Genomic DNA, 115343 nt, shown 5'->3' with positions numbered 1-115343 from the left:
CCATAAATTCTCTTTATGCTGTGGTTGATCTCTAAGAAGTTCCAAACGCTTGATGGCTCCTTCCACCATTGGCATAGGTAAAGATTTAGCAAAAATTTGAGAACGCATATTATAACGTAGGAATTTAACAATATCTTTATCCCCTGCTATAAATGCACCAATTAAGGCCATCGATTTCGCAAAAGTGCTAAAGTAGAGGTCTATTTGATCCATAACTCCCAAATGCTCTCCTGTACCGGCACCTGTTTCCCCCATGGTACCAAACCCATGTGCATCATCTACTAATAAGCGGAAATTATATTTTTCCTTTAAGGCGACTACATTTTTCAAATCGCCCATGGCTCCCGTCATACCAAATACACCTTCAGTAATAACCAATATGCCACCACCTGTTTCGGCCGTTAGTTTGGTAGCTCTTTGCAGTTGCTTTTCCAAACTTTCAATATCATTATGAGGGTAGACAAATCGCTTTCCCATGTGTAATCTCACACCATCAACAATACAAGCGTGGGACTCCGCATCGTAAACTATTGCATCTTTACGTCCTACTATAGCATCGATGACAGATAATACTCCCTGATAACCATAATTCAAAAGCATTACATCAGGCTTCTTAATAAAGTCAGCCAATTGTTCCTCCAGAAGTTCATGTTGTGACGTATTACCGGACATCATCCTTGCTCCCATCGGGTATGCCAGACCCCATTTAGCAGTGGAATCAGTATCTGCCTTTCGCACCTCAGGGTGATTTGCTAAACCCAAATAGTTGTTTAAACTCCAGGTAAGTACTTCTTTTCCTCTAAATTTCATGTGGGGGGAAATCTCTCCCTCCAGCTTTGGAAACATAAAATACCCCTCTTCTACATTGGAATGCTTGCCCAAAGGACCTCTATCCACTTTCAATTTCTCAAATAAATCCACGATTGTTTCTTTTATTGATATGTCTGTTTTCTATTTTCAATCAACAAATGTAACAAAAAACTGTTGACGAAAAAATTACTTACGCCCTTTAAACGATGTTTCTTTAGCAAAAAACACAATTATTATGTAGCATTGTAGATTGATTTTGTGAGTGTTTTTAAGGAGTAAATTATGGCGAATATCCAAAAAATATTAGTGGCCAATAGAGGCGAAATTGCACTACGCGTAATGCGTTCTGCTAAAGAATTAGGAATCCAAACAGTGGCTATCTATAGTGAGGCCGATAGAAATTCACTTCATGTGCGATATGCAGATGAGGCTGTTTGTGTAGGTCCCCCGGCTTCCTCAGAAAGTTATTTGAGAGTAGATAAAATATTGAAGATTTGTAAGGATTTAAAAGTAGATGCCATTCATCCTGGTTATGGATTTTTATCTGAAAATGCAGATTTTGCCCGGCAGGCACAGAAAGCAGGAGTTATTTTTATTGGCCCATCCCCTGAAGCCATCGAAATAATGGGAGATAAGCTGTCAGCCAAGGCCGCAGTCTTAAAAAGAAACGTGCCTTTAGTACCCGGATTAGATAAAGCCATTACTGATATTAAATTTGCCAAAGAAAAGGCGGAAGAGATTGGTTATCCTATTTTAATAAAAGCCAGTGCAGGTGGTGGTGGTAAGGGAATGCGTATAGTGGAAAACCCGAAAGATTTTGAAGAGCAAATGGACAGGGCTGTTTCAGAAGCAAAAAATGCTTTTGGTGATGGATCCGTTTTTATAGAAAAATTCGTGACCTCTCCCCGCCATATTGAAATTCAGGTAATAGGTGATCAGCACGGAAATGTAGTGCATTTATTTGAAAGAGAATGTTCCATCCAAAGAAGACACCAGAAAGTAATTGAAGAGGCCCCTTCTAGTGTTTTATCCCCTGAGAAACGTGAAAAAATGGGCAAAGCTGCAATAGATGTAGCAAAGTCTTGTAACTATTATGGAGCCGGTACTGTGGAATTCATAGTGGATGAAAAACTGGATTTCTATTTTCTTGAAATGAATACCCGTTTGCAAGTGGAACATCCGGTGACAGAACAAATTACAGGGGTTGATTTGGTGAAAGAACAGATTAGGATTGCAGAAGGCAAACCACTCTCCATTAAACAGGAAGATTTAAAAATTATTGGTCATTCTGTTGAAGTGCGAGTTTATGCCGAAGATCCCAAAAACAATTTCCTGCCTGATATTGGCCGACTAAAAGTATATAAAAGGCCTCAGGGCACCGGGGTCAGGGTGGATGATGGATTTGAACAGGGCATGGACATACCTATTCACTATGATCCTATGATAGCCAAGCTAATCACCTATGCAGACAATCGAGAAGAAGCTATTAAAAGAATGATCCGCGCTATTGATGAATACGAAATCGTTGGAATTCAAACTACCTTGAACTTTTGTAAATATGTTCTACAACATGAAGCCTTCACCAGTGGTAACTTTGACACCAAATTCATTGAAAAGTACTTTACACCTGAAGTGTTGGAAAGTAAATTAAACCAGGAAGAAGCAGAATTGGCAGCTGCCCTTGTTGCCAAAATATGGACTGAGAGAAAAGCTCAAACCACTGCAAATAACGCTAGTGAAAAGAAAGTATCCTTGTGGAAAAAAAACAGGTTGTAATTGATGGCTGAAATTAAACCTATAAAAGGATGGCGGTATAATGATGTTCTGCAAGGACAAATTGAAGCGTTGACAAGTCCTTTATTTGATGTAGTCTCTGAGAAACACAGAGAAAACTTGTATAAAAACGAATTGAACAGCATTCATTTATCCGTTCCGAAAGGTCCCGATGCATCGAATAAAGCTGCTATAACATTAGAGAGATGGAAAAAGGAGGGTATTATCCAGCAGGATCCATTGCCTGGGATATATGTGTATTACCAGTATTTCACCTTGCCAGGATCGCCTCGGGAGCATGTTAGAAAAGGATTTATAAGTTTCATTAAAGCATATGACTGGGACGATAAGATTATTCTCCGTCATGAAAACACCATCCCTAAATCAGTAAACGATCGGATTGATATTCTTGAAAAGACTCAACTGAATGTTAGTGCCACGCACGGCCTTTATGCAGACGGGGATTTTGAACTGGAGCGGTACATGGATGAAAGCATGCTGAGCCCTTTGAGTGAAATTGAAGATTATCAGGGTGTAAGGGAAGTGATCAGCGTAATTCACGATGCAAAAGTGATCAGGAAATTTATAGATAAACTGGCACCGCAGAAGATTATCCTGGCGGATGGCCATCACCGCTATGAAGGCTCCATGCTCTACAGAAAAAAAATGATGGAGGAAAATCCTGATCACACAGGTGAGGAGGGTTATAATTACCACATGATGTATTTCACTAATGCCAATTCCGATGATTTGCGCATTCTGCCCACCCATCGGTTAATTCAGGGGCTGGACAGTTATTCTGAGGTGGAAATTATGGAAATGTTACAGGAAGATTTCCTGGTTAAACGTGTGGAAAATGCTTCTGAAATTAATGAAATTATTTTAGGCAAAAAATGGGCCTTTGGATTGATATTTAAAGATGATACTTATAAAATCAGACTAAAACCGGAAAAAATAGACACCATGAAATGGCCTTTTCCGGATGTGGTGAAACATCTCGACCTGACAGTGCTACATTATTTCTTCATTGAAAAAATATTAGGTATTAAAGGAAAGGAACAGCGAAGTTCGGAAAATATTGCTTTTGAAAGAAATTTTGCCAACTGCCTTACCAAGGTGATGAAAGAGGAGGCACAGTTTGCTTTAATCACCAAGGAGATTAGTATGGAAGAAGTAACCCAGGTATGTTTAAGCGGCTATACTATGCCTCAAAAATCAACTTATTTCTATCCCAAAACCATTTGCGGATTTTTATTTAGCTCAATTAAAGAAGATGAATTTAGCTTACCCTCTTATTTTAGGTTCTAAATCGCCCAGAAGAAAAGAAATTTTGCAGAAAGCAGGTTTTCAATTCAGTACCGAAGCAAAAGATACTGAAGAAAGCTACCCTGATGATTTACCCAAAACAGAAGTGGCAGCTTTTTTATCGGAAAAGAAGGCAAATGCTTTTCTGGGAAATAGCAGCTACGACAATAAAATTGTTTTAACGGCTGATACGACAGTATTAATTGATGGAATGCTATTGGAAAAACCAAAAGATGCCCCTGAAGCTTTTGCTATGTTAAAAAAATTGAGCGGCAGAAAACACCAGGTAATTTCTGGTTTCGCTATTTTATGCAATGGTGAAGTTACCAGCTATTCAGATGAAACCTTAGTTCATTTTTCTGAAATCAATGATCAGGAAATTGAAAACTATATCAAAAAACACCAACCTTTTGATAAAGCCGGGGCCTATGGTATTCAGGAGGGTTTGGGTCTTACCCATATCGACAGGCTGGAGGGTTCCTACTTCACTGTAATGGGCTTACCCATTCATCTTGTTTATAAAGCATTAACGGCAATCCACTGATGCGTGCTATCTGGAAGTATTTTGTCGATTTTCATCATGAGGTGAAACACCCTGTAGGTTTATATGTATGGATGACTCTTTTTATTACTATCCTCACCTTTATTAACTATAGTGTGAGAATGGAAAAATGGATGGACCGATTAAAACCTGCCATTTTACCTTATGTGGCACATTTCATTATGTTCGCCTTTATTTATTTTGTAATTGTTTTCCTGTGTTACAGATATAGAGCTATACCTAATGTATTTAAAAGTAGAGCTTTTATGCTCAAAAGTTTTTTCATGTTGCTTCTCTTAAGTGTGGATGTAAGCTTCCATTTCCACAGAGAAGTAGTGAAGAGTATTTTTGAGGTAAAGGATCGTTACTTTATGTATAAAGTTACTTCTCAGATCAACAGTATTTTTGTAATGCTTATTCCTCTAATTATCTATTACATAAGATTTGAAAAAACGAATGATAACTTTTATGGCTTAAAAGCTTCAGCTAAAAACATCAGCCAGTATTTTCCCCTGATATTATTAATGATTCCTTTGATTTTTGCTGCTTCTTTTGAAAGTAGTTTCCAGGATTATTATCCACGATTTAAGGAGTCTGCCCAATTTTTAGATTGGTCGGTGCAACTAAGAGCCACCGTATTTGAAATATTTTATGCCGTGGATTTTCTTTTCACTGAGCTTTTATTCAGAGGATTAATGGTATTGGGCTTTACAGCATTTTTAGGGCCGAGAGCCATCCTGCCAATGGTTGGTCTGTATGTAGCCTTGCATTACGGCAAGCCTTTAGGCGAAACTATTGGCTCCTTTTTTGGTGGTTATATTTTAGGAGTGCTGGCTTACCAAAGCAGAAATATCTGGGGTGGCATTATTGCGCATATGGGAGTAGCTTTATTAATGGAACTGGCAGCCTGGTGGCAGAAGGTTTATAATAGTTAAAATAAATCCATGATGACTTTATCCTTTTGAATTATTTTTTTTGAAACCTATCTAACTGCATTTTTGTATATTTATACAAAACATATTTATGGCACCAAAAGATATAAAATCAGAAATACATAAGTTATTGGACAATATACCTGAAAATGCACTTCAGGATTTGTACAATTACCTGAAAGAGGCAGAAAAACAATCCTCAAAAACCAATGAACTAAATCAGAATCTAAGTAAAATCCTAAGGGAAGATAAAGATTTGTTAAAGAAGTTAGCTCAATGATCAGTAAAAAGGAGGTATTAAAAATTCACTCAATTTTAATTGATCAGTTTGGAGGAAGTCATGGAGTAAGAGATTATGATTTATTAGACTCAGCTATTAATCGACCTATGGCAACATTTGGCAATGAAGAGCTTTATCCTACCCCAATTGATAAAGCAGCAGCAATACTAGAGAGTATAGTGAAAAACCATCCTTTCATTGACGGCAATAAAAGAACAGGCTACGTATTAGCTAGACTATTATTATTGCAATCCCAGCTAGATATTAATGTTAGCCAAGAGGAAAAATACAAAATGGTAATTTCCATTTCTACAGGAAAAATGAATTTTGAACAGATACGAGATTGGTTTTTAAGATATACTGAATAAAAATCTACCTCAAATAAAAATTATACTATTGTCAGCCAACTCTAAGTTTTAACAAACAAATTAAAACCCTTTCCCAGCCTGAGAGTTTAGGAAATTATATTTCATTATGGTTACACTCTCAATTATTAAATATACCCAAAACAAATGGTGGGCATTTAAACAAATGCAGTTATTGCCTCCACAGCTTGCTGCAGTAAGTAGCTGTACATTTTCAAAAGTGTTGGGAACCGGCAGTGGTTTCGGCTTTAGCTTATGGCCTGATTTTACAACATACGCCCTGTTAATGAAATGGAAGGATGAGGTGTCAGCTGAGACATTTTTTAGCAACTCTGAAATATTTTTAGAATTGCAGTCAAAATCTGAGCATATTGAAAACCATTATCTTGAATCTATCGGGGCACATGGCAGCTGGTATGGGGAAAATCCATTTCCAGAGAGGGGAGAATATTCAGGGGGTAAAATAGCGGTCATCACCCGGGCCAGAATTAATATCCATAAACTTCCCCGTTTCTGGCAATTTGTTCCCAAAGCAAGTAAATCTATTGAGGAAGCTAAAGGATTAGTATATACTAAAGGAATAGGAGAATGGCCTTTGATTGAACAGGCTACTTTTAGCATTTGGAAAAATGAACAGGCCATGAAAGCCTATGCTTATGCTGATATTCACAAAGAAATTATAGGAAAAGTAAAGAAAGAGAATTGGTATAAAGAAGAGCTTTTCAGCAGGTTTAATGTCATAAAAAGCTTTCAGCATAGCAAGAACAAAACAGTAGTGCTACAATAACGTACTTAAAATTTCAATTAGCATATAGATTTATGAAAAAGATACTACTCCTTTTACCTGCCATTTTATTTGTATTCCAGAGTTGCTCTCAGAAAAGTAAAAAAGATACACCCAAAGAAAAGCAAGAGCTCAAACTGTCGGGAAACTTTGGTGACTATTGGTATCAGGGAAAAGCTGAGCTAACCTCCTATGAACTGGAACAAGTGCGCTATGGAGAAATGAGAAAAGGTCACGCTGTACTCATATTTGTAACCGAAGATTTTTCAAAAGAAAAACAGGTAAAGTTGGATAATCCTTCAGAAAACCCTGATGATGCACAAAAAGTACTGAAGCTTAATTTCACTAAAAAATTCAATACAGGCATTTACCCTTACTCCATCATGACCTCCACTTTCTCTCCGGTATATCCTGAAGATGATATACATGCGGTAAAAGTAACCACCAGCGTGCAGGAATGGTGTGGTCATGTATTCATGCAACTGAATAAAGGAAATGGTAATTATAACGCGTTTATGCGGTCTTATTTTGAAAGTGAAGGTGATCAATCATTACCATTGGAAAAGACATGGCTGGAAGATGAGCTTTGGACGTTGATCCGCTTAGACCCTTCGGCAATTCCTTCCGGAAACCTCCATATTATCCCATCAACAGAATATATACGCTTAAAACATAAAGAGCTGAAAAGCTATAATGCAGAGATCACTCAATCCAATACTGATTCCGTTTCAGTGCTCTCTCTGGAAATACATGAACTAAACCGCAGCTTAAAAATCTATTATAGCCCCAGACACCCTTTCACCATTGAAAAATGGGAAGAGACTTACCCTGAAGGAGGCGAAATGATGATAACTACCGGTACTTTAAAAAAGCGAATCATGCTGGATTACTGGAATAAAAATAAAGTGGATGATAGCGTTTATAGGGAAGAGTTGGGGTTTGATTAAATCTTCCTTTCTTTTGGCTTGACCCAAAAGAAACAAAAAGTCAAGGCTGTATTCATTTCTTAACGGCATTTTGGATTTCTAATTGGGAAACAAAAAAACTCTCTTCGGTCAAACATTTTGTTTCTTATCCAATTAGAAATTCAAAATTCCTAAAATGAATAAGGCCGATCCTTGTCATAAAATACAGACTTTCCACTTAATTTATTGTAGCACCAATTTTTACTAGAACTTCATAAATGTATCCCGCATTCTACTTTAGCCTTTCCTGACCAACGACCTTCTCTCTCACTGCCTTTTACCGTACAATGCGTACAACCTATAGAACTGTAGCCTTTAGCCACTAGCTCATGACTGGGCAGTTCATGAATGAAAAAATACGTATGCACCTCCTCGGGCGTCATGTCCAACAACGGATAGACCTTTAAAAGATCAGCTTTTCGATCAAAAAAGCCTAGCTGCTTTCTGTTTTCGTTCTGATATTTAAACAATCCGGAAAGCCAGATTTTATGGCTTTTTCTTAGGGTAGATAAGGGTTCTACCTTATTAATAAAGCAGCATAAATCCTGATTATGCTCATAGGTAAAGTTTTCTTCAGTAAACCGATGCTTGTTTTCCGGAGCGCCAATGGTCTTAATATTCAGCTTAAGTTGTTGTTGTAGCCTCTCCTTATAAGCTAAAGTCTCTTCAAAATGGTAGCCTGTCTCTAAAAAATAGATTGGATGATCAGGACTGATTTTATGGATCAGATGCAAAAGTAAAGCAGATGAACTTCCGAAAGAGGAAGTCATCAAAATTTCATCTTCCGCATAATGATCAAAAATCCATCTCACCCTTTCCTCAATTGAGTAATAAGCAAAATCAGGCCATGATGATTCACCGATACTGTCCATTCTTAATTCTTGTTCTTATCATGTACAAAAGAGGCCGTAATTTCATTGAGCACCTCCATTTTCTTTTCAAAATCACCTTTAAGGGCTTTACGGATCTCGGCTAAATTCTGCAAGATATCATCCGTATGATCAGGCAATACCTCTTCTAAAATAGCCCTTAACCTTTTAGCAAAAGTAGGCGACTTCCCATTAGTGGAAATCCCGATTTTTAGGTTGCCTTTTTTCACTGTACTGCCCAGATAGAAGTCACATAGTTCAGGCGTATCGGCCACATTTACCAAAATTCCCAAAGCTTTAGCATCTGAATAAACCTGCTTATTCACTTCATAAAAATTGGTGGCACCAATCACTAAATTAATACCCGCCAAGTCTGAAGTAGCATATTTTTTCAGTACCAGTTTAATTGACGGATGGCTCGCTGCAATACAATAAATTTCCTGACTTATTACAGGGGCAATTAATTTTACATTAGCCTCCTCATCGTTTTTCAAAAGAGCTCCCAATTTCTCGAGGCCTACATAACCACCTCCCACAATTAGCGTCTGGATTTTATCCAGCTTCAAAAAAACCGGAAACAAATGATTTTCTTCAGATCTGTTTAACATAGTGCGGTACACTTTTAATAGTGGCTAAATAATTATCTTCTCCAATGGATTCGCCCACCAAAATTATACCCGGTGAGGCCACGGTATTTTCACTGATAGTAGCTTCCAGCTGGCCGACCGTAGTTCTATAAATTTGCGCATTCTCCAAAGACCCGTTGGACACGATAGCAGCAGGCAACCAGTCTTTTCCCTGCAATTCATACGCCCTGCTGATGGCAGCTGCTTTGCGCAGGCCCATTAAAAATACCGCTGTGGAATTACTTTGAGCAACCAGTTCTACATCTCCAGACAGCTCTCCGCTTTTAGTGGTAGCGGTTACCACCCAAAAACTTTCATTGATGCCACGAGTGGTAAGGGGCAACCCATAAAGTCCGGCCAGATTGATACTTGAAATACCAGGCACCACCTGTGACGGGATTCCAAAACTTTCAGCATGGTCTATTTCTTCCTTTCCACGGGCAAAAATAAAAGGATCTCCACCTTTCAATCTTACCACATGGCCGTGACTGAAAGCATATTGAATGATCAAGGCATTGATTTCTTCTTGTTTATAACTATGCTTTCCGGCACGTTTTCCTACGAATATTTTTAGCACCTTGGAAGGTGCATAATCTAATAATTCAGGATGCACCAGGGCATCATATAATACCACATCGGCCTGGGCTAAAGTTTTGATGCCCTTTACACTGATCAAGTCCGGATCTCCCGGTCCTGCTCCTACTAAACTTAATTTCTTTTCCATGATTTATGTTTTATAATTCGATTAGTTAAGGCTACTTTAAAAGCTCGATCCCCTTAAAATGCTATTAAGTTAAGTTTCATTTCAAACCTCAACCTTGCATCCTTCTCCGAAAGGAGAAGGAGGTAAGCCTTAACTGAATAGCATTTTATCCTACTCAGACTAAATGATAAAATTTCCTTAACTAATCGATGTTGATTTATGCTTTATAAAAATGATTTATGACACTTTTTTCAGTCGGTTTGATCCCTCTCAGGTTTTTAGCTGTATCTAAAAACTGATGAGCAGATTTCAGATAGTGAGCCGCAAACTCTTCGGTAGGCTTTTGCTCTTTCATTTGATACACTAAATCAGCAAAAGTACTTTCCAATGTTACTTTACCGGTTGCTACAAAGTGCGTATCAAAATCTTCAATGATGAGCAGTTGTGTGTTACACTGAATATCTTCTGCCAGTAATAATGCTTTGGCGGTGGTGACAAATACATTATAAGAATTGTAGATAGCGTGCTCTAATCGATTCTCGCCTACATATTCATAGGCTTGATTCAATTTCTCCTCGGCTTCATTGAAGATAGTACTGACTAAATCAAAGCTCACACCAGCACATTCTCCTACCCCAATTTCAGGAATGTATTCTTCTTTATGGTTCCAGTCGATGTACTCTGAATCTTCAATATTGGACAAATCGCCCAAATGCTTGAGGAGATCGTAGAAATACTTTTTGCCCTGCTCTCTGAAATAATCAGGATAAAAGGCACCACCCGCATTGGCTTCATAATCATTCAACAGAACTCTGAAAGCTTCAGGAATTCGTTTCGTAGGCAGTTTGATTACTTTTTCAGCCGCTAATCCGGTACCATCTGCTCTCAATCCGCCCCCTAAAACAACCTGCATAGCAGGCACTACTTTTCCGTTGTTTTTAATGGAACTGCCGTGTAGGCCAATTCCGGCAATCATATGCTGGCCACAGGCATTCATACAGCCGCTGATTTTGGTATTGATCAGTTTACTATTGGCTAGTTGTGGATATTCTTCCAATAAGAAATTCTCCAAAACAGTAGCTAAAGCAGTGCTATTAGTTACTCCTAAATTACAGGTATCAGTTCCCGGGCAAGCAGTGATGTCTGCAAAGCTTTCCGCTCCGGATTGGTTTAGGCCAAGCTCTCCTAACCTTTCGAATAAAATAGGCAAAGCATCTTTTTGCACAAAGCGAATTACTAAGCCCTGATACACACTGATCACTAAATCACCCCCTACAAACTGATCAATGGTATTGGCTAGTTTGATGGCTGTTTCATGATCAATATTTCCTAAAGGCGCTTTTACCAACACTCCGTAGTAGCCCTCCTGCTTTTGTTCAAAAACATTGGAATCCAACCACTTTTGGTAGCCCCACTGATCGCTGGCTACATAATTTTTAATTACTACCTGGGGCTCAGCTGCTTTTAAGGTTGTGTAGTTCAGCTCCAATGGTTTATGATGCAGCACTTTTTCCTCTTCTTCCACCAACCTTCTAAATTCTTCCAAGCCAATATTCTTGATTAAAAATTTTAATCTTGCTTTCATTCTCTTTTCGCGTTCACCATATCGATCAAAAACTCTCAAAGCTGCTTCCAGGAAGTTGATTAACCTGCTTTCCGGAAGAAAATCGAAGAATTCCTGCGCAAGGATAGTTTGAGCACCCAAGCCACCACCTACTAAAACGCGAAATCCTTTTTCTTCTCCTTTGTCAGTTTTCTTCAAAATCGGAATAAATCCAAAATCGTGAATGAAAGCAAAGGCAGTATCTTTCTCGCTCGATGAAAAAGCAATTTTGATCTTCCTGCCCATTTCCTGGCAGATAGGATTACGCAGAAAAAATTTAAATACTGCATCTAGATAGGGTGTTACATCAAAGGGTTCATGTGGATCTATGCCTGCTTTATGGCTGGCGGTGATATTACGCACTGTATTGCCACAAGCTTCCCTGGCCGTTAAGCCCGCTGCTTCCAAGGCAGTCCAGATAGCCGGGGAATCATCCAGCTTTACATGGTGTAACTGAATATTTTGCCGTGTTGTCAGGTGTAAATTGCCGGTAGCATACTTTTCTGAAAGTGCAGCTACCGTTCGCAGCTGATCGGTAGTAATTCTGCCGGCAGGAATTTTGAGGCGAAACATTTGAACGCCCTGTTGCCTTTGCCCATATACGCCACGGGTTAAACGGTAGGCCTTAAATTTCTCCTCTGCGATTTGTCCGCTTCGGAATAATTCAATCTTATTATGTAGCTCTGCTATGTCTTTTTTAGCGGCCTTGCTTAAGCTTAATTCTTCTGTTATTTGTGTCATTATTTTAAGTTTTTAGGTAAAAAAAATGCCTCTTACGGAATGATGGATTCTGCAAGAGGCACTATAATTTGGGTATAGCAATATCATGCAGCGTCCGGTGGGGCCTTACAACAAATCATACAACAGCACATATTTTCTATATGAATTCTCATTTATTTCGATGCTTTTAAGGCTTGTTCTAAATCTTCAATAATGTCATTTACATTCTCTAAACCAACTGATAGCCTGATCAGTCCATCATCAATACCTACCCTTTTTCTTTCCTCACTACTCAATTTACTATGTGTGGTGGTGGCCGGATGAGTCACAATGGAGCGGGTATCTCCCAAATTGGCAGTCACTGATAAAGTATTCAGCTGATTGATGAATTTACTGCATCTCTCAGCTCCTCCTTTCACTATAAAAGTGAGAATTCCACCACCCAATTTCATTTGCTTTTTAGCGAGATCATATTGAGGATGAGATTGAAGGAAAGGATATTTCACACCTTCTAATTCAGCATGCCCCTCCAGGTACTCAGCAATTTTCAATGCGTTTTCACAATGTTTATCCATCCGAAGTGCCAGGGTTTCCAGGCTTTTAGATAAAATCCATGCATTGAAGGGTGAAATAGCAGGGCCTGTATGTCGACTGAAAAAGCGGACATCTTTAATCAATTCTTTGGAGCCCATGATTAATCCGCCCAATACCCTACCTTGTCCATCGATAAACTTGGTAGCACTGTGTGTAACAATATGCGCACCCCATTTGGCAGGTTGCTGTAGGTAAGGTGTGGCAAAGCAATTATCTACTACTAAAATTAGATTGTGTGCTTTAGCCAATTCCCCTAACCATTCCAAGTCTATAATTTCCAGACCCGGATTGGAAGGCGTTTCCACAAAAATCATTTTCGTTTCCGGCTTGATGAGGCTTTCCCATTCATGCGTTCTGCTGATATCTGCATAGGTGTGCGTGATGCCCCAACGCGGAAAAATCTGCGTTAATAGCTGGTGTGTTGAACCAAATAATGAACGTGCCGCTAAAATATGGTCTCCTTGTCGTAATAAAGCAGCCATACTTCCGAACATAGCCGCCATGCCGGTTGCTGTGGCAATTCCATCTTCCACACCTTCCAGGTGAGCAATTTTATCAATTAGCTCTGAGCTGTTTGGGTTAGAAAAACGAGAGTAAATATTGCCATCCTCTTCATCATTAAACAATGCTTTTGCCTGTTCTGCATTTTCAAAAGTGAATGAAGAAGTAAGGTAAAGAGGTACAGAATGCTCTCTATTACCACTTTTAGCAGCCTGTGTTCTTATTGCCTGGGTTTCGAAATGTTGCGACATAATGTATGGATATATTTTTTTTGTTGACGAAACCTTCTTATTCAAAAGATTCCCAAAATTTTAATTGATTTTGTATGAGATCCCCTGTTAAGCAAAAGAAAATTGCTTTCAGTTATTACACATCAAAGAAGTGCAACTATGGTTTAACAGGAAATGATTTAGTGAAAATCAACAACAACCAATGCAACAACAAATAACGTTGGCAGTGTGCTGAGTATGATTAAATGGAATTGATACAAAAAGAAAAGGATTTTCTGATTGTTGTATTGTTTGGGCGTACTTAAATTGCTTTTTCATTGTTTTACCGTTTTATATTTCCCTTCGTTGGGCAGGAATTGGCACCTTCCCAAATAGTTTGGCGGTTGCCAGAGGATCATCGAGCCTGATCTCTTACCTCTTCTTTATAAATCGGATACTTCCGATATGATGCTCAAATATAGAGACAACTTTTCTACAATTCCAAATTTGAATGGGGATAATTTTTGAATTGATTTGAAATGTCGTTTGTTTTACCTTTTTCCTAAGGCAAATTTTCATTGCTTTCTTTTTTCTACCTTTCTTTTTGCTTGAACAAAAAGATACTATAATTCAAGAAAGTTTAATGCTTCCACTCTCCAAGCCCTCGCTGGCTCGCTAAACTTTCCTCCCTCCCGCTTTTCCGAGTTTCTCGGAAGTGGTCGGGTTAATTCTATTTAAATTCATCATAATAAAATCCATATTATCTTCTTTGAGGACCGTTTAAATCAGCAAATACTTGTTTGTAAATTCATTTAAATCCTTATTTGTTGAAGGGATTCCTTTAATCTCCTGTATGTAGCCAAATATATTTTATCCCGTCCCAAGTTATCAAATTCCCAGGACTCTCTTCTCTACCAACTTCAATAGCAACATTCTTCAACTCAACCATTTCACTTCCCGCAATATCAAAGTTTTCTTTAAAAGTGGTGACTTCTGCAGTTGGTTCTCTGTAAAGTTTCCATAAAATATATCATTCACCCTCCGGCAGCTATTTGCATTAATAAACCACAGATGTAGGCTGCATAAGTACCCAACGCATAGCCTAAAACAGCCAATAAAACACCCACAGGCGCCAGACTAGGATGAAATGCCCCTGCCACAATAGGCGCTGAGGCCGCTCCGCCTACATTGGCCTGACTTCCTACTGCCACAAAGAAATAAGGCGCTTTAATTATTTTTGCAACCAGTAAAAGCAGAATAATATGCACACTCATCCAAATTAATCCTACTACAAAGAAACCGGGATTATCGAAAATAGCAGTTACATCCATCATCATACCGATGGTGGCAACCAATACATAAATCATTACACTGCCCAAACGTGAAGCACCTACACCTTCCAGCTTTCTGGCCCTGGTAAAAGATAAGCCCAAGCCAATAGTAGTAGCTATTACCACCAACCAAAAGAAGGACGAGGTCAAACTGAATTTATCTAATTGAGGGGCTACATTTTCAATCCATGGGGCAATTAAATCAGCTCCAAAATGGGCAATTCCCGTGGCACCAAAACCGATGGCCAATACTGTCATTACTTCAGCCAAAGTAGGAATTTTCATGATGGAAGCCTGATATTTCTCAATACTGTTTTTCACTTCTTCAATGGAAGAAGCATCTGCCTTCAGCCTGCCGTCCAACTTTTTAGAAATACCTACACCGTATAGCAAAAATGCCATCCAAATGTTAGCCACAATCACATCTACTGTGACCATAGTAGCAAATAAATCCTGACTTGCACCAAAAGTTTCAAACATGGCTGCCTGGTTGGCTCCCCCACCTATCCAACTGCCGGCAATGGTGGCCATTCCTCGCCATACAGCCTCCGGACCTACGCCCCCGACTACATCCGGTGCAAAAGCTGAAACAATTAATATGGAGATGGGACCACCAATTACAATACCCATAGTACCTGTAAAAAACATAATGACTGCTTTTTTTCCCAATTTAGCAATGCCCTTTAGGTCTATACTCAAAGTAAGCAATACTAATGCAGCGGGCAATAAATATCGTGAGGCCATAAAATATAAATCTGACTCATCACCTGAAATTATACCAAGCGTATTGAAGATTGAAGGGATGAAATAGCATAACAAGACTGAGGGAATAAAGCGGTAAAATTTTTGCCAGCCCGATTTTTTACTTGTAGAAGTAATGAAAACAAAAGCCAGAATCAGCATTAATAAGCCAAAAACAACTGCATCATTGGTAATAAAGGGGGTGTCTTTCATTTCTTATATTCTTTTAGAATTGTCATAAATTCACTTAAAATCATTGCGGTCGCACCCCATACTATTTTCCCGTCAATATCGAAATATGGGGCTTTTAATCTCACCTCCGGACCTACTGTTAATTCTGTTTCCTTTAGAGTGTCGGTGGCCAAAAGCTGATCGATATTAGTGGAAAAAATATGCGCTACTTCGTAAGGATCTGCTACAAAGTCAGGCGTTTTTTCTATAAAACTGATAATGGGTTTTACCACAAAATTGCTTGCTGTAATATGCAAGTCAGATAAGGATCCAATAATTTGATGACCCTGAATTCTGACCCCAATCTCTTCATGGGTTTCCCGAATAGCTGTTTCTATTAATGAGGCATCGCTTTCATCTCTTTTCCCACCCGGCAAGCTAATCTGTCCGCCATGTACCCCCACATAGTTGTGACGCTGGGTTAGAGGAAAACAGATTTCTCCATTCTCCTGCTGATAAAGCATAATCATTACAGCACCTTTCCTTGGAGAACCCTCATGTTTCAACCGAAAGTTAGGGCCTAATTGCTTAGCCAACATTCTCTGATGAGCAGCATCGCCCGGCAGAGTAGTTTGTAGTCTTTCTTGAAGAAATTTGACAATATCTTTCATTCAGTATTACTAAACAATTGTGGGTATTCTTTTTACTTCTTAAAGTTTTTCAACGACAATAATACAAAACATTATGGAGCTAAAGGCAAAAATAACCGACACATTACGAAAGCTTAAAACCACTTTGCCTAAGTTTAGAATTATTTTTAGGATATTTGTAGCATAAATAAATTCAAATAAGCATCTATGTCGCATTATTACAAATCCTTTAAAGTTTTATTCTTCTTTCTATTTTTAAGCATACAAAGCATTGTTGCACAAATTCCTGCCGGATATTATGCCGATGCTGAAGGTAAAGAAGGTTATGCATTAAAAACAGAGTTGTTTTTCATTATTGATAACCATAATGACAGAGGATATAGTGCTTTGTGGACTTTGTATTACGACAGTGATGCCAAACCCAACGGAAAAGTTTGGGATATGTATTCCGATGTTCCCGGAGGAACGCCCCCCTATGAGTACACCTTTGGCTCAGATCAGTGTGGAAACTACAGCGGGGAAGGCTCATGTTACAATAGAGAGCACTCATTTCCTAAAAGTTGGTTTAATGATGGCAGTCCGATGGTAAATGATGCCCACCATATTGTACCTACCGATGGATATGTAAATGGACAAAGAGGAAGTTTTCCATTTGGAGAAGTAGGTAGTGCTTCCTGGACTTCACAAAACGGAAGCAAGAAAGGAAGCAGTTCGGTTGCAGGTTATTCAGGTACAGTTTTCGAACCTATTGATGAGTACAAGGGGGATTTTGCAAGAATTTATTTTTATATGGCCACTCGTTATCAAAGCCAAATTGATAGCTGGAGTAGTGATATGTTGAATGGCACGGAAGATCAGACATACACAGATTGGGCACTTTCAATGCTGCTGGAATGGCACAATGCAGACCCGGTAAGTCAAAAAGAAATTGACAGAAACAATGAGATCTATGATTATCAGGGCAACAGAAATCCTTTTGTAGATCATCCTGAGTGGGTAAGCTGTATTTGGGAAAATAGTTGTGATGGGTCAACTTCCCCATCACTTTCTGCCTCAACTGCCAGCTTGCAGTTTGGTACTGTGGAGTTTTCTGCAACTCCTGAAATAAAGAATTTCACAGTAACCGGATCAAATTTAAGTGAGATAGCTACCCTCAGTTCTAATGATAATAACTTTACCATTTCCACTAGTTCAAATTCAGGATTTATCAATTCCCTGGAGCTCACACCTGATGCCGAGGGAGTGCTTGACCAAACCATTTATGTGCAATTTGCACCTGCGCAGGATGTAAGTGCCAATGTAAACGGAACTCTATTAATAGATCAATCGGAAGTGGACAATATCAATATTACTATGGCAGGTACGGTACAGGAGCAAACAGATCCAAGTGCTGAAATTACTTCAACTATTGCTGTATTTGAGGCTAATTTATTCTACGATAACTCAGTGGAAAGCCAGGCAATTGATCTGACAGGATCTAACTTGAGTAGTGATGTAACTATCACACTCAGCAATGGTTTTCAAATCTCAAGCGATGATGTTGATTTTTCTAATTCAATTGACATTAGCCCGGATAATTCAGGCAATATCAGCACCACATTATTTATCAACTATTTACCACCGACCTTAACTGAAGGCAATTTTTCAGGTGAATTAACAGTGGGTAATAATGGGCAAACTTTACAAACACTCGACTTATCCGCCAACATCTATAGCCAGGACAATTCCATTGTACTTTCTGCTTCTGTTGCAAGCCTGGAGTTTGGAAGTATCTATTTTGGGGAGACAGCTGAAATACAATCATTCGAGCTTACTGGCAGTGGATTGACAGAAACAGCCACATTAAGTAGTAATGCAGGAGAATTCCTTATTGCCCAATCGGAAAATGGTGACTATGGCAATAGCCTGGTTCTCACTCCTAACAATTCCGGAGAACTTAATGAAACTATCTTTGTGCAGTTTTTGGCTATTGAAAATACTACTGAAAGCATTATTTCAAGTATCTCAATCACTCAACCGGAGGTGCAGGATTTTGAAGTGAGTGTAAGCGGTTCGGTAAAGGAAATAGCCACCCCTGATGTTTCCCTCACTAATAGCCCGGAAGTATTCAATACCAATATTTTTTATAACACAGAAATTCAAGAACAGGAGATAGACTTTCATGCAGTTGGTATCCTTAATTCCCTGGAGATCAATGCTACCAATGGCTTCAAAATCTCCCTGGACAATACCCAATTCACTGAAAATATCGAGTTGGAAACCAATGAAGACAGAGAAGTAATTGACCAACTATGGATTAATTTCCAACCTGAAAATTTAACCGCAGGCAATTATGCCGGTGAATTGAACTTTGTAAGTGAAAATGAAAATCTATTAACGCTCACTTTAACTGCCGAGCTAATTGATCAGGACACCAGTATCGTATTAAGTTTTGTAAAAGATACTATTTTCACCACAGTCAATGAGCCTATTTACGAACTTAAAGTTCAGGCTCAACGAATTTTGGATGAACCACTCAATTTCCAAATAAGGTTGTCTGATTTCAATAATATATTTTATCCGGCCCAGTTCACTACAACACCTGAGGCTGATGGCACCTTGATGAGTTTAAATATTCCGGAAAATGACAGTATTGCTGTTATTCAATTGGTGCTTGATACGGCCAAATTGAAAACTAATACTGAAAAATCATTCCTATTGAGCATTCTTAGCTCCGATGACTATAACTTAGGTGAAACAACAAAGTTAGTAGTGGATATTGCACCACATGGCAATGAAGTAACAGCCAATAAATTTGCTTCAGAACAATCATTTGTTGTGTATCCTAACCCAACTAATGATTACTTGCAGGTGGAAAACGTTTCAACATCTGCTATTTTCAACATCTATAATATTCATGGCAAAAAAGTGAAATCCGGGAATGTCAACCATCAGAAAATTGAGGTTCAAGAGCTGGAGAAAGGACTTTATTACCTCCAGCTTACAATCGATGGAAGGCTCAAAAGCAAGGCAGTAAAATTTATAAAACAGTAAAATTTATAATAGCTTTGATGAATAAATAGTTTCAGGCACATCAACTTGGTAGTATGAAAATTAAATTCACCATACTTTTATTGTGTATTATTTCTGTTCCTGCCATGGCACAGGATATGTTAAAAGTTTGCACTTTTAATATCAGGTTTGCCAACCCTGCTGACGGTATTCATCAGTGGGAGAACAGAAAAGAGCATGTGGTGAATTTCATCAAAGCAGAAGCCATTGATATTATTGGCATGCAGGAGGTTTTACATTCACAGATTACCTACCTGAATGAACACCTGCCCAATTATACACAGGTGGGTGTTGGCAGAGAAGATGGAAAGCAAAAAGGGGAATATGTACCAATCTACTTCAATTCTGAGAAGTTTGAATTATTGGATAGTGGTAACTTCTGGCTTTCTACCACTCCGGATAAACCCTCTGTAGGTTGGGATGCCGCCTTGCCTCGCATAGTTACCTATGCGGTACTGAAAAATATCAAAACACAGGAAAAAATTCATGTGCTCAATGCACATTATGATCACGTGGGAAAAATAGCAAGAGAAAATAGTTCTAAACTACTTTCTGAACGTTTATTAGGCAACTACCCTAATGATCAGCTGATACTATTGGGTGATTTTAACTTGGAACCCGAGGAGGAAGCTATTCAATTAATTACCTCCTCCGGTTTGAAAGACAGCTACCTTACAAGTGAAATCACCTTTGGTTCGGAAGGAACCTTCAATGGCTTTGAAGTGGGTAAAGTTCATGGCAAAAGAATAGATTATATCTTTTACAAAAATTTAAAAGCTAAAGTTTACAAAGTCAACAGTTCTGTCATTGATCAGACTTATTTATCGGATCATTTTCCTGTGGTGGTGGAGTTTAGGTGAAATGTCTGTAAATTGATATTCAAGTGATTGACTTTGATTTAAATACAATTAGCATGCTCACGTAGAATTTGTATTTTCCGGACTGCCACCTTGCCAATGTACCACAGGTACACCGTTTTTAAGCAGTAAACCTTTTGAAAGGAGAATTATTTATCTCCGTAATGAGACCATGCACTCAACACATAGACTGTAACGATTTCTTCTTTGATAGAATAAACTAATCTGTCCTTTTTATTAATTCTGCGAGAGTATAAGCCAGCTAAATCATGTTTTAACCTTTCAGGCTGACCAGTACCCTTGGTAGGATGTTCTAATAATTCATTAAGTAGTTTTTCTATCTTTTTGAGTGTAGACTTATCCCCTGATTTCTTATGCTTTTCAATGTCTGCTAAAGCTGTTTTAGAAAACTCTAAAGTATAACTCATAAACCCAATAAATCACTAACTTCCTTAGAAGTGGATATTCGGCTAACTTCACCTTTTTGCACTTCCAAAATACTCTGCTTGATCTTATCAACCATTTCAGCGTTGAAGTACATATCATTCTCACTTATTGGAGTTAAAGCATATGCTTTGTCTTTTGCTCTTTGAACAATAACATGCTCGCCTTTATCTACTTTCTCAAAGTATTTTTTCTGGTTCTGTCTAAATTCTCTACTGCTTATCACTAACATAATTTTATTGTTTTTGTGTACCAACATGGTACAAATATATTGAATATAACGCAAACTTCATAAGATTAGTTTATCACCCCAACATATGGAATTTATCCCCTACTACTTTCAGTCCTTCCCCACTATTTACAAATAGGCTTCTGTGCTGAAGATGCGCCTGTGACTTGTCAAATACTGCACTTCCTTTTGCGACTTGTCCTATAGAAAGTTAAATCTGTAAACTGTTTTTATAACGAGTCAGACCACTAACCTTTTAATTTTGAAGCCGCACCATACCATAATTCCTTGAACTGCACAAATACTTATCAGCTACTAACTACCATTTTTAACTATATTTAAGCTATTTTGAAAAGATAATGCTATAAATGAAGTTTTAATGCTGTTTTCCTTATTCTTTTACTCTTTATTCTTCTTTCAGCAACCCGTTCTTGAAATCCCCAGGGAACAGGCCGAAACTATATTGAGTATCAATGAATTGTATTATTTTAAAGATACTACCAATCAATTGACTTTTGAGGAAATAAGTAAAGAGTCCTTTCAAAACAAATTTCACTTATCCCCCAATTTTAAACCGGATGATTACAATAGAAAATCAGCGTATTGGGTAAAATTGAATTTTACTTTACCCCCGGAAAACGGCAATTATGTATTGGAATTCTACGACCAAACCATTGATTCCATTGATGCACATATAAGTAAAGACGGGCAAAATTTTGAGATGATTAAATTAGGTGATGCCTACCCTTTTAGCGACAAAAACCTGAAACACAAGAATTTTGATATTTTATTGGACGGAGGAACTGAATATACAAGCTATTTCCGCATCAAAAACTCTCAATATGCCGATATTAGAATCGCCATTAAAAAGATAGACAGATTCATCCATTACAGCCTAAGTGAATACTTCATTTATGGTCTTTTTTATGGTATGATCCTCATTATATCACTCCACAACATCCTTATCTTCTTGGCCATTCAGGAAAAGAAATACCTCTATTACACAATGTATATCCTAAGTGTAGGACTCTATGCCATGTGCATTGATGGAATAGCGTACCAGTACTTATGGCCTGATCAGCCGGAATGGAACCAGAAAGCTTACGGAGTAGCACTTTTCTCCATTATTTTCTGGTCGGTTATTTTTTCTGAAACATTTCTCAACACAAAGAAGCGCTCTCCAAAACTTCACAAAATAATTCATGCTGTACTTATACTTCGCATAATATTATTTCTAATAGCCATTTTCTTCGATAACTCCCTTTTCAGGTTACGAAATATTGAAATCATCCCTTTATCCCTCATTTTTATTGCCGGTATAGTGGTATGGATCAGGGGATATAAACCTGCCAGGTTTTTCGTGTTGGCTTATGGCTTTTTATTCCTGGGGTTCCTATTGAAAGCATTGGTTATGCAATCCATTATTCCATTCAATATACTTACCTATTACAGTCTTCATCTTTGTTTTATACTGGAAATGCTCTTCCTAACCTTCGCTTTATCTGACAGGGTACGTATTTTGAAATCTAACCGGGATCGCGCACTCAAAAGGATTGTTTCCCAACATGAGCAGAATGCCATCATTATAAAAAGAATTAACAAAGAGTTGGAAAGAAAAGTAGAAGAAAGAACAGAGGATTTAAAAGTTAAGAACCAACTATTGGAAGACACCAATTTAAAAATCAGTCAACAGTCGCAGGAAATAGCTGAAATAAATTCCATGCTTGACCTGGACAATTGGCGGCTAAAGAACAATCTGAAGAAGGTTCAGAAAGAAAGGCTACTAAAGAAAAATCTCTCTTATGAAGAATTTCTGGAGATCTTTAAAAGCAAGGAATGGTGCCTCAATATTCTGGCAGCTTTTAAATGGAAAAACGGATATCTTTGCCAGAAATGTAATAATGAAAAGTATATAGAAGATGCAAGCAGCTCGGCCAGGAGATGTACCAAGTGTGGATACAATGAAAGCCCTACATCATCCACCATTTTTAAAGGGACAAAATTCCCATTGCCCAAGGCTTTTTACATCGTTTATTCTCACCTCAATGAAGATAATTACACCCTCGATGAAATGGCGCTTATATTGCAAATGAGGAGAAATACAGTGTGGCAATTCAAGCAAAAAATTGAACAGGAAATTTCCAAAAATGGCAAAGCTAATCTCAACGCCTTACTTTACTTCGGATACGAAAGGTCTATTAACTACATCGAATTTCAATAAAATTATAATTATTTCAATAATCATAATTGCACTATAAAATGTTTTTTTTCCATGACAATGGAAAGATAAATGATCCTTATACGCTATAAAACCATAAAAACAATTGTTTTTTAAGCGTCAAAAATCAGCAAATAATTTACAATTATAAGAAGTATAAATTGAATATTTTAAAGTTAATTGTTTTGATATTATAAATAGTTTACCCTAAATTCATTGAAAGAATCTAGTCTTGAACCATTCTTCAATCGTATAGAGTAATTAATATGAAACAATTAATACTACTTTTTGCTAGTACACTTCTCTTAGTGTCATTTAGCTACGGACAGCAAAGCATTTCCGGTACAGTAACTGCAACCGAAGGAAATCAAACAATGCCTTTACCTGGAGTATCCATTCAAATTGTGGGGACTTCCGAAGGTACAGTTACCAATCTTGATGGACAGTACACCTTAGAAGCCGCAGAAAATGCACAATTGAGATTTTCCTTTATTGGCTATAAAACGCAAATTATTGAAGTAAATGGCCGAACCGAAATAAATATCCAAATGATAGAGGATATCGAATCGCTTTCAGAAGTGGTTGTGGTAGGTTATGGCACTATAAGGAAGAGTGATTTAACCGGCTCTGTGAGTTCTATTAAAGGAGATGAGTTAAGAACAATGCCAACAGTAAATCCGGTTGATGCCCTGCAAGGAAAGGTAGCCGGTGTGCAAATCACCAATTCCTCCGGAGCTCCCGGAAGTTCCCCTACTGTCCGGATCAGAGGCGTGGGAACATCAGGAGATCCTTCTCCCATTTATGTGGTAGATGGTGTCATACTAAATGATATCTCTTTCTTAAACTCAAGGGATATTGAATCAATGGAGATTTTAAAAGATGCCTCTGCCCTGGCAATTTATGGTAACAGAGGTGCAAACGGAGTAATTATTGTCACAACAAAATTAGGTAAAAAAGGAGAAGCGGCTTCAATTTCTGTAAATTCAGAATACGGAATACAAGTACAACAAAACAGAATTGATGTATTAAACGGAAGGCAATTTGCAGAAGTAGTCAACGCAATTAGTCCGGGCACTTACAATAACCTTGATGTTCTACCTGATACGGATTGGCAGGAATTAATATTTGAGGTGGCTCCTGTTCAAAACCATCAGCTATCAATTTCAGGAGCTTCTGAAACCAATCAATATTTCTTCTCTGTTGGATATTTTGATCAGTCCGGCACAATTCCTGAATCAAGGTATCAAAGGATTAGCTTAAAACTGAATGATAAATATTCTCCTAAATCCTACCTCTCATTAGGAACTAACTTAACAGTTGCTCCTTTCCAAAGAAATAACTCCATCAATAATGCACCTTTTAATGCCTACAGGGCCTGGCCTATTATTGAGCCCCGAAATGAAAGCGGGGGTTTTAACGAAGTACCTAATGTAGGGAATATATTAGCAGATTTTCATTACAATACTGATAACGTTACTAAAGGAGTCACCACCGTTGGTCAGGTTTATGGAGAGGTGAATTTCCTGGATGGTTTTCAGTTGAAATCAAGTTTAGGAGTTGAATTATTTCTGGAAGAAAACGAATCTTTTGTCCCGGTATATGCTGTAGGGCAATCTCAACAACAGAATCCTGAAAGTCGCTTCTCAAAAAACAACTTCAGACGTGCCTCAGTAATTTGGGAAAACACCTTAAACTATGACAAGAAAATAGGTGAAAGCCAGATTAATGCCGTTGTAGGCTATACCGTTCAGGAAGTTTCAAATGAAAGTTTTAATATAACTGCCAGGAACTTAATAAGGGACGGGAAAGATTTCCGATATATTAATCCGGGAAATATTGATCCGGCAACCGTTGAAAACGGAATAAGAGACATTAATGATTTTTACAATCAAATTTCTTATTTAGCACGTTTTAATTACTCCTACAAAAGTAAATACATTGCTACCTTAACCTACCGAAGAGATGGTTCTTCTAAATTCTTAGGAGATAATAGGTATGGTGATTTTCCCGCTGTTGGTCTAGGGTGGAATATCATCAATGAAGATTTTATTGCTTTCCCTGAAGTAATGACCAACATCAAATTAAGAGGTAGTTGGGGTCAGGTTGGAAATGATAAAATAGATTATCTAGCTGCTTACAATGTGGTAGGTAATAACCTGAATGGAGTATTTGGCTCCCCCGAGCAATTATATTTTGGTCAGTCGGATGCGGGCTTTGGCAATCCAAATTTACGCTGGGAAATTGTGGAGCAATATAATGTGGGTTTAGAGCTTGGCTTTTATCAGGAAAGGTTAACAGCCGAACTGGATTATTATAATCGAGATACAGATGGGGTTTTAATTGACCTGGCAGTGCCTGGTTATTTAGGCAATGGAACAGGCCTTGTATTTTATAATGCTGGAAAAGTACGCAACAGAGGTTTTGAGTTCAATATCAATTGGCAGGATGAAATTGGAGATTTTACTTACAATATCGGCATAAACGGAGCTACCTTAAAAAACGAAGTACTTGAGGTAAGTGGTGTAGAGGGTTCAGATGAATTATTAGGAAGCGTAAATAACAATGTTGTTTCCAGGACAGTAGCAGGTCTTGCTATTGGCTCATTCTATGGCTATAAAGTTGAAGGAGTATTTCAGAACGCAGATCAAATTGCCAACACTCCTACTTTTGCAGGAACGCAGCCGGGGGACCTCATCTTTGCAGATGTAAACGATGACGGGGTATTAAACGGAGATGACCGCACCTTTATAGGCTCTCCAATTCCTGACTTTAACTATGGAATTAGCTTAGGAGGAACCTATAAAAATATAGGCCTTAACATACTACTTCAGGGTCAGGAAGGAAATGAGATTCTGAATTATAAAGAAACTGTAAGACCTGACAGATACAATTTTGAAGCCCATGTTTATGATTACTGGAGAGGCGAAGGAACAAGTAATACAGAACCTCGCCCAACAGATGGAGGCAATAATTATAGAATTTCTTCTCATTATATTCAGGACGGAAGTTTCCTGCGTCTAAGAACAGTCACTTTATCATACAATTTCCCTCAAACTTTAATGGAAAATATGGGCATCAATACAGCCAGGGTATACCTGAGAGGTAATAATGTTTTTACACTTACTGACTTTACAGGTTATAGCCCGGAAGTACCGGGCGGCACCCTAATTAATGGAGTGGATCAAGGTACTTATCCGGTTTCCAGTGTTTATAGTGTAGGAGTCAATTTAACTTTTTAATAAATAATCATGCTTAAGAATAAGATCCTGACAGTTATAATAGCTTCAACTTTCCTCTTTTCATGTAAAGAGGAGTTCCTGGAAAAATCTCCACAGGATAAAGTTACGCAAGAAAATTTCCCATCTAATCCGGCTGATGCTTTAGCCGCCACCAATGCGGCTTATGAAGTATTAAGACATGGAACATATCATAGAGGTTTTTATCCTATTGATGATATCATGTCTGATGACGCTTTGAAAGGAAGTAGCCCAGGGGATTTAGTGGCTGATCTACAACCTTTTGATGTTTTCGATCATAATGTCACCAATCCTTTTGTACTCAACTGGTGGAGGACACTTTATACAGGGGTCAGAAGGACAAACGTAGTAATCGACAGGGTACCCGCAGTAGAAATGGATGAAGAATTAAAGAATAGGTATATAGGCGAAGCCAGATTTCTTAGGGCGCTTTATTATTCAGATTTGGCCAGAGGATACGGAGGGGTTCCACTTGTCAAGGAATCTGAAATCAGAACTGATTTCACCAGAGCAAGCCTCACACAAACATATGATTTTATTGAAGCTGACTTAAGACAAGCAATTGAGGTTCTTCCTGAAAAATCTGACTATGCTACTGATGATTTAGGCAGAGCTACAAAAGGTGCCGCCAAAGCTTTACTGGCAAGAGTTTACCTATACCAACAAGCTTACGATAGTGCTGCATTGTTTGCCGAAGAAGTAATCAATTCCCAGCAATATGAACTGGAAGCTACTTTTGAAAGTGCCTTCAGGGAAGAAACTGAGTTTGGGCTGGAGTCTGTATTTGAAGTAGGGGGAATTGGTGTACAAGGTGGAATAGCTGCCGGTAACAATGAATATACTTCAGGACAGGGTGTAAGAGGAACACCCAACCGGGGAATTGGAGCCAACAGGCCTTCCATGGATTTAATCGAATCATTTGAAGAAGACGACCCACGAATGCAGGCAACTGTCATTTTTGTGGGTGAAGTACTGGATGGAATAGAAATTATTGGTGATTCTCAAACACCGGACACAACTGCTAATGGACAAGTAGAAACCTACAATCAAAAAATATGGGTTCCCGGAACTACTCCATTTTCCAATACAGCGCATAACAGGCGGCTCATAAGATATGCAGAAGTATTATTGATAGCAGCGGAGGCACTCAACAGAAATAGTCAAACTCCTCAGGCTTTAATATACCTCAATGAGGTACGTGAAAGAGCCAGGGAAGGTGATACTTCTATTTTGCCCGATATCACAGAAACCAATCCCGATCTTTTGGAAGATTTAATATTAGGGGAGAGAAGGCATGAACTCGCAATGGAAGGCCATCGGTTCTGGGATTTAGTAAGAACCGACAGGGCAGATGAAGTATTAGGGCCTCATGGATTTCAAACCAATAAACATGAGCTATTACCCATACCACAATCAGAAAGAGATATAACCAATGGATTACTTGAACAAAACCCAAATTGGAATTAAAAATTAAATGTAAACTTAAATTGAATGACTATGGAAATGATGAAGAAAACAAAGTACCTGATGGGTGCATTTTTGTTAAGTGCCCTGGTTTTTGCAGGCTGTGATAATGATGATGAGGGCAGCGCCCCGGAATTAACTGTGGAAGCAATTACTGCCACAGGAACGAGCCTCGATACAGGTGAGGAAACCACTAAAGATTTAAATGCTGCAACATCTGCAACGGATGTACCACCTGATGCAGTCTTTGAAATTACGTTCAATAAAGAAGTAGATGCATCAACGGCAACCGCTTCAAATATTACTATAACAAGTGATGGAGCTGCTTCTACTACCAATGTGAGTGCCGATGGATCTGTAATTACAGTGACTCCTACTGAAGAATTGATTCAGGGAACCGACTACACACTAACGATTACTTCAGGCATAGCAGGAAGCGATGGAGGTGCATTTACTAACACCACAAGAACTTTTAAAACGGCTGGCAGATTACCTGTAGAAGCTCCTCAGTCTAACACACAAGTAGCTTACTGGAAGTTTGATGGGGATGCATCAGACGAAATGGATAATTATGAAGATGGAACTGAAGTAGAAATAGATTATCAGACAGACCGTTTTGGTACAATTGCAAGTACTGCCTATTTTAATGGAGATGCAAGTATTATTGAAGTGCCAAATGCGGCATCTTTAATGAATGATACTGATGATTTTACAGTTAGCTTCTGGGCGAAAACCGAAACAGAAAATCATGTGAATGAAAATGGAGATCCTACAGGAATGTTTGTATTTGGATTAGGCGCTCATTATGGAATTCAATATGAGATATTTGATTCTTATGATGGTTCTAAATTTGCTATTAGTTATGAAACTGAGGATGGGACTACCGTTGGAGAAGATATGTGGTTTCCTAGCGAAGCAACAGATAACACCAATGGTGGATGGCAAGGTTGGGACTATGCAAAGAGCCTAAGTCCTGAACAAATGCAAAATATTATCAAGGACACGTGGTATAATGTAATATATAGCTATGATGCTACAGAAAAGAAAGGCTCACTATATTTCAATGGTGAATTAATGAAAAGCTTTGATTTCGATTTATGGCCTGAAGAAGATGTTAAAACTTCAGTTAAAGGAGTAACTTATAGAGGACAAGCTCCAGAAGTAGTTGATGAATTAGCTTTTGGGTTTGTTCAATCAAGAGCTGGAACTCTTTGGGACGCAGAACCATGGGGGGGATATGACATTCCAACATCAAAGCATTTTAAAGGATGGTTAGATGATTTCAGGATCTTCCATACTGCTTATTCAGCAGAAGATGTAACCAATCTCTACAATGCCGAAAAACCATAATTGTTTAGTTGTTTCATAAAGGTGGGCAGAGGTCGTAAAAAGCCTCTGCTTTTTTTACTTTTCAAATATGCATGTATTCAGATACTTATTGCTTTTCTTCCTTCTCTTGCTTTTCTCTTGTAGCGATGACAATGCTATTGAAGAAGAAAAAGGCTTATTGCAATTACAAAGTGTGAGAATTGGCACAATGGATTTGATCCAAAACCAAACGCTGGAGGATGCTCCTGTTGATAAAGGATTAATCATTTCATTTTCTGAAACTTTAAACAAAGAAACAACAGAAACCAACATCACAATCAGTAATACTGAAGGTATAGAAGTACCATTAACCTTTCATTATTTGGATGAAGATAAAACGGTTTCAGCAATTCCGGAATCAGATTTTGAGCATAACACAAGCTATACTGTCCAAATCGGCACCATACAATCTATAGTGGGGAACGAATTTCCAGGGGCTGAATTTACTTTTAAAACCATAGAAGGCTCTTTCCTACTTGAAGAAGCTACCATTAATGGTAAAGAACTTAAAACATCGGCAAGAATTACCAACATTCCTCTTGCTCCTCAAATTACTCTCACCTTTTCCGATGAACTAAACCCTGAAAACAATTTCGAGGATTTTATTTCCATTACTAACAAAGGCACTAAACTATCCTTAGGGTTTACCATTGAAAATGACAAAACATTGCAGATCACATCAGATGAAGAAGCACGTGATTTAGCAAAATACACGCTTACCATTTCATCCAATCTTAAAAGCATCAATAATTTCAAATTTGATGGCTTTACCAAAGAATTTTACACCCAATTAGATTCCACCTTCAAATTCCCTGAAATTAATGATGAAGAATTACTTACAAAAGTACAACAGCAGACTTTCAAGTATTTCTGGGATTTTGCTCACCCTAATAGTGGCTTGGCTCGAGAAAGAAATACTTCCGGAGATTTAGTGACCATTGGCGGCTCAGGATTTGGCATAATGACTATTTTAGTAGGTATTCACCGTAATTTCATCACCCGCCAGCAAGGCGTGGAGCGACTAGCTAAAATCACCAATTTCCTTAGCCAGGCGGACAGGTTCCACGGAGTGTGGCCCCACTGGATGAATGGCAATACAGGAGAAACCATTGCTTTCAGCGAAAAAGACAATGGCGCTGATCTGGTTGAATCTGCCTTTATGATTCAAGGGCTTTTAACTGCAAGGGCTTTTCTTGATGAAAGTATTCCTGAAGAAGCTGCCATCATCAATGTCATCACTACTTTATGGCAGGAAGTGGAATGGAGTTGGTTCACCAAAGGAGGTGAAAATGTTTTGTACTGGCACTGGTCGCCTGATTATGGCTGGGAAATGAATCATACCATCAGGGGATGGAATGAAAGTTTAATTGTGTATACATTAGCGGCCTCCTCTCCCACTTATCCCATTTCCAAAGAAGTATATGAGCAGGGTTGGGCTCAAAATGGTAACATCATGAATGGCAACCAATCTTATGGCATCACTAAGCCACTGGGGTCAGACAGAGGCGGACCATTATTCTTTGCCCATTACTCTTTCATGGGCATGGATCCCCGCAATCTTCAGGATCAATACGCTAATTATTGGGAGCAGAATGTAGCCCATAGTCAAATCAACAGGGCCTACGTAATTGACAACCCCTTGAATTATGTGGGATATAGCGAAGATGTCTGGGGGTTGACTGCCAGCGATAATCATGAAGGCTATAGTGCGCATTCTCCTTATAATGATTTAGGGGTAATTACACCAACAGCCGCCTTATCTTCCATTCCTTATACTCCGGAAGCTTCAATGGATGCCATCAAACATTTTTATTATTTAATGGGAGATCGACTTTGGGGAGAATATGGATTTTATGATGCCTTTAATATTACGGCCGATTGGTATGCCAATTCTTATTTGGCTATAGATCAGGGGCCAATTATCATCATGATAGAAAACCACAGAACAGGTTTTATTTGGGATTTATATATGTCAGATCCGGAGGTGCAAGCCGGCTTAACAAAACTTGGATTTACTTATTAAAATAAACTTATGAAGCAATTATTCACATTTATTAGTATTATTTTTCTGTTCAGCTATTGTTCTCCTGCAGACAATAAACAAACTGAAAAAGAAAATGAATCGTCTGAAACAATCGTAAGTGAGGATTCACTCTTGAACCTTGTACAGTACCAGACTTTCCAGTACTTCTGGGAGGGCGCTGAGCCTAATTCGGGGCTGGCAAGGGAACGTTTCCATGAGGACGGGAACTATCCTTCAAATGACAAACATATTGTCACCACGGGTGGAACAGGTTTCGGTTTGATGGCTATTCTTGTGGGCATAGAAAGAAATTTTATCACCCGAGAGGAAGCCTTGAACAGATATGAGAAAATGGTCAGTTTTTTAGAGAAAGCAGATCGTTTCCACGGTGCTTATCCTCACTGGCTCAATGGTGAAACCGCTAAAGTAAAAGCCTTCAGCGAGAAAGATAATGGTGGAGATTTGGTTGAAACAGCATTTCTTATTCAGGGATTGCTTACTGTAAGGCAGTATTTTGAAGAAGGAAATGAGCGGGAAAAAGAATTAGCAGCAAGAATTACAAAGATTTGGGAAGAAGTAGAGTGGAGTTGGTATACAAAAGCTGGCGACCCTGCCTCCACAGTAGACAGAAATGTTCTCTATTGGCATTGGTCGCCTGATTATGGGTGGGAAATGAATTTTCCCGTGGGTGGTTACAATGAATGTCTGATCATGTATGTGTTGGCAGCCTCCTCTCCTACTTTCCCCATTAATGCTTCTGCCTATCATGAAGGCTGGGCCAGAAATGGAGAGATTGCCAACGATACTACTTTTTATGACTTACCCACTGTTTTGGATCATTATGAACATGATAATAAGCCGGTTGGGCCGTTATTCTGGGCCCATTATTCCTACCTTGGCCTTAATCCGAAAGGCCTGAAAGATCAATATGGAGATTATTGGGAATTAAATAAAAACCATGCTTTGATTAATTACAGACATGCCGTTACCAATCCTTATGATTTTGAAGGTTATGGGGAAAACTGCTGGGGGCTTACCTCGAGTTATTCAATAAATGGCTATGCAGGACATAACCCTACTGACGATTTAGGTGTAATCAGCCCGACAGCTGCTCTTTCTTCTTTCCCATACACCCCGGAAGAAAGTATGCAATTCCTGAAGTTCATGTATCAACCTGCTCAAGATAGTCTGATTGGCAACTATGGCCCTTATGATGCTTTTTCATTCGAGCATGACTGGTATGTACCGCACTATTTAGCAATAGACCAGGGTCCTATACCTGTCATGATAGAAAATTATCGCACAGGATTGATTTGGGATTTATTTATGACTGCACCGGAAGTAAAGACAGGATTGGACAAACTAGGTTTTACTTATGAGAACTAAACTATATTTCAGCTGTTTTTACTTACTTTTTCCGGTGTTTTTGTTAGCTCAAAACAAAGAAGAATTCAAACATGAAATATTTCTGAATGGAGAGGACACCCTCCACCACAGAATACTTTACCCTAAAGATTTTAACGCTTCAAAGCAGTACCCATTATTACTTTTTATGCATGGTGCCGGAGAAAGAGGGAATGACAATAAAAAGCAACTGGCACATGGTGCCAACTTGTTTCTGAATGAAAAGAACAGAGAAAACTTCCCTGCCATTGTCATATTTCCTCAGTGCCCTAAAGATGATTATTGGGCAAAGGTAGAAGTAGACAGATCTAATCAAGGTAATACTTTTAATTTCGACTATGATGGAGAACCTAATAAAGCACTTAGTTTAGTCATCAACCTATTAGATTCCATGCTTGAAAAAGATTTTGTCAATCAAAAGAGAATCTATCTCGGAGGCCTTTCAATGGGCGGAATGGCTACATTCGAACTCCTCTATCGCAAACCTGATACTTTTGCAGCTGCTTTCCCAATTTGTGGTGGAGGTGACCCTGAAACAGTTGACACCTATGCCAAAAACGTTGACCTATGGGTTTTCCATGGAGCAAAGGATAATGTTGTTAACCCTGCCTATTCCAAAGAAATGGTAGAAGCCCTGAAAGCAAAAAATGCCAACGTAAGATTCACCTTGTACCCCCATGCTGACCACAATAGTTGGGACCTCGCATTTGCTGAACCGGAATTATTATCCTGGCTATTTTCCAAGACTAAAAATTAAATTAAAATGATCAAGCAACTTATTTATATCGCTTCAATCACTATTTTAATGCTTTCATGTTCCATAAAAGCATCAGACACTGATAAAGGTCAAAGTTCGATTGATAAAAAAGTGGATTCTCTCTTAGCCGAAATGACCCTGGAAGAAAAAATTGGCCAACTTAATTTACCTTCCGCAGGAGATGTAAGCACAGGAATTAGTACAAATTCCGGAATAGCTCTCCAGATAAAAGAAGGGAAAGTAGGTGGCTTGTTCAATATTAAAGGGATAGATAAAATCAAACAGGCGCAAAAAATAGCCGTGGAAGAAAGTCGTATAGGTATTCCCCTACTCTTTGCCATGGATGTGATTCATGGGTATAAAACTGTTTTCCCCATCCCTTTGGGGCTTTCTTGTACCTGGGACCTTGAATTGATAGAACAATCGGCACGCATAGCAGCGCAGGAAGCCACAGCTGATGGCATAGCCTGGACATTTTCGCCCATGGTAGATATTTCTAGAGATCCTCGCTGGGGCAGAACTTCTGAAGGCGTGGGAGAAGATCCTTATCTGGGTTATCAAATTGCTGCTGCTATGGTAAGGGGCTATCAGGGAAATGATTTGTCCCTTAAAAACACCATGATGGCTTGTGTGAAACATTTTGCCCTCTATGGCGCCTCAGAAGCCGGCAGGGACTATAACACTGTGGATATGAGCAGGCTAAGAATGTACAATGATTATTTCCCTCCTTATAAAGGAGCCGTTGATGCAGGTGTAGGAAGTGTAATGGCCTCTTTTAACGAAGTAGATGGCATTCCAGCTACAGGAAGCAAATGGCTGATGACTGAGGTGCTAAGAAACCAGTGGGGGTTTGATGGGCTGGTAGTGAGTGATTATACAGGAATTAATGAAATGATAGCCCATGGTATGGGTGACTTACAACAAGTGTCTGCCCTGGCACTAAAAGCAGGAGTGGATATGGATATGGTAGGTGAAGGTTTTCTAACCACACTTACAAAATCGCTCGAAGAGGGCAAACTAACAGTTGAGGATATAGATACTGCCTGCAGAAGAATACTGGAAGCGAAATTCAAATTGGGTCTTTTTGATGATCCTTACAGGTACATTGATGAAAAAAGGTCAGAATCAGAAATTTTCACTGCTGAAAACAGGGCTATAGCCAGAAAAACGGCAGCAGAATCCATGGTGTTATTAAAAAACGAAGGGGTATTACCTTTGGCTAAAAATACCAAAATTGCTTTGATAGGACCTCTCGCCAACAATGTAGAGAATATGGTAGGCACCTGGAGTGTAAGTGCCGATGTAGATAAATCGATTTCCATTTATGAAGGCTTAAGACAATCAGCAGACAATAGTGTTAATATTTCTTATGCAAAAGGAGCTAATGTTGTAGAAGATGCTAAGTTGGAAGAAAGAATAAGTGTTTTCGGTAAAAACACCTACAGAGATAATAGGCCGGAAGCTGAAATGGTGGAAGAAGCACTTAAAGTAGCCTCTCAATCGGATGTAATAGTGGCTGTTTTGGGAGAAGCCTCTGAAAGTTCCGGTGAAAGTTCAAGTGTAACATCCCTTGAGTTACCAGCTAACCAACGAAGGTTACTAAAAAAATTAAGTGAAACAGGCAAACCTGTGGTGATGGTTTTATTGACAGGAAGACCTTTGTCCATTAAATGGGAACAGGATTACACTTCTGCCATCGTAAATGCATGGTTTGCAGGGAGTGAAGCAGGAAGTGCCATTGCAGACATTATTTATGGAGATGTAAATCCCTCCGGAAAGCTAAGCATGACATTCCCTCAAAATGTAGGTCAGGTACCCATTTATTATAACCATAAAAATACTGGCCGGCCATTGGAAGGAGAATGGTTTCAGAAATTCAAATCCAACTACCTTGATGTAACTAATGAGCCTCTTTTCCCTTTTGGTTATGGGTTGAGCTATAGTGAATTTGAGTATGGAGAGATGAAACTTAGCAGTGAAAAGTTAAAAGGGAATGATAAATTGAAAATAACCATTCCCGTTACCAACACTGCTAAAATTGACGGAAAAGAAGTGGTTCAACTATACATCCGGGACATGGTAGGAAGCACTACACGTCCGGTAAAAGAATTAAAAGGTTTTCAAAAGCTGATGATAAAAGCAGGTGAAACAAAAGAGGTGACTTTCACTATCTCCACTGACGATTTAAAATATTACACTTACGACAATCAGATAGATCAAAATATTATTCACACCTGGGAGGCAGGAGAATTTCAAATTATGGTAGGTACCAATTCAAATGATGTGAAAAGCAAAATGATCAGCTGGAAGAAATAGTCCTTCGATATTCCCCACTTAAAATAACTAACGAAAAAACATTTCGACTGGACCTCATTACTTCTGATGCTTATCAACTAAGATAAGCATCAAATTAGTGAGGCAGGTAAGCCCTCTTTAATGAGCTATTTTAGGTTCTAAATGTTTCTCTTACCCCCCTAATCCATTCACATACTGCTTCTTAACAAGATACAACTGTACAATATCGAATAAAATTTATTACATTTATCAGCAACTAAATGAAAATAAAAATATTTAAAACACACTCCCCCTTTAAACTCAGTATACAATTCATTTTAATCGGCATAATCTATTAAATAGTGATCTATAGTATAATTTTATTTACATAAATTATTACTATATTTGCATATAATTTATAAAAGTTCAATATGAGAAATTTTACGCTGTTTCTTACCGCTCTTTTCCTTTCCCTTATTTTCTCCTTTGAGTTGTCTGCCCAAGGTTTCGTAACTATTTGGAAAACAGATAATCCAGGCACTTCAGAAGCAAACCAAATTAGCATTCCAACTACAGGAACAGGTTACAATTATGATATTTTCTGGGAAGAAGTAGGCAACAACAATAATAATGGCACACTTAGTGGCATTGCGGGCAACACGACCATTGATTTTCCTAGTGCAGGTACTTATAGGCTAAGTATAACGGGTGATTTCCCACGCATCTATTTCAACAATGCAGGTGACAAGGATAAAGTACTAAGCATTGAGCAGTGGGGGGATATATCATGGACAAGTATGGAATACGCATTTTATGGCTGTAGCAATTTAATTTCCAATGCTGTTGATGCTCCCGATTTAAGCTTGACAAGCAGCATGTTTGCGATGTTTGCAGGTGCCTCTTCATTTAACAGTGATTTAAACACTTGGGATGTAAGCAATGTAAATAATATGTATGGTATGTTTTTACAGGCTACCTCATTTAATGGCGATATAAGCAATTGGAATGTGAGCAATGTAACCAATATGACAGCCATGTTTTATTTTGCTTCTGCATTTAATGGTGATTTAAGTAGCTGGAATGTGAGCAATGTAACTGAAATGAGCTATATGTTTTCGGGGACTAATATATTCAATAGTGATTTGAGTAACTGGAATGTAGGCAATGTTATCAATATGAGTCGGATGTTTAATAATGCAATTTCATTCAACCAGGACTTAAATAGTTGGAGTGTAGGCAGTGTTACCAATATGAGTTTGATGTTTGCGGGAGCAACATCATTTAATGGAGATATAAGCAATTGGTATGTAGGCAGTGTAACCAATATGAGTTCTATGTTTAACGGTGCCAGTTCATTCAATCAAAACTTAGAGAATTGGTATGTGTATTATGTCACTAATATGGCTACAATGTTCTTTAATGCTTCATCTTTTAACCAGTCTTTAGGTAGCTGGAATATCAGAAATGTCACCAATATGACAGGAATGCTGGATAATTCAGGATTATCTACAAAAAATTACGATGCTACTTTAACTGGCTGGGCAAACTTATTTTCTACACCTACATCTATCACTTTAGGGGCAACAGGCCTAACATATTGCAATTCTAATCTTAGTCGCCAATCATTAACACAAACATATGGGTGGACGATTAATAGTGATAGTTATAACTGCTTACCCTTTATTACCACATGGCAAACAACAAATGGGGAAATTACTATCCCAACCCATAATTCAGAAACCTACAGTTACGATATTAGTTGGACTAATCTTACAACCCCGGGAGCTGGTAATGGCTCTGCAGAAGTAATATCCGGCAGTTATACAATTACAGACTTAAACAATAATGATATTTATCAAATTTCTATTTCAGGAGACTTCCCAAGAATTTATTTTGCTAATTCAACTATTGCAAATAGAAGTAGAATCCTCAGCATTGAGCAATGGGGAGATATAAAATGGACGGATATGTCTTATGCTTTTTACTATTGTATAAATTTAATTTCCAACGCCAATGATGCACCCTTATTAAGTAACGTACTTAATTTAAATTCTATGTTTGCAGGAGCAACAGCGTTCAATGGTGATTTAAGCAATTGGAATGTAAGCAATGTGAGTGAAATGGACGGAATGTTCTCTTACAATACTTCATTTAACAGTAATCTAAGTAATTGGGATGTGAGCAATGTAACTACCATGGGATCCATGTTTGAAGGAGCACCAGCATTTGATAGTGATTTAAGCAGTTGGGATGTAAGCAATGTAACTAATATGTATGGGATGTTTGATGGTGCGGCTTTGTTCAATAGTGATTTAAATTCCTGGGATGTAAGCAATGTAACCAACATGAGCAGGATGTTTTCCGAAGCTACATCCTTTAACAGCAACTTAAGTGATTGGAGAGTGAACAATGTACTAAGTATGAGTAGGATGTTTGAAAATGCTACCTCTTTCAACAGTGATTTGAGCAAATGGAATGTTGGCAACGTTAACAGCATGAATGGAATGTTTGCAGGAGCCACTATATTTAACAGTGACTTAAGCAATTGGGATGTACGGAATGTTACTACAATGTCTGCTATGTTTCACAAAGCAACAGCCTTTAACAGTCAGTTAGACGAATGGGATGTTTCCAAAGTTGTTGACATGGGAGGAATGTTTTGGGATGCCACTTCATTTAACCAAAGTCTGGAAAATTGGGATATTAGTTCTGTGGAACCCTTTGCCGAAGAAACCAGCGGGCCTATAGGCCTGGATTCTATGTTAACAAATTCTGCTCTTTCACCCTTTAACTACGATGCCACAATAAGTGGATGGGCAACTTTAAGTACAGGAGAAACTGAAATTCCGCTGAACCTAAATGTAGGTGCCCATAATTTGAATTTTTGCTTTTCCGGTGAGGAGAGATCACAACTAATTGAAAACTATGGTTGGGCCATTTTAGATAATGGACCAAATTGCCCGCTGCCTTTAACACAGGCTACAAATATTACTTTCACAAATGTCACTGTTTCCCAAATGGATATTGGCTGGACGGCAGGAGATGGGGCAAACAGACTGGTACTTGCGAGGGAAGGAGCTCTAATTAATGCACCCCCGGTGAGTTCAACAACATATACAGCCAATGCAGTTTTTGGTAATGGACAGGAAATAGGTTCCGGAAATTATGTAGTATATAATGGAAATGGTAATAATTTTACACTTACAGGACTTAGCGAAGGTACAACTTATCATTTACGGGTTTACGAATATAATGGTCAAGATCTTTTGGAAGTATATAACACAACAACTGCTACAGGTAATCCAGCTTCGCAAACTACTTTTGTTACCCCTGTCATCAGCTCATTTACTCCAACATCCACCGGAGAAAATAAAACAGTAACCATTACAGGAAATAATTTCACTACTGTAAACGAAGTTAGTTTTGGTGGCGTCAACGCTGCTTCCTTCAATGTAATCTCTGATACCGAAATAGCTGCCGTGGTTGCGTCAGGCGCTTCAGGGGATGTACTTGTTTCCACTCCGGGTGGTACTGCAACTCTAGCTGGTTTCACATTTGTTCCGGCCCCAACCGTGACTTCTTTTAGCCCAAGCTCAGCTGCTCAAGGCGAAACTGTAACAATTATTGGAACTGATTTTATAAATGCTTCTTTAGTAAGCTTTGGTGGAACTGATGCTGCTTCCTTTAATGTAATCTCTGATACAGAAATAACTGCTATGGTTGGCTCTGGGGCTTCAGGGGATGTACTTGTCACTACTCTCGGTGGCACTACAGTTCTAACCGGTTTTACATTTATTCCTGCGCCAACTGTTACTTCCTTCAGTCCAACTTCGGCTGCTGAAGGCGAAACAGTAACAATTATTGGAACTGATTTTTCAAACGCTTCTTCAGTAAGCTTTGGTGGAACTGATGCTGCTTCCTTTACTGTAATCTCTGATACAGAAATAACTGCTGTAGTTGCATCGGGGGCTTCAGGAGATGTGCTTGTTTCCACTCCGGGTGGTAATACAGTTCTAACAGGTTTCACATTTATTCCTGCACCAACTGTTGCTTCTTTCAGTCCAGCTTCGGCTGCTGAAGGCGAAACCGTAACAATTATTGGAACTGGTTTGCTTAGTACCTCTTCAGTAAGCTTTGGTGAAACTGATGCTGCTTCCTTTAGTGTAATCTCTGATACCGAAATAGCTGCTGTGGTTGCATCGGGCACTTCAGGAGATGTACTTGTTTCCACTCCGGGTGGTACTGCAACTCTAGCTGGTTTCACATTTGTTCCAGCCCCCGTTATTACTTCTTTCAACCCAACTTCGGCTGCTCAAGGCGAAACAGTAACAATTATTGGAACTGATTTTACAAATGCTTCTTTAGTAAGCTTTGGTGGAACCAATGTTGTTTCCTATACTGTAATCTCTGATACCGAAATAGCAGCTGTGGTTGGCTCAGGAGCTTCGGGGGATGTACTTGTTTCCACTCCTGGTGGTACTGCGACTCTATCCGGTTTTGAATTTACAACTGAACCAGTCATCAACTCTTTCAGTCCGCTTAGTGCCACTCAAGGCACCATCATTACCATCATGGGGGGAAATTTATCAGCTGCTACATCTGTTTTCTTCGGTGATACTGAAGCTACGTCTTTTGCGGTAATATCACCTAATATAATAACTGCTGTCGTGGGAGAAGGTAGCACAGGTATTGTTTCTGTAAACACACCCTCTGGAAACGCATCTATGTCCGGTTTTACATTTTTAAGTGCTCAAATTGCAGTATCCTCAGAGAATAATGTAGAAATAATCAATAACCAACAAGAAGTTATCTCCTCATCTAACACTATCATCGGGGAAAACAAGCAACATACCTTCGAAATTAATAATCCCGGAAATATTAGCCTGCTTATTTCAGAAATAACCTCTTCCAATCCTGCCTTCAAAGTTCAGCAGTTCACTGAACTTATAGCACCCGGGGCAAGCGGCCATTTCATCCTGGATTTCCAGGCAAATGAAGTAGGTTTATATACCAGTGAAATCAGTCTTAAAAACAATAGTAAACAGGAATCATTTAACTTCAGTGTTTCAGCAGAGGTTGTCGAAGTAAATTTCATTAATAGTGAAAATGAAATAGTCATTCTTTCCAATGAGGATATTAATGTGGGATCCACATTAATTAATGTGGATTTGGCAAAAACTGTTGGGATTAAAAATAAAAGTAGCATTTCCAGCATCCAAATCAATAGTATTTCTATTAACAATCCTGTTTTTCAAGTTACTGATCAACCTACAACTATTGCACCCCTTAGTACTGAGGAATTCAGTATTAAATTGGTTTCAGCCGTGCCAGGAGATTACCGGGGAACGCTTTCTATATCTACTAATATCAATGATTTCTCATTTCAGGTAGTGGGAACCGTTTTAGAAGAAGAATTGCCTGAAATAAAAGTATTTAATCTCATTACACCAAACGGGGACAAAAGACATGATTTCTTATTTATTGAAAACATTCATTTATATCCAGATAATACCGTGACTATTTTTAATAGATGGGGAAATAAGTTATCTGAAATCAATAATTACAATAATAATGACCGCATTTTTGAAGGATTATCGGATAACAAAGAGGAATTACTATCCGGCAATTACTACTATGTTATCGACAAAGGAAATGGCGATAAGAGAATAAATGGCTTCTTTTTTATTCAACGATGATATTGTCATACACATATATTTCTACTATACTGATGAAAAATTTCTTTAAAAAATTATTCTTTCTGTTGCTTTGCTTTCCATTAAGCCTCTCTGCCCAGCAGGATCCGCTCTACAATCAATACTTTTTTAATCAGGCAATGATCAACCCAGCTTATACAGGTGTTAATGATGTATTCAATGCCACAGCCATAAGCAGAACTCAATGGGCGGGCATGGAAGGAGCTCCAACCACTAATAATTTAAATGTAAGCACCTCTGCATTTAATAATAAAATTGGTCTGGGAGCTACTCTGCTGTATGACAGCTATGGGATCAATAGTAATACTGAGTTTAACTTAGCTTATTCCTTTAAAATCAGGACCAAACAAAACCACTTGATTTCCATGGGTTTGCAAGCAGGCTTGGTCAATTATAATTATGATTATAATAAGCTTAACCTACAGTATATGGATGATATAGCCCTTCTGGATGTACAGCAAAGTGCAGTAAAAGAAAATTTCGGACTCGGTTTCTGGTACATGAGCCAGAATTATTATATAGGATTATCAGTTCCACGTGTGTTGGATGTAAGAATAGGCGATGGTGATTCGGAAAGCACACGATACAGGAGACACTATTATCTGAGTGCAGGTTACGTATTTGATCAATTATTTGAGTTAAAATTCAAGCCATCCATTATGTTAGTTTATATGGACAAGAACAATTATATTTTGGATATGAATGCATCATTTTTGCTTAATGAAACCTTATGGGTAGGTGCTTCATTAAGAAATTTAAATGCTGTAGGCTTAAATGCTCAACTTAAAGTTAAAGAAAACATCAAATTCGGCTATGCATTTGAATTGCCTATTAATAACACATCTTTAACAGGATTTGGCTCTCACTCCCTTATGGCATCATTGGATCTGGAAATTTTCAAAAGACATGGTGTAGGAGCACGATATTTCTAAAAAAAAAGCCCCTCAATTCGAATTAAGGGGCTTTTTCAACATACTTACTTAGTTTTTTTATTTCACTAAATCATATCTTTTGCTCACTTCTTCCCAATTGATTACATTGAAAAATGCTGAAAGGTATTCAGGTCTTTTGTTCTGATATTTCAGATAGTAAGCATGCTCCCAAACATCCACTCCTAAAATAGGAGTTCCTCCGCAACCTACTCCGGGCATGATAGGATTATCCTGATTGGCAGAAGAACATACTTCTACTTTGCCTCCTTTATGAGCACATAACCAACCCCATCCTGAGCCGAACTGAGTTGCCGCAGCTGTAGATAATTCTTCTTTGAATTTTTCAAAAGAACCAAAAGCATCATCAATTGCCTTAGCCAAATCACCACTTGGTTTTCCTCCGCCATTTGGACCCATAATAGACCAAAACAATGAGTGGTTATAGTGACCACCACCATTGTTTCTAACTGCTTTATTGTCAGAATGGTTTTTCAATAAATCATCTAATGATTTATCTGCCATATCAGTGCCTTCTATTGCACTATTTAGTTTCGATACATAACCTGCATGATGCTTGCCATGATGGATCTCCATAGTCTGGGCATCAATGTGTGGTTCCAAAGCATCTTTAGCATATGGTAATGCTGGTAATTCAAAAGCCATAATATTTAAAATTATAGGTTAAACATTTATTTAAAATTCAATTCTTTTTTCGAACAGTTGCAAAAAATTCATCAATCATTTTTTTACTTTCTGCGGCCATTAAACCTGACATAAGCTGGGTTTTAGGATGAATCATCTGAGGGTTGATTGTAGTGAAACCTCTTTTTTCATCCGGCAAAGCAAATACAATTTTGTCTACTTGTGACCAGAAAAGGGCTCCTGCACACATACCGCAAGGTTCCAGAGTCACGTAAAGTGTACATCCTTTGAGATATTTACCTCCCAAAAAATTAGCCGCAGAAGTAATGGCCAGCATTTCTGCATGGGCTGTTACATCATTCAGTCTTTCTGTTTGATTGTACGCTTTCGCAATGATTTTTTTCTGGCAAACAACTACTGCACCCACAGGAATTTCACCTTCTTCAAACGCTATTTGCGCCTGTTTCAAGGCTTCTTTCATAAAGTGCTCATCTGAATAAACGGTGAGTTCCATCTTATGTTTACCTGAATTTGATGGTTTCAAACATCTTTTCAGCAATGGGTTTCCATTTCGACTTTAGGTAAGGCGGGCAGGAAAAACTAATAGTCACTAAACCATTCCGATGGATGGTGTAAAGTATGTAGGTAAATCTTTTTTCAGGTATCCTGTCCCCAGTCTCAACTGCAGGGGTTCCATCAAATTGATAGGCAATAAATTCTTTATCATTAATCATTACCATTTCCTTTTTTTCAAACTTAATATCTTTGAAAAGGCTGGGAATACTGGCATCATAGAAATCTTTTAACAAGGCGACATCATTTTCCTGCCAAAAGGTAGGGGAACCTGTCACAGTGAATTCTATGGCCGATTGCTCATCTGTAAGCGCTGCATCAGGTATCTTCGCACCTAAAAATTTCGCTGAAAGCTCCTGTTGAGACATGGGTCTCAAATCAGTAGAAACACTCATAGTGAGGTATTCTGTTAGCTTTTGCTTTTTAAGTTCAGATTCTTGCGTTGTGGCGAGAAAAAAAATTGATATAAATAAATACTTTAGCATGAAGTAAAAATAAATAATGTTCAATTAATATTTGAAATAAATGAGCTGATCAGGCCCTGATAGCAATTACCGGATCCATTTTGGCAGCCATTCCGGCCGGAATAATACCTGAAAGGGTACCTATAATTACAGAAACAGAAAGACCCAGAAATACATTTCCAAAAGATAGGGTTAATTCCAGGCTTCCCAATGAAATAAAGCTCAAAAGGTAGACTAAAAGCAAACCAAATAAGCCACCTAACATGGAAAGAAAAACTGCTTCAAATAAGAATTGAAACAGAATAAAAAAGTTTTTAGCCCCCAATGACTTTTGGATACCAATGATGTTGGTTCTTTCTTTTACTGACACAAACATAATGTTGGCAATCCCGAATCCACCCACTAAAATAGAAAAGCTTCCAATCACCCACCCTGCCATAGAAATAACACCAAAAATTGAATCAAGAATTGAGGAAAATGCTGTAGGTCGATTGATAGCAAAATTAGTAGCTTCACGGGGCTTTAATCCCCTTTTTTGTCTTAAGAGCCCCGTCAGTTCGCCTTCCAGATTCTTTTGCCCCACATCTCCTTCCAAACTTTTTGCCGCAATAATAGGCTCCACTCCAAAAATACCGGTGCTGGAGTATATTTTCTGAAAACTTTTATAAGGAATATAAACAAAATCATCTGCACTTGGAGCTCCCGAGATACTTGCCCCTTGTTCTTCCATAACTCCGATTACTCTGTATTTAACTCCTCTTATTTTCACTTCTTTCCCTAGTGCCTCCTGGTTAGGGAAAAGCTCCTGAGCAATTAAATGACCTATAATAGTGACATAGTTACCGCTTTCGGCTTCCTGCATACTAAAATAGCGCCCTTTTTCAATAGGTATTTCATATACATCTTTATGACTATAAGACACTCCTGATAATATCCCTCCTGTAAAACTATTGCTTTCATGTTTAAGTACAGCTCCCCCTCTTTCTGTGAAAATTGTAATGCCCGCTGTTTGCGTCATGTTATCCACAAGAAATTTATATTCCTCAAAATTAGCTTTTGGTCTGTTAATATATTTCCACCACGGATAGTCTTCCTCAAATATCCATGGAAATTTCTCTACCCTTACAACATCTTCCCCCAGAAAATTAAGGCTACTACGGATATTTCTTTCGAGGGAATCCACTAAAGTAAATACAGCTATAATAGAAAAAATACCTACTGTAACACCCAATAAAGATAATATGGTGCGCAATAGATTGGCCCTAAGCGCACTAAATGCAAACCGAAAACTCTCCAAAAGCAAATGAATGTAAATCATGTCGGAATATTAAAATATAAAGCTACAAGAATATGAAAAACAATTGCTAACTTTGCACTCTTAATTTTTAAACCTAACCACTTAATACCGTAATATTAAGTATGAAATTATCAGAATTCAAATTCGAATTGCCCCTTAAATTGGTGGCACAACATCCTGCCGAAGACAGGGATCTCTCAAAATTACTGGTTTTACATAAAAATACCGGAAAAATTGAACATAAATTATTCAAAGACATTGTTGATTACTTTGATGATGGTGATGTACTAGTTACCAACAACACTAAAGTATTCCCTGCTCGCCTTTATGGCAATAAGGAAAAAACAGGTGCCCAGATAGAGGTATTCCTTTTAAGGGAGCTCAACAAAGAAATGCACTTATGGGATGTTTTGGTTGATCCGGCCAGAAAAATCAGGGTAGGCAATAAGCTTTACTTTGGTGATGGCGAATTGGTAGCCGAAGTAATTGACAACACAACTTCGAGAGGCAGAACTATCAGGTTTTTATACGATGGTGATGACGAAGCATTCTACAAAATGGTAGATACTTTAGGAGAAACTCCATTGCCTAAATACATCAAAAGACCTGTGGAAGAAGCTGACAGAGAGCGTTTCCAAACAATTTATGCCGAAGAGATAGGAGCGGTAGCAGCTCCAACAGCCGGTATGCACTTTACTCGCCAGGTGTTAAAAAGAATGGAATTGAAAGGAGTAAAAACTACTCCAATCACTTTGCATATCGGATTAGGCACTTTCAGGCCTGTTGATGTGGAAGACCTTACAAAGCATAAAATGGACTCTGAAAATTACAGAGTACCTGCAAAAACTGCTGAGGTGGTTAATCAAGCGCTTGACAGTAAGAAAAGAGTATGCGCTGTAGGAACTACATCCATGAGGTCAATGGAGTCCTCAGTAAATGCCAACAACAGGCTTAAGGCCAATGAAGGCTGGACTGACAGATTCATCTTTCCTCCATACGATTTCAAAATTTGTAATGCGCTATTAACGAACTTCCATATGCCGGAATCAACATTACTAATGATGGCTGCCGCTTTTGGAGGTTATGAAAATGTAATAAAAGCCTATCAGGTGGCCATTAAGGAAAACTACAGGTTCCTTTCCTATGGTGATGCCATGCTGATTATTTAAGCTTAAACGATATATCCAAACAGAAAAAGTCTCCCCATAAATGGCGAGACTTTTTTTAAATTAAATAGATCCAAACAAATCAATTGCAATCAGGTTTTGTTATTAAAGGCCAATCAATAAAGAAATCCGATGACGGTACTTCCATATAAAGACAAAGAATCAGGTAAAAAGCAGCAAGTAGCTGATATGTTTGACAATATCAGTCCAAAGTATGATTTTTTGAATCATTTCTTAAGCCTCGGTATAGACATCAGGTGGAGAAAAAAAGCTATTAAGCTTTTAAAGGAAATACAACCTAAAAGCATACTGGACATAGCTACCGGTACTGGTGACTTTGCCATTGAATCACTTAGCTTAAATCCTGAAAAAGTAATTGGAGTAGATATTTCTGAAGGAATGCTGGATGTAGGACGGAAAAAGTTAAAGAAAAGAAAATTGGATGACCGTATCAGCTTGCAATCCGGAGACTCGGAAAACCTTCCCTTTGCAGACAATATGTTTGATGCAATAATCGTTGCTTTTGGTGTAAGAAATTTTGAAAATTTAGAGAAGGGATTAGCAGAAATGTATCGGGTATTACGTCCTGGTGGAAAAGTCGTGATTTTGGAGTTTTCCAAACCGAAAAGTTTTCCTTTTAAACAATTGTATAATTTCTATTTTAAAAATATCTTGCCTACCATTGGAAAAACTATTTCTAAAGACAACTCAGCGTATACTTATTTACCTGAGTCAGTGAAGTCTTTTCCGGATGGTGAAATTTTTGTATCAAAACTTGATACGCTTGGCTTTAAAAAGACTGAATGCAGACCTTTAACTTTCGGAATCAGCTCCATCTATACAGGTATAAAATAATAATTCTTCTAGGATTATTAATCCCCTTTCATACTTCGGCTCAATATCATAAAAAGGAAAATTTACCTAATTATGATGATGAGTTAATTCATTACGGCTTTTATATTGGCGGGCATACTTCCGGAATGAAGGTAAAATACAATGAAGCCTATCTTACCAATACCTTTGATTCTCTCCACTCGGTTATTCCACTGGAATCCCCTGGGTTCACAGTAGGTTTTATCTTAAACTTAAGAATCGCTCAATATTTAGACTTCAGAGTGCTACCGGGAGTAGGTCTTTATCAATACACGCTTAATTACAATAGTTTTAACCAAACTGAGCCTCAGGTAGTACAAGGGAAGAAAGAAGCTTTTTACGCAGAACTACCCTTGCTATTAAAATACAAATCTCAACGTAGAGGGAACTTCAGAGCTTATATCATTGGTGGTGCCAAGCCCTCGTTTGAGGTGAGCGGAAAACGTCCTGATGAAGTAAATGAAGATGTGCTATTGATCAACACATTTAATTTGGCGATAGAATTCGGTTTTGGAGTAGATATCTATTATAAATTATTTAAGTTTTCTCCTGAAATCCGTTTTTCGAGAGGTGTTTCCAATGCCTTATTTGACAGGCAAAATTCATTCAGTAGCCCTATAGATCAACTGGTGACCAACAGCGTCTCCATTTACCTACAGTTCCAGTAATAACAAAAGTAAGTTTTTCAGAGTTTTTTTATGTTTTGGTAAAAAAGGATATATTATTTTTACCACTATCATTAGAATTTATCAAAACAGCTATGAATAAAATTTTAGCCATCCTCTTCGTTTTTCTCTTTGTGAATATATTTGAATCAAAGGCACAATGGAGACTTGCAGGAGGAATTGACCTGCTTAGCACACCTTTCTTTGAAAATGTCCCTAAATACCGTTTTGGTATTGAAGCCAATTATTTTGTAGCCAATAAATTTGCCATTACAGGAGGACTGGAATTTATTGAAAAAAATATGGCAGGATCAGCAGGATTCCGTTTCTATCCTATTAATCCCGTTTTTATTAGAATGAGAGGTATTTTGAAAGATAATTCTGATTTAGCTATTGGGATGGGTTATGCCATTGGCCTCAATAGAAACTGGAGATTGGAAACGATGGGTGATTATTTTGCCGTTAGCAGTGGATTTGCTATGAGAGTAGGGTTGGCTGTTAAATTATAAAGTCTCTTTTCTCTTTTCAATATTTTCTTGTAAAGATTTCCAACTCTGTTCGGACAGAACCGGTTTAAATTGCTTCATCTGATTTTCTAAATCATTGATGATTTTTTCTGCTCTTTCCTTGCTGTCAGGATGGGTGCTTAACCATCCCAGTTTAGAGGCGAAATCAGGCTCTTCCAAAGAAAGCTGATAAAAAAAGTCTGCCAATGGACGAGGATCAATGTTGGCATTCAACAGATAAAGCAAAGCTTTTTGATCTGCTTCTTCTTCAAGTGACCTGTCATAAGCAGATGACGTTAATGTTCTGCTTACTTCCCTTAGGACTTCTCCTCCACCATTTGATGTCATGGAAAACAACACGGAAATCCCAACTTCCTTCACCAACTTTTTCATTACATGGTTTAACTGAATATGGGCCATTTCATGCGCTATCACCCCACTCAATGCCTCAGGATTATCGCAAGCATTGATTAAGCCTGTATAGATCACTAAATGGTTATCTGGCAAGGCAAAAGCATTCACCTGAGAGTTTTGTACAATGAGTACATTTAAACGATCCTCATCAATATAGTTCTTTTTGGCTATTTTATGCACTATACTATCAATCACTGAGGTTATTTCCTTGTCCTTAATTATTTCCTCAGAACGTTCTATTGACTCTTTAACTATCTCTGTAAGCTTCTCTTCCATAGAATCAGTAGCTTCTTCTACGCGGAACATCTGCATCCAGTTTACCTCAGCTAATCCAAGCCAAAATGCTATAAAAACGGCAGCAAGTATTAAAAATCTAGAGAATATCTTCATTAAATTATTGTTTAACTAACGCATCAGACACATCACCATAAAACCACCATTTTACATGAATACCCTTTCTGGTTCGTATGGCTGAGTAAATAGTAGCTATAAATTCCAATATGTTATAAGTAAATAAGACAATGATATAAGCTATATAATCATTTGAAATGACTTTGTCCCCTATGATGACAGAGATTGTCCACCAAAAACCGATACTATTAATGATCACCAGTGAGAGCTGGGAAAACAGTGCTTGTGTGCAATGCCATCTCACAAAAGGTGTAGACTCCCTGTTGCCCAGGAAAAACATAAAGGTCGCTATGAGGTTAACAATTGGCAAAGGTAAGCCTACCACTATTGCCATTAATGACATTAAATAACTATTGGAAGCTCTTTCCGCTTCTGATTCATGAACTTTGTAAAGGATTGCGGTTTCTTTGATCATAATTCTTTTAGAATATTCCAAACCCAATTAACCAGTAGTATGGCAAATAGTGAGGTGGCTATGTATTTCTGCCTAAGAAAATTTTCAAACTGAATATAAAAAGTATGCAAACTTGATTGTTGCAATATTAAATCCTTCAAAAGCCAAATAGGCACTATTAACAACAGAATAGCTGCTACTATACCCAAAGGATTCTTCATAATAGCTTGTTCAAATTCACCCTCCAGCAAGGAAACCACACTGGTAGTGGTTCCGCAAGCCGGACAAGGGATCGAAGTGACGTTTTTGAAGAAACAAACATTTATAGTTTGAATATCTGCTTTCTTAAAAGCCTGAACATTAAAAAAAAGCCACCCATAACTAATCAGGCTCATAGCACTTATTAGAATATAAAAGCTCTTTTTCTTCATTTTTTGATACTTAAAGTACCTGTTGCAATTTCATGATATTTTTCTCCTTAGTTGCCCCCATTATCAGGAACCAATCTACAATAGCCCAAATACCTAAACCACCGCAAGTAATGAGCTTACCTATCCCCAAACCTACATCACCAATCAAAAACCTGTCAATTCCAAGCGAACCTGCTACAATGGAGACAATTAAGCTCACTGTAGGGTCTTTGAACTGCGCCATTTGGATCATTGACCATTTGGAATCATCTGCCTGAATCAGTCTTTCCCTAATTTGTGGTAAGTGATGACCTTCGAAAAACTTACCATTGCTCATAATGAACATATCAACTTTCTGCGCTTCCATATTTTTATCTGAATTTAATTGGTACTTTTTAAATTAAATTCAATAATAGCGATAATATTGGAAACAAAAGAGAACAAATTTGAAATTTTAGCGTAGGAAAGTTTTTGTTCTAGTAATTAACAATAGGTACCAAACCGAAAATATCTTCTTTATCAGAGGGTTTTATGTAGAGAATATTTGAAAGGACAAGAGTGACAAGAATTTTGGAAGCTTTGAATTTATTGAGTTTGCTTAACTTTTGAAATTCACTGAGTGTAATAAAAGTATGCTGTTCCAGATATTTCAATAGTGCCCGCTCTTCCTCTTCGATTGCAAATACCCTTGCTGATTTCCTGTTAGAAAATTTTAAGATATTCCTCACCACTTTGCTTGCCTGAATGCTTTTGTCCAAAACCCTCACGTAGGCCTTTCCCCTGTCTGTGCTAAGATCCGGTAAGGCATAATGGGGTTTCTTTTTACTTTCTGCTATTTCGTAATGTACTACTGCCCTGCTTCCTTCATCATCTAAAGGAATAACCCGGTACTTAAACTGTACTTTGGGTTTGCATAAGGTAAACAAGGCTTTATTCAGGACAAATATCTCTTCATCGGCATATTTGACTCCTGGAATAGTACCACTGTCATCAACACCAATTAAAAGATCTCCGCCTTTGGTGTTAGCGAAAGCAACCACTTCCTTAATGATTTTCTCCGGGTGGGCCACCTTTCGTTTAAACTCCAAAGTTTCACCCTCTCCTTTCCGTACAAGGCGATATAAATCTTTTACTTCCATTTTAAGAGAGCGGCTTGATGATACAATTAATTAACCATTAAAACCGGACTTCGGTTTAATATTCATCAGAATAAAAGCCGATTGTTTCCCGATTATCTAAGATTCAAAAATAGAAGCATCATCTTTAAATGCTTTAAATTCCAGGGCATTCCCACTAGGATCCAGAAAAAACATAGTCGCTTGCTCGCCCACTTCCCCCTCAAATCGTATATGAGGACTGATAACGAAATCAATATCTAGCTTTTTCAATCGTTCAGCCAATTGATGCCATTGGTCCCATTCCAGGATTACACCAAAATGTTTAATAGGCACTTGTTTGCCGTCTACTTCATTAGCAGCTGGCTCTTGAATAGGTTGCTCGGTGAGATGTGCCGAGAGCTGATGACCATACAAATCGAAATCAATCCAACGCTCTGAAGATCTGCCAATTTTGCACTCTAACACTTTCTCGAAAAATTGACGGGTAGCCGAAAGGCTGGTGACCGGAAAGGCCACATGAAAAGGTCTGATGTTTTTCATAACAGATGGAAATTGTCGTTTAAGTTGAGATTGTACTAAAACTAAATAGGGATACCGTTAAAAGCATCCCTATTTGTATTTTGTATATTGTTTAATAAATGCTAAATCAGACGCCTTCCGCTTCTACTTCTTTCACATCATTGGGCATCATTCTTTTTAGCAAATTCTCAATTCCTGCTTTTAAAGTAATAGTTGAGGAAGGGCACCCACTACAGGCCCCTTGTAATAATAATTTCACTTTTTGTGATTCTTTTTCGTAAGAGTGAAACGAAATAGCACCACCATCCTGTTCTACAGCAGGTTTGATATATTCCTCTAAAATATTCTTAATCTGCTCTTCAATCTCCGCATTTTCCCCTGTATTGGGTTTTTCTACTAAATCAGCAGGCTTTAAGTCAATAATTCTTCTCCCGGACTCAAGAAAATTCTTGATAATTTCTTTTATTTCATGCTGGATTTCAATCCACTCGATCTCCGGTTTTTTTGTAACAGTAATGAAATTACTCATGTAGAATACGCGATCCACATACTCCTTTTCAAACAATAAAGCTGCCAAAGGCGCATTTTTGGTTTCTTCTGCTGATGGGTAATCAAATGAATCACCTTCCGGCACCAACATCTGATTGGTAGCAAACTTCAAAGAGTTGGGGTTGGGGTTGGACTCCAAATATATAGTAACAGGTTGTTGTGTCTGTGTACTCATTTTCTTACTGTCTTTAGTTATTGAATTTAAAATTATTTATTAGCTGGAACGTCTTTTGGCACATTTAGTTCACCTTCAGATTGTGCTATCAATGTAGAAACAGTTGCGTCACCAGTAACGTTCACCACTGTTCTAAACATGTCCAGAATCCTATCTACAGGAAAGATAATAGCCACCCATGCCGGATTTAATCCAACGGAATTCAGTACAATGATCATCATCACCAATCCTGCACTTGGCACTGCTGCTGAACCAATTGAAGCCAATGTAGCTGTTAACACAATGGTTAGTTGCTGTCCTAATGTTAAATCCACCATATGCAATTGGGCAAGGAAAACAACAGCTACGGCTTGATACATACTAGTACCATCCATGTTAACAGTAGCTCCAATAGGCAATACAAAACTGGATATCTTTCTTGATACGCCCATATTCTCTTCCACACATTCCATAGTTACAGGAAGAGTAGCCGCACTACTTGAAGTGGAGAAAGCCAGAAACTGAGCCGGACTTATTCTTTTTAAGAATTCTTTATAGCTTAATTTTTTAATGAACATAGTTATGATCAATGGATAAAAAACAAAAATCATAAACAGTAACCCAAACAACAAAGTGAGGGAATAGCTTCCCAGTCCTTTAAATATTTGTAAAACTTCAGCCGGAGTATCGGCCATCTTTGCAATTACGCCAGCTAACAGGGCGAACACAAAAAATGGGGCCGCTTTCATAATAATATCTACCATTTTCAGGATCGCCTCATTGGCACCATTCACAAAATCAAGTACCCCTTGCACTTTTGAATTGGGGAGCATGGCTAATGTAATTCCAAAAAACAAGGCGAAAAATATCACCTGTAGCATATTACTGTTAGAACTGAAAGCACCAAATATATTCTCCGGCACCATATCAACAAAAAATTTGAGAGGGCTTTGCCCGGCTGATTCCTCAGCAGTTTCAGCCAATTGTTCAACTTTGGCATTTTTTGTCTTTACTGCACTTTTAAGCGAGTCCATTACTTCTTCATTAACGGCACTATTGACTAGCTCACTGTACTTTTCATCCTGAAGAAAAGAACGATTATCTTTAGGTCTTGGAACGTCAGGATTTTCACTTACCCATAATTCGTATTTTATCCTGTTTTTAACCCTTTGCTCTTCATTTACAAACTTACCGGGTTGTATCAAATTGACAAGGGTTAAACCAAAGCCCACTGCGATTACTGTGGAAAGGATATAAAAAACGATGGATTTTAATCCCAGCTTTCCTAGTTTATTGATATCTGTCAGACTGGACACACCACTTATAATGGATAGCAACACCAAAGGCACTGCTATTGCTTTAAGAATTCTGATAAAAATAGTTCCGAAAGGATCAATCCAATCAATCGTGAATTGATTCCATCCTAAATAACTTGATATAAAAGCCCAAACAATACCCAGGACTAAACCAATGATAATTTTAATGTGTAATGGTAATTTTTTCATTCAATTTTGCTTGTTTTTGCTCTTAAGATAAAATCCGTTATAGTTAAGGCAGCCATGGCTTCCACTATAGGCACAGCTCTTGGTACTACACATGGGTCATGTCTTCCTTTTCCTTTTACGGTTACCTCATTTCCGTCTTTATCTATACTTTCCTGATCGTTCATGATAGTGGCAATAGGTTTAAACGCCACATTCATATATATATCCTCTCCATTGGATATACCCCCCTGGATTCCCCCGGAATGGTTTGTTCTGGTTATTGTTCTTTCCCCCTCTCTTGTAAAAGCATCATTATGAGCTGATCCGTACATTTTCACTCCCTCAAACCCACTTCCATACTCAAAGCCTTTAACTGCATTGATACTCAACATTGCCTGTCCTAAGACAGCATGCAGTTTATCAAAAACAGGTTCTCCAATCCCTATGGGAGTATTCTTTATAACACATGTCACTATCCCCCCTATTGTGTCCCTGTTTTTGCGGGTTTCATCAATTAAATCAATCATTCTTTCGGCCATTTTCTGATCGGGGCAACGCACAATATTATTCTCCGCTTCCGACAGATCCATTTCCTGATATGATTTCTCCAACCTTAGGCTCCCCACTTGCGACACATACGCCTGAACTGATACTTTATAATGAGCCAGTACCATTTTAGCAATAGCACCTGCCGCTACCCTGGCGGCAGTTTCCCTGGCAGAACTCCTTCCTCCTCCTCTGTAGTCTCTGTTTCCATATTTTTGGTCATAAGTGAAATCAGCATGAGAAGGCCGGTAGCTATCTTTAATATGAGAGTAATCTTTACTTTTTTGATCCTTGTTCCTGATGCTTAAAGCTATTGGAGTTCCCGTTGATTCCCCTTCAAAAACACCAGACAACACTTCTACTTCATCTTCTTCCTTTCTTTGAGTAGTGATTTTCGATTGCCCGGGTTTTCTCCGTTGCATATCTATTCTCATCAGCTCCTCATCAATAGGTATACCTGCCGGGCAACCATCAATAATGACACCTATTCCTACACCATGGGATTCCCCATAGGTGGTTATTTTGAAGATTTTACCAAAGCTGTTGCTCATCTAACGGAAATTGAAGCGCAATTTAGGATTTTTTAAATAATATGAACAATGAAATCCCTAAAGCCAACACAATAAAAATATTAACAACTGTTTTCAGCCAGTCAAAATCAGTGAATTGCTCAACCTCATTGGATTCATTTTCAATCCGGTCATAAAACAATCCGGTTGCAGAAGCATCGCTAATAGATTTGTTTTTGAGGCTACTTCCTTCTACCTCCAAAATATAATCTGATTGAAGTGTATCGTAGGCTTTTTTCATAGGGTTGAAATAAATGAATTGAATATAATCCGATAAATTATAAATCCCCGGCTCTTTTGGCATGATATAATAATTGAAAGTTTTAGTACCCATCACTGAAACACCACTCCTGGTAATTCTTTCTTCCGAATCCGGGGGGTAAATTTCCAGGTTTTTGTCCTTTTTTATAGCAGGCTCATTAATGTAGGCAATATTACCAGTACCCCTCACGCCAAACTCATATTGAAAACTATCACCTGTTTCAGCTTTCGTACTATTAATTTTCTCCCGAAGTTCGTAATCTCCCACAGCCACCTGATCCTTCAATGGATGATCAGGAAGAGGTTTTACCTTTATGGTTTTAGGTTTCGAATAAAAAGTTTTGAAATCCTCTTTTCTATTTTGCCCGAAAAAGCTTGGATTTTTTGCTACTTTGTATTTTATCATTTCCAAGCCAACCCTTGGAAACACAATGTCCTCATCATTCAAAGGAAAAAAAGAGGCTTGGAATATTTTGTAAACACTATATCTCTTTCCATTTAAATTAATAGGTTCAGGTCGGATGTTTTCTATGCTGAAGTTTTCTTCCCACACATTTTTTGGCCTGATTTTTTTAAGAATTTTGGTAAGTTGTGTGGTTAAATCATGGAATTGCAAAGGAGCACGATTGTCATCAGATACATAAAATGCCAATGTAGTATTGATCCCCTCTCCGGTATAAACTTCATCTTTATCAGTTGTAAGGGCAAAGAAAGCATCCTCTTTTATATCTTCAAATTCTGTAGCACCACTCCCTCTTCCAAAAAAGTCTTCAAACGGATCGCTCCCAAAAGGATCATATCTTTTTTGTTGTTGTCTTTGCTGTGCAGCTACTACCCTTACCGTTTTACCTGGTGAACTGATTTCTTTACCATTTACTACTATGGTAAATGGTGGGATGCTTACAGTGCCTTCCCGTTCCGCTATGTAGGTTTGGGTGACACTCTGGCTTCTCGACACCTGCCCATTAAAAATATTGGTAGAAGAACTGCTGGAGGTACCTCTTTTAACAAATCCCTCAATATCAGGAAATTTATTGTAAGATTTTAAAGTTTCTCCCTCCACCTTTACAGTAATTGTAAATGACTGATTTAAAGCTATTTGATCAGGACCTAATTCGATAGAAATGTCCTGGGCATTGATAGCCGTAACTGTTATTAAATTAAATATGATAAATGAGATAATTTTTCCTAACCTATTCATTGATATCTCCGTATTTATGTAAAATTTTAGTGTTAGTTCAACGTTAAAATTAATGTATAATTTCCGATTCTTATGGAAAATTACTATATTAGTTTGCCAATGAAAAAAGGCAAGTTCTTTTATTTCCTAACTACAAACCTAAACCATAATAGCTATGTTAGATTATGTGAAATCAATACTTTCTAAAGTAAGCTTTGACAAAAGGCTTTTTGAGAAAGAGTTGGTAAAAGCTATTGCCCTTTTAGTAGAAAAGGAGCTGTACTCGTTAAAAGATTGGTGCTACAGAAACTTCAGCTCGAAGTACAACGATGTTCTAAACAAACATTTCACCAGCATCTAAATCTCAACCGTCTGTGGGCTTCCAAGTCGGAGGCCTTTTTTTATTGTTTGTAGTTAGTCCTTTTCCAAAAATTGAATATTTCTTTTCAAACCCTCAAATTTAGCTCTTTTTACTGCTGATTTCCTGAAAACCTCATTAAAAACTTCTTTGGTTAATTCTTCCCATTCATTCTTTTTCATATTTTTCAATTCATCATGCGGTAAAAATTCCGGCTCATGATGTGGCTGGGAAAACCTGTTCCAGGGGCATACATCCTGGCAAATATCACACCCAAACATCCAATCCTGCATTTTACCACTAAATTCCGTAGGTATCTCTTCCTTTAACTCTATAGTAAGATAAGAGATGCATTTTGAAGCATCTATTACCTGATTGCCAACAATGGCATCAGTTGGGCAGGCATCAATGCATTTGGTGCAGGTTCCGCAATAATCCTTCACAGGTCCGTCAGGTGCTAAGGGCAGGTCTATAATCAGCTCCGCTAAAAAGAAGAAACTTCCCCTTTGTTTATTGAGTAATAAAGAATTTTTACCCAACCAACCTAAACCACTTTTAGCAGCCCACTGCCTTTCCATTACAGGAGCTGAATCTACAAAAGCCCTGCCTCCTACTTCTCCAATTTCTTCATGAATCCGCATCATAAAATCGCGCAACTTGTCTTTAATCACAAAGTGATAATCTTTTCCATAAGCATATTTGGCAATTTTATAAGTACCATCATTTGCTAAATCCTCAGATGGATAATAACTATAAAGTAAAGAAACCACAGATTTGGCTCCTTCAACCAATTTGGTTGGATCTAATCGTTTGTCGAAATGATTGGCCATGTAGGCCATTTTACCATGGTAATTTTTATTCAACCAGGATTCCAGTCGTGGTGCTTCCTCTTCCAGGAATTCTGCTTTAGCAATTCCACAATATTGAAAGCCAAGATCTTTAGCTATGGATTTTATGATTTGAGAATTATCAGTCACTAAAATGTAATAGAAGTTATTTTTGTATCAATCAAATAAACTACCCGTTCTGCTAGGTGGCACTATACCTAAATGTTTATAGGCTAGTTCAGTCACTTGCCTGCCCCGGGCAGTTCTTTTCATGTAACCTTCCTGTATAAGAAAGGGTTCGTACACTTCCTCTATGGTGTCAGCCTCTTCTCCAACAGCTGTGGCTATGGTTCCCAGTCCTACGGGACCACCCTTGAATTTCTCTATAATGGTACTTAAAATACGGTTATCCATTTCGTCCAATCCATGCTCATCTACATCCAATGCATTAAGGGCAAATTCCGCAATCTCTTTATTAATAGTACCATCACCTTTTATTTGTGCAAAGTCGCGGGTTCTTCTTAACAGCATATTAGCGATACGTGGTGTTCCCCTGCTTCTTCGGGAAATTTCATAAGCGGCATCTTCCACCAATGGGGTATTCAAAATACCTGCAGATCTCTTAATGATTTGCTGTAACAACTCTGCATCATAATATTCAAGTCTGGCATTAATCCCAAACCTGGCTCGTAAAGGAGAGGTAAGCAAGCCCGACCGTGTAGTAGCCCCAATTAAAGTAAAAGGATTTAAACTTATTTGTACTGATCTGGCATTGGGACCGGAATCTAACATAATATCAATACGGTAATCTTCCATAGCTGAATACAGATATTCTTCCACCACTGCGTTCAACCTATGGATTTCATCAATAAACAACACATCCCCTTCTTCCAGGTTTGTTAGCAAGCCTGCCAAATCACCCGGCTTGTCCAAAACAGGCCCTGAAGTGATTTTGATATTGGTATTCATCTCATTAGCAATGATATGAGACAAAGTAGTTTTACCCAAGCCTGGAGGCCCATGCAAAAGTACATGATCCAGTGGTTCAGCTCGTTTTCTGGCTGCCTGAACAAATATCTTTATATTGTCCACCACTTTTTGCTGCCCAGTAAAATCACCGAATGAAAGCGGTCTTAATGCTTTTTCTATTTCTTTCTCGACAGGGCTCAGGTGCTCCTCATCTCCACTTAAATAATCTTCTCTCATGCAAATGACATTTTAACTGCAAGTTAAAATAATCTGCGTTAATAACCGTGGATGATTTAAAGCTGATTTTGATTAATTCACAGAAATAAATCCTCCTCTACCGGATATCCAACTCAGGAGTATAGTATATTAAAAAGTAAGACAGATAAACCCGTTACAAATCAATCTACTCCCATAAAATACTGATCATCATAAAACTAAAGAACTACAAAAAGCTTAAAAGTAGATTTTTTAATAAAAACTCCAATTTCTTCGTAAAACAATATCATATCAAGTAATTTCGCGTCAGAATTCTGATCCATGGACAATAGAAAGAAAAACTCAATTTACTCACTCATCCTAATACTGGCCGTGGCTACTGTATGGTTAGTCCGCAACAAGATAATGAACCCTGATGAAGTTGAAAAGGCACCTTACGTTTACGTAACAGGTGAAGCACAAGGGACCACCTATAATATTAGTTACCAGGATTCTTCTGCAAGGAATTTTAAAGAATCAATAGATTCACTTTTAAAGCAGTTTGACAACAGTCTTTCCACTTATAAAGAAGGATCAGAGATTCTCAGATTCAATGAAAATGATAGTTTTCAATTTGATCTCCCTTATTTTCTTCCGGTTCTAAAAGCGTCAAAAGAGATTTACTCTGCTTCTCAAGGAGCTTTTGATCCTACTGTTTATCCATTGATGCAAGCATGGAATTTTAAAAAAGAAGTACCTTCTATCCCTGACAGTGCTGAAATAAATGAAATTTTAAAATACGTAGGTTTCAATAAAATAACCTTTGATGAAAAGCAAGTGAAAAAAGCAGTTGATAGGGTAAGCCTTGATTTCAATGCTATCGCACAAGGCTATTCCATCGATGTAGTTTTTGATTTTATAATTGACAAAGGAATTGGAAACCTGATGGTGGAATTAGGTGGTGAAGTACGGGCAAAAGGCGTAAATGAGAATGGAGATGCATGGGCAATAGGAATTGACAATCCCAAACCTGAAGCTTCAAAGGCCCAAAGGATGGCCATCATAAAAATTCACAATCAGGCCATTTCTACATCAGGAAATTATCGTAATTTCTTTGTTCATGAAGGTGTAAAATATGGCCACACTATCAATCCAAAAACTGGTTTCCCTGTTCAAAGAGATATTATCAGTGCCACTATAGTAGCTCCAACCTGCATGGAAGCAGATGCCTGGTCTACAGCATTTATGGTAACAGGATTGGAGGATGCGAAAAAAATATTAGCAGAACAAACACAATTGTCCGCTTTCTTCATTTATGAAAATGAAGAGGGGGAAATGGAAACCTACGTTACTGATAATTTAGCTTCAAATATCTTGATGTAATGGTGGACGAATCGAAAAAAGAATGGTTTAACGAATGGTTTGACTCCCCCTATTATCATATTCTCTATAAAGACAGGGATGAGGCTGAAGCACGTAATTTCATTAAAAACTTGACCTCTTTCTTGTCTATCCAAAAAAATGATAGCGTTTTAGATGTAGCTTGTGGAAAAGGCAGGCATTCCATTTATCTCAACCAGTTAGGATTTAAAGTGGATGGCATAGATTTATCTAAACAGAATATTGAGATTGCAAAATTATCGGAAAATGAGAATTTGCACTTTGAAGTGCATGACATGCGACATCCCTATAGAAAATCTCATTTTGATTTTGCTTTTAATATGTTTACCAGCTTCGGGTATTTTGAAATAGAACAAGATAATCAAAGAGCGATAAGCGCTATTGCCGATGCATTAAAAAGTAACGGCATTTTTGTATTGGATTTTTTAAATCCATATAAAGTGATCAATAACCTGGTTACAGAGGAAATAAAGGAAGTCGAAGGCATCGAATTTCACATTAACAGATCTTTTGATGGCGAGCATATCATAAAAGACATTGCTTTTACCGACTCAGGTAAGCTATTTCATTTCCAGGAAAAAGTAAAAGCTATTAGAAGATTGTCCTTTTTAGACTATTTTCGCAATGCAAATTTAATGCCTTTGGAAACATTTGGTGATTATTCATTAAATGAATATCAACCTGAAATATCCAATAGAATGATTTTTATTGCTAAAAAATTATGATACTAACTTCTGTAGTACTCTTTCTGCTTACTTTTATAGCAGGCACGGCTGTTTATTTTATTCCCAAAATGAATAATCAGTATTTCAAGTTAAGCCTGGTATTTGCGGGGGCTTACCTTTTTTCCATTACTATTATTCATATCCTACCGGAACTTTTTAGCCATAATGCGGATAATCCAAATATTGCATTGTATGTATTGCTGGGTTTCTTTATACAGGTTATACTGGAATACTTTTCTGAAGGAGTGGAGCATGGTCATCTGCATCAGCAGCATGATCATCATCAGCATGGAAGCAATAAATGGTTGACACTATTAATTGCTTTATGTATACATGCATTTTTGGAGGGAACCTTATTAGCCCATCCTGAAACCATGCATTCACATGACAATTCAAATTCCATTTTCTTTGGCATTCTAATGCACAAAATGCCGGCAGCCTTTGCGCTAATGTCTGTAATGATTTGCCATTTAAATGCCCGTTGGAAAACACTGTTGATTCTGGTAATATTCAGCTTAGCCAGCCCTGCCGGATTGGCTTTAAGCAGCTTTTTCCATGATCAGGCACTGTTTTCGGATGATGCCTTTGTCATCTTATTTGCTATAGTAGCAGGGAACTTCTTACATATTTCCACTACTATTTTCTTTGAAAGTAGCCCTGACCATAGTTTCAGTTTCCAGAAACTTTTTATTTCTATTGTGGCTGCTCTGATTGCGGTATTGGCTGAGTATGCATTCTAGGAATAACTGCCACTTTACCCACACTACGGTAGAGAAGATAATAACATGGTAATAGAAGTAGGTGACTGATGACATTTTGATCAATCCATGCATTATAAAATATACCGAATCCATGGATAAATGCTGGAATCAGGAACAATATGATGGCTAATGGAACATTTAAATAAGCAGTAACTCTGGTGGTATAATATTTCATCAAATGGATGACGAACACAAAGCCCATCAAACCAATAGTGGAGTTTACTTTTACTACTTCAAAACTCTGAATATTAAAAAGCCTGGATATAAAAATCCCAAACAGCCCATAAGTAATAGCTCTTAATAGATTTCTAAACCGATTCTTTTCAATAAGTCTGACACAGGCCAATTCGACAAAAAGGATAGCTACACCTTGTACAAGCCAGGCCATAAGGTGTGGTATTTTCCCTAAATATTCATCTAACAAATGGGATGTACCCCCCATAAAGGAAGCGAAGCCCAAAAACAGAAAAAACAAACCAAAAAGTTTCGAGTACTTGTTTCCAAAGTCATAAAACAGACGGTGCCCACAGAAAAAGCAAACACCTGCCATTAACAAATCAGTCAGAAAAGTTAATGGATCTGCCAAAGTCAGACCCATTAACTCAATGTAAGTATGTTCAATCAATTTTTAACTTTTAATAGATAAATGAAGTTCTTTTAATTGATCCTCCGAAATAGTAGCAGGTGAATCTATCATTACATCCCGGCCTGCATTATTCTTTGGAAATGCAATATAATCACGAATAGAATCTGATCCTCCAAACATGGCGCATAGCCTATCAAAGCCAAAAGCAACTCCTCCATGAGGTGGCGCACCATATTCAAATGCATCCAGTAAAAACCCGAATTGCTTTTTAGCTTCTTCCGGAGTAAAACCTAAGGCTTTAAACATTTTCTCTTGCAAATCACGGTTATGAATCCTGATGCTTCCTCCACCAATTTCCACACCATTAATCACCATATCATAGGCATTGGCTCTTATCTTTCCCGGGTCGGTATCAATTAGATTTAGATCTTCCGGTTTAGGACTGGTAAACGGATGGTGCATGGCATGGAAGCGTTGAGAATCTTCATCCCACTCCAAAAGAGGGAAATCCAACACCCACAATGGCTTGAAAGTATTTCTATCTCTTAACTCAAGGTCATTCCCCATTTTCAAACGCAATTCACTCATACATTTGCGCGTATGATCAGTGTCTCCACTCAAAACTAACAATAAATCTCCCGGCTTGGCATCGGCAGCATCTGCCCATGTTTTCAGATCATCCTGATTATAAAACTTATCAACAGAAGATTTAAAACTTCCATCCAGATTACATTTTACATACACCAATCCTTTGGCTCCAATTTGTGGTCTTTTCACATATTCGGTGAGGGCATCAAGTTGCTTTCGGGTATATTCGGAACATCCCGGAGCATTAATGGCTACTACTAATTCCGCCTGATCAAATACATTGAAGTCTTTTCCTTTTGCCAGCTCATTCAGTTCAACGAATGGCATCCCGAAACGCAAGTCCGGTTTATCCGAACCATAATATTTCATTGCATGATCATAAGTCATTCTTTCAAAGTCAGAAATCTCAATCCCTTTCACTTCTTTGAAAAGATATTTTACCAGACCCTCAAAAGTATTTAAGATATCTTCCTGCTCTACGAAAGACATTTCACAATCTATCTGGGTGAATTCCGGTTGCCTGTCAGCCCTTAAATCTTCATCCCTAAAACATTTCACTATTTGAAAATATTTATCAAAGCCGGACACCATCAATAGCTGCTTAAAAGTTTGTGGTGATTGGGGCAATGCATAAAATTCACCTTCATGTACTCTTGAAGGAACTACAAAATCACGTGCTCCTTCAGGAGTTGATTTAATAAGGACAGGAGTTTCTACTTCAAGGAAATCCTGCTGATCCATATATCTCCTGGTGGCCTGCATCAGTTTATGACGCAGCTGTAGCTTTTCACGTACCACGGATCTTCTTAAATCGAGGTATCGATATTGCATTCTCAACTCTTCTCCGCCATCGGTATCATCTTCAATGGTAAAAGGGGGCGTTTTAGCAGCATTAAGAATGCTTAATTTCTTAACAAAAACCTCAATATCACCTGTTGTTATTTTGTCATTTTTAGAAAACCTTTCCACCACTTCACCCTCAACTTGCAGAACAAATTCACGTCCGATCTTTCTTGCTTTGGCCAATAGCTCATCTGAAGATTTTCCTTCTTCGAACATCAACTGAGTGATGCCATATCTATCCCTCAAATCAATCCACATCATGCCACCTTTATCTCTCACACGCTGTACCCAGCCGCTTAAGGTTACATTTTTGTTCTTATCTTCTATTCTTAATGCTCCGCAAGTATGTGTTCTTAGCATAATTAATTCTAGTCTTTTCTTCTCAAATTTGGGCAAAGGTAAGCAATTAGGTCTTTTTAAATCGGTTTTTTTGATATGGATTTTATGAAAAAAAGATTCCCAAGCAAAGAAATAAATAATGACAATTAAAATAGGGAATGAAATTTCATTTCATTCTACGGATTTCCTCCTGCGTGGGAATGACGGTAACTAATAACAAACTCAGTTACTAAATGGTGAAGCGGGTGTAGCTTTCCTCTCCTAGAATGTGAGTAAACTTACCCCTTGTTGGTGTTTAATTGCCAATAAGACTACAATGGTTTATAATTCGTTTAAATAAATTTTCATCTCCTCCTGCAATTCCTTTGCCTTTTGTCCTGCCACGTGGGCAAAATCTTTTTCCGTAGAAGCATAAATGATTCCACGGGATGAATTCACTAATAATCCACCATTATTATTGAGACCTATTTTAGATATATCTTTTAAACTCCCGCCTTGTGCGCCTACACCAGGAACAAGTAAAAAGTGGTTTGGTATTAATTTCCTTATATGCTCAAATTGCTCATTTCTGGTCGCGCCTATCACATACATCATGTTTTCATAATTTCCCCAATTCTGAGACTGCTCGATTACTTTCTGATATAATGGCTTTTGATTGGCCAATTCCTCAAATTGGAAATCCTGAGCACCTGTATTTGATGTTAAAGCCAATAATATGACCCATTTGTCTTTAAAGGTAAGGAAAGGTTCCACAGAATCACTCCCCATATAAGGCGCTACTGTAATGGAATCGAAATGCATATTTTCGAAAAACGCTTTGGCATACATATTAGAGGTGTTGCCAATATCCCCCCGCTTGGCATCCGCAATGGTAAAAACTTCTTTAGGAAGGTAATCAATGGTTTTCTGTAAGGATTCCCATCCTGAAGGGCCTAATGCTTCATAAAATGCAATATTGGGTTTATAGGCAACCGCATAGTCTATGGTAGCATCAATTATCTGTTTATTGAATTCAAAAACAGGGTCTTTCTCTTTTAATAAATATTGAGGGATTTTATCTAATGCGGTATCCAACCCCACACAGAGGTAGGAAGATTTCTCCCGAATTTGTCCGGCTAATTGTTCGTAAGTCATACTATAAAAAAAGCCCGACAAGCGGGCTTTGGAATTTTATCTAAAATCTAACACTTCAATATTAGGGTATTTGCTTGTATCAAAGTTAAAATCCCCGGCAGTCATGTCATTTCTTACTTTGAAATCAGTTACTGAATAGTTAAAGATGTTTCCAGCACGATCAAAAACAGACCAGTTTTTCAACAAATTTGTATTCTTGTCTATTTTTAACCTGATCTTGAAGAAATTTTCATCCTTGTTTTCAGGCACCAGGTCTACTACATGAAATTGTGCAGTACCCTCACCTGCCATATACAAATATTTATACCCCTCTTTATAAGCATCATAAATTTTACTTGGATTCATTTCACCAGCCTCCTCATCATAATTATTGATGGTTACTTCATTGGCATCCTTCAAATAGGTCCAAACAGTTTCACCATTATTTACTATCACCTGACCAGCTACATCCGCTTTAAACTTATCACCCATCACGGTTATTTTACCTGTAAAGCTATCGCTGATATCTTCCATTTTATTTTCCAATGTCTGAGTAAAGGTGGCAGAAAAAGCAGGTATCTCTCTATATTTTGCACTCATTTTATCCAATACCTCTTTCGCTTTAGGGTCATTTTGAGCAAAGGCCACTGTACTGATACCAATCAGCACAAATATCATTTTTAATTTATTCATTGTTTTTTCCTTTATTTACTATTGAGTTGTCAATAATTGTTCCAAACTATTTTGACAGTGAATTGAATATACTTTCTAATTACTTATCAATGCTTTTTAAAAGATGTTCCAGACTCATTTCATCAGGAATTAAAACTTCCCTCGCCTTGCTTCCTTCAAATGATCCTACAACACCTGCCGCCTCCAACTGATCAATCAATCGACCTGCACGGTTATATCCCAGCTTCAGTTTTCTCTGAATAAGTGAAGTACTCCCCTGCTGATGCAACACAATCAATCTGGCTGCTTCATCAAACAAAGCATCTCTTTCCGATAAATCAACCTCACCTACTTTACTGTTATCATCATCACCACTAAATTCAGGCAGTTGATAAGCTCTTTCATAACCTCTTTGGCTACCAATAAAATCAACCACTTCATCTATTTCAGGTGTATCGATAAACGGACACTGCAATCGAATCAAATCAGAGCCCTGAGATAAAAGCATATCTCCCTGCCCCACCAACTGTTCCGCTCCACCCATATCAAGGATAGTTCTTGAGTCAATTTTAGAGGTTACTCTAAAAGACAACCTAGCCGGGAAGTTGGCTTTAATAATACCTGTAATCACGTTTACTGATGGCCTTTGTGTAGCCACAATCAAATGAATACCAATAGCACGAGCCAACTGTGCCAATCTGGCAATAGGCGTCTCCACTTCCTTACCAGCTGTCATCATCAAATCTGCCAACTCATCTATTACCAATACGATATAAGGCATAAAACGATGACCATTCTCAGGGTTTAATCGTCTGTTGACAAATTTATGGTTGTATTCTTTCAGATTCCTACAACCTGCATCTTTCAGCAAATCGTATCTGTTGTCCATTTCAATACATAATGAATTGAGTGTATTTACTACTTTTTTAGTATCTGTAATAATAGCCTCTTCGCTATCAGGCAACGAAGCTAAAAAATGTCGTTCCAATTTATTGAAAAGCGTCAGCTCAACTTTCTTAGGATCCACCAGGACAAATTTCAACTGGGACGGATGTTTTTTATAAATAAGAGAGGCCAGCATCACATTCAATCCGACAGACTTACCTTGTCCCGTAGCCCCAGCCATCAGCAAGTGAGGCATTTTTGCCAAATCTGCCACAAAAACTTCATTGGAAATAGTTTTACCCAGAATAATAGGTAATTCCTTATCGCTTTTCATGAATTTATCCGTTCCTAAAACAGAGCGCATACTTACCATTTCTCTGTTTTTATTAGGTACTTCAATACCGATAGTTCCCTTTCCGGGTATAGGCGCAATGATACGAATTCCCAAAGCCGCCAGGCTTAAGGCGATGTCATCTTCCAGGTTTTTAATTTTGGATATTTTCACCCCCGCTTCAGGTACAATCTCATAAAGCGTTACTGTTGGACCAATCGTGGCCTTAATACTGGAAATGTTGATTTTAAAATTTGTCAGGGTTTCCAGAATTTTATCCTTGTTCTGTTCCAGTTCCTCCTGTGTTACTTTTACCCTACCTGAATCATGGTGTTCTAATAGTTCCAGAGTTGGGTATTTATAAGAGGATAAATCTAAAGTAGGATCGTAGTTCTCCACTGTAGTGGCAACTTTCTCCTTAAACTCTGCATCATCCACTTCAAAAGCGGCCTCTTCAACTTCTTCCTCTTTCTGGCTAACAACAGGATTCAGCTCTTTTTCATTTACCGGAGGTGTGCTTTCCAAAGTATTCTCAACCTCCATTTCCAGAGTGGACGATTTCTTTATTTCAGGCTGTTTTTTCTCATTGGTCTGTTTCACTGTCCAGCTGGAAGCATCATCATCTATTTCATCATCCACTAAGTTATTTTCTTCGGTTGATGTAGCTTCATCTTCCAAAGGTTTGTTCTCCTGATTTCCTTTATCAGTAATAATTCCTTCGGTTCCCTCTTTTTGATTGAAAGCCAATAGTGAGGTGACATCGAAATAAAAGATAATAAATATGATAAGTGATAGAATAAGAATCAGGTAAGTTCCCCATCCGAACAAACTGTTGAAGAGTATGGCTAGTTCGTAGCCAATGCCTCCGCATAGGAAAGAGAATTCTGATACCCCATCAGATTCAAATACCATAAAGCCTAAAAATAAACTTACCCAAAAAAGAAAGAAAGCCATAAAAGTAAATGCCCTTCCCGGCTGGATAATCATTTTTCGGAAAGTAACATGATACCCTACAAGAAAGAGAAATGGGGGTATTAAGAAAGCCGCTAAACCAAACCATTTGAAAACAAAATAATAGGCACTTTGTGCACCAAGAAGTCCAAGCCAGTTGTCCATCTCAGATCCAGAAGCCTTTATCCCCGTTTCAGATACCGATTGTAAAACACTCATATCCGCTTTTCCTGTAAATAAATAAGAAAAAAATGCCGTTAATAAGAAAAGAGAAGCTGTAAGCAAGAAAAACCCTGCAGCTAAATGAAACCTCCTGTCTTGCAGAAATTGAAAATTCCATTTAAACTTTTTAGATTCCTTGGGAGTCTTTTCGTTTTTCTTAAATGTATTTGATTTGTAGGTGTTTTTAGCCATTATAAATGCCCTGTAAGCGCATGCAAAATTGAGAAATTCTAGTTTAAACGCAAAATACGTGAAATATTACAGAGAATTAAAATTTAATAAGGTTTAGTTACGGAATTTTGAATACGATTACATTCATAATTTTCTCAATGAGCCAACACTAAGTATTCATGAAATGAGCATAAATATTCGAGGGCGAATCACTATAGCCCCGATAGCTATCGGGGGGACCACCCGCCAGGTGAATATTTATCGCGAATTCTCCCGAAAGGATCCCTTTGGGGCATGTGACCACTAAAAATAAACATTACACATGAAATAGTCATAAACACATCATGCTAACCGATCATGGATATTAAATTTACAAATGACGGTTGTGAGGCTTTATAGTGGCTAAACTATTCCATGTGACAACTTAAAAACAAATTATACACACATGAAATGTCCATAAAGCCAGCTATACCAACCGAGGATGAATATTAGTAAAAGCCTAGGATGTGGAAGTAGATGGTAGAGGTCAGACATTCCATGTGACCACTAAAAATAAACATATACACATGAATTATATATTTTTCCTCGTGCCGGAAAGGCACGTACTTTTTGTCTTAACACAAAAAGTACGCAAAAAAGTCAAGGCTGTGAAAAAATAGCTAAAATTTGAATGATAGGATGGGGAAATATAAACTCAACCTCCTAAAGGGGTCTCAAACAGTATATTTTTCTTTTCATCCTATCACTCAAATTTCTTAACGCATCTTTTTCAAGGCCGGATGTTATCTATCAGATGCACTTCTTTCAACAATACCTGATTTATTCCCACAATTTACCAAGTTAGTCCTCAATCAATTTTGTAATATGGCTTGATTGATTTTTTTGATTAATCCCGGACCTTCATATATGAATCCGGTGTATAACTGTACCAGACTGGCACCCGCTTCAAGTTTATCTAAAGCGTCTTGAGCTGAATGAATCCCTCCTACCCCAATAATAGGAAATGCTCCATTTGACTTTTGGTGCAAATAGCGAATTACCTCAGTTGATTTCTCTGTCAATGGCTTTCCACTCAAACCGCCATTGCCTATGGCTTTCAATTCATCTTCAGATGTGCGCAAATTCTCCCTGGAAATAGTGGTATTAGTGGCAATTACACCAGCAATTTTAGTATCTAACACAATCTCTACGATATCATCTAACTGCTGATTGGTTAAATCGGGAGCTATTTTTAATAAAATTGGTTTGGGAGTTGGCTTAAGCTTATTTTTGTCCATGAGCATTCCCAACAACTTCTTCAGTGGTTCCTTTTCTTGTAACTCCCTTAGGTTTGGAGTGTTAGGAGAACTTACATTAACCACAAAGTAGTCTACATAGTTGAAAAGCTGTTCAAAAGATTGTTCATAATCATCACCAGCCTTTTCATTAGGTGTGATTTTATTTTTCCCTATATTTCCTCCGACTATAATATTGGATTTCCGCTTCTTTAACCTGGCAACAGCGGGTTCTAAGCCTTGATTATTAAAGCCCATTCGGTTGATAATACCTTTATCTTTCTTCAACCTGAAAAGCCTGGGTTGAGGATTTCCGGGCTGTGCTTTAGGTGTGATAGTACCTATTTCAATAAAACCGAAGCCGAGAGATGCAAATTCATCAATGAGTTTGGCATCTTTATCAAAACCTGCTGCTAATCCTACAGGGTTAGGAAATTTTAGTCCAAAAAACTCTCTTTCCAACTTCGGGTGCTTTACTTCAAACATTGAGCGATTGAATGCTTTAATACCGGGAATATTAAAAATAAATTTTGTCAGACGAAATGTAAGATGATGCGCTTTTTCAGCAGAGAATTTGAAGAGTATGGGGCGGATGAGGGATTTGTACATATACTATTAATAAAAAATATTATTATAATTAAAATAGAAATTACTGAAATATCATTATTCACTCTCTACTTTAAATGAACTAGTATACCTAGCTACCATTCCTGACTTTGTCATCCCCTCTAATGTTAAGGTTACCGTCATTGGTTCGTCAGAAGTGTAAAACTCAATAGTTGCGCCTCCCTCTTTACTCGTTTTTATAAATGGATCCCATAATAAAACTGCTCTTTTATCTGGTTTCACATGCTCAGCAGACTTAACAGAATAATCGGGACTATAAAACTCTCTGAATTCACTATATCCTTGAATAATTTTTGTAGTTACATTATCTCTATCATAAGTTGTAAAATCCCCCTCTCCTGTTTTAGTGAAAAATGCTAGCACACCATTTGCTCCTCTAACACCAAACACAACAGCAGAGGCTCCTTTATAAACTTCAACCATTTCTATTTGTCTCGCAGGTATAGTATTTAAAAAATCAAGAGGAACCTCAACGTTATCAACTAAAATTAGAGGATCTGTACCTGAATTGATAGATCCAGGCCCCCTTATCTCAACTTTCCAATCCAAAGCACTTCCGATTACCCTAACACCTGACACCCTCCCTCTGACTAGCTCCAATGGATGCTGAGCTGTTTCACTAATAGCTAATTCGGCAACATCAAGCGTATAGTCTCCAGCCCCATAGAAATTATTAACTTTCTCTTGTTCAGTAACTTTAGATGCTTTGACAGTCACTTCATCTAAAACCTCATAATTGTTCTCAAAATCATAAGCTGCTTCAATTTCCTGTCTTTGCAATGTTTTCTTGATTGATTTTGCTTGAAAAGCAGATAATGATCCGCTCAATGAGTGTAACGCCTTGTCCGGCTGAGGAAATATCCTAACTGTATCAATCACTATTTTTACATTTGGCTTATCCTTTTGATTTTTACCTGTCAGGACAATTGCTTTTTTACCAGTGAAAAATAAATCATTGATCACAAAACTTCCATCCAGATTAGTTTTTACCTTATCAAAAATACTTATGCTATCTTGTATTAGATATGATACTGTCCCATTTTTTATAGGTTTATTACGAATATCCGAATTCAATTCTCCTTTTACTGACAACCCCTGTTCGATTCTAAAATCTGGAGACCTATTTCCATTTTGCAAGATTAATTTCCAATCAAATGAACTCCACCCTTGTGTCATCATCAACAAATCTAAACGTTGCCATGCATCACTATAAGTATTATTGAAGTAATTTGCCGGAGCTTCTATATATCCCTTGATATCACTACTCAAATACAGATAAGATAAAATGTCATTTTCTTCAGTATCAATTAAAACATCATTATTACTAGTTACCGAAAGCGACAAGAAGCTTTCTGTTAGAACACCATCATCAAAAGCATTGATTGATAAACTCACCTTATCACGCAGCCCATAAGAGATTTTATCCGGTTCTACTGATAATTTAATTTGTGGTATAGAGTCAATAAAGAATGCTCTTTCTGCAAGTGGAATTCCTTGACTATTAAATACAGTTATAAAATTCACTCCCGGTAAAAAGCTATTCTTAGGAATTAACCCCGTTAAATCTGTAGCATTTATTACAGAAGATGCTGCATAAGTAGGAAGTCCACGACTATGACCTATAATATGAATTATTTCATCATTAAACCCTTTGTTTGAAAGCTTAAAACGAATGTCATTCAGTTGTGGTAGGTTAATCAAATATAAAGAAATGCCTGATTCTTCTATTTTTGGTAAAGGATATTTTTTGTGTGGTTCCTCTTTAATAGTTACATAATATGTATTATCTGAACTGGGCTTAAATGAAAAATTCCCCATTCCTAAATGTGAGGATTGAATAGTAGTTATCTGATTGCCTTTGCTATCATATACTTCTCCGGAGATCTCAATACCGTATCCATCAATTCCCAAAGCTTTAAATGCAACCCTACTTTCAATTCCATAAATAAGCTTCCCCCCTTCCGGCATAAACGAAATACTAATATCTTTACTATCGTCAGTTCCGGTATGAATTGCAGGTGATTCAAATAGATTAAAAATATTAACTTCTTTGTTAAAAAGATATTCTTTCCTCCCATCAAGCATCCAGTTAGTATATGCACGAATCAGATACTTTCCTGTCATTAATTCATTAGGTAAATCAATCTGGCTTGCACCAATTCCGTTATCGGAATAGACCTTAATTCGCTCAATTAAAGTGGCTTCCGGATCAAAAAGCTCAACGTACACAACCCTGCTTAATGGGGATAATTGGTTTAAATAGCCTGCAGTAGAATATAATTTAAACCAGATTGTCTCACCTGATACATAACTTGACTTATCAAAATCTAAATAAACTTTTTCAATAGGGTTAATGTCAAAATGATTCTTAATTGAATCAGAAATACTTTGGGTAGTAAATGACTGGGCATAGCTATTTAAGCCCAGGAGTAAGAATACTCCAAGGCATACAAGTAAATATATTTGTTTCATTGAATTAAACAGGCTCGAGTTTTTATTTATAATAATTGATAATCCGTTACAAATATTATAATAATTTATTCTCAATAAATTCTAACAAAAAGGCAACATGTCTGCTATTGTTTAAATCAAGATCATTCTCTTTCATTACTTGTTTAATTTCAGCTTTTTTTGAAGGGGCAATATTATAAAAATCTTTCTTCCTATTTTTAAATTGATCTGCCTTATCATTAAAAACCAATATAGTTACCTTATCATTCACAAATTTCTGATACTCACTTGCTCCATAACTTGCTGGTGTTACCCTTGTTTCAATAACTTTAAATTTTTCTAAAAGAGAAATATTTTCACCTTTATAAATCACATTAAAAAAATCCTTCTTGTCAATTTCACCCGCCACATAAAACCCATTCCTGAATTCATATTTCACATTTCCACCCTCCAATTCAGCGTAAAAATCAAACCCTTTAAGATTGTAATTATCAATTACTAGAATGTTACCATCCTTTTTGTATTCTATTTCATCATCATAGCCATTGTAGCGTATAGAGACATTATTTATCTGTTTTCCATCTGCTGTATATAATGTGCCTTCGAACCAGTTATTAGTTCCAAAATAATATGGGCTACCTTCTATTTTACTGTACTTTTTAGTCATGATAGGTTTCCCTCCTACATCGGATACATTAGATATCTGTGCAATGGCTGATGAGCTTAGCAATAGCACTACTAATGCTAATACAACTCCTGTTTTCAACTTCTTCATTTATTAATTTATTAAAAATTTAAGTTTGATAGATTTATTATTTGTTATTAACTCAACAAAATAAAGACCTGAATCTAAATGTGAAACATCATATTGAATTGAATTTTGACCATTTCCAAGTTTTTCAATCATAATTGTTTTTCCTTGGAAATCAAAAATTCTAAAATTTTCATAACTTTCCAAGTTTTCTACGGTTAATATATTGTTAACAGGGTTAGGATACAATTTCACACCCTTGTTTAGCTCTTCACTATTTGATGTAACAATCAATTGAAATGGATTAGAAATTCGAGTTTCGCACTCATTAGAAGTAGAATAATAAGCCACATGATAAATTCCCGTTCCCTTTTCCATATTTAAGACTCTAGCATTCGCTCCCTCAATTGCCTTACCATTGTAAAACCACTGATAATTTTCAACAGAGGTGGTAGCTACTAAACCTTGTGAAGTTTGAATTATCTCAACTTCAAGCATTGAATTGTCACCAACCTCAATAATTCTAATATATTCTTCAGTCTGAAGTTCATTCGAAATAGTTAATTTAACATTATATATTCCTGGAGAATCAAACCATATCAGTGGATTTTCTATATTATTCACCCCCTCATAGACCATCCCATTCCCAAAATCCCATTCATACTCCACTATGTCACCATCAGAGGCATCATTAATTTGAATCAAGCTATTGCTACAAAAGCTATTGATTTGGAAATCAGGAAAAAGTAATTCTTGACATTCGAGTTGCAAAATATTAATGGAATTGACAACTTCTCCATTACTACCAACATTTAATATCGATCCAGAACTAAATTCTATATTATTAAAATTAATGTTATCGATGCATATTTTATTTCTAAATGTAAATTCCATTCTTGCCAACGTATTAGCATTGGAACCTGCAATAATTTTAAGTTCATTTCCACTTATTGTAAAATTGGTATTCACTTTTAACAAGTCATCATTATTAATATAAATAGAGCTGTTACCAGTCAGTAAAAGTTCATCCACCTCTAGTTGTTGAATAATATTTAATTGTCCATGATTAACTATATCATTAAACTTAAAGCTACCCTCTAAGGTATTGGTTCCAAAAAAAACAATGCTATCTTTCAATTCAATAAATTCAGTTGAAGCAAAGCTTCCATTGTTTGAAACCCATATATTATCTTCCAGAAGAAGATTTGCCGAGTTGTTTGTAAACTCACCACTAAAATCAATTATATTATCAATTATTTCCAAGTCGGATTCTTCTGAAATCACAACTTCTTTAGTTGAAATGGATTTTCCAGTCATTGAATAAGTACCTCCAAGAATATTCAATCTGTTAATATTCAGATCCGATTCAATTGTATGGATACCCTCCTCAGCTAAAATAAGTTTAAGATTATCTGAGCCATCTAGATTAAGAAACACTTCATTAGAATGATTGGACAATAGATGTAGTGTTCCATTGCTGATTTTAAAGTTATCTCCCACTGATCGAATAGAGTTATTTACTGTTAAGGAATTCCCATTTAAGTTTAATTCCACTTCCTGATTCCCAGAGAAAATAATATTTTCAAATTCAAAATCTTCAGAAAAAGTTAATGTTCCATTGTTAGTAAAGGAATTTTCATCAATTACCAGGTTCTTTAGATCTGTAAGTACAACTGGAGAAGGGGTTCCTCCTGAGCTATGAGAAAAATTTTGTCCTGCTTGAAAATCACCATTCCCTCCAACCCAATAAACCAGTTCATCAGGAATACCTGCACTACCATATGTAAGTGTTAATGCATATTTTTGGCTATTATTCTCAAGATTCCCTTTATGACTTACGATTAGCTTATATTTCCGAACACTGGGAGCTATAAATTCAATTTTCTCCACATTATCCAGATTATTGTCGCCTTTTTGTGCAGCCTGCCCCCTATTTTCAGGATTTAATCTCCATGGATAGGTAATGTTTCCAACCTCATCTATTAAGTATACATCCAAGTCATTTACAACATTGGGAGAGTTTGATCCAAGTTCAGTAACAACACCAGGGACATCTGTCCATGTTATAGTTGCTGTTACTTGTGTTCGTGTATCAGGAATGATCGGATATTCATGCAATTCATTATTATTAAGCTCTGCCTTAATCAATAAAGTATCATTGTCATTTTGTCCTTTCAACACCTCCAAAGCATCGATTATATTTAGTACTCCCCATCCAAATTTATAATCTGGTCCAGGGTTACTACCTGCCTCTCTTGTAGTATGAATAGCTAAAGATTTCAGCTGTGCAGCTGTCATAAAAGTATCAGAAATTTGCTTGTAATATTCTTGCAATAAAGCCAAAGAACCCGTGACACTAGGAGCTGACATAGATGTACCGCTTAATGTTGTATAAGCATCTTCGCCCGAAGAAGAAGTTGATAGCAAACCTACTCCATCTGCTACCAAATCAGGTTTAATCCTACCATCATTGGTAGGCCCCCACGAACTAAAGTTACTCATTTGAGCTGAAGCAGGTCCATCATATGTTTCAAAACCTGTAATGGCACCTACTGTTATAATGTTTTTGGCAGCTGCTGCCGGACCTATAATATTATATGGACCATCGGGAGGCCTGGAACCATCACCTATGTCACTTCTGTCATTTCCAGCAGACCATACAATTGTATAATGTGGAGCATTATAAGCAATATTATCAATACTTCTACTATTACTGGTGTATGAGCCAAACCTATTGTCTTTCCCATCACTTTGCCCGAACCATTGCCAACTTTGGGAAGTTGAGTTATAATTCCAGCCCAGTACCAGACCGTAAGAATGATTAGATAAAATCAGCCCGTTTGCAGCTTCTTCAGCCATCGGCCCTAAATCATTATCAAATGCATAATAAGAATGAATAGTGGCTTCTGGTACCATCCCTTTCGCATTTGGATTTACTCCTGATGCAGCTATTGTACCGGTTACATGGGTAGCGTGATTGCTATTAGAGCTACCAAGCTTATTTTTTACTCTACTTTGGAATTCCTGATGATCATTTAATACTAGTCCTCCATCCCAAACCCCAATAATCAAATCCTTTCCATAAAGTGGGAAATTCAATCCTTCTTCTGACTGAATATACTCCACCCCTGTGGTAAATCTAGCTTGCAGATTATGTGTAGACATATATTGAGGACTTCCATCCACAATATCAGTCAGTATAGCTTCTCTCCCATTTCCTAATTGTATTGTCTTTTCCTCATCAGTGGATAGTAAGAAATTCTCAACTCTTTTTTGACGTTCAACGGCTTTCTTACTTTGGAATTCTGTGATTTCCTTGAGAACATTTGGATTGAAGTTTTGAGCGGGCAATATATTAGGAATTAATATTGTCCCTAAAACAATTATGTTAAAAACAGCTATATTTTTCATGAAATCAAAACGTGGTGATTTAAGAAGTTTGGGCAAAATTTTCTAAATGTGTAAAATAAAAAAGAGATAATTCCTAGAATAAAAAGGAGGAGACATTAATGTCCCCTCCTTTTATCATTGTTTTTCTTTAATAAGAAATTAGTTACTGCTTAGTAAATACAGAGGTTCCTGCATCCCCATAACCATTAGACCAGGAAATTGTTAATGTTTCAGTAGCAGAATTATATGAACCTGAACCATTAAAAATATCTCCTCCATATACTACATCCGGTTGATCCACCATTTGCAAATCACCGCAAGCATATATTACTACTCCAGGGTTATCATCCTCTCCATAACAATTTGCATAAAGTCCCCCTGTCAAATCTGAGAAATTCAAATTTACAGTTGAACCGTCTACTTCACTAATTTCAACGACATTAGTAACTCCACTACATCCAGCAGGACTTGTTTCAGTGGTCACAACATTATAAGTTCCATAAATTGAACTTGGAGCAGGACACTCAACAGCTAAAGTAACAACAGCTTCGCTATACTTTTCCAAGATATCTACAGTAGAGCTAGTAATTCTAAATACAATAGACACTGGATTGTCAGGGTCAAGATTGTCATCAATTACTTCAAACTCAACAGGTACCGTATATTCCCCAGAAGGGATAGTCACTGTATTACCTGTAATCATAACGAAGTCAACACCTTCAATAGCTGTTGAAGCTTCAGTATCAACTTCATAGGTAACTTCTACAGCTGAGCTGCTTACAGCACCACCAAATGCAATTGAAATTGATTCCATTACATTTTCACCATCCGGAACAGCAACAATATTCTTTGTACTGTTCTTTGAACCTGACGCCTCTTCGATTTCAACAAAACCATCAATTTGCTCAGTCAGTATTTTATTTGTACCAGCCTCATCAAAACAACCTGTTAAAAAAGGTATGAGGATGGCTATGTAAACTATATATAATAACTTTTTCATATTTAAAATATTTATTAATTATAAAAAGGATTTTGTACCAATGCTCCATCACTTAACTCAAGTTCCGCTTGTGGTAACCTTGGCAAGATTTTGAAGTCATTATAAGGTAGAGTAGAAGCTCCAGATACCGCAGGTTTAGGAATGTTTCTACCTAACCTCTTTAAATCAAACCATCTGTGTCCTTCAGCCATATATTCAATCCTTCTTTCTCGCAGAACATTATCTACAGTAGCTGATACTCCACCAGCCAAACCTCTTGACACACGCAAAGCGTTAAGGAAAGGATCACCAGCACCAGCCCCTAAAGCTTCAGCAGCAATTAAATACCCTTCAGAAAGTCTGAGTATAGGAATATTTTCCTGAAAAGAAGCTGTCCCCTTATTTCCTTGCCATTTGGCAAACTCTTCACCTAATGCTTCAGTATTAAACAAACCTCTTCTTACATCACCAGCTTGTGATTCAATGGTAGCAATTAATTCATCACTTGCTACTATTATAAATTGACTACCACCTTCATCATTCATTAATAAAGAATGTAAACTGGCATTAGCACCATCAACAGTACTCCAATCGGCAGCCTGAAGATCAGATTCAAATACAGATTCAGGATGAAAAGGATTTGCCGCATCATCCCATGAAGCCAGATAATCTGCTGCAGGAACTAAGTCGGAACCATCACCTTCAATTACCTGCTGAGCCAAAGTGGCAGCATCAGAGTTGCGACCCCAATACAAGTAAACCCTAGCCAATAATAAACGTGCCGCAGATTTGTTAGCTCTTGCTACAGCACCTGCACCAGCAGTTGCATCAGGCAAAGCCGGAATAGCTTCTAATAAATCTTGCTCAATTTGCTCATAAACCTGTACATTGGTTGCCCGTGCTCGATCATCTGCATTACTTAAGCCCAAAGTTGGTTCCGTTCTTAGAATAACCGAAGCATTAAATCCATCTACTTCCTGACCAGGCTCATATCCATAAACTCTTGCTAGGTCATGATAAAATAAGGCTCTAAGGAATTTAGCCTCAGCTACTATTTGATCTTTCGTTGCCTGATCTCCTGCAACTCCCTCACCGTTGATTAAATTAATCACAATGTTACATTCATTAATTGCAGTGTACCTGTTAAACCAAATATCAATACCAGAGTTTAAAGCATTTACATACTCCAACTCATATCGACCTGTTAATTGCGCAAGTTCCATATTATCAGCCAATATTTCAGGTGCTATCATCATGGTTTGTCCATAGTAACCAAAATCATTCACACTCTCATACGCTGCAAAAAGTACCGCTTCAAAACCCTCTACATCAGCAAGAACTACATCTTGCGGCAAGGCTGCTTTATTTTCTACTTCCAAATCTGTACAAGATGCCAGAAGGAAGCTTCCCATTAAAAATATATATATTATTTTTTTCATGATATTCTTCTATTTAAAATTATAATCCTATATTAATACCAGCAGAGAATTGCTTTCCTAAAGGATAAGCACCAAAAGAAGAAACACCCGTACCGTTGTTATTTACAACAACTTCAGGATCAATACCATCATATTTAGTCCAAGTAAGGATATTCACCCCTTGAATAAATACTCTGGCATTTCTCATATTAGCTCTTTGCAGGATACTTTGCGGTAAATTATAAGATAGAGTAGCAGTTTTTAACCGAATATATGATGCATCTGATAAAAATCTATCTGTTCCAATAAACCCAAAACTTTGATCTACACCAGCAATTGTACCATTAGGTGTCACTTGTGGGACATTAGTAACATCCCCAGGTTGTTGCCATCTCTCCATAATATCAGCTCTTTGATTACCAACACCATCTCCACTAAGTAAATTATACAAATCCCCATTAAATGCTTCATTACCATACTGATATTGAAAGAAAATATCTAATGACAACCCTTTATATGAGAAAGTATTGCTCCATCCACCGAAATGTGTGGGTACAGGGCTTCCCACAACCTTGCCATCTGCAAAATCTCCTGTATAAGAAGGATTGCCTTCTCTATCAATAATCATTGCTCTTCCGTTTGCAGGATTTACACCAGCATACTCCAATAAGTAAAAGAAGTTAATCGGTTGACCAACAATCAAAGAAGGAATTGAACCAGAGTAAATAGTATCTTCTCCTCCAGTTAAGGAAGTAACTTCATTTTTCAGAAAAGAAATATTAAACCTGGAATCGAATCTAAATCCATCTCTATCAACAATAATTCCACCAACTTCGATATCAATACCTTCATTTTTGACAGAGCCTACATTATCAAAAATAGTATTGTTGTTGATCCCGGCATTTTGGAAGAATGGCACAGCAAATAGCAAATCTCTATTATTTGTTCTCCAAAAATCAATGTTACCGAACACTCTATTGTTCAACAATGAATAATCAACTCCAATATTAATAGCTTCTTCTTCTTCCCATCCGATATTATCATTTCCTAATTGACCAACTGTTACTGGTGAATTACTTAAATATTGACCTGAAGATGCTCCCCAAGTAGTTTGCGGCACATAATTAGCTGGTGTAGTGGTGCCAGGAATTAATAATTCAGCATTACCCAATACTCCATAACTTGCTTTAAATTTCAAATCATCAATTAAGGATATATCTTGTAAAAATGCCTCATCAGATATTCTCCAACCTATTGAACCAGCGTAAAATGTACCATATTTAGACTGTGAGCCGAATCGAGAATGCCCATCACGTCTTACAGTGATACTTGCTAAATACTTGTCATCATAGTCATAATCAACTTTTCCAAAAACTCCAAGTCTTTTATATTCATCAAAGAAGCCTCCAACTGCATTTGGCTGACCACTTCCTGGTAATCTAAAAAACGGATTTGCAAAGCCTACTGCTGTTAAATTAGCTCCTTCTCTTTCTTCAAACTTATATTCATATCCTAATATAGCTTTTAGTCTGTGAACATCAGCAAAGGTTTTACTATAGTTTAGATTATAGTTAGTATTTACATTTATTGATCGTCTATTATTTACCAACACAGAACCACCATTACCTGCAAAAGCAGGAATAGAAGATGGTCTTTGATTATCATCTCTGTTCATGGAAAAGTCAATACCAACAAATGCTGTTGCAGACAAACTAGGAGTAATCTGATAGGTAGCATTTGCACTGGAAACAGTTTGAAGTGTTCTACCTAAACGTACTTCTTCATTAACACCTTGAAGTATGTTATAGCCAAACAAATGAGATAATCCATTGGTAGGGTACCCATTATACTCACCGTTCTCATCTACCGCGGGAGAAGTAGGTATTGCTTCAAAAGAGGCTACCCAAGGACCATTAACAAAATTACCATTAGCAATAGAACCAAATGTTTTAATATGAGATAATGATAGTTTAGCATTAACAGTCAATTTCTCGGTGGCTTGATGAGACAAATTTAAACGGCCAGTAAACCTTTCAAAATCAGACATGATTACTTGTCCCTCTTGCTTGTTATAGGAACCACCAAAGAAGAAAGCAGTTTTTTCATCTCCACCTGACATAGAAAGATCATAAGTTCTGAATCTAGCATCCTGAAACATAGCATCTAACCAATTATACTCAGTATATGATGAAGGGTCTTCAGGGTTGCCAAATAATGCATAAGCTCCTGTTGTCGGATCATTCGGATCTTGACCGGCATTGATTTGTTGTTCAGCTTTAATAGTAGCAAATTGTTTTGCATCTAATACATCATATAAATTATTCGGTTGAACAACTCCCTCCTGAATACTCAAATTCACTTGGGTTTTCCCTTTATTACTACCTGTTTTGGTAGTAACAATAATAACCCCATTTGCAGCTTGAGCTCCATAGATTGCAGAAGCAGATGCATCCTTTAATATATCAATTGACTCAATATCATTAGGATTAATAGAGTTCAAAGGGTTAGCTGATCCTTGAGAAGTTTGCCCCAATTGAGCAACCTGTACTCCATCAATGATAATTAACGGATCATTGCTGGAATTAATGGAGCCAATACCTCTAATCCTGATATTCATAGCACCACCCGGCTGCCCACTAGCTGCTTGAATTTGAGTACCTGAAACACGGCCTTGAATTGCCCTGTCAAAAGACTGCATAGGCAAATCCTCAATCACATCTCCTTTAACAGAAGCGACAGAGCCAGTAATTTCTCTTTTTAATTGAGACCCATAACCTGTTACAACAACTTCGCTTAATTGTTGAACATCCGTTGACATCTGCACATCAACTATAGATCGTGCACCTACTGACACCTCCTGTTTCGCCATTCCAATGAATGAAAAAACTAATGTACCACCATCTGAAGGGACAGAAATTTTGTAGTTTCCGTCCAAATCGGTATTGACACCCGTTCCTGTGCCCTTTAATAATACGTTCACACCGGGTAAACCTTCGCCTGTATCAGCGTCAGTAACCTTACCACTTACGGTGCGATCCTGTGCCCATGCATATAGCACAAACACCAACATAAAACATGTTAGTAGAATCTTCTTCATACTTAATTTAGTTTAGGTTTAAATTTATTAATATTTAAAGATAATTAACATTTTTTTATATATCCTAACAAAATAATATTTTTTACGTAGTTGTTTCACAAAATATAACCCACTAACAACCTTCTTACTAACAATCTTAACTTGCGCTAATAGTGAAAAAACAGTACTTTCCTATTATTTATCTTAGAACAACGAGTATAATTATTCAAAGCCATATCGCTATTCACAACCTAACAAAAGGTTAAAATGAACACTTATAAATATGGTAAATAAATGAGCTCATTAAATGAGAAAAGGGATATATGGATCAGTATAAAAAATTAGAGTTACTTCAAATCGCGAAGCAATTTTCTTCCCATCCGGGAAATGAAAAGGCAGAATAAGATTCCAGTTAGCATTACAAAAAAACCTACTTAAGTGGTATGTTTTATAGCTAATATAAATGAGATCATGGTTACTACTTTGGCGGCACAAGTTAATTTTCTTTAGAAAAATGTAATCCCGCTCCATCCAGGACCTAGATGATGTCATTTTTTTTTAAAAAAAACCGAACTCAGGTATGAGATAATATTTGTTTGGAGAAGAAATTAATTACAGAATCACTAATCTAACTGTTTTTGCGTACTCTCCATTTGGTTGAGGCTTTGCCCCATATCCTTTAGAGGTGATTTGATTAGAAGAAACACCTACTTCTACCAGAGCATCATAAACAGATTGAGCTCTTTGCTCAGAAAGTTTTTGATTATAAGCAGCAGTACCTTTCTGATCCGTATAACCGGCTATTTCTATTTGAATACTGAGATTTTCTTTTAAGAAAGCCGCTATTTTACGAATTTCATTATGAGATTTCTCATTCAACTCATAACTATCAAATTCGAAATAAATATTATTTAAGGTGATAGACTGACCCTTCTTCAAACGATTAAGTTGAAAATCCACTTGCTGACGACTTTCGGATTCCACAGATATTTGTTTTGACTCAAAAAGATAATTTTCCGCTTCTACATAAAAGGAGTACTCAGATTGTTCCGGAATGATTATTTTGTATAGCCCATTGGATTGATCCGTTCCGGTTTCATGTACCAATGTATCTTTTACCAAATCATAAATCTGAACCTTTGCATGAAGAGGTTTATTATTTTCGGCATCTTTTACATAACCATAAACCAGACGCACATCTTCTGCTATTCTTTCTTCTTCATGGAAATAGAATATATTACTTGGTGGGTATTTAATGTCACTTGCTAATTCACGAGACCAATAGCGGCTACCGTCAAATTTTTGATGATAGGATATCTCATCAGTAAAAGTATTGATAGGATAGCCAATATTTTCCGGTTTTGTTTTTCTATTGTCCCAACTAGCTTTATAGATATCAAATCCTCCCATACCTACTTTTCCATTAGAACTGAAAAACAAGGTGTCATTTGAGAGAGATAAAAAGGGGGAGATTTCATCCGCAAAAGTATTGATAGGCTCGCCCAAATTTTCCGCAGGAGTCCATGCTCCGGCTTGCTTCCGGGAGAAATATAAATCACGCTTGCCAATACCTCCCTTTCTATTGGAACTGAAAATAAGCAACCTACCATCAGAAGATAAAAACGGTTGTGACTCCCAGGCACTTGAATTAATATTTGCACCTAAATTCTCCGGCTTCTGCCATTTCCCATTCTCTGAATAGGAAATATATAAATCGCAACTACCATAGCCTCCTTGCCTGTTGCAACTTGTGAAAACCATTACTCGTCCATCTGCTGAAATAGCAGCTGCCCCTTCATTTTCATTGGTATTGATCACCGGTACTTGTTCTACTTTCTGAAATTTGTTTCCATCGAGTTTGGCTCTATAAATCCCCTCCTCCATTTGGGAAGTCCGTTGACCTGTAAAATATAGAAACTCTGTAGGATATAGAGTGAAAAATGGAAAATATACACTTCTGAAAATATTTCCTGATTCAATAGACCGGATATCATAAGTATTCCCTCCTTTTTCTTTTAATTGCTTAGCTGCGAAATCGATAGACTCCAATATCACTTCTGAAAGTTGTACAAACTCTTTGTTGTAACCTTTCTCTTGATAAATATTCAATGGCTGCCGGGCTTCTTCATATTTACCTTTATCAAACATTTCTTTCCCCAGCACAAAGTAAAAATCATGATATTTAGCCGGCCACTCTTGATTTCTTTGAAATGCTAATTGTAATGATGAAACCACTTCATTTAAATTACCCGCATTATAATGAAGTGAGGCTTTCTCCAAATGAACTAAAAAATTATCTGAATCAGACTCCACCGCTTGATCCATATAAGAAACTGCATCATTCCAATTTCTTTGATACAGTGCTTCCTTGGATTTTTGGATTAATTTCTCAGTTTTCCTTTTAAAGGATTGTGCTTGAGTGAGTACACTTGCTAGGAGTATACATATAGGAAGAAGGACGAACAGCTTTTTAATCATAGTGCAATTTATCTTATAAGATATAATAATAAAAACACTGCTTTAAAATTAATTACAAGTGTTAAGATATTCCCCTCTATTTCAGCTTCAAAAACAGAGCTCTACACACTTAATTATCTCTTTTCCTGCTCGCATGTGAGGACACATAGCGAGGGCAAGCGGGGTACTGGCTTGCAGTCGTCTGGTAACTCACGGAATTAATTGAGCGTCTTGCCTAAACTTTAATCACTCACGAATAACTGTACTTACTGATAGAATGGTTATTGCGAATCCGTCTGTATTGAATTCAGTCGGTGGTACTATCCCTGAAGACGGTGAAGCAATCTTTTTAAGTGTAAGGAGAATTCTGTCTATGAGAAAATCTGGAAAATCAACAATTGCCTACATAGTTCTAGTTCGCTGCGCTAAAAACTACGGATAGAGTGATCATCTTTGCGAGCGTGATATGCTTATAATCAACAGATTGCTTCTCATGAAATGAGCATAAATTTTAGACATCTTACAAGATGAATAAAATTTGGAACGAACTCCATGTGACCGTTGAAAATAAACTTACACATGAATTCCGTTGACACACAATAGCATGCTAACAATAACCAGTGGGGCAAAGTTTGAGATATTCGTCCATGTAGGCTAGTTGCTAAGCTGCCTATTTGTAACTCCACACTTAGTTTAAGGTATATTCAGGTATTTATGTGTCTGCAAGGAAATACCCCACTTCGGATTATTCTTTACATACTCCACAATTAGAGGGGTCACTTTTTCTTGTTTGCTCCATTCTGGTTGAAGCAATAATTTACAATTCTTATTGATCTGAGCAGCGTGTTCTTCAGCCCATTTAAAATCGGAGTTATTATAAATAATCACTTTTAATTCGTTGGCGTGAGCATACCATTCAGGCAAAGGAGCTTTAAACTTTTTAGGAGAAAGACATACCCAATCCCAAGAACCTGAAACAGGATGTGCGCCTGAAGTTTCCACATTTACCACAAAACCTACTTTTTGTAAGCTTGTTGTAAGTGCAGCCATATCATACATCAATGGTTCACCACCGGTAATAACAGCTAATCGGGCAGGAAATTTTAAAGCTTCATCCACTATAGAACTGATTGATGTTAATGGCCACTTATTTGCATCCCATGATTCTTTTACATCGCACCATACACAGCCAACATCACAGCCTCCCAGGCGAATAAAATAAGCTGCTTGTCCGCTAAACACACCTTCTCCCTGGATTGTATAAAAAGCTTCCATCACAGGAAGTTCAACAGAAGGGTTGAAAGCTAATTTATGCATACATTTCTTTTTTGGCAGCAAGCCAGGTATTCATTAACAGACCTGCTCGGGTCATAGGACCCACACCGCCAGGAACCGGTGTAATATATGAAGCCTTTTCAGCAACCGTTTCAAACATCACATCTCCTTTTAAAGTAAATCCTGATTTTTTAGAAGCATCAGGCACTCTGGTGGTACCTACATCAATAACCACTACTCCTTCCTTTACCATATCAGCAGTTATCAGCCCTGGTTTACCCACAGCCACAATCAATATATCTGCTTGTTTAGTATAATGTGGCAAATTCTCAGTAAACCTATGGGTTAATGTAACAGTAGCATCTCCGGGATAATTCGCACTACCCATTAAAATCGAAACAGGAGAACCTACTATATGGCTTCTGCCCACCACTACACAATGTTTTCCTTTAGTAGGGATTTCATATCGTTTTAATAGCTCCAAAACACCAAACGGAGTGGCAGGAACGTAAGAAGGCAAATTGGAAGCCATACGTCCAAAATTAACAGGGTGAAATCCATCCACATCTTTTTCAGGGTTAATGGCATTCAGAATTTTATCGACATTAATGTGTTTGGGTAAAGGCAACTGAACAATAAAACCATCTACTCTATCATCATTATTCAATTTTTCAACTTCATGAAGCAATTCCTCCTCAGTAATGCTATCATCAAATACAAATTTGGAAGACTCAAAGCCTACATCTTCACAATCTTTTACTTTAGCACTTACATAAGTTTCGCTGGCACCATCCGTACCCACTAAAATTGCAGAAAGGTGAGGCACTTTTCCTCCTTCAGCTTTTAACTGGAAAGTTTTAGCTTTTAGCTCTTCTTTAATTTCAGCAGCTATTTTTTTTCCGTCTAATAAAATTGGCATATTAAGCAAGTATTAAGTACAGCGTACAAAAGTTAAATTATGGTAGATTATAGGTTGAATAGTGTTTTAGTGATTATATGAGGTTCAAATATTTAATTAAATAACAGATGATTAATCCAGTTTAAGAACTGCCATAAAAGCTTCCTGCGGAATTTCCACATTACCTACCTGACGCATTCTCTTCTTACCTTTTTTCTGTTTTTCCAGTAATTTTCTTTTCCTGGAGATATCACCCCCATAGCATTTGGCCAATACGTTTTTTCGTAATGCTTTCACACTTTCACGGGCAATTACTTTGGTTCCTATTGCAGCCTGTATAGCAATTTCAAATTGCTGGCGTGGAATTAATTCCTTCAGCTTTTCACAAAGCTTTTTCCCCCATTCATAAGCTTTCTCTCTGTGGACAATAGCTGATAAAGCATCCACCTTATCACCATTTAACAAAATATCCAGTTTAGATAAGTTACTGACTTTATAGCCGATCAACTCGTAATCAAGAGAAGCATAGCCTTTGGAAATGGTTTTTAATTTATCAAAGAAATCAAATACAATTTCTGCCAAAGGTATTTCAAATGTCAGTTCCACTCGACTTTGGGTAAGATAAACCTGGTTTTTAATTTCACCACGCTTATCCATGCAGAGTGTAATAACAGGGCCTACAAATTCATCTTTGGTGATAATTTGGGCTCTGATATATGGCTCTTCCAAATGATCAATTTCACCTAAATCAGGCAATTCGGAAGGCGCACTCACTTTTACCATTTCCCCATCCTTTAGGAAGGCATGAAATTGTACGGAAGGAACAGTGGTAATTACGGTCATATCAAACTCCCGTTCCAACCTTTCCTGCACAATTTCCATGTGCAGCATACCTAAAAAGCCACAACGAAAGCCAAACCCTAAAGCAGCCGAAGTTTCCGGCTCCCATACCAGAGAAGCATCATTCAACTGAAGTTTTTCCATGGAAGCTCTTAGCTCTTCAAAATCTGAAGTATCAACAGGATATATCCCTGCAAAAACCATCGGTTTCACATTTTCAAAACCTGTTACGGCTTTGCCGGGATTTACCGCATTGGTAATGGTATCTCCCACTTTCACTTCTTTGGCAATTTTAATACCACTGATCAGGTAGCCAACATTCCCGGCACTGATCACATCTTTAGGTTGTTGTTTTAATTTTAGAACACCGATCTCATCTGCCTCATAAATATTACCGGTATTAATAAATTTGATTTTATCTCCTTTTCTGATCTCTCCGTTGAAAACCCTGAAATATACTTCTATGCCTCTGAAGGGGTTGAAAACAGAATCAAAAATCATTGCCTGAAGCGGCTCATCTTTATTTCCTTTGGGGGCGGGCACCCTGGTTACTATTGCTTCGAGAATTTCTTCTATACCAATTCCCTCTTTAGCACTTGCATGCAATATATCTTCTTTTTTACAGCCTATCAGTTCCATAATCTGCTCAGAAACTTCATCAGGCATTGCTCCCGGTAAGTCAATTTTATTAAGCACTGGAATGATTTCCAAATCATGCTCAATCGCTAAATATAAATTTGATATTGTCTGTGCCTGAATTCCCTGAGCGGCATCGACAATTAACAATGCTCCTTCACAAGCAGCAATAGAGCGGGAAACTTCATAGGAGAAATCCACATGACCAGGAGTGTCTATCAGGTTATAAATATACTTCTCCCCGTTCAATTCATAGTCCATCTGGATAGCATGACTTTTAATGGTAATGCCACGCTCGCGTTCCAAATCCATACTATCTAACAACTGCTCTTTTTTCTCTCGGGCGGTAACAGTATGAGTGGTATCTAATAATCTGTCCGCCAAAGTACTTTTACCGTGATCTATATGAGCAATAATGCAAAAATTCCTAATATTCTTCATTTCCATATCAAGGTGCAAAACTACGTATTATTGTGCAAAGTTTATAATCGTAGTATTTTAATTTATTTTGGGAAATCAAGCAGTAGAATTTTACTAGAGAGATTCAAGGTTTTAGGTTTTCAGGATTTTGTCTGGTATCAACAACTGCTACTATAATATACATCCCTCTTCAACCCTATAATAAATTTTAGAATGGCTTTCCACAAAAAAGTAGTAGCTCTTCTTTGCAGAAAATACTTTTTCCTTTTCCAATGTTCCTGACAGAGGGAGCCCGCAATTCCTTTAATTGAATTTCCTCAAAATGCTGAAAGGGTTCAGGATTAATTTCCTAATTTTGTGATATGGGAATACGTTCAGTTTTAAGTAAACCTTTAGCAGCATACATAGTCGGGCAGCAAAATAAGTGGGCTGCTCACCCGGCCATTTCGCAGCTAAAGATTTTTAAGAGAATTATTGATCTGGCAAAGGATACTACTTTTGGCAAAGATCATGGTTTTGCAGATATCCAGAACTATGCAGATTTTAAAAGACAGGTTCCTATCAGGGATTATGAGGAGCTTAAACCTTATATAGATAAAATCTTACAAGGAGAGAACAATGTATTATGGCCAGGGAAACCAGCCTACTTTGCCAAAACAAGTGGTACCACTTCAGGCACCAAGTATATTCCTATTACCAAAGAATCAATCCCCAACCATATTAACAGTGCCAAAAATGCAATTTTGAGCTATGTGCATGAAACGGGAAATAGTAAGTTTTTAGACGGCAAGCTCATCTTTCTTTCGGGTGCTCCTACCCTGGAACAAAAAGCCGGAATCAATACAGGCCGGCTTTCAGGCATAGTCAACCATCATGTACCAGGTTACTTAAGAACGAACCAGCTTCCTTCCTATGAAACAAATTGCATAGAAGACTGGGAAGAAAAGCTAGAACGTATAATTGATGAAACCATTGATCAGGATATGACATTGATTTCCGGAATACCGCCCTGGGTGCAAATGTATTTCGATCGTATCCAGGCCAGAGTTGACAAACCAATTAAGGACATCTTCCCTAATTTTGACATGTTTATTTATGGAGGTGTTAACTTTGAGCCCTATAAAGCCAAGTTATTTCAAACTATTGGCAAAGAAGTTGATTCCATTGAAACATATCCGGCTTCCGAAGGATTTATTGCTTATCAGGATAGCCAGAAAGAGGATGGCTTACTACTCCTGTTAAACAGCGGTATCTTTTTCGAGTTTATTCCTGCTGATGAATATTTTGATGTCAACCCCACCCGCTTAATGATAGATGAGGTGGAGCTGGGAAAAAACTATGCACTAATAATAAATAGTAATGCCGGCCTCTGGGGTTATTCAATTGGTGACACAGTGAAATTCGTTTCAAAACAACCTTACAGAATAGTAGTTTCAGGAAGGATCAAGCATTTCATTTCCGCATTTGGGGAACATGTAATTGGAGATGAAGTGGAGAAAGCAATGAAAGAAACACTTGTTAAATTTGAAGGTGTAAAAATCACAGAATATACTGTGGCCCCGGAGGTAACTCCAAAAAGCGGGCTACCATACCACGATTGGTATGTAGAATTTTCTCATGCCCCTATTGATATGGAGGCTTTTGAAAAAGAACTTGATGCTAATTTGAGAAAACTAAATTCTTACTATGATGACCTTTTAAAAGGAAGCATTTTGAGGACTTTAAGAATTAATCCGCTGAAAGAGCAATCTTTCATTAATTATATGAAATCAGAAGGTAAATTAGGAGGACAAAATAAAGTGCCGAGATTATCCAATGACAGAAAAATTGCCAATGCTTTAACTCAATATTTAAGAGGATAATGGATCGGTTTCTACAAAAAAACTGGCGGATAATAGTAGTATTAATAGCAACAGCCCTTCTTTACTACTTCGATTACGGAACCATTGCTTTAGGTTTAGCAATAGTATCTATAGTATTAATTGCTATGGATATTTTATTAAAGAAAAAAGAAGACACTGAATAAAATATAGTGATAAAAAAGAAATCAATCGCCATATTAGGCTCAACTGGCTCCATAGGAACACAAGCCCTGGAAGTCATTAAATCCCACCCGGATCATTTCATAGTAGAAGTACTTACAGCGCAGAATAATGCCGATTTATTAATTAAGCAATCGCTGGAATTCAAACCCAATGTGGTAGTAATAGGAAATGAAAAATTGTATGATAAAGTACAAAATGCCTTATCACCACATCATATAAAGGTTTATTCAGGAGAAAAATCCCTGACCCATGTGGTGCAAATGGATACTATAGATTTAGTGTTAACTGCTTTAGTAGGCTATGCCGGACTAATTCCAACCATTAAAGCCATTGAAAGTGGAAAACATATTGCTTTGGCCAATAAAGAGACTTTGGTAGTTGCCGGAGAATTAGTTACAAAATTGGCGGAAGAAAAAGGGGTAAATATATATCCGGTTGATTCCGAACACTCGGCTATTTTCCAATGCCTGGTTGGTGAATTTCACAACCCGATTGAGAAAATTATTCTTACAGCTTCAGGCGGACCATTCAGGGGCAAGGACAAGCAATTTCTAGAAACAGTGACAAAGGCACAAGCCTTAAAACACCCCAACTGGGAGATGGGAGCGAAAATCACCATTGATTCTGCCTCATTAATGAATAAAGGACTGGAAGTAATTGAGGCCAAATGGTTGTTTAATTTAAGGCAGGATCAAATTGAAGTGGTAGTGCATCCACAATCTATTATCCATAGCCTTGTACAGTTTGAGGATAGTTCAATGAAAGCACAATTAGGTTTGCCTGACATGAGAGTTCCTATTATGTACGCCCTGAGCTTTCCCGAAAGATTAAAGTCAGATTTTGAGCGATTTAATTTTTTAGATTACCCAAATCTCACATTTGAGCAACCCGATAAAGAAACATTCCGTAACTTAGCGCTGGCATTCAAATCTTTAGAAAGGGCAGGTAATGCTGCTTGTATTTTGAATGCAGCAAATGAAGTCGTAGTTTCGGCCTTTCTTGAGGAAAAAATTTCATTTTTAGGTATGTCAGATATCATTGCCAATTGCCTTGATAAATTACCTTTTATAAAAAACCCAGGTTTGGAAGACTATATTTCAACAGACAAAGAAACTAGAATTAAAGCTTTAGAGTTTATACGTTAATGGAAACAATAATAATGATTGCCCAGCTACTATTGGGCCTATCTATTTTAGTAGGATTGCACGAAGCAGGCCATATGTTGGCTGCCAAGGCTTTTGGAATGAGAGTGGAACAATATGCTATAGGCTTCCCTCCAAAAATTTTTAAATTCAAATATGGTGAAACAGAGTATTCGCTAGGTGCCATTCCTTTGGGAGGCTTTGTGAAGATATCAGGAATGATAGACGAGTCCTTAGACACCAAATCCCTTGACAAAGAGCCAGAACCTTACGAGTTCAGAGCAAAGCCTGCGTGGCAGCGATTAATCGTGATGCTAGGTGGTATTATCGTGAATGTAATCACAGGTATTGTCATTTTCATATTCTTGCAATATGGTTATGGAGAGACTTATATGTCTAAAGATATCATTATGGAAAATGGTATTTATGCCTATGATTTAGGGCAAGACGTTGGACTAAAGACAGGCGATAAAATCATTGCTGTTAATGGTCAGGATTATGAAAGAGTAAATGAATTAACCAGTACTGATGTTTTATTAACTTCTGACAGTTATTATACCGTCCTACGAGATGGGGAAGAAATTATCGTTCCTATTCCCAATGATTTAATAGGGAAGCTCTCCGATAAAAATACTCCCGTAGATTTTTTTGACCCTCTATATGAATTTAAAGTGGGCAATGTGCTTCCTCAAAGTAATGCTGACATGGCTGGTTTACAACCCGATGATCAAATCATTGCAGTAAATGGGGAATCTATCCGGTACTTCCAGCAATTCGGTGAAAAATTGGAAGATCTTAAAGGTGAGGAAATCACTTTAACTGTTAAAAGATTAGAATCAACAGAGCAATTAACTGCCCGAGTTACTGACGAAGGAACATTGGGCTTTAATGCAACACCGGCATTAGACTTATCTCACCAAGACTTCACTTTTGCTGAGTCTATCCCTCTTGGCACACAAAAAGCTTTCAATGTAGTATGGGTAAACATCAAAGCATTTGGCAAGATATTTAAAGGTGAAGTCTCCGCTTCCGAATCTTTATCCGGCCCAATCGGTATTGCTCAGATTTTTGGAGGAGAATGGATTTGGCAAAAATTCTGGACTATTACAGGTTTATTATCTATGGTATTGGCCTTTATGAACTTCCTGCCTATTCCTGCTTTGGATGGAGGGCACGTGGTATTTATTACTTATGAAATGATTTCCGGCAGAAAACCTTCTGATAAATTCCTTGAAAACGCACAGAAAGTAGGAATGGTATTACTTTTAGGACTGATGGGCTTTGCCATTTTTAATGACATCTGGAAAATTTTACCATGGAGTTAATAATCCTGAAACTGCACCTAACTATTTAATTATTCACGGATGAAACCGACAAAAATATTGACATATGCCGGTGTACTCATCGTTATTGTCATTCTGATATTTAATATCAACCCTAACTCCTCTGTACCTGAGCCAGGCAATTATCAGGAAGAGATTGCAAAACACAGAGAGGAGAAGCATTTATTTATGAAATCAGATAAAGCTTCTCCTTTTATAGAGCAATCAGTACCTTTTGATAGCTTGAAATACTATGAAGCTGATGAGTCTTTTAAAGTAAATGCTACTGTGGAAGAAATCAACGATGGAGAGATTCATCAATTAGCCACAAGCGATGGTAAAGAAAAGGAATTCCAGGAAGTAGCCATCCTGCACTTTGATTTAAAAGGCACCCATCAAGATCTGACCTTGCTGGAATCTAAGGAGTCGGGACTATATTTTCTTTCTTTTTATGATGAAACAAGTGCTATACAAACTTATGGCTCAGGCAGATATTTAGAAACAGAATACGAGCCGGGAAAGTCAAAAGTCTTGCTAGACTTCAATTATGCTTACAATCCTTATTGTGCCTATACTACTGGTTATAGTTGTCCGGTACCCCTGCAAAAGAACCAAATCAACATTCCCATTACGGCAGGAGAGAAAAATTACGATTAAGAGCAACTAATCATTTTCAATACCAATCATTTCCTTAATTTTGCTTTTTGAATTACATTTTGTAGTTCAAAAACAAAAAGGAGTTTTCATCAATTAGCATGAGCAGAAATTGCCCTTCAAATTGATCTTCTCCCGAAATTTCTAAATAATCAATTGGTGGATTAAGCATATATTTATTCTTAATGTGAATAGATATTAAGCTTTATTACATCAGATAAAAACAATAATAATGAAAGTAGCTTTAAATTGGTTAAAGAAATATATTGACATTAAGGAAAGCCCTGAGGAATTAGGAGAGTTATTAACTAATACCGGCCTTGAAGTAGAAAGCATAGAAGAAGTAGAAACTGTTCCGGGCGGGCTGAAAGGAGTTGTAATAGGAGAAATACTCAATTGCACACCTCACCCCAATGCAGACAAGCTTAAGATCACCATGGTAAACATTGGTGAATCAGAACCTGTACAGATAGTTTGCGGAGCACCTAATGTAGCTAAAGGGCAAAAAGTAGTAGTGGCAACAGTTAATACCACCTTATATCCAAAGCCTGATGAACCTTTTCAAATCAAAAAATCAAAAATTAGAGGAGAACTATCTCTGGGTATGATTTGTGCCGAGGATGAGTTAGGCTTAGGTAATAGCCATGATGGTATTTTGGTTCTTGATACAGGTCTACCTGCTGGTACGCCAGCTGCAAAATATTTTAATCTGGAATCGGATACTGTTTTTGAAATAGGACTTACGCCTAACAGAGCAGATGCTACAGGGCATTTGGGAGTAGCACGTGACATTAAAGCTGTAACCGGCAATGAAATCAACTGGCCTGACGTATCAGCTTTCGCTACTGACAATAAAGATTTATCTATTAAAGTAATCGTTGAGAACGAACAGGATTGCCCAAGATACAGCGGAGTAAGCATGAGTGGACTTACAGTAAAAGAATCGCCAGCTTGGCTTAAAAATGCTTTATTGAGTATTGGTCTGGAGCCAATTAATAACATAGTAGATGTAACCAACTTCGTTTTATATGAAACAGGGCAGCCCCTACATGCATTTGATGCTGCCAAAATTAAAGGCAACACTATTAAAATAAAGAATTTACCGGAAAGCACCATTTTCAAAACTCTGGATGATAAAGAGAGAAAATTAGCTTCCACAGATTTGATGATTTGTGATGGAGAATCTAACCCAATGTGTATTGCTGGTGTATTTGGAGGAAAAGACTCAGGTGTTTCTGATACAACCACGAGTATATTTCTGGAATGTGCTTATTTTTCGGCTGACAGCATCCGGAAATCATCTCAAAAACACCAGCTAAAAACAGATGCGTCTTTCAGATATGAGAGAGGTACTGATCCTAACATTACAGTTTATGCATTAAAAAGAACTGCTCTATTAATTAAAGAAGTAGCAGGAGGAAATATCAGTAGTGAAGTGATTGATCATTTCGCTACTCCTGTTGAAGACAGAGCTGTCAGCATGAAGTATAAAAACATTGACAGGCTGATTGGTAAAAAATTAAATAAGGACAGCATTCACCAAATCCTGAATAGATTAGATATAAAAACTGAGAATACAACCGAGGAAGGATTTATTGCAATAGTCCCTCCATATAGAGTGGATGTTACGCGTGAAGCAGATGTAATTGAAGAAATCATCAGAATTTATGGTTTTAACAATGTAGAAATCCCTGAGACTCTTTCAAGTAGTTTTCTGGCGAGTTTCCCTGAGATTGACCCGGGGAAAATAAGAAAGGAAGCCGGCTTATTATTATCTGCCAATGGATTCCAGGAAATAATGACCAATTCTCTTACCAAGGCTGCCTATAGTCAGCAATTGGGCGATTTTAATGAGGCTGAGAATGTAGAAATCCTGAACAAATTAAGTGAAGAACTAGGAGTAATGCGTCAGGACTTATTGTTCACTGGTTTGGAAGTACTCTCTCACAATATCAATCGCAAACAAAACGATCTTAAATTCTATGAATTTGGAAAAATTTATAAAAAAATTAATTCCAAATACAATGAGAAAATGCGCCTTGCCTTGTATCTGACAGGGAAAAACGAACCCGAGAATTGGTTGCGAAAAAATGAATCAATAAAATATCATGATTTGTATTCGGCAGTTCTGAAAATTTTCAATAAATTTAGTGCGGAAAGTATTGAAAATGAAGATTTTCACAGTGACATCTTCGATTATGGCTTGAAGCTTAAAATCAACCAAAAAACAGTATGTGAATTGGGTAAATTAAGTAAAAAAGCCCTGAAATTGAGTGGTTTAAAGCAAGATGTGTTTTATGCCAATATCGATTGGGAAGCCTTATTAAGAAAGGTAAATACCAATGTTCAATTTGAGCCGGTGAGTAAATTTCCGGAAGTAAAAAGAGATTTGTCGCTGGTAATTGATAAGAATGTTTCCTACGAATCTATCAAAAAAATCAGTTTGAAAGAAGCTGGTCATTTGCTTAGTAAAATTGATGTTTTTGATGTGTATGAAGGAGATAAAATTGACAAGGATAAAAAAGCTTATGCTCTATCATTTACGCTTCAGGACAAGACGAAAACCTTGAATGATAAAATAATTGATAAAACAATGAATAAACTAATGCAAGCTTTTGAACAAGAAATAGGGGCTGTGATTAGAAAATAAAAAATGAATCAAGACGGACTACATACTGAATTAAATGCCTTAGAACGTAAGGTTCAACTGCTTTTGAATGAATATCAAAATGCCAAGAATGAATTGAATATTTTAAAAAGCGAGAATCAGGAACTAAAGTCAGTGTTGAAACAAAAAGACGAACGGATTAAGGACTTTCAAAATCAAGATAAAATTAGTAAGATTGTAGGAAGTATTGGGAAGAGTGAGGAAGAAACTTCTGAAATGAGGGGTAAAATTGACGAATATATTAAAGAAATTGATAAGTGTATTTTACACTTAACAAGATAGATAACCGGACTATTTATGAGGGAATTATCCATCAAAATAAAGATTGCTGACAGGGAATACCCTATGACCGTGAAAGCGGATGAAGAAGAGCGCATTAGAAAAGCCGGTAAATTAATTAATGAACGATTGAAGTCGTACAGGGAAAAATTTGGCATTGATGACAAGCAAGACCTGCTTTCAATGGTTGCTTTTGATGCATTAATAGACAGATTGAGTGTAGAAGACAATAGACAGGGAGCAGACGAATCGGTTTTAAATAAAATTAAATCTATTAATCAATTAATTAGTCAATCAATATAACACCCTCCATTCAGTAACAATAACACTGCTTCCCGGCAATATAAATAAATATATAAAATGGGAACATTATACATTATTATTACAGGTGTTGCAGGCCTTTTATTAGGCTTCTTCTTGAGCAAAATGGCTCAAAAAAGCCTGCTCAATAAACTAGAAAGGGAAGCGCAGGACAAAGCCACTTTAATTGTTAGAGAAGCTGAAATTAGTGCTGAAAACATAAGGAAAGATAAAATGCTCGAAGCTAAAGAGCATTACCTGAAAAAAAAGTCGGAGTTTGAAGAAGAGGTTAGCAGGCGTAAGAACCAAATGGTAACCAATGAAAACAAACTTAAACAAAAGGAACAGAACTTATCCAAAGAAATAGAGCAGTTTAAGCGTAAGGAAATAGAAACCGAAAAGCTTCAGGAGAACCTGGCTGCACAACTTGATGTAATTGCCAAGAGAAAAGAAGATCTGGAAAAAATCAAGCAACAGCAAGTTAATATTCTGGAGAAAGCAGCTAACCTTACAGCTGATGATGCAAGAGAACAATTAATTGAAGCTTTAAAAGATGAAGCCGAAACCAAAGCTTCCTCCCTCATAAAGGATATCATGGAAGAAGCCAAGCTTACGGCTACCAAAGAAGCCAAGAAAATTGTTATCTCTACCATTCAACGTACTGCTACAGAACATGCAGTAGAAAACTGTGTATCGGTTTTTAACATTGAAAGTGACGATATCAAAGGTAAAATCATTGGAAGGGAAGGTAGAAATATCCGTGCACTGGAAGCGGCCACGGGTGTAGAAATTATTGTTGATGATACGCCAGAAGCCATTATCATTTCCGGTTTTGACCCTGTCAGAAGAGAGATAGCCAGGCTATCCTTGCACCGTCTGGTACAAGATGGAAGAATCCATCCGGCAAGAATTGAAGAAGTAGTAGCCAAGACTATCAAAAATATAGAGGAAGAGGTAGTAGAGATTGGTGAAAGAACTGTGATTGATTTAGGTATTCATGGATTACATCCTGAATTGATAAGAATGGTCGGGAGATTACGCTTCAGGTCATCTTATGGACAGAATCTATTACAACATTCAAGAGAGGTTGCCAATATGTGTGCTACCATGGCTTCTGAATTGGGTTTAAATGCCAAACTGGCCAAGCGAGCAGGATTACTTCATGATATAGGCAAGGTTTGGCCTGATGAACCGGAGCAGCCACATGCTATTTTGGGTATGGAGTTCGCCAAAAAATACAAGGAGCATCCTGAAGTTTTAAATGCCATTGGTGCCCACCATGATGAAATTGAGATGACTTCATTAATATCCCCTATTGTGCAGGCTTGTGATGCCATTTCTGGTGCAAGGCCTGGAGCAAGAAGGGAAATCATGGACAGCTATATCAAACGTCTGAAAGAATTGGAAGAGTTAGCCATGAATTTCGATGGTGTGAATAAATGCTATGCTATTCAGGCCGGACGTGAATTACGGGTGATGGTGGATGCAGATAATGTATCCGATCAAAAAGCCGGTCAACTATCGTTCGATATTTCTCAAAAAATAGAAAAAGATATGCAATATCCTGGTCAGATAAAAGTGACTGTGATAAGGGAAATGAGATCGGTTTCTTTTGCAAAATAAATTGCTTGAGAAATGATATAAGCTAATGAAGGCCTGCACTTGCAGGCCTTTTTTGATCAACACAAAGAGAATAAACAAACTTCACAAGTTGAATCTAAACCTTGCCCTAAGTGTGAATAGGATAGATTGATATTGATCCTATTTAATTTCTTCTCCTCCATTAACAACATTATTAAGTTCTATTAATTATACACTCTCCATAATTTGCTTATTTTTGCCTTCAATGAAAACTCAGCAATCTTTCTACGCCCTAATAGTTATTTTACTAAGTTTCTCCTGCTCAACTCCTAAAGAAGAACAGGAGAAAAATATAGGAACCGAACTTATACGCTACAGCGAAAAACTCAGTATACAAGCCTATGAGGATTACACTAAAGTAACTGTAAAGCATTCTAAAAATGAGCAGGATGTCTTTACCTATATACTTTATCCTAAGGACAAATCACAACCTTCCATAAAAGCTGATCTTTATATCCAAACGCCCATTAATAAAATCATTTGCTTCTCTACTAGTCATTTAACCGCCTTGGATGCCTTAGATCTGGAACAACATTTAATTGGATTTCCAGATACTAAATGGATTTACGATAGCAGCTTAAGAGCAAAAGTGAAAGCAGGCTCTCTTCAGGATATTGGACAAAAAAATGGTATCAACATTGAGAAAACCCTAAAACTACAGCCTGACCTCGTAATGGCTTACAGCACTGGCAGCGCTTACGATAACCTTGAGCCTATACAACAAGCTAATATCCCTGCAGTTGTAAATGTAGATTATCTGGAAAGTAATCCCTTAGGCCGGGCGGAATGGATAAAATTTACTGCAGTTTTTTTCAATAAAGTGGAGGAAGCTGATAGCATATTCAAATCTATTGAATCATCTTATCAGGAACTAAAGGACTTAGGCCAAGCACAAGCATCTAAACCTACAGTAATGACAGGTGTAATGTATGGGGACACATGGTATGTGCCAGGAGGAAATAGCTATGGGGCACAATTTATAACAGATGCGGGTGGTAATTATCTGTGGTCGGAAAATAAAGAGAGTGGCAGCCTGGAACTGAGTTATGAGAGTGTATTAAGCAAAGCACAAAATGCAGATTTTTGGATTGGAGTAGCTAATTTTTCCTCTTACAGTAATTTAAAAAATACTGATTCAAGGTATGCTTATTTTGATGCTTTTAAAGAAAAAAATATCTATAGCTATGTTAAAAGAGTGCATGAGGCAGGAGGGAACGATTACCTCGAATCCGGATTTTTACGACCAGATCTGATATTGCAGGACTGCATAAAAATACTCCACCCTGATGTACTCTCAGACAGGGAATTCACTTACTTTCAGGCTTTGCAACCTTGAAATCTACAAAACCATATCGATTCCTTGCCGGATTAAGTTTTCTTTTGTTAATATTAATCTTTTTTTCAGTGAGCCTGGGGTCAGTCTATATCTCACCAAACGAAATTTTCCAGGTCTTATTCAGTGATACTTTCAACGAATCCGCTATTTATAATATCATCATCCATTATAGGTTCCCAAAAACAATCACCTCTGTTTTTGCCGGAGCGGCCCTGGGCTTTGCAGGTCTACAGATGCAAACATTGTTTAGAAATCCCTTAGCAGGCCCTTTTGTGTTAGGCATCAGCTCAGGAGCAAGCCTGGGTGTGGCACTATTAGTTTTATCTGGTATAGGTATTACCGGTATTTTAGCTTCATGGAGTATGGCTATTGCCTCAATAGTGGGTTCTTCTATTGTATTACTTCTGGTGTTACTAGTATCAATTAACATACGCGACAGCATGTCTTTGCTTTTGATAGGGTTGATGTTTGGTGCTTTCACCTCAGCCATTGTAAGCGTGTTACAATATTTCAGTTCAGCAAATGACATTCAAAATTTCCTTTTCTGGACCTTTGGCTCTACAGGCAACCTTAATTGGCAGGAAATGAAAGTATTTATTCCAGTGGTTGTTGGGGGAATGGCTATAGGTTATACGCAGGCCAAACCCCTTAATGCGTTACTTTTGGGAGAAAATTATGCGCAAAGCATGGGCTTAACCATCAAAAAAGTAAGGATTGCATTAGTATTGAGTACCAGTTTATTGGCCGGGGTAGTAACAGCTTTTTGCGGGCCAATTGCTTTTTTGGGTTTAGCGGTACCACACATAGCAAGAATTATCTTCAAAAGTGCAAATCACCATGTGCTTATTCCGGCCACTTTGCTTTTGGGTGCTATTCTATTGCTGATTTGCGATATTATTGCGCAAATGCCGGGGCTTGACCTTATACTCCCCATTAATGCCATTACGTCTCTTTTTGGAGCACCTGTGGTTATTTGGCTGATTGTGAAAAGTAAAAACATGAGCAGGAACTTTGGTTAAAACAGACAATATATTTCACACTGAAAAACTGGCCATTGGCTATAAAAAAGGCCGTGCCACTAATATTCTGATGGACAACATAAACCTTTCAGTGAAGAGAGGCCAAATGATCTGTTTGTTAGGTGCCAATGGTGTAGGCAAAAGCACATTGATAAGGACTCTGGCAAGATTGCAGCCAACTCTTGAAGGAAATGTAATTCTACTTGGAAAGAATATCCTGGATTATAAACATAAAGAGTTGGCCCAGAACATTAGTCTTGTACTCACTGATCCTATTCAGGGAGGGAATTTAAATGTGCTGGAACTTGTGCAAATGGGTCGCTATCCTCATACTTCATGGTCAGGCCAGTTAAGTTCCATTGATGATGAAAAGGTGAATATAGCCATACAACAATGTGAGATTGACTATATTAGAAACTCCAACATTTTTGAAATAAGTGACGGGCAATTGCAAAAAGCCCTCATAGCTCGTGCTCTGGCTCAAGATGGAGATTTAATGTTGCTGGACGAGCCGACTGTTCATCTTGACGCCAATAACAGGTTTACCATAATGGAATTATTAAAAAAGCTAGTGGAAGAAACAGGTAAATCAGTTATTATTAGCACACACCAGGTAGAAATGGCCCTGGAATTGGCAGATGAATTATGGTTGGCAAGTTGCGGAGATCCCATTGTATCAGGAAAACCAAAGGAGTTAATTGAAAAAAAATTGATTGCCAAAATGTTTCCTTATCTATCAAAACTTTCTTAAATAGCATTGGTTGGAATAGTAGTACTTAGAGTGATTTGACTTTTGGAATATAGGATTTTCCTCACATTTTATCTACTTTTGCATCTTTCAATTTTCAACCAATACAGAGTGATCCTAATTCATACTAAAGCATTGCATATTAAAGAAAAAACACACTATTTAAGTGTTGTAAGCAACGGGGATAGAAGAAATTTCACTGAAGTAATTCAGAATGCCAACAAAATACATGAAGTGATACAAAAGTCTTCTCAAACCTTAATTTTACTTGATTACAGAAAAACTATTTTTCATCTTCCTCATAATGAAGCTTTTAACCTGGTAAAGGTATTTGAAATAAAACTGACAGAATTTAAGAAAGTAAAGATGGCTGTAATTATTAATAACAGAAGTGAGGAAATTGGTAACTTCTGGGCTTCTATTTGTCAAAGAAGAGGTTTCAATTATGCCGTTTTCAAAGAAGAACCGGAAGCTGAAAAGTGGCTATTGAATTGAGTCCTGCATTCATAATTACTGGCATTCCTTACATACACCATTCATTGTATAGCTCACACTGTTTAATTGATAGTCCTCAGAGATTTTCACATCAGGCACTTTTATTTCCTGTAAACAAAAAGTTTGATTACATTCATCACATATAAAATGAGCGTGTTCATCTTTATGATCATGTCCAGAGCAATCGTCAGCACATAACGCATATCGCATACCTCCTCCCTGATCAGGGGCTTGATGTAAGATACCATTTTCTTCAAAGGAATTTAAAGCCCTGTAAAGCGTCACCCTGTCATGGCTTGTCTTTAGCATCTTTTCCAGATCATTAACAGAAAGTGCATGATCCTGTTTCATAAATATTTGAAGGATTTCCAGCCTAATTTGGGTCCTACGCAAACCATGAGATTGTAATAAATCCTCTGCAATTTTCAAAGTTTCCATGATACTCTTTCTTTACTACCAAATATCGTCATTTTTTAACAAAACTAAAAATAACGCAAAATAGTTGCCTTAAATTCCGGTCAGGAAATTAATTTATTTCTGAAAGATCTCTCATCCATGAGGTATATGAGTCTTTCTAAGCAAAAAAACTTATTTAAGCTAACCCACTAAAAAATCTATTAAGAATAAATCTCTTATCAAAAAGTACTATAATAGCCACAGGTTTACCCGTGGCTATTATTATAATTTATCAATAAAAAAGCTGATTTCAAACGAATTAGCAAAATAGCACTCCACTTTATCACTTCATCACCTAATTAACCTCTTGCCAATTTCTTATACTTGATTCGTTTAGGAATAGCATCCTCCCCTAATCTCTTCCTTCTGTTTTCTTCATAATCAGAGAAATTCCCCTCAAACCAATACACCTGGGAATTCCCCTCAAAGGCCAATATATGAGTAGCTACTCTATCAAGGAACCAACGATCGTGACTGATAATTACAGCACATCCTGCAAAATTTTCAAGTCCCTCTTCCAAAGCCCTTAAAGTATTTACGTCTAAATCATTGGTTGGCTCATCGAGTAACAACAAGTTCGCTTCCTGTTTAATAGACATGGCTAAATGCACCCTGTTTCTTTCCCCACCGGAAAGCACTCCTACTTTTTTCTCCTGATCGCCCCCGGCAAAATTGAATTTACTTACATAAGCCCTGGAATTAATTTTATTGCTTCCCAGCTGAATCCATTCATTGCCCTCAGATATATTTTCCCACACAGATTTATTTGGATCCAGATTATCATGCTCCTGATCAACATAAGAAAGTTTAACAGTTTCACCCACCTCAAAACTTCCTGCATCAGGTTTTTCTTTTCCTGTAATTAAGTTAAACAAAGTAGTTTTACCGGCACCGTTTGGCCCTATGATTCCCACAATTCCACCTTGTGGCAAAGAGAAATTAAGATCTTCATATAATAATTTATCTCCAAATGCCTTGGATACACCATGTGCCTCTATTACTTTACTGCCCAACCTTGGTCCGGGCGGAATAAAAAGTTCTAATTTTTGTTCTTTTTGCTTTACTTCTTCTCCAAGCATTTTCTCATACGAAGAAAGTCTGGCTTTGGATTTTGCCTGCCTTGCTTTAGGAGACATATTCGCCCATTCCAATTCTCTTTGCAAAGTTTTCTGACGTTTGGATTCTGTCTTCTCCTCCTGAGCTAGTCTTTTTTGCTTTTGATCTAACCAACTTGAATAGTTTCCTTTCCAGGGAATTCCCTCTCCCCTATCCAGTTCCAATATCCAGCCTGCTACGTTGTCAAGAAAATACCTATCGTGGGTAACAGCTATCACAGTTCCTTTATATTGTTGTAAATGATGTTCCAGCCAATGAACAGATTCCGCATCAAGGTGGTTGGTTGGTTCATCCAATAATAAAACATCAGGTTCCTGTAAAAGCAATCGGCAGAGTGCCACTCTTCTTTTCTCTCCTCCTGAAAGGTTCTTCACTGGCGCATCCGCAGGCGGAGTACGCAAGGCATCCATAGCCTGCTCCAGGCGACTATCGAGTTCCCATGCATTATGATGATCCAGTTTCTCCTGCACTTTGCCTTGTTGCTCAATTAAGTCATTCATCTTATCAGTATTATCCAATATCTCAGGATCTCCGAATTTCTCATTAATTTGTTCAAATTCCTTCAACAGGGCCACCACCTCGGCCACGCCTTCTTCAACCACTTCCTTTACGGTTTTATTGGGATCCAATTGAGGCTCTTGCTCCAACATACCCACTGTGTATTCCTTTGAGGCAACCACTTCTCCCAAATAATCCTTATCTATACCTGCTATGATACGCAGAAGGGATGATTTACCAGAACCATTTAAGCCTAATACACCAATCTTTGCACCATAGAAAAAAGAAAGATATATATCTTTAAGCACTTGCTTTTTAGGTGGGTAGATCTTTGAGACACCCGACATTGAAAAAATTATTTTATCATCACTCATATCAATTGATTTTACTAACTTCCAAAATTATATATCAAATTACGTGAATACCTAGGTAATAACACAATAGGCATGCGGGTATCTCATAAAATAAATTTATTTTTGCAACGAAATATTTTAAAACCAAAATTTAAACATTTTGACTGAATTAAAGCAAGACATGGCTTTCATTGAGGAGGGTAAAGTTATTCTTAAAGCGCAAGGAGAATTTCCTGAGCGTGTAATCGGTGAAGTAAAAGATTCTGAAACTGAATCGATTCAATTTTTTGAAAATAAATTTACTCTATTAATAAATAAGGTAGATGAAGTACAAAAGCAAATAGAGGAAGAAGATAATAAAGGATCTTTCCTGATGAAAATCGTCAATCTAAAGAAATCACTTTCTACCTATGATGGCATTGGTGATTTTTTAATGTTAAAGGATCGATTGGTAATGCTTGAAAAATTATTGGAGGATTATATCAGTCAAAACAGAAAAAGAAATCTTGAAGTAAAATCTACTCTGATTGAAGAAGCCAAAAGTTATGCTTCCAATCCTAATTGGAGAGAAGCTACAGAGCAGCTGAAAGAACTAAGGCAAAGATGGATTCGCGTAGGTGCTGTGGATGACAGTAGCAAGGAAGAGATAGAAAGCAACTTTCAGGCTGTTTATGACGAGTTTTATGAACGTAAAAAAGCCTTTCATGAAGCCAAACAAGCAATGATGGCCAAAAGGATTGAACAGTACGAACAACTCATAGAGAAAGCCAGGAAATTAAAGACCACAGAAAAAGATTCCGAGAAACTTTCACCGCTTTTAGGCCAACTGGTCGAAGAATGGAAATCTTTGGAAAATATTCCAAAAGAAAATTACAGTCAATTACTCAATGTTTTTAAAAAGCTTACTCATATTCCCGGACAGATTGAAAGAAAAAAGCAAAATGCTTCTCCTAAAAAACAGGAGATTGGTGTAGAAAAGAAAAAGGAGCTTTTAAAACAGTTGGAATTAGCAAAAGAATTACCCATTGAAGAGGCTGTGGTTAAGGCTAAAGAAATACAACAAAGCTGGAAAGAATTAGGCAAAGTAAGTGTGGGTAAAAAAGGGAATGAAGATTTTTTCTTTTGGAATGATTACATATTCGAAAAACACTTCTTAGATAATTTGTTTAAAAAGAAGGCAAAACCTAAGCTTGATAATAAAGAAGCTCTGAAATTCAAAATGAACTTATTGCGTGACCTATTAAGCCGCGATCAGAAAGAACTGCTCATATTTGAAGAAAATCTGGAGAAGTTTAACCTGGGTACGGACAAGCTGGATAAGATGGTTGGCTTCAAACATGAAAAACAGAAAAGAAAAATAGCTGTCAAGCAACAAATCCTTGATGAATTACGTGATTCCAACAAAAATCAGCAATAATAACTATTGTTGAAATTTTCCTAACAAATATATTAAGTGAAAGTGAATTAAAACTTTGATTTACAAAAATTTATTATACTTTTGCGCATCAAAAAAAATACGTTAAAATATGTATTGGACATTAGAATTAGCTTCATATTTAGAAGATGCACCGTGGCCTGCCACTAAAGACGAATTGATTGACTTCGGAATTCGATCAGGTGCGCCATTAGAAGTTGTAGAAAACCTACAAGAATTAGAAGACGATGGTCAACCTTATGAAAATATTGAGGAGATATGGCCGGATTACCCATCAAAAGATGATTTCTTTTTCAATGAGGATGAGTATTAGCAAAGTGAGTAAAAACTCACTTTGCTTTTAAAAAAGCTTCAGCAACAAGCATATCTTCAGGTGTAGTGATTTTAATATTCTTATAGCTCCCCTCCAATAAGGTAATATTGTGACCAGTAGCTTCAACTACTGATGCATCATCAGTAAATTCTTCTTTAAAATCTTGCTCATAAGCCGATTTGATTAGATTTGACTGGAAAGTTTGTGGAGTTTGAATAGCTCTAAGTTTACTTCTATCCAGGTTGTGACTTTTAACAGCTTCTAATTGCCTCACTGAATCTTTCATTTTCACTGAAGTAACGGCACTACCTTTTTCACGAGCTACTTCATAGGAATTTATAATTAATTCCTCACTAATGAAAGGCCTAACACCATCATGTATAGCCACCAAAGCATTGTTTTCAACGTACTCCAAAGCATTCTTTACAGAATGAAACCTGGTTTCACCACCACTCACAGTAATATGTGGAGTGTAATTATGATGCCATTCGCATAGTTCCTTCCAAAAATTAATTTCTTCTGAAGGCAAAGTGATGATTAGTTGAATGTCAAAATCTGCCATGTGAAAAGCCTGCAAAGTATGCATGAGAACGGGAGTACCTCCCAGTTTAAGGAATTGTTTAGGCAGACTCATCCCCATCCTTTTCCCTGACCCACCGGCTACTATTATAGCATACTTTTTCATTAATCAGATTTGTTCTATTCTTAAAAATAACTTAATGCCAGCACATCTTGTTACATAGCTGCATAAAAAAAGGGTCATGAAGACCCTTGAAATATGATGGTTTTTAAGTTATTTCCTAATGACAAATTCTACCCTCCTGTTGATCTCCCTACCCATTACCTCATCATCATTACTTACCAATGGACGTTCTTCTCCATAGCCAACAGCATTCAACCTATTCTTATCTATACCCTTATCCACTAAATATTTCATTACCCGGTTAGCACGCAATTGAGAAAGTTTCTTATTGAAAGCATCGTTACCGATATTATCCGTATGACCTGCTATCTCTACATTCACATTATTATTTTGCTCCAGGAAGTTGACCATTTTATTGAGTTCATCATCAGATTCTGCTTTTAAGGTCGCCTTCCCGAAATCGAAAAAGATATACCTTAACACTTTACTTGATCCTACTTCTGCCTTTCGCAATCTTATAGTTTCCCTGATAGTTATCTCCTTATCTGAAGAAGCCGGAACACTTATTTTTTTATTGGAGAAGATATATCCCGTTTTCTCAGCAGATAGCATAAAATCAGTATTTTCATCACGTACTACAGTAAAGCTATAGATACCATTTTCCATTTTATTGGGAGGGAGTATTATGTTATCAGGCTGGCTTTTTAGTTCTAATTTTGCATCTATTGTTTCATTGGTTTTAGCATCAACTATACGCACCATCAAAGTAACAGGTTGGTCGGTATCAACGGTTTCATCCTCTTTAGCATCAGCAACATCCACTTTATTCACGTCCCTATCACTATCAATTTTATCCTCATCTACCGGATTATCTTTCTTGACAGTTTCCTTATTCGTAACACCACCACTTGCATCTGCAATTGTTACTGAGTAAATGTCATTGTAGCCGAAACCATCCTCTCTCACTGAAGCGTAATATCCTGTTTTACCATCTTTGGTCATTACAAAATAAACATCATCATCAGGCGAATTAAGGGGATAACCCAAATTCACAGGAGTACTCCATTCATTACTTGCGCTATCATATTCCGTCTTGTAAATATCAAAACCTCCCATCCCATCATGGCCTGTGGAACTGAAATACAAAGTTTTCCCATCATACTGAATAAAAGGACCATCTTCGTCCTCTTCCGTATTTATCACATTTCCTAAATTCTTAGAGGGACCCCACTCTCCTTTTTTGTTTTTGGTAGAATAATAAATATCAAAACCTCCGTTTCCTCCAGGCCTGTTACTGGCGTAAAACAAGGTGTTTCCATCAGAAGATTGAGAAACAGATTTCTCATTATATCCAGCCGAATTAATATTTTCACTCAATCCAACAGGCGGAGACCAGGTATCCTCTGCCAACAAATTGGTATAATAAATGTCTCCATTCCCTTCATCGCTATAGATATACAACGTTTTGCCGTCAGGAGAAAAACCCAGGTTAGAGTCATGATATTTTGTATTTACCACACTCCCAATATTCTCGGCATATTGCCATTTTCCATTACTCTTTTTTGAAATGAAAATGTCTTCGTAATGAAAATTATCGTCAAAAACATTTTCATTTAAATTCCCATCACTTCTTCTGGTGGTAAAAACCATTACGGTTTCATCCGCATTTACAACAGGTGCATAATCCCAGGAATCGGAATTAATAGTTGAACCCATATTTTCAATTGAATAATTTACAGGATTGTTTTTGTACCGCTGCCCATTCTCACATTCGTATATTCTTCTTTCTACTTCCAGCAAAGGAGTTTTATCTGCTCCATTATAGTCTTTACTTTTTTCCAGTTTTCTTTCGTATTCTTTATAATAATCAATAGCGGTTCCAAAGTCGTAGCCATAATGATACCCCCTACCAATCAAGTACAACAGATTGAATTTATAATTCGGATCCAGTTGATATGTCCTTAAAAGAAATTTCGTTGCTTTTGCCTTCTCTGTTGTTTGTAAGTAAGTATTACCTGCCATAAAATTAGCTTCAACATTACTGGGGTCCGCTTCCGCAGCAAGTACGTACATTTCGCGTGCCTGCGTCAAAACTTTTGTCGCAGAAAGAATTTCCTGAGCTAATGCCATATATTCTTCAGCTTCCTGTTCCGGAGTCATTTCCTGAGAAAAGCTATCGTTCAAGAAAATGAAGGGGAGGAGAAAGATAAGAAGCAGTCTATATAATAATTTCATATTATTCTTAATTCGGTAAAAGATAGCGAGTTAGGTCGCTTCACTCAAATAATCACTTAAATTAAGTTACTTTTTATGTTATATCAAAAAAACAAGCGAAAACTTATGAAAAATCTTTCATATAGTTGTCATTTCTATCTTCTTTAACATAAAGCCTTTATCTTTACGGCATGAACAGCATTAAAGAAGCAGAATTTATCATCAGTAATACAGACCACAGCAAATGCCCAGCACCTGATTTACCCGAGTATGCTTTTATTGGTCGTTCTAATGTAGGAAAATCTTCTCTAATAAATATGCTTTCAGGTAGAAAAAGCCTTGCAAAAATATCAGGAAAGCCGGGAAAAACGCAATTAATCAACCATTTTTTGATGGATAAATCATGGTACCTGGTAGATTTACCCGGCTACGGTTATGCCAAAGTAAGCAAAAAAGTAAATGCCGGCTGGGGAAATATGATCAATAATTACCTTACTTCAAGGGAAAACCTGGTATGTATTTTTGTACTGATAGATTCACGGCTTCCCCCGCAAAAAATAGATGTCGAGTTTATTGATTTTCTAGGAAGAAACCAATTACCATTATCAATTATCTTTACCAAGGCAGACAAACAATCCAGGAATAAAACACAGCAAAATGTGGCAGTATTCAAAAAAAACATGCTTAACACCTGGGATGAATTCCCTCCGCACTTTATCAGTTCTGCTACGGAAGAAAAAGGCAAGGAAGCAATATTAGGTTTCATTGAGCAATTAAATGAGCATTGGAATGAAGTTGAAGAGTAGACGAACTTATGCCTGACGGGTGTAACTTGCCGGCATTTACTTAAGCTAGGTCTGACGTTTCCCCAAGTTCTGTGACTCACAGAACTTGAACTGCAACATTCAGAAAAATGGTTTTATTGACAATACTATATCGCACCTACGGAGCTTGGTTCGATTATACAATGTTTTTCTACTATGATTAAGCTCCTATGGAGCCGGGGTTTCGTTATTCATAAAAATGATGTTGTCCTTTCAAGGCTGGCAATTACGGTTCAAATTGGGTCGCCTTTTTCGGTTTAACAGTGCACCATTTGACCGAAACCACTGGCATGTCCTAACCGAAATATAGCCAACATCATGCTTAATTATTGAGTCGCAGACTCATGGTTATTGAACAATCCACAGTCCGCTGCGCTAAAACTACAGATAGGAAGAGATGAGGGTTTAGGGTGACAGCACTTTTTAGTTTACTCCTTCGATAGATGCAGATTAAAGAAGATTGACCATAAAAAACCCCATCAATCAAAGACTGATGGGGTTAAATAGGAATTGTTGTTACCTAATTAAGTATCAATAATTGTTACCGTTAAACCTGTTCATTAAATAGCGGATCTCAAAATCACCGGCTATTGAACTTGACACATTCTGCACAAAATGTGCTTTCGAATAAGTCATAGTAACAATTTGTAAGTCACGGGTTTCAGAACCTTCTCCAGTACCTGTCAATGTCAACGCTGTTTCTGTAGCAGACCACGTGCCTACACTTAACACACCATTGGCATCTTCCAGCACAAAGTTACCATCACGCTCGATCACCAGTCTTTCAATGATATCGGAGTCATCAGCCTGGCCTGAAACATATGCTTCGTCTACTAACCATTCACCTACAACCATTTTACCGGTTGAAGGATCTTCAGGTTTGGCACATGAGATAGCTATTAAAGCTATCCCAAGTACAAAAATATAATTTATGAATTTTCTCATGATTCTTAATTTTTAATGATTCTTACATTTTTAACCAGACCTTCATACTGAATCTGTAGCATATAAATACCTGACTCCAGGTCACTGATTGAAATCATATGCTTAGCTTCCAGACTATTCTTCTCAAAGCTATCTGACTTCATTACCTGACCGGTCATTGTGGTGATTACCAATTGGTGCTTGCCCATGTACTCACTCACTATGTTCAGGTTCACCTCAGATGAACTTGGGTTAGGATAGGTATTTACATCCATGCTAACTCCGCTTCTGTTGGCCAATACTCTTTCGTCCAAATCAGCAGAACTTCCGGTTATAATACAACCTGAAGTGTATTCAACTTCTACAGTATACTCAGCATTGTCAGTGATAATAATTGAGTTAGAGGTTGAATTAATCATTAAAACTCCATTCCTGTACCATCTAACAGTTGCACTACCATCAAAAGTTGCTATCAGCCTTGAATCATTCATTTCTAAAGTGATGTTTCTTACACTTCCATAAGAGAAAATTGCCGGGTTTACATTAGAACAACCTGTTCCATCTGCATAACTTACCTCAACGTAGAATGGTGTATTGTCCTCTTCTACTACATCAGTTACTGCTATACCACTAGAGCCTGATTGTATTGTCACCGGGTTACCAGATGCAATTCCTGTATTACCATTATATAATTGGTAGGTCATTGCAGCTGTATTTCCATTAAAAATACTAAACTCAACCTCTCCGGCACCACAAGTAGTATTCACCTGAGATAAACCAGGAATACTTGGCTCAGCAACTACTGTTACAACTATCGCATTGGATTGCGGAGAGTAACAACCCGCTGCATTACCCACTTCAACAGTATAACTACCGGCATTGCTTACCTCTAAAGTATTGGTATTGACAAGGCCCTGAGTAGAATTAGTAATGGTAGTTCCATCCCTTCTCCATCTGTAGTAATCAGAACCTGTTGGTGCCGTTAAAACTACTGTTCCTTCACCAGCACAGAAGCTTAAATCTCCGGTTGAAGTCAATGCAGGGGCCTCGGTTGGTTGCTCCAATATATTAACAGTGAATTCCACTGAAGTAGCTGTACAACCGTCAACGTTCAACGCATCAAAGTTCCAAACGAAAGAATATACACCGGATTCAGTAATTTCATAATCATCTTCATCGGTAGTAGCATATACTGCTCCATCTTTGATTACCTGAACATTACCGTTATTTCCAAATGATGTACCATCCATAAATTCAATATCAATACTTTCACAAACATTAATAACTTCACCAGCACCTATTAAAGTAGTTGTGTTGTCATTTCTAACCGCAAATTCAGGCACATCATATCTGTCAACATCTATTGAAGCAGATGCATCACTTGAACAACCTGTACCAAATGGCACATTAGATACCTGTACAGAATATGATCCCTGGTCCTCAATAGAAATAGTCCTTGAAGTAGCACCATTGCTCCACAGATAGAAATCATAACCTTCAGGTGCTGCCAAAACCACAGGGTCAGCAGAAGAACAAGCTTCCAAATCACCACTCACTACTGTAACAACTGGTTGATCTGGTGTTTCTGCGATATTTATCTGGATAGACTCAGTAGTGTATACACAACTTACGGTTGTCACTCTTGCGAAATAAGAACCAGAAACTTCAATATCACCATCATCATCAATTGAAGTACCTGTTGCAACCAGGTTGTCCAGGTCATCTCTGAACCACTCAACTAAAGTAGTTCCTGTTGTGGTAATACTTCCATCCTCAAGCAATCTTCTAACACTTAAAGACACCTCTTCTGCTCCGTCACAAGTAGTCAGTTCTGAACCTCCAGCTACTAACTTCCAGTTCACATCAGAGTCTAAATAAGAATATAATTCAAAGTTGGCCAATACTTCTACAGACTCTTCGTCTACTATTAAAGTATTACAAACTGTTCCGTTTGATGATTGGGAAGTGATCCTCAATTCCAAATCAGTGGAAGCAGCGATCTGACCAATGTTGATCTCATTCTGGTAATCTTCAGGGTCTCTCAACAAGCTTCCCAAAACAGTGCCATCAGCTGCATCCAAAACCTCGTACATGAAGTAATCCTGCATACTGCCTGCATCGATGCTTACAACCACATCTTCCGGTGCACAAGCCAATGGATCGTTTACCGTAAAGCTTGAGCCTGTATTGACAGGTGCAACCAATTCATAACTCTCTTCAGAGAAATTACCATCAACATTCACTGTATTGTCAGTGGTCTCGTCTTCAGCACTCAATCTGAACTTAAAGATGCCATTGTCAGCTGTGTTGCTCAAGGTGTTTCCGGCAAATCCAAAAGTAACCTGGCCTGAACCTTCAACAAGGTTGAATTCATAGCCACTAATTGGATTGATTGTACCGCCAGCATTCCTGTAATCAACAGTCACTACATTGTCTGCACCGAATCTACCCTTGATCTCGTAATCCAGGGTCACTTCACTGTCCACGCAACCTTCAACGGCTGAAATAGCATTTACCGTCAGCACTTGCTGTGCTATACTGATTGATTCATCTACATAATCGAATGGCAAGCTTTCCCCAAATATGATATTAAGATTTTCTATGAAGAAATCGCCTTTAGCTTCTTCTTGTCTCCATCTGAACCTTACACCGTTCTCTTTCATATCGGCAGTAATCGGATAGGTAAATCCATCGCCAGACAAGGCAACCTCAGCATCCGTTTCCGGATAGGTTTCCAGTGGTGTATAGCTTGTTCCACCATCCGTAGAGTATTCAAACGCTATGTACTGACTTGCTGTTAAATTAACCGGAAGTTGATCGAAATCAACTTCAAATGTTATTCTAGCAGCATCAGCCATTTCTTCAGGTGTGAAATCACGGGTAGTTAGCAACCTGCGGCCGGTCTGCTCCTCAAATCCAGCAGTCCCACCAGATTCGCTCAGATTAGGATATATAAATATGCCTGAAGAATAATTAATATCAATCCTGAAATTGGTGATTTCAAATGTACTTCCATCAATTTCATTATTGCTCAACCTAAACCTGTAGCGAATATTTTCTCCGCCTGTACCGGGGTTATCACGTAACTGACTCGGGAGGTAGTAACCTGGACTACCTGATCCATTGGGGAATGATGTTAAGACTTGATAAGCTCCGTTATTGATAGAAAATTCTGCCACTAAATTTTGAGTACCCATTTTCTGATAATTATAAGTAAAGAAAAGAGCAGCATTTCCAGTAAATTGAGTTTCATATATGTATTCGCTTATTACTTCCAACTCCGCAACTTCACCAGCAATAAACTGATCAGATGATCTATTAAGGTTTGTGAAATCGCTATTTTCCAATAAAGTTCCTACTTCAGCTAATGGCGCATCTTCAGACAATTCAATTCTGAAATCACCTGTGCCCGAATAATCAGTTGGCAATGCAATGGTAATATCTCCCATGCCTTGCTGAGTAGCCAATACAATATCTCCTTCATTTGAATCAAATATCAAATTGACAAATAAATCAGCCGTAGCATCCAGATTGGTTTCATCATTTTCTATATTGATAGAGAATGTAACATCCTGTCCGGCATAAATAGTAGCATTTGGATCTCCTTGATAAACTAATTCTGCTGCACGAAGGAAAACATCCAGGTCTCCTACATCAACACCGCTTTCCTCATCTCCATAGATGTAGTAGGTTTCCTCTCCCATTTCAACTGAAGCAGACATCATCACATCGTATGAGCCATTTACCACAAAGAAAGGAACCTCGCCTTCAAATACACCTAGAGTAGTAGTTGAGCCTATTACGTAGGGAAGATCTGTTTCAGGGTCAA

Annotated in this window: 92 protein-coding genes and 1 riboswitch (1 of these 93 running past the window's edge); of the genes, 44 read left to right on the top strand and 48 right to left on the bottom strand. The window is 37.5% G+C overall.

Annotated features, from left to right (window positions below):
- Positions 1 to 921 carry the 5' portion of an aminotransferase class I/II-fold pyridoxal phosphate-dependent enzyme gene (locus JKA74_RS08490; protein WP_201430755.1) on the bottom strand. 330 nt of this gene lie to the left of the window's left edge, so only the first 921 of its 1251 coding nucleotides appear in the window; its start codon is at positions 919 to 921; its stop codon lies beyond the left edge, outside the window.
- Between the two features lie 171 nt (positions 922 to 1092).
- Between JKA74_RS08490 and accC the strand changes: the two genes are divergently transcribed.
- The 8 genes from accC to JKA74_RS08450 all read left to right on the top strand — a co-directional run bounded on the left by accC (position 1093) and on the right by JKA74_RS08450 (position 7737).
- Positions 1093 to 2586: an acetyl-CoA carboxylase biotin carboxylase subunit gene (gene accC, locus JKA74_RS08485; RefSeq protein ID WP_201430754.1), complete on the top strand. Its 1494-nt coding sequence runs from the start codon at positions 1093 to 1095 to the stop codon at positions 2584 to 2586.
- Between the two features lie 3 nt (positions 2587 to 2589).
- Entirely contained in the window at positions 2590 to 3891 is a 1302-nt protein-coding gene (locus JKA74_RS08480; RefSeq protein WP_201430753.1) for a DUF1015 domain-containing protein, read from the top strand.
- The gene (locus tag JKA74_RS08475) at positions 3857 to 4432 is read left to right on the top strand and encodes a Maf family protein (protein ID WP_201430752.1); all 576 of its coding nucleotides are present in this window, start codon (positions 3857 to 3859) and stop codon (positions 4430 to 4432) included. The genes JKA74_RS08480 and JKA74_RS08475 overlap by 35 nt, the downstream gene beginning before the upstream one ends.
- Complete coding sequence (locus JKA74_RS08470) at positions 4432 to 5364, top strand: CPBP family intramembrane glutamic endopeptidase (protein ID WP_201430751.1); 933 nt, start codon at positions 4432 to 4434, stop codon at positions 5362 to 5364. The genes JKA74_RS08475 and JKA74_RS08470 overlap by 1 nt, the downstream gene beginning before the upstream one ends.
- 88 nt (positions 5365 to 5452) lie before the next feature.
- A complete protein-coding gene (locus JKA74_RS08465; RefSeq protein ID WP_201430750.1) occupies positions 5453 to 5641 on the top strand; it encodes a hypothetical protein in 189 nt (62 codons plus the stop codon).
- Positions 5638 to 6009, top strand: coding sequence for a type II toxin-antitoxin system death-on-curing family toxin (locus tag JKA74_RS08460; protein WP_201430749.1), 372 nt, complete (start codon positions 5638 to 5640; stop codon positions 6007 to 6009). The genes JKA74_RS08465 and JKA74_RS08460 overlap by 4 nt, the downstream gene beginning before the upstream one ends.
- A 106-nt stretch (positions 6010 to 6115) precedes the next feature.
- The gene (locus JKA74_RS08455; protein WP_201430748.1) at positions 6116 to 6793 is read left to right on the top strand and encodes a spheroidene monooxygenase; all 678 of its coding nucleotides are present in this window, start codon (positions 6116 to 6118) and stop codon (positions 6791 to 6793) included.
- A gap of 32 nt (positions 6794 to 6825) precedes the next feature.
- Positions 6826 to 7737, top strand: a complete 912-nt coding sequence (locus JKA74_RS08450) for a hypothetical protein (RefSeq protein ID WP_201430747.1) — start codon at positions 6826 to 6828, stop codon at positions 7735 to 7737.
- Positions 7738 to 7967: 230 nt separating this feature from the next.
- Here JKA74_RS08450 and JKA74_RS08445 read toward each other — a convergent pair whose 3' ends face one another.
- The 7 genes from JKA74_RS08445 to JKA74_RS08415 all read right to left on the bottom strand — a co-directional run bounded on the left by JKA74_RS08445 (position 7968) and on the right by JKA74_RS08415 (position 16494).
- Positions 7968 to 8627, bottom strand: a complete 660-nt coding sequence (locus JKA74_RS08445; RefSeq protein ID WP_201430746.1) for a phosphoadenylyl-sulfate reductase — start codon at positions 8625 to 8627, stop codon at positions 7968 to 7970.
- Between the two features lie 2 nt (positions 8628 to 8629).
- Positions 8630 to 9232 carry a precorrin-2 dehydrogenase/sirohydrochlorin ferrochelatase family protein gene (locus JKA74_RS08440; protein WP_201430745.1) on the bottom strand — a complete coding sequence of 201 codons (603 nt, stop codon included), beginning with the start codon at positions 9230 to 9232 and terminating at the stop codon, positions 8630 to 8632.
- On the bottom strand, positions 9216 to 9974 hold the full coding sequence (cobA, locus tag JKA74_RS08435; RefSeq protein ID WP_201430744.1) for a uroporphyrinogen-III C-methyltransferase: 759 nt from the start codon (positions 9972 to 9974) through the stop codon (positions 9216 to 9218). Before cobA ends, JKA74_RS08440 begins: the two co-directional genes overlap by 17 nt.
- Positions 9975 to 10170: 196 nt before the next feature.
- A complete protein-coding gene (locus JKA74_RS08430) occupies positions 10171 to 12297 on the bottom strand; it encodes a nitrite reductase (RefSeq protein ID WP_201430743.1) in 2127 nt (708 codons plus the stop codon).
- A 152-nt stretch (positions 12298 to 12449) separates the two neighbouring features.
- Positions 12450 to 13622, bottom strand: coding sequence for an O-succinylhomoserine sulfhydrylase (locus JKA74_RS08425; protein WP_201430742.1), 1173 nt, complete (start codon positions 13620 to 13622; stop codon positions 12450 to 12452).
- A 306-nt stretch (positions 13623 to 13928) separates the two neighbouring features.
- A riboswitch (SAM riboswitch) is annotated at positions 13929 to 14032 on the bottom strand.
- A gap of 582 nt (positions 14033 to 14614) precedes the next feature.
- Positions 14615 to 15865 carry a DUF819 family protein gene (locus JKA74_RS08420; protein WP_201430741.1) on the bottom strand — a complete coding sequence of 417 codons (1251 nt, stop codon included), beginning with the start codon at positions 15863 to 15865 and terminating at the stop codon, positions 14615 to 14617.
- On the bottom strand, positions 15862 to 16494 hold the full coding sequence (locus tag JKA74_RS08415) for an NUDIX hydrolase (protein WP_201430740.1): 633 nt from the start codon (positions 16492 to 16494) through the stop codon (positions 15862 to 15864). Before JKA74_RS08415 ends, JKA74_RS08420 begins: the two co-directional genes overlap by 4 nt.
- Positions 16495 to 16680: 186 nt before the next feature.
- Between JKA74_RS08415 and JKA74_RS08410 the strand changes: the two genes are divergently transcribed.
- Both JKA74_RS08410 and JKA74_RS08405 read left to right on the top strand, forming a co-directional pair.
- Complete coding sequence (locus JKA74_RS08410) at positions 16681 to 19506, top strand: endonuclease (RefSeq protein ID WP_201430739.1); 2826 nt, start codon at positions 16681 to 16683, stop codon at positions 19504 to 19506.
- A 53-nt stretch (positions 19507 to 19559) separates the two neighbouring features.
- On the top strand, positions 19560 to 20384 hold the full coding sequence (locus JKA74_RS08405) for an endonuclease/exonuclease/phosphatase family protein (protein ID WP_201430738.1): 825 nt from the start codon (positions 19560 to 19562) through the stop codon (positions 20382 to 20384).
- A 146-nt stretch (positions 20385 to 20530) separates the two neighbouring features.
- Here JKA74_RS08405 and JKA74_RS08400 read toward each other — a convergent pair whose 3' ends face one another.
- The gene (locus tag JKA74_RS08400; protein WP_201430737.1) at positions 20531 to 20809 is read right to left on the bottom strand and encodes a Txe/YoeB family addiction module toxin; all 279 of its coding nucleotides are present in this window, start codon (positions 20807 to 20809) and stop codon (positions 20531 to 20533) included.
- On the bottom strand, positions 20806 to 21057 hold the full coding sequence (locus JKA74_RS08395; protein WP_236587623.1) for a type II toxin-antitoxin system Phd/YefM family antitoxin: 252 nt from the start codon (positions 21055 to 21057) through the stop codon (positions 20806 to 20808). Before JKA74_RS08395 ends, JKA74_RS08400 begins: the two co-directional genes overlap by 4 nt.
- A 376-nt stretch (positions 21058 to 21433) precedes the next feature.
- On the opposite strand from JKA74_RS08395, the gene JKA74_RS08390 reads away from it, so the two are divergent.
- From JKA74_RS08390 to JKA74_RS08345, 10 genes are all read left to right on the top strand, one after another.
- Positions 21434 to 23275: a 7TM diverse intracellular signaling domain-containing protein gene (locus JKA74_RS08390; protein WP_201430735.1), complete on the top strand. Its 1842-nt coding sequence runs from the start codon at positions 21434 to 21436 to the stop codon at positions 23273 to 23275.
- A gap of 263 nt (positions 23276 to 23538) precedes the next feature.
- A complete protein-coding gene (locus JKA74_RS08385; RefSeq protein ID WP_201430734.1) occupies positions 23539 to 26511 on the top strand; it encodes a SusC/RagA family TonB-linked outer membrane protein in 2973 nt (990 codons plus the stop codon).
- 9 nt (positions 26512 to 26520) lie between these two features.
- Positions 26521 to 27996, top strand: a complete 1476-nt coding sequence (locus tag JKA74_RS08380) for a RagB/SusD family nutrient uptake outer membrane protein (RefSeq protein WP_201430733.1) — start codon at positions 26521 to 26523, stop codon at positions 27994 to 27996.
- Positions 27997 to 28032: 36 nt separating this feature from the next.
- Positions 28033 to 29343, top strand: a complete 1311-nt coding sequence (locus JKA74_RS08375) for an Ig-like domain-containing protein (protein ID WP_201430732.1) — start codon at positions 28033 to 28035, stop codon at positions 29341 to 29343.
- Positions 29344 to 29410: 67 nt separating this feature from the next.
- On the top strand, positions 29411 to 31384 hold the full coding sequence (locus JKA74_RS08370) for a glucoamylase family protein (RefSeq protein ID WP_201430731.1): 1974 nt from the start codon (positions 29411 to 29413) through the stop codon (positions 31382 to 31384).
- Between the two features lie 9 nt (positions 31385 to 31393).
- Positions 31394 to 32770: a glucoamylase family protein gene (locus JKA74_RS08365; RefSeq protein WP_201430730.1), complete on the top strand. Its 1377-nt coding sequence runs from the start codon at positions 31394 to 31396 to the stop codon at positions 32768 to 32770.
- Positions 32760 to 33545 (top strand): carboxylesterase family protein, encoded by a 786-nt coding sequence (locus JKA74_RS08360; RefSeq protein ID WP_201430729.1) that lies wholly within the window; start codon positions 32760 to 32762, stop codon positions 33543 to 33545. The genes JKA74_RS08365 and JKA74_RS08360 overlap by 11 nt, the downstream gene beginning before the upstream one ends.
- A gap of 6 nt (positions 33546 to 33551) precedes the next feature.
- Positions 33552 to 35861, top strand: coding sequence for a beta-glucosidase BglX (gene bglX / locus JKA74_RS08355; RefSeq protein ID WP_201430728.1), 2310 nt, complete (start codon positions 33552 to 33554; stop codon positions 35859 to 35861).
- A gap of 389 nt (positions 35862 to 36250) precedes the next feature.
- Positions 36251 to 41515: a BspA family leucine-rich repeat surface protein gene (locus JKA74_RS08350; protein WP_201430727.1), complete on the top strand. Its 5265-nt coding sequence runs from the start codon at positions 36251 to 36253 to the stop codon at positions 41513 to 41515.
- 32 nt (positions 41516 to 41547) lie between these two features.
- Positions 41548 to 42465, top strand: a complete 918-nt coding sequence (locus JKA74_RS08345; RefSeq protein ID WP_201430726.1) for a PorP/SprF family type IX secretion system membrane protein — start codon at positions 41548 to 41550, stop codon at positions 42463 to 42465.
- Between the two features lie 57 nt (positions 42466 to 42522).
- On the opposite strand, the gene JKA74_RS08340 is transcribed toward JKA74_RS08345, so the two are convergent.
- The 4 genes from JKA74_RS08340 to JKA74_RS08325 are packed head-to-tail and all read right to left on the bottom strand — an operon-like array spanning position 42523 to position 45462.
- Entirely contained in the window at positions 42523 to 43128 is a 606-nt protein-coding gene (locus JKA74_RS08340) for a superoxide dismutase (protein WP_236587621.1), read from the bottom strand.
- A 37-nt stretch (positions 43129 to 43165) separates the two neighbouring features.
- Positions 43166 to 43621, bottom strand: coding sequence for a nucleoside deaminase (locus tag JKA74_RS08335; protein WP_201430725.1), 456 nt, complete (start codon positions 43619 to 43621; stop codon positions 43166 to 43168).
- Between the two features lie 7 nt (positions 43622 to 43628).
- Positions 43629 to 44165, bottom strand: a complete 537-nt coding sequence (locus JKA74_RS08330) for a hypothetical protein (protein ID WP_201430724.1) — start codon at positions 44163 to 44165, stop codon at positions 43629 to 43631.
- Between the two features lie 49 nt (positions 44166 to 44214).
- Positions 44215 to 45462: an ABC transporter permease gene (locus JKA74_RS08325; RefSeq protein WP_201430723.1), complete on the bottom strand. Its 1248-nt coding sequence runs from the start codon at positions 45460 to 45462 to the stop codon at positions 44215 to 44217.
- 101 nt (positions 45463 to 45563) lie between these two features.
- On the opposite strand from JKA74_RS08325, the gene queA reads away from it, so the two are divergent.
- From queA to JKA74_RS08305, 4 genes are all read left to right on the top strand, one after another.
- Positions 45564 to 46610 (top strand): tRNA preQ1(34) S-adenosylmethionine ribosyltransferase-isomerase QueA, encoded by a 1047-nt coding sequence (gene queA, locus JKA74_RS08320; RefSeq protein WP_201430722.1) that lies wholly within the window; start codon positions 45564 to 45566, stop codon positions 46608 to 46610.
- Positions 46611 to 46739: 129 nt separating this feature from the next.
- Entirely contained in the window at positions 46740 to 47462 is a 723-nt protein-coding gene (gene ubiE / locus JKA74_RS08315; protein ID WP_201430721.1) for a bifunctional demethylmenaquinone methyltransferase/2-methoxy-6-polyprenyl-1,4-benzoquinol methylase UbiE, read from the top strand.
- Entirely contained in the window at positions 47411 to 48148 is a 738-nt protein-coding gene (porT, locus tag JKA74_RS08310; RefSeq protein WP_201430720.1) for a type IX secretion/gliding motility protein PorT/SprT, read from the top strand. The genes ubiE and porT overlap by 52 nt, the downstream gene beginning before the upstream one ends.
- A 92-nt stretch (positions 48149 to 48240) precedes the next feature.
- Positions 48241 to 48654: a hypothetical protein gene (locus JKA74_RS08305; protein WP_201430719.1), complete on the top strand. Its 414-nt coding sequence runs from the start codon at positions 48241 to 48243 to the stop codon at positions 48652 to 48654.
- On the opposite strand, the gene JKA74_RS08300 is transcribed toward JKA74_RS08305, so the two are convergent.
- The 10 genes from JKA74_RS08300 to JKA74_RS08255 all read right to left on the bottom strand — a co-directional run bounded on the left by JKA74_RS08300 (position 48649) and on the right by JKA74_RS08255 (position 56681).
- Positions 48649 to 49455 (bottom strand): M48 family metallopeptidase, encoded by an 807-nt coding sequence (locus tag JKA74_RS08300; protein WP_201430718.1) that lies wholly within the window; start codon positions 49453 to 49455, stop codon positions 48649 to 48651. The genes JKA74_RS08305 and JKA74_RS08300 overlap by 6 nt on opposite strands.
- A 4-nt stretch (positions 49456 to 49459) precedes the next feature.
- Positions 49460 to 49891, bottom strand: coding sequence for a DUF4870 domain-containing protein (locus JKA74_RS08295; protein ID WP_201430717.1), 432 nt, complete (start codon positions 49889 to 49891; stop codon positions 49460 to 49462).
- Positions 49888 to 50301, bottom strand: coding sequence for a DUF2752 domain-containing protein (locus tag JKA74_RS08290; RefSeq protein ID WP_201430716.1), 414 nt, complete (start codon positions 50299 to 50301; stop codon positions 49888 to 49890). The genes JKA74_RS08295 and JKA74_RS08290 overlap by 4 nt, the downstream gene beginning before the upstream one ends.
- 10 nt (positions 50302 to 50311) lie before the next feature.
- Positions 50312 to 50647: a TM2 domain-containing protein gene (locus JKA74_RS08285; RefSeq protein ID WP_201430715.1), complete on the bottom strand. Its 336-nt coding sequence runs from the start codon at positions 50645 to 50647 to the stop codon at positions 50312 to 50314.
- Between the two features lie 109 nt (positions 50648 to 50756).
- Positions 50757 to 51419 carry an AlbA family DNA-binding domain-containing protein gene (locus JKA74_RS08280; RefSeq protein WP_201430714.1) on the bottom strand — a complete coding sequence of 221 codons (663 nt, stop codon included), beginning with the start codon at positions 51417 to 51419 and terminating at the stop codon, positions 50757 to 50759.
- 96 nt (positions 51420 to 51515) lie between these two features.
- Positions 51516 to 51938 (bottom strand): VOC family protein, encoded by a 423-nt coding sequence (locus JKA74_RS08275; protein ID WP_201430713.1) that lies wholly within the window; start codon positions 51936 to 51938, stop codon positions 51516 to 51518.
- 106 nt (positions 51939 to 52044) lie between these two features.
- Positions 52045 to 52641: a NifU family protein gene (locus JKA74_RS08270; RefSeq protein WP_201430712.1), complete on the bottom strand. Its 597-nt coding sequence runs from the start codon at positions 52639 to 52641 to the stop codon at positions 52045 to 52047.
- A gap of 32 nt (positions 52642 to 52673) precedes the next feature.
- Positions 52674 to 54125 (bottom strand): dicarboxylate/amino acid:cation symporter, encoded by a 1452-nt coding sequence (locus JKA74_RS08265; protein WP_201430711.1) that lies wholly within the window; start codon positions 54123 to 54125, stop codon positions 52674 to 52676.
- Positions 54122 to 55201: a chorismate synthase gene (gene aroC / locus JKA74_RS08260; RefSeq protein WP_201430710.1), complete on the bottom strand. Its 1080-nt coding sequence runs from the start codon at positions 55199 to 55201 to the stop codon at positions 54122 to 54124. The genes JKA74_RS08265 and aroC overlap by 4 nt, the downstream gene beginning before the upstream one ends.
- Positions 55202 to 55223: 22 nt before the next feature.
- A complete protein-coding gene (locus JKA74_RS08255; RefSeq protein ID WP_201430709.1) occupies positions 55224 to 56681 on the bottom strand; it encodes a BatD family protein in 1458 nt (485 codons plus the stop codon).
- Positions 56682 to 56835: 154 nt separating this feature from the next.
- Between JKA74_RS08255 and JKA74_RS08250 the strand changes: the two genes are divergently transcribed.
- Positions 56836 to 57021, top strand: a complete 186-nt coding sequence (locus JKA74_RS08250) for a hypothetical protein (protein ID WP_201430708.1) — start codon at positions 56836 to 56838, stop codon at positions 57019 to 57021.
- 53 nt (positions 57022 to 57074) lie between these two features.
- Here JKA74_RS08250 and queG read toward each other — a convergent pair whose 3' ends face one another.
- Complete coding sequence (queG, locus tag JKA74_RS08245; protein WP_407659047.1) at positions 57075 to 57995, bottom strand: tRNA epoxyqueuosine(34) reductase QueG; 921 nt, start codon at positions 57993 to 57995, stop codon at positions 57075 to 57077.
- A 27-nt stretch (positions 57996 to 58022) separates the two neighbouring features.
- On the bottom strand, positions 58023 to 59051 hold the full coding sequence (gene ruvB, locus JKA74_RS08240) for a Holliday junction branch migration DNA helicase RuvB (RefSeq protein WP_201430707.1): 1029 nt from the start codon (positions 59049 to 59051) through the stop codon (positions 58023 to 58025).
- Positions 59052 to 59351: 300 nt separating this feature from the next.
- Here ruvB and JKA74_RS08235 point away from each other — a divergent pair, with 300 nt between their 5' ends.
- Genes JKA74_RS08235 through JKA74_RS08225 form a run of 3 tightly spaced genes read left to right on the top strand, consistent with a single transcriptional unit; the run spans position 59352 to position 61875 of the window.
- On the top strand, positions 59352 to 60392 hold the full coding sequence (locus JKA74_RS08235; RefSeq protein ID WP_201430706.1) for an FAD:protein FMN transferase: 1041 nt from the start codon (positions 59352 to 59354) through the stop codon (positions 60390 to 60392).
- A complete protein-coding gene (locus JKA74_RS08230) occupies positions 60392 to 61135 on the top strand; it encodes a class I SAM-dependent methyltransferase (RefSeq protein WP_201430705.1) in 744 nt (247 codons plus the stop codon). Before JKA74_RS08235 ends, JKA74_RS08230 begins: the two co-directional genes overlap by 1 nt.
- The gene (locus tag JKA74_RS08225; RefSeq protein ID WP_201430704.1) at positions 61132 to 61875 is read left to right on the top strand and encodes a ZIP family metal transporter; all 744 of its coding nucleotides are present in this window, start codon (positions 61132 to 61134) and stop codon (positions 61873 to 61875) included. The genes JKA74_RS08230 and JKA74_RS08225 overlap by 4 nt, the downstream gene beginning before the upstream one ends.
- Here JKA74_RS08225 and JKA74_RS08220 read toward each other — a convergent pair.
- The 16 genes from JKA74_RS08220 to lepA all read right to left on the bottom strand — a co-directional run bounded on the left by JKA74_RS08220 (position 61829) and on the right by lepA (position 89110).
- On the bottom strand, positions 61829 to 62521 hold the full coding sequence (locus JKA74_RS08220) for a DUF6962 family protein (RefSeq protein WP_201430703.1): 693 nt from the start codon (positions 62519 to 62521) through the stop codon (positions 61829 to 61831). The genes JKA74_RS08225 and JKA74_RS08220 overlap by 47 nt on opposite strands.
- A 3-nt stretch (positions 62522 to 62524) precedes the next feature.
- Complete coding sequence (gene aspS / locus JKA74_RS08215) at positions 62525 to 64273, bottom strand: aspartate--tRNA ligase (protein WP_201430702.1); 1749 nt, start codon at positions 64271 to 64273, stop codon at positions 62525 to 62527.
- A 300-nt stretch (positions 64274 to 64573) separates the two neighbouring features.
- Positions 64574 to 65386 carry an orotidine-5'-phosphate decarboxylase gene (gene pyrF, locus JKA74_RS08210; protein WP_201430701.1) on the bottom strand — a complete coding sequence of 271 codons (813 nt, stop codon included), beginning with the start codon at positions 65384 to 65386 and terminating at the stop codon, positions 64574 to 64576.
- Positions 65387 to 65422: 36 nt separating this feature from the next.
- Positions 65423 to 66058 carry a LolA family protein gene (locus JKA74_RS08205; protein WP_236587620.1) on the bottom strand — a complete coding sequence of 212 codons (636 nt, stop codon included), beginning with the start codon at positions 66056 to 66058 and terminating at the stop codon, positions 65423 to 65425.
- A gap of 79 nt (positions 66059 to 66137) precedes the next feature.
- The gene (locus tag JKA74_RS08200) at positions 66138 to 68618 is read right to left on the bottom strand and encodes an FtsK/SpoIIIE family DNA translocase (RefSeq protein WP_201430700.1); all 2481 of its coding nucleotides are present in this window, start codon (positions 68616 to 68618) and stop codon (positions 66138 to 66140) included.
- 830 nt (positions 68619 to 69448) lie between these two features.
- A complete protein-coding gene (locus JKA74_RS08195) occupies positions 69449 to 70480 on the bottom strand; it encodes a quinone-dependent dihydroorotate dehydrogenase (RefSeq protein WP_201430699.1) in 1032 nt (343 codons plus the stop codon).
- Positions 70481 to 70534: 54 nt separating this feature from the next.
- A complete protein-coding gene (locus JKA74_RS08190) occupies positions 70535 to 72970 on the bottom strand; it encodes a TonB-dependent receptor plug domain-containing protein (RefSeq protein WP_201430698.1) in 2436 nt (811 codons plus the stop codon).
- Positions 72971 to 73025: 55 nt separating this feature from the next.
- Positions 73026 to 73724, bottom strand: a complete 699-nt coding sequence (locus tag JKA74_RS08185) for a hypothetical protein (protein ID WP_201430697.1) — start codon at positions 73722 to 73724, stop codon at positions 73026 to 73028.
- 3 nt (positions 73725 to 73727) lie between these two features.
- Complete coding sequence (locus JKA74_RS08180; protein ID WP_201430696.1) at positions 73728 to 77111, bottom strand: S8 family serine peptidase; 3384 nt, start codon at positions 77109 to 77111, stop codon at positions 73728 to 73730.
- A 142-nt stretch (positions 77112 to 77253) separates the two neighbouring features.
- Positions 77254 to 78090, bottom strand: coding sequence for a hypothetical protein (locus tag JKA74_RS08175; RefSeq protein ID WP_201430695.1), 837 nt, complete (start codon positions 78088 to 78090; stop codon positions 77254 to 77256).
- 14 nt (positions 78091 to 78104) lie between these two features.
- Positions 78105 to 79508 carry a RagB/SusD family nutrient uptake outer membrane protein gene (locus JKA74_RS08170; protein ID WP_201430694.1) on the bottom strand — a complete coding sequence of 468 codons (1404 nt, stop codon included), beginning with the start codon at positions 79506 to 79508 and terminating at the stop codon, positions 78105 to 78107.
- Positions 79509 to 79527: 19 nt separating this feature from the next.
- Entirely contained in the window at positions 79528 to 82584 is a 3057-nt protein-coding gene (locus JKA74_RS08165) for a SusC/RagA family TonB-linked outer membrane protein (protein WP_201430693.1), read from the bottom strand.
- Between the two features lie 591 nt (positions 82585 to 83175).
- The gene (locus JKA74_RS08160; RefSeq protein WP_201430692.1) at positions 83176 to 85041 is read right to left on the bottom strand and encodes an OmpA family protein; all 1866 of its coding nucleotides are present in this window, start codon (positions 85039 to 85041) and stop codon (positions 83176 to 83178) included.
- Between the two features lie 672 nt (positions 85042 to 85713).
- Positions 85714 to 86337 carry a 7-carboxy-7-deazaguanine synthase QueE gene (locus JKA74_RS08155; protein ID WP_201430691.1) on the bottom strand — a complete coding sequence of 208 codons (624 nt, stop codon included), beginning with the start codon at positions 86335 to 86337 and terminating at the stop codon, positions 85714 to 85716.
- Positions 86330 to 87214, bottom strand: a complete 885-nt coding sequence (locus JKA74_RS08150) for a bifunctional 5,10-methylenetetrahydrofolate dehydrogenase/5,10-methenyltetrahydrofolate cyclohydrolase (protein WP_201430690.1) — start codon at positions 87212 to 87214, stop codon at positions 86330 to 86332. The genes JKA74_RS08155 and JKA74_RS08150 overlap by 8 nt, the downstream gene beginning before the upstream one ends.
- Positions 87215 to 87325: 111 nt before the next feature.
- Positions 87326 to 89110, bottom strand: a complete 1785-nt coding sequence (gene lepA, locus JKA74_RS08145; RefSeq protein WP_201430689.1) for a translation elongation factor 4 — start codon at positions 89108 to 89110, stop codon at positions 87326 to 87328.
- Positions 89111 to 89451: 341 nt separating this feature from the next.
- Between lepA and JKA74_RS08140 the strand changes: the two genes are divergently transcribed.
- The 13 genes from JKA74_RS08140 to JKA74_RS08080 all read left to right on the top strand — a co-directional run bounded on the left by JKA74_RS08140 (position 89452) and on the right by JKA74_RS08080 (position 102738).
- Positions 89452 to 90951: a GH3 auxin-responsive promoter family protein gene (locus tag JKA74_RS08140; protein WP_201430688.1), complete on the top strand. Its 1500-nt coding sequence runs from the start codon at positions 89452 to 89454 to the stop codon at positions 90949 to 90951.
- Positions 90951 to 91115, top strand: a complete 165-nt coding sequence (locus JKA74_RS08135; protein WP_201430687.1) for a hypothetical protein — start codon at positions 90951 to 90953, stop codon at positions 91113 to 91115. Before JKA74_RS08140 ends, JKA74_RS08135 begins: the two co-directional genes overlap by 1 nt.
- A 6-nt stretch (positions 91116 to 91121) precedes the next feature.
- A complete protein-coding gene (locus JKA74_RS08130) occupies positions 91122 to 92279 on the top strand; it encodes a 1-deoxy-D-xylulose-5-phosphate reductoisomerase (protein WP_201430686.1) in 1158 nt (385 codons plus the stop codon).
- Positions 92279 to 93601 carry an RIP metalloprotease RseP gene (rseP, locus tag JKA74_RS08125; RefSeq protein WP_201430685.1) on the top strand — a complete coding sequence of 441 codons (1323 nt, stop codon included), beginning with the start codon at positions 92279 to 92281 and terminating at the stop codon, positions 93599 to 93601. Before JKA74_RS08130 ends, rseP begins: the two co-directional genes overlap by 1 nt.
- 39 nt (positions 93602 to 93640) lie before the next feature.
- Positions 93641 to 94255 carry a DUF1684 domain-containing protein gene (locus tag JKA74_RS08120; RefSeq protein ID WP_201430684.1) on the top strand — a complete coding sequence of 205 codons (615 nt, stop codon included), beginning with the start codon at positions 93641 to 93643 and terminating at the stop codon, positions 94253 to 94255.
- Between the two features lie 229 nt (positions 94256 to 94484).
- Complete coding sequence (pheT, locus tag JKA74_RS08115) at positions 94485 to 96902, top strand: phenylalanine--tRNA ligase subunit beta (RefSeq protein ID WP_201430683.1); 2418 nt, start codon at positions 94485 to 94487, stop codon at positions 96900 to 96902.
- Positions 96903 to 96905: 3 nt separating this feature from the next.
- On the top strand, positions 96906 to 97202 hold the full coding sequence (locus JKA74_RS08110) for a hypothetical protein (protein ID WP_201430682.1): 297 nt from the start codon (positions 96906 to 96908) through the stop codon (positions 97200 to 97202).
- A gap of 15 nt (positions 97203 to 97217) precedes the next feature.
- On the top strand, positions 97218 to 97502 hold the full coding sequence (locus tag JKA74_RS08105; protein WP_201430681.1) for a cell division protein ZapA: 285 nt from the start codon (positions 97218 to 97220) through the stop codon (positions 97500 to 97502).
- Positions 97503 to 97559: 57 nt separating this feature from the next.
- Complete coding sequence (rny, locus tag JKA74_RS08100; protein WP_201430680.1) at positions 97560 to 99122, top strand: ribonuclease Y; 1563 nt, start codon at positions 97560 to 97562, stop codon at positions 99120 to 99122.
- A gap of 223 nt (positions 99123 to 99345) precedes the next feature.
- Entirely contained in the window at positions 99346 to 100476 is a 1131-nt protein-coding gene (locus JKA74_RS08095) for an ABC transporter substrate-binding protein (RefSeq protein WP_201430679.1), read from the top strand.
- Complete coding sequence (locus tag JKA74_RS08090) at positions 100473 to 101495, top strand: iron ABC transporter permease (RefSeq protein WP_201430678.1); 1023 nt, start codon at positions 100473 to 100475, stop codon at positions 101493 to 101495. Before JKA74_RS08095 ends, JKA74_RS08090 begins: the two co-directional genes overlap by 4 nt.
- Entirely contained in the window at positions 101488 to 102246 is a 759-nt protein-coding gene (locus JKA74_RS08085) for an ABC transporter ATP-binding protein (RefSeq protein WP_201430677.1), read from the top strand. The genes JKA74_RS08090 and JKA74_RS08085 overlap by 8 nt, the downstream gene beginning before the upstream one ends.
- 108 nt (positions 102247 to 102354) lie before the next feature.
- A complete protein-coding gene (locus JKA74_RS08080; protein ID WP_201430676.1) occupies positions 102355 to 102738 on the top strand; it encodes a hypothetical protein in 384 nt (127 codons plus the stop codon).
- 15 nt (positions 102739 to 102753) lie between these two features.
- On the opposite strand, the gene JKA74_RS08075 is transcribed toward JKA74_RS08080, so the two are convergent.
- Positions 102754 to 103176, bottom strand: a complete 423-nt coding sequence (locus JKA74_RS08075) for a Fur family transcriptional regulator (RefSeq protein ID WP_201430675.1) — start codon at positions 103174 to 103176, stop codon at positions 102754 to 102756.
- A gap of 317 nt (positions 103177 to 103493) precedes the next feature.
- A complete protein-coding gene (ettA, locus tag JKA74_RS08070) occupies positions 103494 to 105182 on the bottom strand; it encodes an energy-dependent translational throttle protein EttA (RefSeq protein ID WP_201430674.1) in 1689 nt (562 codons plus the stop codon).
- Between the two features lie 139 nt (positions 105183 to 105321).
- On the opposite strand from ettA, the gene JKA74_RS08065 reads away from it, so the two are divergent.
- Complete coding sequence (locus JKA74_RS08065; RefSeq protein ID WP_201430673.1) at positions 105322 to 106578, top strand: DUF349 domain-containing protein; 1257 nt, start codon at positions 105322 to 105324, stop codon at positions 106576 to 106578.
- Positions 106579 to 106687: 109 nt separating this feature from the next.
- Positions 106688 to 106909 (top strand): DUF2795 domain-containing protein, encoded by a 222-nt coding sequence (locus JKA74_RS08060; protein WP_201430672.1) that lies wholly within the window; start codon positions 106688 to 106690, stop codon positions 106907 to 106909.
- A 16-nt stretch (positions 106910 to 106925) separates the two neighbouring features.
- On the opposite strand, the gene JKA74_RS08055 is transcribed toward JKA74_RS08060, so the two are convergent.
- Together JKA74_RS08055 and JKA74_RS08050 are read right to left on the bottom strand one after the other, a co-directional pair.
- Positions 106926 to 107594 carry a 2-C-methyl-D-erythritol 4-phosphate cytidylyltransferase gene (locus JKA74_RS08055; protein ID WP_201430671.1) on the bottom strand — a complete coding sequence of 223 codons (669 nt, stop codon included), beginning with the start codon at positions 107592 to 107594 and terminating at the stop codon, positions 106926 to 106928.
- A 108-nt stretch (positions 107595 to 107702) separates the two neighbouring features.
- A complete protein-coding gene (locus JKA74_RS08050) occupies positions 107703 to 109787 on the bottom strand; it encodes an OmpA family protein (RefSeq protein ID WP_201430670.1) in 2085 nt (694 codons plus the stop codon).
- A 170-nt stretch (positions 109788 to 109957) separates the two neighbouring features.
- Here JKA74_RS08050 and yihA point away from each other — a divergent pair, with 170 nt between their 5' ends.
- Positions 109958 to 110572 carry a ribosome biogenesis GTP-binding protein YihA/YsxC gene (gene yihA / locus JKA74_RS08045; RefSeq protein WP_201430669.1) on the top strand — a complete coding sequence of 205 codons (615 nt, stop codon included), beginning with the start codon at positions 109958 to 109960 and terminating at the stop codon, positions 110570 to 110572.
- A 549-nt stretch (positions 110573 to 111121) separates the two neighbouring features.
- On the opposite strand, the gene JKA74_RS08040 is transcribed toward yihA, so the two are convergent.
- A complete protein-coding gene (locus JKA74_RS08040) occupies positions 111122 to 111535 on the bottom strand; it encodes a hypothetical protein (protein ID WP_201430668.1) in 414 nt (137 codons plus the stop codon).
- Positions 111536 to 111540: 5 nt separating this feature from the next.
- A partial coding sequence (locus JKA74_RS08035) for a T9SS type A sorting domain-containing protein (protein ID WP_201430667.1) occupies positions 111541 to 115343 on the bottom strand: 3803 nt, incomplete at its 5' end.

This window comes from Marivirga aurantiaca (assembly GCF_016679925.1).
Taxonomy (GTDB): domain Bacteria; phylum Bacteroidota; class Bacteroidia; order Cytophagales; family Cyclobacteriaceae; genus Marivirga; species Marivirga aurantiaca.
Note: the sequence above shows the minus strand (reverse complement) of the source record. Positions and strands in the feature narration are given on the sequence as shown.

Coding starts and splice junctions, on each gene's coding strand:
- accC (WP_201430754.1), top strand. CDS start 1,093: ATGGCGAATATCCAAAAAATATTAGTGGCCAATAGAGGCGAAATTGCA.
- JKA74_RS08480 (WP_201430753.1), top strand. CDS start 2,590: ATGGCTGAAATTAAACCTATAAAAGGATGGCGGTATAATGATGTTCTG.
- JKA74_RS08475 (WP_201430752.1), top strand. CDS start 3,857: ATGAATTTAGCTTACCCTCTTATTTTAGGTTCTAAATCGCCCAGAAGA.
- JKA74_RS08470 (WP_201430751.1), top strand. CDS start 4,432: ATGCGTGCTATCTGGAAGTATTTTGTCGATTTTCATCATGAGGTGAAA.
- JKA74_RS08465 (WP_201430750.1), top strand. CDS start 5,453: ATGGCACCAAAAGATATAAAATCAGAAATACATAAGTTATTGGACAAT.
- JKA74_RS08460 (WP_201430749.1), top strand. CDS start 5,638: ATGATCAGTAAAAAGGAGGTATTAAAAATTCACTCAATTTTAATTGAT.
- JKA74_RS08455 (WP_201430748.1), top strand. CDS start 6,116: ATGGTTACACTCTCAATTATTAAATATACCCAAAACAAATGGTGGGCA.
- JKA74_RS08450 (WP_201430747.1), top strand. CDS start 6,826: ATGAAAAAGATACTACTCCTTTTACCTGCCATTTTATTTGTATTCCAG.
- JKA74_RS08445 (WP_201430746.1), bottom strand. CDS start 8,627: ATGGACAGTATCGGTGAATCATCATGGCCTGATTTTGCTTATTACTCA.
- JKA74_RS08440 (WP_201430745.1), bottom strand. CDS start 9,232: ATGTTAAACAGATCTGAAGAAAATCATTTGTTTCCGGTTTTTTTGAAG.
- cobA (WP_201430744.1), bottom strand. CDS start 9,974: ATGGAAAAGAAATTAAGTTTAGTAGGAGCAGGACCGGGAGATCCGGAC.
- JKA74_RS08430 (WP_201430743.1), bottom strand. CDS start 12,297: ATGACACAAATAACAGAAGAATTAAGCTTAAGCAAGGCCGCTAAAAAA.
- JKA74_RS08425 (WP_201430742.1), bottom strand. CDS start 13,622: ATGTCGCAACATTTCGAAACCCAGGCAATAAGAACACAGGCTGCTAAA.
- JKA74_RS08420 (WP_201430741.1), bottom strand. CDS start 15,865: ATGAAAGACACCCCCTTTATTACCAATGATGCAGTTGTTTTTGGCTTA.
- JKA74_RS08415 (WP_201430740.1), bottom strand. CDS start 16,494: ATGAAAGATATTGTCAAATTTCTTCAAGAAAGACTACAAACTACTCTG.
- JKA74_RS08410 (WP_201430739.1), top strand. CDS start 16,681: ATGTCGCATTATTACAAATCCTTTAAAGTTTTATTCTTCTTTCTATTT.
- JKA74_RS08405 (WP_201430738.1), top strand. CDS start 19,560: ATGAAAATTAAATTCACCATACTTTTATTGTGTATTATTTCTGTTCCT.
- JKA74_RS08400 (WP_201430737.1), bottom strand. CDS start 20,809: ATGAGTTATACTTTAGAGTTTTCTAAAACAGCTTTAGCAGACATTGAA.
- JKA74_RS08395 (WP_236587623.1), bottom strand. CDS start 21,057: ATGTTAGTGATAAGCAGTAGAGAATTTAGACAGAACCAGAAAAAATAC.
- JKA74_RS08390 (WP_201430735.1), top strand. CDS start 21,434: ATGCTGTTTTCCTTATTCTTTTACTCTTTATTCTTCTTTCAGCAACCC.
- JKA74_RS08385 (WP_201430734.1), top strand. CDS start 23,539: ATGAAACAATTAATACTACTTTTTGCTAGTACACTTCTCTTAGTGTCA.
- JKA74_RS08380 (WP_201430733.1), top strand. CDS start 26,521: ATGCTTAAGAATAAGATCCTGACAGTTATAATAGCTTCAACTTTCCTC.
- JKA74_RS08375 (WP_201430732.1), top strand. CDS start 28,033: ATGATGAAGAAAACAAAGTACCTGATGGGTGCATTTTTGTTAAGTGCC.
- JKA74_RS08370 (WP_201430731.1), top strand. CDS start 29,411: ATGCATGTATTCAGATACTTATTGCTTTTCTTCCTTCTCTTGCTTTTC.
- JKA74_RS08365 (WP_201430730.1), top strand. CDS start 31,394: ATGAAGCAATTATTCACATTTATTAGTATTATTTTTCTGTTCAGCTAT.
- JKA74_RS08360 (WP_201430729.1), top strand. CDS start 32,760: ATGAGAACTAAACTATATTTCAGCTGTTTTTACTTACTTTTTCCGGTG.
- bglX (WP_201430728.1), top strand. CDS start 33,552: ATGATCAAGCAACTTATTTATATCGCTTCAATCACTATTTTAATGCTT.
- JKA74_RS08350 (WP_201430727.1), top strand. CDS start 36,251: ATGAGAAATTTTACGCTGTTTCTTACCGCTCTTTTCCTTTCCCTTATT.
- JKA74_RS08345 (WP_201430726.1), top strand. CDS start 41,548: ATGAAAAATTTCTTTAAAAAATTATTCTTTCTGTTGCTTTGCTTTCCA.
- JKA74_RS08340 (WP_236587621.1), bottom strand. CDS start 43,128: ATGGCTTTTGAATTACCAGCATTACCATATGCTAAAGATGCTTTGGAA.
- JKA74_RS08335 (WP_201430725.1), bottom strand. CDS start 43,621: ATGGAACTCACCGTTTATTCAGATGAGCACTTTATGAAAGAAGCCTTG.
- JKA74_RS08330 (WP_201430724.1), bottom strand. CDS start 44,165: ATGCTAAAGTATTTATTTATATCAATTTTTTTTCTCGCCACAACGCAA.
- JKA74_RS08325 (WP_201430723.1), bottom strand. CDS start 45,462: ATGATTTACATTCATTTGCTTTTGGAGAGTTTTCGGTTTGCATTTAGT.
- queA (WP_201430722.1), top strand. CDS start 45,564: ATGAAATTATCAGAATTCAAATTCGAATTGCCCCTTAAATTGGTGGCA.
- ubiE (WP_201430721.1), top strand. CDS start 46,740: ATGACGGTACTTCCATATAAAGACAAAGAATCAGGTAAAAAGCAGCAA.
- porT (WP_201430720.1), top strand. CDS start 47,411: ATGCAGACCTTTAACTTTCGGAATCAGCTCCATCTATACAGGTATAAA.
- JKA74_RS08305 (WP_201430719.1), top strand. CDS start 48,241: ATGAATAAAATTTTAGCCATCCTCTTCGTTTTTCTCTTTGTGAATATA.
- JKA74_RS08300 (WP_201430718.1), bottom strand. CDS start 49,455: ATGAAGATATTCTCTAGATTTTTAATACTTGCTGCCGTTTTTATAGCA.
- JKA74_RS08295 (WP_201430717.1), bottom strand. CDS start 49,891: ATGATCAAAGAAACCGCAATCCTTTACAAAGTTCATGAATCAGAAGCG.
- JKA74_RS08290 (WP_201430716.1), bottom strand. CDS start 50,301: ATGAAGAAAAAGAGCTTTTATATTCTAATAAGTGCTATGAGCCTGATT.
- JKA74_RS08285 (WP_201430715.1), bottom strand. CDS start 50,647: ATGGAAGCGCAGAAAGTTGATATGTTCATTATGAGCAATGGTAAGTTT.
- JKA74_RS08280 (WP_201430714.1), bottom strand. CDS start 51,419: ATGGAAGTAAAAGATTTATATCGCCTTGTACGGAAAGGAGAGGGTGAA.
- JKA74_RS08275 (WP_201430713.1), bottom strand. CDS start 51,938: ATGAAAAACATCAGACCTTTTCATGTGGCCTTTCCGGTCACCAGCCTT.
- JKA74_RS08270 (WP_201430712.1), bottom strand. CDS start 52,641: ATGAGTACACAGACACAACAACCTGTTACTATATATTTGGAGTCCAAC.
- JKA74_RS08265 (WP_201430711.1), bottom strand. CDS start 54,125: ATGAAAAAATTACCATTACACATTAAAATTATCATTGGTTTAGTCCTG.
- aroC (WP_201430710.1), bottom strand. CDS start 55,201: ATGAGCAACAGCTTTGGTAAAATCTTCAAAATAACCACCTATGGGGAA.
- JKA74_RS08255 (WP_201430709.1), bottom strand. CDS start 56,681: ATGAATAGGTTAGGAAAAATTATCTCATTTATCATATTTAATTTAATA.
- JKA74_RS08250 (WP_201430708.1), top strand. CDS start 56,836: ATGTTAGATTATGTGAAATCAATACTTTCTAAAGTAAGCTTTGACAAA.
- ruvB (WP_201430707.1), bottom strand. CDS start 59,051: ATGAGAGAAGATTATTTAAGTGGAGATGAGGAGCACCTGAGCCCTGTC.
- JKA74_RS08235 (WP_201430706.1), top strand. CDS start 59,352: ATGGACAATAGAAAGAAAAACTCAATTTACTCACTCATCCTAATACTG.
- JKA74_RS08230 (WP_201430705.1), top strand. CDS start 60,392: ATGGTGGACGAATCGAAAAAAGAATGGTTTAACGAATGGTTTGACTCC.
- JKA74_RS08225 (WP_201430704.1), top strand. CDS start 61,132: ATGATACTAACTTCTGTAGTACTCTTTCTGCTTACTTTTATAGCAGGC.
- aspS (WP_201430702.1), bottom strand. CDS start 64,273: ATGCTAAGAACACATACTTGCGGAGCATTAAGAATAGAAGATAAGAAC.
- pyrF (WP_201430701.1), bottom strand. CDS start 65,386: ATGACTTACGAACAATTAGCCGGACAAATTCGGGAGAAATCTTCCTAC.
- JKA74_RS08205 (WP_236587620.1), bottom strand. CDS start 66,058: ATGAATAAATTAAAAATGATATTTGTGCTGATTGGTATCAGTACAGTG.
- JKA74_RS08200 (WP_201430700.1), bottom strand. CDS start 68,618: ATGGCTAAAAACACCTACAAATCAAATACATTTAAGAAAAACGAAAAG.
- JKA74_RS08195 (WP_201430699.1), bottom strand. CDS start 70,480: ATGTACAAATCCCTCATCCGCCCCATACTCTTCAAATTCTCTGCTGAA.
- JKA74_RS08190 (WP_201430698.1), bottom strand. CDS start 72,970: ATGAAACAAATATATTTACTTGTATGCCTTGGAGTATTCTTACTCCTG.
- JKA74_RS08185 (WP_201430697.1), bottom strand. CDS start 73,724: ATGAAGAAGTTGAAAACAGGAGTTGTATTAGCATTAGTAGTGCTATTG.
- JKA74_RS08180 (WP_201430696.1), bottom strand. CDS start 77,111: ATGAAAAATATAGCTGTTTTTAACATAATTGTTTTAGGGACAATATTA.
- JKA74_RS08175 (WP_201430695.1), bottom strand. CDS start 78,090: ATGAAAAAGTTATTATATATAGTTTACATAGCCATCCTCATACCTTTT.
- JKA74_RS08170 (WP_201430694.1), bottom strand. CDS start 79,508: ATGAAAAAAATAATATATATATTTTTAATGGGAAGCTTCCTTCTGGCA.
- JKA74_RS08165 (WP_201430693.1), bottom strand. CDS start 82,584: ATGAAGAAGATTCTACTAACATGTTTTATGTTGGTGTTTGTGCTATAT.
- JKA74_RS08160 (WP_201430692.1), bottom strand. CDS start 85,041: ATGATTAAAAAGCTGTTCGTCCTTCTTCCTATATGTATACTCCTAGCA.
- JKA74_RS08155 (WP_201430691.1), bottom strand. CDS start 86,337: ATGCATAAATTAGCTTTCAACCCTTCTGTTGAACTTCCTGTGATGGAA.
- JKA74_RS08150 (WP_201430690.1), bottom strand. CDS start 87,214: ATGCCAATTTTATTAGACGGAAAAAAAATAGCTGCTGAAATTAAAGAA.
- lepA (WP_201430689.1), bottom strand. CDS start 89,110: ATGAAGAATATTAGGAATTTTTGCATTATTGCTCATATAGATCACGGT.
- JKA74_RS08140 (WP_201430688.1), top strand. CDS start 89,452: ATGGGAATACGTTCAGTTTTAAGTAAACCTTTAGCAGCATACATAGTC.
- JKA74_RS08135 (WP_201430687.1), top strand. CDS start 90,951: ATGGATCGGTTTCTACAAAAAAACTGGCGGATAATAGTAGTATTAATA.
- rseP (WP_201430685.1), top strand. CDS start 92,279: ATGGAAACAATAATAATGATTGCCCAGCTACTATTGGGCCTATCTATT.
- JKA74_RS08120 (WP_201430684.1), top strand. CDS start 93,641: ATGAAACCGACAAAAATATTGACATATGCCGGTGTACTCATCGTTATT.
- pheT (WP_201430683.1), top strand. CDS start 94,485: ATGAAAGTAGCTTTAAATTGGTTAAAGAAATATATTGACATTAAGGAA.
- JKA74_RS08110 (WP_201430682.1), top strand. CDS start 96,906: ATGAATCAAGACGGACTACATACTGAATTAAATGCCTTAGAACGTAAG.
- JKA74_RS08105 (WP_201430681.1), top strand. CDS start 97,218: ATGAGGGAATTATCCATCAAAATAAAGATTGCTGACAGGGAATACCCT.
- rny (WP_201430680.1), top strand. CDS start 97,560: ATGGGAACATTATACATTATTATTACAGGTGTTGCAGGCCTTTTATTA.
- JKA74_RS08095 (WP_201430679.1), top strand. CDS start 99,346: ATGAAAACTCAGCAATCTTTCTACGCCCTAATAGTTATTTTACTAAGT.
- JKA74_RS08075 (WP_201430675.1), bottom strand. CDS start 103,176: ATGGAAACTTTGAAAATTGCAGAGGATTTATTACAATCTCATGGTTTG.
- ettA (WP_201430674.1), bottom strand. CDS start 105,182: ATGAGTGATGATAAAATAATTTTTTCAATGTCGGGTGTCTCAAAGATC.
- JKA74_RS08060 (WP_201430672.1), top strand. CDS start 106,688: ATGTATTGGACATTAGAATTAGCTTCATATTTAGAAGATGCACCGTGG.
- JKA74_RS08055 (WP_201430671.1), bottom strand. CDS start 107,594: ATGAAAAAGTATGCTATAATAGTAGCCGGTGGGTCAGGGAAAAGGATG.
- JKA74_RS08050 (WP_201430670.1), bottom strand. CDS start 109,787: ATGAAATTATTATATAGACTGCTTCTTATCTTTCTCCTCCCCTTCATT.
- yihA (WP_201430669.1), top strand. CDS start 109,958: ATGAACAGCATTAAAGAAGCAGAATTTATCATCAGTAATACAGACCAC.
- JKA74_RS08040 (WP_201430668.1), bottom strand. CDS start 111,535: ATGAGAAAATTCATAAATTATATTTTTGTACTTGGGATAGCTTTAATA.